We start from the raw sequence: 84257 nt of genomic DNA on the forward strand, positions 1-84257 counted from the left end.
ATGTGCCGCTGTCGGGCCTGGGGCGCTATCGCGACAATTGGGAACTGAGCCAGGCGCGGGCGCTGGCGGTCGTGCGCTATATGACCGACGAGCTGGGCTTTCCCGCCGACCGGCTGGCGCCGGCCGGCTTTGCCGACACCCGCCCGGTGGCGGCGGGCGACACGCCCGAGGCGCGCGCCCAGAACCGCCGCATCGAGTTGAAGCTGACCGAGCGCTAGCGCGCCGGCCAGTCGTCAAGGTACGGCCCGGATCAGGTTTCCTGGGGGGCCGCTTCGCGCGGCGGGCGGCCGATGATATCGCGCAGCGCGTCCAGTTCGATGAAATTGTCGGCCTGCCGGCGCAATTCGTCGGCGATCATCGGCGGCTGGCTGCGCATGGTCGAGACCACCGAGACCCGCACACCCTGGCGTTGCATCGCCTCGACCAGCGGGCGGAAATCGCCGTCGCCGGAAAACAGCACCGCATGGTCAAGCCGCGGCGCCAGTTCCATGGCGTTGATGACCAGTTCGACATCCATGTTGCCCTTGACCTTGCGGCGGCCCAGGGCGTCGGTATATTCTCGCGCCGGTTTCGTCACCATGGAAAAGCCGTTGTAATGCAGCCAGTCGACCAGGGGACGAATCGGTGAATATTCCTCGTTTTCCAGCAATGCCGTATAGTAATAGGCGCGGATCAGCTTGCCGCGCCTTTCGAATTCCTGCCGCAGCAGTTTGTAGTCGATGTCAAATCCCAGCGATTTTGCCGCAGCGTATAGATTCGAACCGTCAATGAACAACGCCAGTCGGTCGTCCTTGTAAAACACGTTTCCCCCAAGATGTCGCGAAACCCAATTCAGAATGCGAACTTAGTCCTCGTGGCGCTGGGTGCAAACCTGCCTAGTTCGGCAGGTCCGCCAGCCGACGCGCTGCGTTTCGCGCTGCACAAGATCCATGGATTACCTGGGGTTGTGCCGCATGCCGTCAGCCGTTTCTGGACCACGCCGGCCTTTCCGCCCGGCTCGGGTCCCGAATATGTGAATGCGGCCGCGGCCTTTTTCAGCGCCACCCCGCCCGAGGCGCTTTTGGCCGACCTGCACGCGATCGAGGCCGAACTGGGCCGCAGCCGCGAAGTCGCGCGCTGGCAGGCCCGCGGGCTGGACCTGGACCTGCTGGCCCATGGCGGGCGGGTGCTGCCCGACGCGGCGGTGCAGGATCATTGGCGCGCCCTGCCGCCGGCGGCGCAGCCGCTAAGCGCACCGGACCGGCTGATCCTGCCCCATCCCCGGATGCAGGACCGCGGCTTCGTGCTGGCCCCGCTGGCCGAGGTGGCGCCGGGCTGGGTGCATCCGCGCCTTGGACGCAGCGTGGCGCAGATGCTGGCCGCCCTTCCGCCCCAGGCCATGGCGGGGATGCGCCCCGCCAGCGCTTGACATTTCCGCGCCGCGCCTCCACATATCCGGCTTCGCCCCCCCGATTCCAGTTGATAAGGTGAACCGATGGCCCGCGTTACAGTCGAAGATTGCGTCGACAAGGTTCCGAACCGTTTTGACCTGGTGATGTTGGCGTCCCATCGCGCGCGCGAAATCGCCGCCGGCAGCCCGCTGAGCGTGGATCGCGACAATGACAAGAACCCCGTCGTCGCGCTGCGCGAGATCGCGGACGAAACCCAGCCCGTGGACGATCTGCGCGAGCGCATGATCGAGGCCGAGCAGACCCAGATCGAGGTTGACGAGCCCGAAGAAGACGCGATGGCGCTGCTTCTGGGTGCCGAGATGGACCGCCCCAAACCCGCCGATGAGGAATCGGAAGAGCGTATGCTTCGCATGATGCTGGAAGCGCAGGGCAGGAACTGAACTTAAAGGTCTTCGGCTGAACATGATCGACGTCGAAGACCTTATCGCGCTTATCCGCAACTACAACCCGCGCACCAATGCCGGGATGATCCGCAATGCCTATGAATACGGGCGCCGGATGCACGAGGGGCAGTTCCGCCATTCTGGCGAGCCCTATTTCACCCACCCGGTCGCCGTCGCCGCCATCCTGACCGAGATGCGGCTGGACGATGCCACCATCGTCACCGCGCTTTTGCACGACACGATCGAGGACACGCGCTCGACCTGGGCCGAGGTGGCGGAAATCTTCGGCCGCGAGATCGCCGATCTGGTCGACGGCGTGACCAAGCTGACCAATCTGCAACTGTCCGGCGCGCATTCCAAGCAGGCCGAGAATTTCCGCAAGCTTTTCATGGCCATGTCGCGCGATCTTCGCGTGATCCTGGTCAAGCTGGCCGACCGGCTGCACAATATGCGCACCATCAAGTCCATGCGCCCGGAAAAGCAGTCGCAAAAGGCGCGCGAAACCATGGATATCTATGCGCCGCTGGCCGGCCGCATGGGCATGCAATGGATGCGCGAGGAGCTGGAAGACCTGGCCTTCAAGGTCATCAACCCCGAGGCGCGCAATTCCATCATCCGCCGCTTTGTCAGCCTGCAACGCGAATCCGGCGACGTGATTCCCAAGATCACCGCCGATATCCGCGCCGAACTGGAACGCGAAGCGATCGAGGCCGATGTCTATGGCCGCGCCAAGCGCCCCTTCAGCATCTGGCGCAAGATGCAGGAAAAGCAGCTTTCCTTTTCGCGCCTGTCGGACATCTACGGCTTTCGCATCATCACCCGCACGGAACCCGACTGCTATCGCACCCTGGGCGTGATCCATCACCGCTGGCGCGCGGTGCCGGGCCGGTTCAAGGATTACATCAGCCAGCCCAAGGCGAACGGCTATCGCTCGATCCACACCACCGTTTCCGGGCGCGACGGCAAGCGGGTCGAGGTGCAGATCCGCACCCGCCAGATGCACGAGGTGGCCGAGGCGGGCGTGGCCGCGCATTGGGCCTATCGCGACGGGGTGCGCACCGCGAACCCCTTTGCCGTCGATCCGGGCGAATGGATCGCCAGCCTGACCGAGCGCTTCGGCGAAGAGGATCACGACGAGTTCCTGGAACACGTGAAGCTGGAAATGTATTCCGACCAGGTGTTCTGCTTTACCCCCAAGGGCGACGTGATCCCGCTGCCCAAGGGGGCGACGCCGCTGGATTTCGCCTATGCCATCCATACCCGCCTGGGCTCGTCCTGCGTCGGCGCCAAGGTGGACGGCATCCGGGTGCCGCTGTGGACGCGGCTGAAAAACGGGCAGTCGGTCGATATCATCGCCGCCTCGGGCCAGCGCCCGCAGGCCACCTGGCTTGACATCGTCGTCACCGGCCGGGCCAAGGCCGCGATCCGCCGCAGTCTGCGGCAAGAGGACCGGACCCGCTTTATCCGGCTGGGTTCGGAACTGGTGCGGGTGGCATTTGAACATATGGGGCGCAAGGTCAGCGACAAGGCGCTGCGCACCGCGGCCAAGACCATGGCGCTGCCCGATACCGACGAATTGCTGGCGCGCATCGGCAGCGCCGAGATTTCGGCCCATGACGTGCTGACGACGCTTTACCCCGAACTGGCCGAAAAGCGCAGCGAGATCGACGCCAAGCGCGCCGTGGCCGGGCTGGAGGCCGACCAGGAATTCACCCGCGCCCCCTGTTGCAACCCGCTGCCGGGCGAGCGCATCGTCGGCATCACCTATCGCGGCAAGGGCGTGGTGATCCATGCCATCGACTGCCCGGTCCTGGCCGAGTTCGAGGACAGCCCCGACCGCTGGGTCGACCTGCATTGGCGCGAAGGCCAGCACCCGGCGGCCTATTCGACCATGCTGTCGCTGACCATCCGCCACGATGCCGGCGTCCTGGGCCGCATCTGCACGCTGATCGGCGCGCAGGGGGCCAATATCTCGGACCTGGAATTCCTGGATCGCAAGCCGGACTTCTATCGCCTGCGCATCGAGGTCGAGCTGCGCGACCGCGAACATCTGCACACGCTGCTGACCGCGCTGGAAACCGAAAGCGACGTGGCGCAGGTGTCGCGCATCCGCGACCCCTCGGCCCATATCAGCTAGGGCGGGCCCGGCATGTTCAAAAGACGCAAGCCGCTGAGCTATGCTCGAATGTGGACCGAGATGTTCTATCCGCGCTCTGGCTGGAGGCGGGCGTCGAAATACGTGCTGCACCGGCTGCGCCGCCTGCCGGACCGGCCGCATCGGGTGGCGCGCGGCTGGGCCTGCGGCATCTTCATTTCCTTCACGCCGTTCTTCGGCTTTCACTTCATGGGGGCTGCGGCGCTGGCCTGGCTGATCCGCGGCAATATCCTGGCGGCGCTGCTGGGCACTTTCGTCGGCAATCCGCTGACCACCCCTTTCGTGGCGCTGACCTCGGTCAGCCTGGGCCGCTGGATGCTGGGGGTCGAGGGGCGCTTTACCCCGCATCTGATCTTTGACGAGTTCACCCGCGCCGGCAGCGAGTTGTGGAACAACCTGCTGGCGCCGCTCAGCGCCGAGCGGACGGCGCATTGGGACCAGCTTCTGCAATTCAACGAACAGATCTTCCTGCCCTATGCGGTAGGGGGCCTGCTGCCGGGAATCGCCGTCTCGGTCGCGGCGCATTACATGACCGTGCCGGTCATCCGCGCCTATCACCGCCACCGCGCAAGGCAGATGGCCGAACGCATCGCCCGCGCCAAGGCGCGGCGCAATCGCGAACTGGCCGAAAAGCCCTAGAACCCCAGCCGGTCGCGCAGCGAATACCAGCCCATCCCGGCGACCAGCATCGGCCAGCGCAGCGCCGCGCCGCCGGGAAAGGCGGGCGAGGGCAGGGCGGCCATGCTGTCGAACCCATCACCCTGCCCCTCAATCGCCTGCGCCATCAGCTTGCCGGCAAGATTGGCCAGCGCCAGCCCGTGGCCGGAATAGCCGCTGGCCGACAGGCAATTCGGCGCCGGCCGGGCAAAGCAGGGCATGCGGTTCATGGTGATCGCCAGCGTGCCGCCCCAGGCATAGGTCAGCTTCACATCGGCAAGACCGGGATAGATCTGCAAAAGCGGCTTGCGCACCTTGGCGGCGATATCGGCGGGAAAGCGATAGCTGACATTCTCGCCGCCGCCAAAGATCAGCCGCCCCTCGGGGTCAAGCCGCCAGTAATTCACCACGAACTTGGTATCATGCACGCCGATGGGCTGGGTCAGAACCTGGGCCGCCCGCGCGCCCAAGGGCTCGGTCGCGACGATGAAATTGTTGATCGGCATCACGCGGGCGGCGACATGGGTGTCCAGATTGCCCAGGTAGCCATTGCCCGCGAGGATGACATGGTCGCAGATCACCCGGCCCTTGCCGGTCTGGACCACGGTCTTTTCGCCGGCCCGGCGGCCGTGGCGGATATGGTGGACATGGCTCAACTCGCGGATATTCGCGCCGGCGGCATCGGCCAGCCGCGCCATGCCGATCACCAGGTTCAGCGGGTTCAGATGGCCGGCGCCATGGTCCAACTCGCCCGCAACATAGGCATCCGAAGGCACCAGCGCGCGAAAGGCGTCGCGCTCCAGCGCCTCGATCCGATCATAGCCGTAATCGCGGGCCAGCCGCTCGATCAAGCCGCGCGCATGGTCCAGTTCCGCAGGCTTGCGAAAGGCATGGGCGATGCCGTCCAGCACCGGCACATTGGCGCGCGCGGCCAGATCGCGGGTCAGGCGCTTGGCCTCTTCGGCCATGTCCCACAGCCGAAGGGCCGCCTCGACCCCGGCCATCCGTTCCAGTTCGTCCACCTCCAGCCGCTGCCCCGAGCCAAGCTGGCCGCCATTGCGCCCCGACGCGCCAAAGCCCACGCGATGCGCCTCCAGCACCATGACATCGCGGCCCGCCTCGGCCAGGTGCAGCGCCGCGGATAAGCCCGTATAGCCCGCGCCCACCACCACGACATCGGCCCGCGCCTCGCCGCGCTGCTCGGGAAAGGCAGGCAGTGGATCGCGGGTCGCGGCATAAAGGCTGGGCGGATATTCCCCTAGCCGGTCGTTGGAAAACAGCAGGTTCATGCTTCGGCTTTCACCGTTTCTCAAATACTCATTGCGACGGTGCGCCCATCCCCCGCCCGCGCCAAGCTCTAGACATTCAGCAGCAGATGCTCGCGCTCCCAAGGGCTGATGACTTGCAGGAACTCCTTGTATTCGTTGCGCTTGACCGCCTGGTAGACGTCGATGAACTCGGCCCCCAGCACCTCGCGCATCGGGGCGCTCTCGTCCATCAGGTCCAGCGCGTCGCCCAGGTTATAGGGCAGTTCGTCCTGCGACATATAGGCGTCGCCCAGGCATTCGGCGCGCGGCGCCTCGGCCTCGATCAGCCCCAGATAGCCGCAGGCCAGGCTTGCAGCCAGGCCCAGATAGGGGTTGCAATCCATCCCCGCCAGCCGGTTTTCCACCCGCCGCGCCTCGGCGCCCGAGATCGGCACCCGCAGCCCGGTGGTGCGGTTGTCGCGGCCCCATTCCAGGTTGATCGGCGCCGCGAAATCAGGGACATAGCGGCGATAGCTGTTGACATAGGGCGCCAGCAGCGCCACCGCCGCCGGCAGGTGCTTCTGCATCCCGGCGATGAAATGCAGGAAGGCCGGCGTCTCGCGCCCCTGCTCGTCGGAAAAGATGTTGCGCCCGTCCTCGATCCCGACCACCGAGTGGTGGATATGCATGGCGCTGCCCGGCTCGCCCTCGATCGGCTTGGCCATGAAGGTGGCGAAACAGTCGTGGCGCAGCGCCGCCTCGCGGATCAGCCGCTTGAAATAGAAGATCTGGTCGGCCAGCGCGACCGGGTCGCCGTGGTTCAGGTTGATCTCGACCTGGCCGGCGCCGCCTTCTTGCAGGATGCCGTCGATCTCGAAGCCCTGCGCCTCGGCGAAATCATAGATGTCGTCGATGACCTTGCCGTATTCGTCCACCGCCGACATGGAATAGGCCTGCTTGGCGGCGGCGCGCCGGCCGCTGCGGCCCATCGGCGGCATGATCGGCTGGTTGGGGTCGATATTGCGCGCGACCAGGAAGAACTCCATCTCGGGTGCGACGATGGGCCGCCAGCCGCGTTCCCGGTAAAGGTCCAGCACCCGTTTCAGCACGTTGCGCGGCGCGATCGGAACCGGCTTGCCGGTCTGGTCCGCGACGTCATGGATGACCTGCAAGGTCACGTCCGCGGTCCAGGGCGCCGCCGTCGCGGTCGAGAAATCCGGCGTCAGGATCATGTCCGGCTCGGTAAAGGCACCCGAGGGGTTGTCGGCCCAGTCGCCGGTAATGGTTTGCAGGAAGATCGAATTCGGCAGGTAGAAGCGTTCCTGATGCGCGAATTTCGACGCGGGCATCGCCTTGCCCCGCGCGACGCCGGCAATATCGGCGACGATGCATTCCACCTCGTCCAGGCGGCGGCCGGCGACGTAGTCCTGGGCGGCCTGGGGGGTTTCCTCGATCCAACGCGGTTTCATGCGACCCCCAGGCTGGCTTGGGTGCAAAAGCTGCCGGGCGCCTTGAAGAGCGCCTCGATCCGGTCGGCGATGCCGGTGGCCTGCCGCGGGCCGCCCATCCGGTCGCGGGCCTGGTCCAGCAGCGGCTGCGGCACCACACCCGTGGCGCGATGCTCGATCAGGCCCTGGACAAAGGCGTCGCTGAATTCGGGATGGGCCTGCACGGTAAAGGCGCGGCCGGGATAGACCAGCGCGGCGTTTTCGCAAAACTCGTTGCGGGCCACGACCTTGGCGCCTTCGGGCCGGCGGGCGACCTGGTCCTGGTGCCAGGCGTTCAGCGTGATCCTTTCGCCGCCGAAATCATAGTCCTGCGCGCCGACCGACCAGCCGCCGGGATGCTTGACCACCCTGCCGCCAAGCGCCTGGGCGATGATCTGATGGCCAAAGCAGATGCCGACCAGCGGCACCTGGTCGCCAAAGGCCGCGCGGATGAAATCCTCTAGCGGCGCGATGAAGGCATGGTCCTCGTAGCTGCCATGGCGCGAGCCGGTCAAAAGCCAGCCCTGCGCGTCATGGACCGATTGCGGGAACTGCATCGCCTCGACGTGATAGCTTGCGAAGTCGAAGCCGCGCCCCGCCAGCAGCCGTTCGAACATGGTGTCGTAATCGCCCAGCTCGCCGCGAAGTGCCTCGGGCGATTGGCCGCATTTGAGAATGCCGATACGCATAGGGTTGGCCTGTGGTTGTTCCCGCCAAAGCTAGTCGGGCGCGGCCCGCCCGACAAGGGGGCGCTGCCCGTTTGGTAGGGCTGGCCGGGACCGCCGCGCCGCGCTAGGCTGCCGGCAAAACCATCAGAAAGGATCGGCCATGCCCGGACTTCGCCCCGATGTGGACCCCGAGGGATTGCAGGAATTTTCGGTCGTCTTCACCGACCGTTCGCTCAACCACATGTCGCAGAAATTCCAGGGCGCGATGCGCGACATCTCGGCCATGCTGCACGAGGTCTATGGCGCGGACGCCGTGGCGCTGGTCCCCGGCGGCGGCACCTGCGCCATGGAGGCGGTGGCGCGCCAGTTCGGCCGTGACGGCCATGCGCTGATCGTCAGGAACGGCCTTTTCAGCTATCGCTGGAGCCAGATCTTCGAAACCGGCGGATTTGCGCGCCAGACCACGGTGATGATGGCGCGCCCGCAGGGCAACGAGCCCCACGCCCCCTTTGCCCCCGCCCCGATCGACGAGGTGGTGGCCAAGATCCGCGAAGCCCGCCCCGATGCCGTCTTCGCCCCGCATGTCGAGACGGCGGCGGGCATGATCCTGCCCGATGATTACATCGCCGCGCTGGCCCAGGCCGCGCATGAGGTGGGCGCGCTGATGGTGCTGGACTGCATCGCCTCGGGGGCGGTCTGGGTGGATATGCGCGAAACCGGCGTGGACGTGCTGATCTCGGCCCCGCAAAAGGGCTGGTCGGCCTCGCCCTCGGCCGGGATGGTCATGCTGTCCCAGCGCGCGGCCGAGCGGCTGGAGGCAACCAGCAGCGACAGTTTCGCCCTGGACCTGAAGAAATGGCGCGCGATCATGAAGGCGTACGAGGATGGCGGGCATGCCTATCACGCCACCCTGCCGACCGACGCGTTGCTGGGCCTGCGCGACGCAATGCGAGAGACGCGGGATTTCGGCTTTGAAGCGGCGCGCGAGGCGCAATGGCGGCTGGGCGACGCGGTGCGCGCGGAACTGGCGCGGCGGGGCTTTGCCTCGGTCGCGGCGCCGGGTTTTGCCGCGCCCGGCGTGGTGGTCTGCCGCACCGATGACCCCGAACTGCAAAGCGGCCGCCCCTTTCTGGCCGCCGGCTATCAGATCGCGGCGGGCGTGCCCTTGCAGGTCGGCGAGGACCAGGGCTTTCGCAGCTTCCGCATCGGGCTGTTCGGGCTGGACAAGCTGGCGGATGTCGACGCGACGCTGGCGCGGCTGTCCGGGGCGTTTGACGCGGCGTTGTGACGCGTCCGGCCGGAAATCGGTGCCGGGCCGGGAACGAACTGCGGCGTTCGCGGGTTTGCCTTTCCGAAACGGATACAGCCTTTGCGAAAGGACCATGTCATGGCGAATAACGAAGCCACCGGCGACGAGATGAAGGCCAAGGCGCGCGACGCCGCGGATGATGTTGGCCGCCACGCGCGCCGCGCCGCAGACGAGGCCGGGGAAGCCTATGATACCGCCCGCGAGCGCGGCAGCGAGCTTTACGAGGCCGCGCGCGAGAAAGGGTCGGAATTCGTCGAGACCGCCAAGAAGCGCGGCGCAGAATATGCCGAATCCATGCGCGAACGCGGGCATGACTATGCCGAGCGCGCCCGCGACGAGGCGCGCCGGCTTTACAATCAGGGCGAGCGCCACGCGCATGACGTTGCCGCCCATGCCGAGGAATATTACGACGAAGTCTCGGAGATGGTGCGGCGCAACCCGGCGCAGGCGCTGGGGATCGCGGCCGGCGTCGGCTTCCTTCTGGGTCTGATCATCGCGCGCCGCTGAGGCCGGCCATGTTCGACTATACCAGAAAGCTGAAGCTTGCCGCATCGGATAAGCTGCGCCGCGCCGGACTGGGTGCCGGCGGCGGGGTCGCCTTGCTGGTCGCAGCGGGCTTCCTGACGGCGGCGCTGTGGACCTGGCTTGCCTATCACCTGGGCTGGGGGGCGCTTGGCGCATCGCTGGCGCTGGGGCTCGGCTTTCTGCTGGTCGGCGTGATCGCGATGGTCATGGCGGGGCGGGAACGCCATCCCGTTCCCACCACCGACGACCTGAAGACCGAGGTGCAAGAGCGGCTGACACTGGCTGCCGACATGGCCATGGACAAGGCCACCGGCGCCGCAGACGCGGCGCTGGAGCGCGCATCGCAAAAGGCCAGCCAGCTTATGAGCCAGGCCGAACAGCGGGTGCATTCGATGGCCGACAGCCTGACTTACAAGGCCGATCGCCTGGCGGACAGGACCGAGGCGCGGGTCTATGGCGCGGTGCGCCGCGCGGGCGAAAGCGCGGCCAGCAGTCTGGGCCTGCCGCCCGACGCCCTGAAACGCGCGACCGGCAAGGTGCGCAGCGCCTCGCATTCGCGCGTGGCGGTGATCGCCCCGCTGATCGGCGCCTTTGCGGTGGGGATGACGCTTGCCTCGCGGCTTCAGGCCCGCGGGGATGACGATCTGGCCGATCCCGGCGGCGCCGGCGACTGGGGCGACGATCCTTATTGAACGGTTCCCCGGATCGAATGCAAAGACCCCGCCGCTGGCGGGGTCTTTTCGCTTGCGGGTCAGGCCCCGGCTTCAGGCATTGGCTTCGCGGATCTTTTCCGCGGCGTCCTTGTCATAGGTGACGCCGGCTTTGTCGAAAAGCTGGTCCAGTTCGCCCGACAGGGTCATCTCGGTGATGATGTCGCAGCCGCCCACGAACTCTCCCTTGACATAAAGCTGCGGGATCGTTGGCCAGTCCGAGAAATCCTTTATCCCCTGGCGGACTGCTTCGTCCGCCAGCACGTTCACGTCGCGGTATTGCACGTTCATGTAGTTCAACACCCCGGCCACACGGCTTGAAAAGCCGCATTGGGGCATCTCTTTGGTGCCTTTCATGAACAGGACGACATCGTTGCCGTCGATCGTTTCTTGGATGTTTTGGCGCGCATCGGTCATGCTTATAGGTCCTTGCTGAAGCGTCGCCGGGATGCGACGCTTGCGGTTGATCTTCAATCGGGGGCCTTGGTGGTCAGCGCAAGCGCGTGCAGCGCCCCGTTCGAGCCGTCCATCTGGCCCTGAAGCGCGGCATAGACGGCGCGTTGCTGCTGCACGCGGTTCTGGCCGCGAAAGCTTTCGTCGATCACTTCGGCAGCGTAGTGGTTGCCGTCCCCGGCCAGGTCGGTGATCGTAATCTTTGCCTGCGGAAATGCAGCGCGGATCAGGGCTTCGATATCCTGGGCTTCCATCGCCATGGCGGTTCCTTTCATCGTTCAGCAAGATGTAGGGGAAGCCCGCGCAGGTCGCAAGATCGACCGGGCCGAGCCGTGCTTCGGCAGCAGAGGACGGCATGACCGAAACGCTTGGCCAGAGACCGGAACTCGGGTTTATCGTCAGTCATTTGGATGGATCTGGCTGGGGCGGTAGGATTCGAACCTACGGTACACGGTACCAAAAACCGTTGCCTTACCACTTGGCCACGCCCCAACTTGTGGGGGCGTATCTAGCCAAGGCGGTGGGGGCGCGCAAGAGGCAAAAAGGAAAAATCTTGTGGCCGCCGCGCAGGCATTCTATGCGCCCCGGATGGAACAGGTGGACACGGTTATTCTTGGCGCCGGGGCGGCCGGGCTTTTCTGCGCGGGCTCGATCCTGCAACAGGCGGGTCAGGGGGCGAGCCGCGTTCTTGTCCTGGATCACGCCCGCGCGCCGGGCGAAAAGATTCGCATCTCGGGCGGCGGGCGGTGCAATTTCACCAACCTGGCTACTGGCCTCGATCGCTTCGTCTCGGGCAATCCGCGTTTCGCGGCTTCGGCCTTGGCCGGGTTTTCGCCGGCGGATTTCGTCGCCCTGGTCGATGATGCCGGCATCGCCTGGCATGAAAAGACGCTGGGCCAATTGTTCTGCGACGGCAGCGCGCGGCAGGTCATCGACATGCTGCTGCACCGGATGCGCGGCGCCGAATTGCGGCTTGGGACCGCCGTCGCCGAGGTAGAGCCGGTCGATGGCGGCTTTGTCGTCGCCACGTCGCGCGGCCAGATCGCGGCGCGGCGCGTGGTCGTGGCGACGGGCGGCAAGTCGATCCCCAAGATGGGCGCGACGGGAATCGGCTATGACATCGCCGCCCGTTTCGGCCTGGCGCTGGCCGAGCCCAGGGCCGGGCTGGTGCCGCTGACCTTTGCCCAGCAGGACCTGGATCTTTGCAGCCCCTTGGCCGGGCTTTCGGTCATGGCCGAGGTCAGCCATGGCGCCGGGCGTGGCCGCACCCGCTTTCGCGACGGGCTGCTGTTCACGCATCGCGGGCTGTCGGGGCCGGCGATCCTGCAAATCTCCAGCTTCTGGCGGCCGGGCGAGGAAATCGCCATCGACCTGGCGCCGGATGCGGATGTCGCGGCGGGCCTGCGCACATTGCGCGGGCAGGGCGGGCGCCAGGGCCTGGCGGCGGCGCTGGGGCGCTGGCTGCCGGCGCGCCTGGCCGAGGCGATCGCGTCCGAGACCGGGCTTGCCGGCGCGCGGCTGGCGGATCAGGGCAATGCGGCGCTGGACCGGGTGGCGGCGCGGGTCAATCGCTGGACCCTGCGCCCGGTCGGTTCCGAGGGCTGGCGCACGGCCGAGGTGACGGTGGGCGGCGTCGACACGCGCGGGCTGGAATCCCGGACCATGCAGGCGAAATCCGTCCCCGGCCTTTATTTCGTCGGCGAGGTGGTGGATGTCACCGGCTGGCTGGGCGGCTACAACTTCCAATGGGCCTGGGCCTCGGCCCATGCCGCGGCCAGGGCCATCGCGGCGGGTTGATCAACCCATCACCGGATCGGATTTTGCCAGCGCGTCAAAGCGCATCAGCGAGGCGACCAGGACGGGCATCCGTTCCAGATGGACCATGTTCGGCCCGTCCGAGGGGGCATTGTCGGGATCCTGATGCGTCTCGATAAAGACGCCGGCCACGCCCAGCGCCACCGCCGCCCGCGCCATCACCGGGGCGAATTCGCGCTGCCCGCCCGACGAGCCGCCCTGGCCGCCCGGCTGCTGCACGGAATGGGTCGCGTCCATGATCACCGGCCAGCCGGTGCGCGCCATGATCGGCAGGCTGCGCATGTCGGCGACCAGGGTGTTGTAGCCGAAGCTGACGCCGCGCTCGGTCAGCATGATGCGCCGGTTGCCGGTCGAGGCGACCTTGTCGGCCACGTTGGGCATGTCCCAGGGCGCCAGAAACTGGCCCTTTTTTATGTTCACGGCCGCCCCCGTTTCTCCGGCCGCAAGCAGCAGGTCGGTCTGGCGTGACAGGAAGGCGGGGATCTGGATGACGTCCACCACCGCGCCGGCCAGCCGGGCCTGTTCGATGTCATGCACATCGGTCAGCACCGGGCAGCCGATGCGGCGACGCACCTCGTCCAGCATGCGCAGCCCCTCGTCGATGCCGATGCCGCGCCGGCCCTTCAGCGAGGTGCGGTTGGCCTTGTCGTAGCTGGCCTTGAAGACGAAGCCCGCCCCCGCGTCAGCGCAGGCCTGCGCCATCTTTTCGGCGATCATCAGCGCATGGTCCAGCGTCTCAAGCTGGCATGGGCCGGCGATCAGCGCCAAGGGGCGGTCGTTGCCGAAAGTGACGTTGCCGATCTGGACATGGTTCATGAGGACACCTGTTCGCGCAGGATCGAGGCGGTCAGCGACAGCATCAGGTAGATGCCCGAAAACACCAGGAAGGCCACGATCGTGTTCTGGAAAGCCTTGGGATAGGTCGCCTCGTCCGGCGGGACCGGGGCGACGGAAAGCGAAAGATAGCGGACCTGCTTGTTGGCCTCGATCCGCGCGGTTTCCATCTGCGCGGCGGCGGCGGCCAGCAGTTCCTGGCGGGTCAGCAGGTCGGATTCGGCGATGCGGATCTCGCCCGAGATGGTGGCGAGCGAGCCGCGGGTATTGTTGCCTTCGGTCAACTGGCTGCGGGTCTGGGCCAGCATCGCCTCGAGCCGGGCGATATCGCCCTGGACGGCGGCGACGCGGCCGGCATTGGGGCGCTGGTTGGATTGCAACTGACCCAGTTCCAGCCGCTTTTCCGCCAGTTGCCGCTCCAGCTCGGCGATATGGCCCATGATGACGCTGCCTTCGGCCACCGGGTCCAGCACCCCCAGCTTTTGCTGCAATTCCTGCACGCGGCGCTGGGCCTGCTGCACCTTTTCCTCGGCGTCCTGATAGCTTTCGACCGAACCCTTCATCTGGTCCTCGCGCAGGCGAGAGGTCATCTGGTCCACTTGGCCCTCGGCATATTTGATCAGCGCGATCGAGAATTCCTGGCTTAGCTTGGGGTCGGGGGCGATCACCTCCATGTTGATGACCCCCTCGGTCGGATCGTAGCCGATATTTACCGAATTGCGATAGAGCTTGTAGGCCTGTTCGTTCGTCGCGTCGGGTGCCAGGCGCAGGATCGGGTCGATGGCGGGATCCTGGAAGGCGCTTTTGAAGCCCAGGTCCTTGTCCAGCCGCAGCAGCGCGTCGCGCGAGGTCAGATAGCTTTGCACCGAAACGGAATCGGTGTTGGTGGCCAGTTGCGTGCCGCCGAACAGCCCGCCCAACCCGCCAGAGCCGGATTGGTCGGCCTGCTGGATCTGGAATTGCGAGACGGTGGCGTAAAGCGGGGTCGCCACGACGAAGTAATACCAGCCCGCGATCAGCGTCGGCAGCCCGACAAAGGCCGCAAGCCGCGCCAGCAGCATCAGCAGCCGGCGGCGCCGCCGCCGGGCCATGTCCTGCTGGATGCGGATGATCTCGGCCGCGCGGCGGTCCTCGGTCAGCGCCTCGCGCGAGGGCAGGTTGGTCGGGCCGGGCGGCACGGGCATGATCGCCGTCCCGGCGCCGCGGCGGTCCGTGCGCGCGGGCAGGGCCGTCGCGCCGCTGTCCTGGGCCTGGACCCGCGCCCCTTCCTCCGAAAGGATCCTGCTGACCGAGGCGCGGTGGAACGGATCAATGCCGCGGTCGCGCAGCAGGACCACCGCCTCGTGATCGGATGCGGCTTGGATCTCGTGCATGGCGGCGATGCGGCGTGCCATGCGCAACTGGCGGTCGGTCAGGTTCTCGGCCTTGACGGCGGCGATGCGCTCGGCCATCGGCGCGGCGTCGGCCGGACCCTGACCCTGGCCTGAGGGCCGGGCAGGTTTCGCCGCACCCGGAAAGCGCATGTCGCCGAAACCGTCTTCATGGGACTCGAAAAGCTGTTCGCCGGGCCTGGCGCCCTTTTGCACCCCGACCTGGACCTTGCGGGATTCATCGGCCGCCTGCGGGCCTTGACCGACGGCAAGCACCGACTCTTCGCGGTTGATGCGATAGGCGCGCGCCTTAGGCGGTGTAGTCATAATATTGCTTTGCCTCTTCGAGGGTTTCAAACTGATACAGCTTGCCGTCGCGCAGAACGGCCGCGGAATTGCAGAATTTTTCAATGGTCCGCGCCTGGTGCGACACCACGACCACCGTGGCGGATTTCAGGCGCTCGTAAAGCACCGAGCCCGCCTTGCGATTGAATTCGGCATCGGTGGTGGCCGGCATGCCCTCGTCGATCAGGTAGATGTCGAATTCCAGCGCCAGCATCAGCGAAAAGTTGAAGCGCGCCCGCATGCCGGCGCTGAAGGTGCCGATCGGCATGTCGAAATATTCGTCGATATCGGTCAGCCAGCGGCAGAAGGCTTCGACATAATCGGGGTCGAGCCCGTAGATGCGGGCGATGAAGCGCGCATTCTCATTGGCGGTCAGCGTGCCGCTGACGCCGCCCATGAAGCCCAGGGGAAAGGAAACCCGGCATTCGGTGCGGATCCGCCCCTCGTCGGGTTTTTCCAGTCCGCACATCATGTTGATGATGGTGGTCTTGCCGGTGCCGTTCGGCGCCATGATGCCCATCGACCGCCCCAGTTCGATGCGGAACGAGGCGCGGTCCAGGATCACCTTGCGCTGGGTTCCGGTCCAGAAGGATTTGGAGACATCGTCGAATTCGATCATCTGGCCGTCCTGATCCGCGCGCTTGGCCCGGCTGGTAATGGTTACGACATGCTTACGTTCCACGCCACGTCGAAACGCCGCGGCGCGGCAGGCCGGACAATATGCCCGGCGACCCGCGCTGTCCACCATGGCGATGGAAGCTTGAGGAATGATGAACGCGGCATCTTTTCCGCGGCGGCCTGCATGCCTATTTGCGGGACATGCCCACCACGCCCAGCCTTTCGCGCGAAATCTCGGCCTGCCAGCTTTGCGCGCCGCGCTTTGCGCAGACCGCGACGCGGCACCGGCCGCGCCCCGTCACCTGGTTCCAGCCCGGTGCCCGCATCCTGATCGTCGGCCAGGCGCCGGGCATGCGCGTCCACGAGGCGGGCCGGCCCTTTGCCGATCGCTCGGGCCAGCGGCTGCGCGAGTGGATGGGCGTGACCGAGGCCCAGTTCTATGACCGCGCGCGGGTGGCGATCGTGCCGATGGCGTTTTGCTTTCCGGGCTATGACGCCAAGGGCTCGGACCTGCCGCCGCCGCCGATCTGCGCGCAGACCTGGCGCGCCCGCGTCATGGCCGAGTTGCGGCCGCGTCTGACGCTGCTGGTCGGCGGCCATGCGCAGCGCTGGCACCTGGGTCCGCCGGCGCGGGCCGGGGTGACAGCCACCGTCGCCGGCTGGCGCGATCATGCGCCGCATATCTTTCCCTTGCCTCATCCGTCCTGGCGCAATACCGCGTGGCTGCGGCGCAACCCCTGGTTCCAGACCGACCTGCTGCCGGAATTGCGCGCCGCTATTGCCGCCCAGTTGAGAGAAGCCGATGACACCGCTGGATGAAATCTGCCAGGTTCCCTTTCATCAGGCCGATGCGCCGGCGCGGGCCCGCATCCTGTCGCGCCTGGCCGATACCGAACTGTTCGCCGCGCTGCTGGCCGAACCGGCCGGGGATCGCGCCGAATTGCGGCTGTTCGACCTGGCCGAGGGCCGATTTGCCCTGGCCTGCGACCGCGAGGAGCGGCTGGCCGGCTTTGTGGGCGGCCCCGTGGCCTATGTCGCCCTGCCGGGCCGGGTGCTGGCCCGCGCCCTGGCCCAGGAAGGGCGCGGGCTTCTGGTCAATCCCGGCGATGTTTCGCAGCTGATGCTGGACGCGCAGACGCTGGGCTGGCTGGTGCAGGCGCTTGAGGCGCGCCCCGCCTTGGCCCGCGCCGAGATGGCGCGGCGGCTGGGCGCCCCTGCGCCAGATGCGGTTGCGCTGCTGGCCGAGCCGCTGGCGCAGCGGCTGGCCGACATGGCGGGGCTGGTCGGGCGGCTGGCGCTGGTCGCGGCCGAATGGCAGGACGGGCGCCAGGGACATGCGCTGATCCTTGCCGGGGTCGATCCGGCGCATGAGGATGCCGTGGCCAAGGCCCTTGCCGAATTGCTGGCCTTTCTGCCCGAGCTGCCCGGCGGCGTCGATATCGGTTTTTCCGGGGGCGACCTGCCGCGCGACGCCCTGGTCATCGAGCCGCCGCCCCCACCGCCCGCGCCCGAGCCGGTGCGCCGCGACCCCCAGGCCCCGCCCCGGCTGCGCTAGGGCGCGCAAGGCGGGCGTTGCGCAAACGAAAACCCGCCCCAAGGGGCGGGTCTTTGCGTGATCAGCAAAACTTGATCGGTCGCGAGTCAGGCGCCCCAATGCCGGATCGGGCCGCAGTCCATATGGACGAAGTTCGAGCGGGAATACTTGCCGACCCCGCCGCCTTGGCAAGCCGCGGCTGCCTTGTACATCTGCGAGACCGAGCGCGACTTGAGCCGCAGGTCCGCAGCCTTGCCCACCATGTGCAGCGAGTTCTTGGCCACGCCCGAGGACCGCGACCGCAGCATGGCATTGGTCTTGGGCGAGCGATAGCCCGACAGCATCATATAGGGTTCGTTGGTTTGCAGCAGCCGGTGCGAGGCTGCGGCGATGTCGATCGTGCGCGGATCGAAGCCAATGGCCTGGCCGGTTCGCCAGTCGCGCATGAAGATGTTGATTTCATTCAATGCGTCCCGGATATACTTGCCTTCGACCCAGTAGACCGTGTCGATGCTTTCGCCGGTGCGCCCTGAATACATGCGAATGCGGCGGATGCCGCCGGCACCTCGCAGCAGACCGAAGGCATTGGCCATAACCGGCGCAGCCGCCACCGAGGTCGCCGCAAAGACGCCAAGGACGCCCCGACGCGAGAGAGTTTCGAACGTCATGTCAGATCGCCTGTCCTGCTTTCTTTGTTTTGCCACCCGTTCAGCGGCCCGCTCCGGTTTAGCCGGAACCGGTTAAGACTATGTCACCGGCCCGAGAGTCGAGGGAAGCTTTTCGTTCCCGTTGCAGCAGGATTCCGCCCTGTTCGGCAAAAATCCGCCCATCCCCGCATGATTCGGAACCAACGCAAAGGATTTTTTGCGGCCGTGTTTGCGTTGCATCAGTGATGCAAGAAAAAACGCCCGCCGCTGGACCGGAATCGGGGCGGGTGCGAAAACTTGCCGCAGATGCAAAGGGAAGAAAACTGTGCGTGCTGCTGGTCTGATTCGTGTGCTGGTTGTCGCGGCCATGGCGGTTTGGTTCCCGGCGCTGGTCCAGGCGGGGAATGGCGTGCCCACGGCGGCGCCCCGGCTCAGCTTTACCGCGGATGAGATGCGGCTGGCCGAACAGGTCGCGGCCGATCCCGGCCTGGCGGATTTCTATGGCACGAACGGGCTGAAGCCGATCTTCACCGGCGCCCAGGGCGCGCCGCGCCGCGCGGCGCTGATCGCGGCGGTGGGGCAGGCGGCCGCGCATGGCCTGCCGCCGGGGCGCTATCGCCCGGCCGTGCTGCGCCGCCTGCACCGCGAAGGCGTCGACACCATGGCCAAGGAAGCCCGCTTTGCCCGCGCATTCGCGGATTGGAGCCGCGACGTCTCGGGCGGCATCCTTGAGCCGCAGCGGGTCGAGCCGGGGATCAAGCGCAAGGTGCAGCGGCCCCGCACCGGCGATCTGCTGCGGGCCTTTGCGGCAGCCGCCGATCCCGCCGCGATGCTGGACGGCCTGCCGCCGCAGGACCGCCGCTATGCGGCGCTGCGCGCGGCGCTGGCGCGCCAGTCGCGGCTGGACGCGCCCCCGGATGCGCCGCCGGTTCCCCAGGGCGTGTGGCGTGAAGGGATCGACGACCCGGCGGTCGCGGCGCTGCGGCGGCGGCTGGAGGCGATCGGCTTTGCCGCGCCGCCGCTGGACCATGCGCAAAGCTTCGACGCCCCGCTGGCGCGGGCGGTCGCCGCCTATCAGCAGGCGGCGGGGCTGCCCGCCGACGGTATCGCCGGGGCCCGCACGGTGGCGCGGCTCAACCGCGGCGCCGGTCCCGAAGCCGCGGCGATCCTGGTCGCGCTGGAGCGGATGCGCTGGATGCGCGGCCATGACCTGAACGCCCGCCATGTCTGGGTGAACCTGCCCGAATTCAACGTCCGCATCCATGAGAACGGCCAGGAGGTCTTCCAGACCCGCGTGGTCATCGGCAAGGCCGCCGCCGATTTCGAGACGCCCGAGTTCAGCGAGGCGATGCAATACATGGTGGTCAATCCGCGCTGGAACGTGCCCCGCTCGATCACCGTGCGGGAATACCTGCCGCGGCTGCAAGCCAATCGCCACGCGGTCGGCCATCTGGACGTGGTGGACGGGGCCGGCAATGTCATCCCCCGCGACCGCATCGACTTTCGCCAATACAGCGCCAAGACCTTTCCCTACCGGATGCGGCAAAAGCCCAGCGACGACAACGCGCTGGGGCAGGTCAAGTTCATGTTCCCGAACCCCTGGAACATCTATCTGCACGACACGCCCACCAAGCATCTCTTCAACCAGTCGAGCCGGGCCTATTCGCATGGCTGCATCCGCGTCGGGCGGCCCTTCGACCTGGCGCATGAATTGCTGAAGGGCCAGGTCGAAAGCCCCCAGGCGGTCTTTGCCAAGGCCCTTGAATCCGGGCGCGAGACCTATCTGAACCTGCGCCCGCCCGTGCCGGTGCATCTGGTCTATTTCACCGCCTTCCCCGACGAGACCGGGCAGATCCGCCGCTTTCCCGACATCTATGGCCGCGACGCAAGGATCCATGCGGCGCTGGTCCGCACCGCACTGGAATCCGGCGCCGCGGATGAATAGATGAACCCCAAGCAAAGGGGACAAGCATGACATTGACCATCGCCGAACTGGCCCGCGCGCTCGATGCCCGCCTTTGGGGCGACGGCAGCCTGACCGTCACCGGCGCGGCCGAGGCCGGGCAGGCCCGCCCCGACCAGATCGCGCTGGCGACCACCCCCGCCTATGCCGAGAAGCTGGCGCCGGGCGGCATGGCGCTTTTGGCCGAAGGGGCGGACCCCCAGGCGCTGGGGCTTGTCGCCGCGATCCTGGTCGGCCGGCCGCGGCTGGCCATGGCCGGGCTGACCCGCGCCTTTGATCCCGGCCCCGGCATCGCGCCCGGCATCCATCCCAGCGCGGTGATCGACCCGACGGCCGAACTGCCGCCGGATGCCGCCATCGGTCCCTTCGTCGTGATCGGGGCGCGGGTGCGGATCGGGGCGGGGGCGCGCATCGCCTCGCATGTCTCGATCGGCGCGGATACGGTGATCGGGTGCGACGCGCTGATCCATGCCGGCGTCCGCATCGCCCATGGCGTGACCATCGGCGACCGGGTCATCCTGAACCCCGGCGTTTCGCTGGGCGCGGACGGGTTTTCCTTTGTCACCCCCGAAAAGTCCGGGGTCGAGGAAATCCGGCATTCGCTGGGCGAGCGGGCAGAGATCCGCCAGCAGCACTGGACCCGCATCCATTCGCTGGGCGGGGTCGAGATCGGCGACGATGTCGAGATCGGCGCCAATTCCACCGTGGACCGCGGCACCATCCGCGCCACCCGCATCGGCCGCGGCACCAAGCTCGACAACCTGGTGCAGGTCGGCCACAACTGCCTGGTGGGCGAGGATTGCCTGCTTTGCGGCCTGGTCGGCATCGCCGGCTCGGCGCGGATCGGCAACCGTGTGGTGCTGGGCGGGCAGGTCGGCGTTTCGGACAACATCTTTGTCGGCGACGACGTGATCGCGGGCGGCGCGACCAAGATCTTCACCAACGCCCCCGCCGGCCGGGTGCTGCTGGGCAGCCCCGCGGTCAAGATGGAGGCGCATGTCGAGGCGCAAAAGAACATCCGTCGCCTGCCACGGCTTTACGCGCAGGTGGCCGAGCTTCGCGAAACTGTTAAGAAATTGCTCGACAAGGGCGGCGAGGAATAGCATTCCCGCGGGCATCGCCCCTGACGGGACAGAACGGAGGCCGAGATGACAGAAATCCGCGATCGCATCATTCAGATCATCGCCGAACAGGCGATGCTGGACCCGTCCGAGCTGAAGCCCGAGGTGTCGCCCCAGGAAATCGGCATCGACAGCCTGGGCCTGGTCGAGTCGATCTTTGCCATCGAGGAAGCCTTCGACATCTCGGTTCCCTTCAACGCCAACGAGCCCGAGAAATCCGATTTCGACATATCGAGCCTCGGCGCGATCATCGGCGCCGTGGAAAAGCTGGTCGCCGAAAAGGCATGAACGCCAAGAAGAACAAGGGCGAGAAGCCGCCTAAATCCGGACGCAAGCCCGGCAAGGTCAAGACCGCGACCAAGATCGCCCGCACCATGCTGGGCCGGGTCATCATGGGCCGGCACGCCAACGGCATGCGCCGCGTCGCCATCACCGGCATGGGCACGGTCAACGCGCTTGGCCGCGACGTGCCCACGACGCTGGAGGCGATGCGCGAGGGGCGCTGCGGCATCGGCTCGCTGGAGTTTCGCGATGTCGAGCGGCTGGCGATCCGCATCGGCGGCCAGGTCCGCGACTGGGAGGCCGAGACCTATTTCAACCGCCAGCAGATCGTCCTTTACGACAAGTTCACCCAGTTCACCCTGCTCGCCGCGCGCGAGGCGGTGACGCAGTCGGGCCTGGTCTTCGAGGGAGAGCTGGGCCTGCGCTCGGGCGTGGTGCTGGGCACCGCAGCGGGCGGCATGAACACCTGGGACGAGAATTACCGCACCGTCTACGAAGAGGGCAAGAACCGCGTTCACCCCTTCGTCGTGCCCCGGCTGATGAACAACGCGGCCTGTTCGCATCTTAGCCTGGAATACGGGCTGCTGGGGCCCAGCTTCACCGTGGCCACCGCCTGCGCCAGTTCCAACCACGCGATGGGCATGGCCTTCAACATGGTGCGCTCGGGCGCCGCGACGGTCATGCTGACCGGCGGGTCCGAGGCGATGCTGTGCTTTGGCGGCGTCAAGGCATGGGAGGGGCTGCGCGTCATGTCCAAGGATGCCTGCCGCCCGTTCTCGGCCACCCGCAACGGCATGGTCCAGGGCGAGGGGGCGGGCGTCTTCGTCTTCGAGGATTGGGAACACGCCACGGCGCGCGGCGCCGACATCCTGGCCGAGGTGGTGGGGTTCGCCATGTCGGCCGATGCGCAGGACATCGTCATGCCTTCGGCCATCGGCGCGGAACGCACCATCACCGGCGCCATGCTGGACGCGCATATGCGCCCCGACGAGGTCGGCTATATCAACGCCCATGGCACCGGCACGGCGGCGAACGACAAGACCGAATGCGCCGCCGTCGCCCATGCCTTCGGCCATCACGCCGACCGGCTGATGATCTCGTCCACCAAGTCCATGCATGGCCATCTGATCGGCGGCACCGGCGCGGTCGAGCTGCTGGCCTGTATCATGGCGCTGCGCGACGGCGTCATTGCCCCCACCATCGGCTATGAAGAGTTCGACCCCGAATGCGCGCTGGACGTGGTGCCGAACGAAGCGCGCGACGCCAGGGTCGATGCGGTATTGTCCAACGCCTTCGCCTTTGGCGGGCTGAATGCGGTGATCGCGCTGCGCAAGGTCTAGGGCCGGGGACCGGGCTGCCGGTCGCCTTATCCCGGCTTGATACGGGCGGCGGTCTTGCGCAGGATCGGGGCGGGACCGCGCGCGCCCCGGCCTTTGCGTCCGACCCGGCCCGGCTTCAGCGCGCCAGGTCCTTGGGCCGCAGCATCAGCCACAAAAGCGCGCCGCCCGCCAGCACCAGGAACGGCAGCATGGCCAGGTTCACCGCGCTCCACCCCGCCTGGGCCGAGCCGCCCAGGCAGTTCATCAGCCCGCCCGAGGACAGCGAGGCCAGGAAGACGCCGCCAAAGACGATGGCGTCGTTCAGGCCCTGCACCCGCTCGCGCTCTTCGGGGCGATAGGCGCGGGTCAGCATGGCGGTGGCGCCGATATAGCCGAAGTTCCAGCCCAGCCCGAGCAGGATCATGGCGATGTAGAAATGCGCAAGATCCACGCCCGACAGCGCCACCGCCCCGGCGCCGGCCAGGATGACCAGGCCCACCATGACGATGCGCGCCGCGCCGAAGCGGGCGATCAGGTGGCCGGTAAAGAACGAGGGCGCGAACATCGCCAGCACATGGCCCGAGACGATATTGGCCGCATCCCCGGTGCCGAAGCCGCAGCCCACCACGGCGAGCGGCGCCGAGGTCATCACCAGGTTCATCAGCGCATAGGAAACCATGCCGCAGATGATCGCGACGGCGATCTGCGGCACGCGCAAAAGCTCGGCCAGCGGCCGGCCCTCGGAATGGCCGGCGGCGCGGGCGGGCGGGCGCGGAATGTCGAGAAAGGCGAAAAGCACCGGCCCCAGCAGGTTCAGCCCGATGATCGCCGCATAGGTGGCAAGAAAGGGGATGGCGGTCACATCGGCCGTCAGCCGCACCAGCAGCGGGCCGGTAAAGGCGGCGGCCAGCCCGCCCGCCAGCACCCAGGAAATGGCGCGCGACTGGAACTGGGGCGGGGCGCAATCGGTGGCGGCAAAGCGATAGAAGCCCTGCGCCGCCATATAAACCCCGGTCAGCAGCGCGCCCGCGGTGAACAGCCAGAAGCTGCCCGCGGCCAGCGCATAGGCCGAAACCGCCGCCCCCAGCGCGGCCGAGCCGCAGGAAAGCAGGAATCCCGCCTGCCGCCCGTGCCGGCGCATGAAGCCCGAAAGCGGCCGCGCCGACAGCGCCGAGCCCAGGATCAGCACCGATAGCGGCAGGGTGGCGATGCAGGGATTGGGGCTGAGCATCTGGCCGGCCAGCCCGCCGACGATGAAGATCATCGACATCTGCGCCCCCAGCACCGCCTGCGCCAGCAAAAGCACGATGACATTGCGCCAGGCGCGGCGCATCGCGTCGGGTTCGGTCGCGGCCGTCATCATCGGCAGCCCTCAGCGCAAGGCGGCTGCGGCGTGGGCGCGGCCCCTGATCGCAGCCCAGTCGCCGGCTGCGACATCGGCATCGGGGGCGATCCAACTGCCGCCGACACAGACCACGTTCGGCAAGGCCAGATAGTCCGGGGCGTTCTGCAAGGTCACGCCGCCGGTCGGGCAGAAGCTGGCCTGCGGCAGCGGCCCGGCCAGGGATCTGAGCGATTTTGCCCCGCCCGCCGCCTCGGCCGGGAAGAATTTCAGCATGGAATAGCCCAGCTCCATCGCCCGCATCACCTCGGACGCGGTGGCGGCGCCGGGCAGAAGCGGCAGGCCGATGTCTTCGCAGGCCCGCGCCAGCCGCTCGGTCAGGCCGGGCGAGACGGCGAAGCTGGCGCCGGCATCGCGTGCGCGCTTGGCGTCATCCGGGGTCAGCACCGTGCCGGCGCCGACATGGCCGCCCGGCACCTGGGCCATCGCGCGGATCACGTCGAGGGCCGCGGGGGTGCGCAACGTCACTTCGAGCACCGGCAGCCCGCCCGAAACCAGCGCCGTCGCCAGTCCCTGGGCACAGCCGGCGTCGCCCACCACCAGGACCGGGATCACCGGGGCCAGTTCGCAAAGCGCGCGGGTCTTGTGGGACTGTTGTTCGGGGGTCATGGCGGGACTCGTGGTTGCGGACAGGTCGCGGCAAGTTGCGCTTTTCCACGCGGCTGCGCAAGGGTGCCGGTTAGCGTTAACTTGCCGCGGCAAACCTGCTTTGGCGACAGGGGGCTGTCTGCCCCCTCTTGCGGCTGCGCCGCAATTCACCCCCGAGGATATTTCAGCACGAAAGAAGCCGTCAGCCGCCGAAACTGCTGCGCCCGCCCGAGCGCGCGGTGGCCGATGCGCCGAAGCCGCCGCGCTGGCTGACCTGGGCGGCCGACATCGGCGGCTTGCCGATGGTCGAGGGCGCCCGCTGGAAGGACGCGGCCGGCACCTTGCCCGCGCCGCGATTGCTGGCGAAGCTTTGGTCGCCCTTGGGCGTCGAATAGCGCCCGTCGGCGGTGTTGACCATCGGCTGCGAGAAGATGCCGCCGCCCCGCGACAGCATCGAGCCCATCATGTAGCCCACCAGCAGCGGCATGAAGGAAAAGCCGCCGCCCGAGCCCTGGGCCTGCTGTTCCTGGGCCGGGTCGCCGCCGCAATTGCCGACGCCATGTTCCTGTTCGCACAGTTCCTTGGATTCGTAGCGCGGCGCGGTTTCCAGGAATTCCTGCTGGGCGGCGGCGAAGTTCTGGCGGCAGTCGTCCTCGGTGAACCACAGGCTTTCCTGCTTGCTGGCGGCGATGCAGCTTTCCAGGTCGGGAAAGCTTTGCGCGTCCACGCGGTCGTCCTCGCAGGCGGCCAGCGCCAGGGTCGCGGTTCCGGCCAGCACCAGCGCGACATGGCGCGAGCGTTTGCGGGCGGGGCGTTGGCGTTCGGGGGGTTGGCGTTCGGTCATGGATCAGCCCTCGATGAAATGCGGCTTGAAGCGCGACAGGTTGTGGGTGATGGGCGAGCGGTCTTCGCGCAGGCCGAGGCCGCAGCAGGTTTCGCCCACGATCCAGGCGCCCAGCACCGGATGGAAGCCGCCGAAATCCGGCAGCCGGGCCAGGCCCTGCACGATCATCGGGTGGTGCGAATAGCTGTCGTCGCCGGTGCGCGCCACCTCGCGGCCGCCTTCATGGATCACCACCCCCGCACCTTCGCGCGAGAAGATCGGCTTGGTCACATGGCCTTGCGCCAGCGCGTCGCGCGCGGCCTCGAAGCCCTGGGCCACCCCGGCGGCGGGGGTGCCGCCCGCCAGCGCCTCTTGCACATCGGCCAGGAAGAAGGCGGGCAGCAGGTTCGGATGGCCGGGAAACATCTGCCACAGAAGCGGCAGGATCGCCTTGTTCGACAGGACGGCTTTCCAGGGCGGCTCGATGAAACGGGTGCCCGAGCCTTGCAGGTGCCGGGCGAAGTCGTCGCGCAGCATGTCTTCCCAGGGGTAGAGCTTGAAGAGCGTGCCGATGACGCGGGACTGGTCGTCGGCGAATTGCCCATCCTGGGTCAGGCCGATCTGGGACAGCGCGGTGAAATGCGCGCCCAGGCCCGCTTCGCGCGCGGCCCAGGCCAGGGTCTCGACGGTGGCGTAATCCTCGGGGTTCTGGGGGTCGGCGGTGAAATGCACCTCTTCGCCGTCGCCGCAGGTCTGGGTCCAGCGCGCCACGATGGCTTCGTGGATGCCGTTGAACTGGTCGGTTTCGCCATCCAGCACGCCTGCGGCGCGCTGCTCCTCGAACCACAGCCATTGGAAGCTGGCGGATTCGTAAAGCGAGGTCGGCGTGTCGGCATTGTATTCCAGCAGCTTGGCCGGACCCTGTCCGTCATAGGCCAGGTCCATGCGGCCATAGAGTTCCGGCTCGCCCCGCGCCCAGCTTGCCGCCACCAGATCCCAATGCTCTGGCGGGATTTCAAGTCGGGCGAGCCAGGCTTCGTCGCGCACCGCGCGGTCCACCGCCTCGCGGCACATGGCATGCAGTTCGGTCGCGGGGGCTTCGATATCCTGCTCGATCTGGCGCAGGGTGAAGCAATAGGCGCTGGTTTCGTCCCAATAGGGCTCTCCGCCCATGTCGGCGAAGGTGAAGCCCAGTTCCTGCGCCTTGTCGCGCCAGCCGGGCCGCTCGGGCAGAGTGCGTTTTTCCATGGTTTCTCCTTGCTGTCCGAGATAGGACGGCCCTGCGGCCCGGCGCAAGGCTTGGGCGGCGATTTTCCGGGGCCTGCCGCCGGATGGTGCGCCGCAGGCCACGCGGGGCTTGCGACGCGGCCGGCTTCGCGCCAATCTGCTGCCATACCAGGCCCCGCAAGCGACGGGGCGGGACAACAGGGATGATCAATCATGCAGAACCGCTTTCCGCTTCGCGCGCTGTTTCTGGCCTCGGCCATCGGGGTGGCCGCGCCGCTTTCCATGTCCGCGGCCTGGGCCGAGACCCCGGCCGGCACCTTGGTGATCGCCCATCAGATCGACGACATCATCAGCCTGGACCCCGGCCAGAGCTTCGAGTTTTCCGGCCAGGACGTGGTGCGCAACCTTTACGACCGGCTGGTCGATTTCGACCCGCTGGACCTGAAGGCCGGCATCAAGCCCAGCCTGGCCCAAGGCTGGGAGGTCAGCGAGGACGGCAAGACCATCACCCTGACCATGCGCGACGGCGTGACGTTCCATTCCGGCAACCCGGTGCGGGCCGAGGATGCGGCCTGGTCGTTGCAGCGGGCCGTCAAGCTGAACAAGTCGCCGGCCTTCATCCTTAACCAGTTCGGCTTTACCGCTGAAAACGTGGACGAGCGCGTGAGTTTCGACGGCAACCGGGTGATCCTGCAACTGGACCAGCCCTATGCGCAAAGCTTCGTGCTGAACTGCCTGGCCTCGGAAGTCGGCTCGGTCATCGACAAGGAAACCGTCCTGGGCCATGCCGAGGGCGAGGATTTCGGCAATGCCTGGCTTTCGACCAACGACGCGGGATCGGGACCCTTCACGCTGGCCGCATGGCGGCCGAACGAGGCGGTGCAACTGGCCGCCTATGCCGATTACTGGCAGGGTGCCCCGGCGATGGCGCGGGTGATCGTGCGCCATGTCCAGGAAAGCAGCGCCCAGCGGCTGCTGCTGGAACAGGGCGATATCGACGTGGCGCGCAACCTGACGCCCACCGATGTCGAAGGCATCACCGGCAACGAGGCGGTGAAGGTCACGGACGAGCTGCGCGGCCGCATCCTTTATATGGGGCTGAGCCAAAAGGACCCGCTGCTGTCGCAGCCGGCCATGATCGAGGCGATGAAATACCTGATTGACTACAAGGGGATGGAGGCAAGCTTCCTGAAGGGTCAATGGAAGGTGCATCAGAATTTCCTGCCCGAAGGCTATCTGGGCGGATCGGACGAAAACCCCTGGACCTATGACATCGAGAAAGCCCGCCAGATCCTGGGCGATGCCGGTATCACCTCGGGCACGGTCACGACCGTCGTGCGCGACATCCGCGAATATCTGGACGTGGCCCAGACGCTACAGGCCGCCATGGCGCAGGTCGGGCTGACGCTGGAGATCCAGCAGATGACCGGGGCGCAGGTGCTTGACGCCTATCGCGCGCGGCAGGTGCCGGTCTTTATCGGCGAATGGGGGCCGGACTATGCCGACCCGCACACCAATGCCTCGACCTTTGCCCATAATCCGAACAATGCCGACGATGCGGGCCTGTCGCAACTGGCCTGGCGCAATAGCTGGGCCGTGCCGGAAGAGATGAACCAGGCGGTCGAGGCGGCGACGCTGGAAGGCGATACCGACAAGCGGGTGCAGATGTATCTGGACATCCAGAAAGACTATCGCGAGATCGCCCCCATCATCCCCATGTTCCAGAAGATCGAACAGGCGGCCATGCAGCAGAATGTCCAGAACTGGACTTCGGGCGGTTCGGTCAGTTCGGTCATGTATCGCCAGGTGACAAAGGAATAGGGCGTGGCCCAGCCCGATATCCTGGGCCAGCCGGGGCAGGGCGGGCCGGTGCCGGCCGGCCATCGGCCGGGGGCCGGCGGCGCGCGGCTGCGCCGCCGCCTGCGCAGCCTTGGCGGCATCCTGCTGTCGCTGGCGCTGACGCTGCTGGGCCTGCTGCTGGTCACTTTCGTCATCGGCCGCATCATGCCGATCGACCCGGTGCTGAAGGTGGTGGGCGAGCGCGCGACCCAGGCGCAATATGACGCGGCCTATCAGGTCATGGGGCTGGACAAGCCGATCTGGCAGCAATTCCTGCGCTACATGGCCGAGGTGCTGCGCGGCGATTTCGGCCGCTCGATCTCGACCGGGCATGCGGTGGCGCAGGATCTGCTGCGGGTGTTCCCGGCGACGCTGGAACTGGCGATGCTGGGCACGCTGATCGGCGTCTGCGTGGGCGTGCCGCTGGGCGTGATCGCCGCCGCGCGGCGGGGCGGCTGGCTTGACCAGATCGCCCGCGTGGTGGCGCTGGTGGGCTATTCCATGCCGATCTTCTGGCTGGGGCTGATGGGGCTTTTGCTGTTCTACGGCATCCTCGGCTGGGTCGGCGGGCCGGGGCGACAGGGCATCATCCATGACGGCATGGTGCCGACCGTGACCGGGCTGATCCTGGTCGACAGCCTGATGGCCGGCGACTGGGCCGCGTTTCGCGACGCCTTCAGCCATATCGTGCTGCCGGCCAGCCTGCTTGGCTATTTCAGCCTGGCCTATATCAGCCGCATGACCCGCAGCTTCATGCTGGAACAGCTTTCGGCGGAATATGTGGTGACTGCCCGCGTCAAGGGCCTGTCCGAGCGCCGGGTGATCTGGACCCATGCCTTTCGCAACATCCTGGTGCCGCTGATCACGGTGATCGCGCTCAGCTTCGGCTCGCTGCTGGAAGGCTCGGTGCTGACCGAAATCGTGTTCTCCTGGCCCGGCATCGGCCAATACATCACCAAGGCGCTGCTGGCCGGCGACATGAACGCGGTGCTGGGCGGCACGGTGGTGATCGGCACCTGTTTCGTGGCGCTGAACCTGCTGTCCGACATCCTTTACCGGCTGCTGGACCCGAGGGCGAGATGACCGAGATGACCACGCGCGCATGGCTTTTGTCCGACGCGCCGCAGACAAGGCGGCAGGCGCGGCTGGGGGCGCTTTACCAGGGCTGGCTGACCTTTCGCGCCAACCGGCTGGCGATGGTGGGGCTGGCGATCCTGGTCCTGTTGGTGCTGGTCGCCGCCTTCGCGCCCTGGATCGCGCCGCAAAACCCCTTTGCCCAGGATCTGGCCCAGCGGCTGCAACCGCCTTCGGCCAGCCATTGGCTGGGCACCGACGCGCTGGGACGCGACATCCTGTCGCGGCTGATCCACGGCTCGCGGGTGACGCTGTTCATCGTCGGCACCGTGGCGCTGATCGCGCCGGTGATCGGGCTTTTCGTCGGCACGGTGGCGGGCTTTGCCGGCGGCTGGGTGGACCAGGTGCTGATGCGCATCACCGACATCTTCCTGGCCTTTCCCAAGCTGATCCTGGCGCTGGCCTTCGTCGCGGCGCTTGGCCCCGGCATCGGCAATGCGGTGCTGGCGCTGGCCGTCACCTCGTGGCCGCCCTATGCGCGGCTGGCGCGGGCCGAGACGCTGACCATCCGCCGCGCCGACTATATCGCCGCGGCCCGGTTGCAGGGCGCGGGGCCCTTGCGGCTGCTGATCGGCCATGTCTGGCCGCTTTGCGTCAGTTCGCTGATCGTGCGCGCGGCGCTGGACATGGCGGGGATCATCCTTTCCGCCGCGGGGCTGGGCTTCCTGGGCCTGGGCGCGCAACCGCCGATGCCGGAATGGGGGGCGATGATCTCGGACGGGCGCAGCTATATCCTGGATTTCTGGTGGGTCGCGGCCATGCCGGGCCTGGCGATCTTTGTCGTGTCTCTGGCCTTCAACCTGCTGGGCGACGGGCTGCGCGACGTGCTGGACCCAAAGGAAGGGCCGCGATGACCCCGCTGCTTTCGGTCCAGAACCTGCGCGTCGGCTTTCCGACCCGCTCGGGCCTGTTCCAGGCGGTCCGCGGCGTCAGCTTCGACCTTGGCCGCGAACGGCTGGGCGTGGTCGGGGAAAGCGGCTCGGGCAAGTCGATGACCGGCCGCGCCATCCTGGGCCTGGTGCGCCCGCCGGGGCGGGTAACGGCCGATCGCCTGGACCTCGACGGCGAGCCGATCCTGAACCTGCCGGAATCGCGCATGCGCCGGCTGCGCGGCGCGCGCATCAGCATGGTGATGCAGGATCCCAAGTTCAGCCTGAACCCGGTGATGACCGTCGGCCGCCAGATCGCCGAGGGCTACCGGCTGCATACCGGCACCAGCCGCGCCCAGGCCCGCGCCAAGGCGCTGGAGATGCTGGCGGCGGTGCAGATCCACGACCCCGAGCGGGTATTTGACGCCTATCCGCACGAAGTTTCGGGCGGCATGGGCCAGCGGGTCATGATCGCGATGATGCTGGCCCCGGACCCGCAGGTGCTGATCGCGGACGAGCCCACCTCGGCCCTTGACGTCTCGGTCAGGAACGAGGTGCTGCGCATCCTGGACCGGCTGGTCTCGGCCCGCGGCATGGGGCTGATCTTCATCAGCCACGACCTGAACCTGGTGGCGCAGTTCTGCGACCGCGTGCTGATCATGTATGCCGGCCGCGTGGTCGAGGAATTGCCCGCCCGCGACCTGCACGCCGCGAAACACCCCTATACCCAGGGCCTCCTGGACAGCCTGCCACGCCTGGACCGCCCGGTCGAACGGCTCGCCACCCTGCAAAGGCAGGCAGGCTGGCGCGACGCCCCGGAGGAGGGAACCCCATGATGGCCCTTCACCGTTTTCCAAATACTCATCCGCCCCGGTGCCGCCCATGCTGACGGTCGAGGATCTGGATGTCTGGTTCGGCCATGCGCCCGAACGCGTCGATGCGGTGAAATCGGCAAGCTTCGCCGTCCGGCAGGGCGAAAGCTTCGGCCTTGTCGGCGAAAGCGGCTCGGGCAAGTCCACGATCCTGCGCGCCGTCGCCGGGCTTGTCGACACATGGTCGGGCCGCATCAAGGTCGGGGGCGAAACCGTTGCCGGCCGCCATCGCTCGCGCGGGTTCCACAAGACCGTGCAGATGGTGTTCCAGGACCCCTATGCCAGCCTGCATCCCCGCCATTCCGTGGATCGGGTGCTGTCGGAAACCCTGCATCTGCAAGGAATGGTCGGGATCGACGCCCGCATCACCCGGCTTCTGGACCAGGTCGGGCTGGGGCGGGGCTTTCGCTTTCGCTACCCGCACCAGCTTTCGGGCGGCCAGCGCCAGCGCGTCGCCATCGCCCGCGCGCTTGCGGCCGAGCCGAAACTCCTGCTGCTTGACGAACCCACCTCGGCGCTGGATGTCAGCGTGCAGGCCGAGATCCTGAACCTGCTTTGCGACATCCGGGCCGAACGCGGGCTGACCTATGTGATGGTCAGCCACGACCTGGCGGTGGTGGCGCATATGTGCGACCGGCTGGCAGTCATGCGCCAGGGCCGGATCGTCGAGGACATGGACGCGGCCGGGCTGCGCGCCGGCCGGGCACAGGGGGATTACGCCCGCAAGCTGATCGCGGCCAGCACCCGCTATGTCCGCGAAGCCTAGACCGCGACGCCGAAGATCTTGCCGATCCCCGCCGTGACCGCCAGGGCAAAGATGCCGCCCGTCACCACCCGCAGGATGGCCCGGCCGGGCGGGGCGCCGCCGGCCCAGGCCCCCAGCGCCCCCAGCACCGCCAGGGCCACCACGACCGCAACCAGCACGCTGGCCACGACCTGGCCCCCCGGCGCAAGCACCGCCGCCAGCAGCGGCACCGCCGCCGCGATGCTGAAGGTCGCGGCCGAGGCCAGCGCCGCTTGCAGCGGATTGGCGTTCGACGCCTCGCTCAGCCCCAGCTCGTCGCGCACATGCGCGGCCAGCGCGTCGTGGCGGCTGACCTCGCGCGCGGCCTGCAAGGCGGTCGCGGGGGTCATGCCGCGGGTTTCGTAGATCGCCGCCAGCTCGCGCAACTCCGCCTCGGGCATGTCGCGCAGGGCGGCGGTCTCGCGGGCGATATCGGCGCGCTCGGTATCGGATTGCGAACTGACCGAGACATATTCGCCCATGGCCATGGACATCGCCCCGGCCGCCAGCCCGGCCAGGCCCGCGACCATGATCGCGTCCCGCCCCGGTCCGGCGGCGGCGACGCCCACGATCAGCGCCCCGGTCGAGACGATGCCGTCATTGGCCCCCAGCACCGAGGCGCGCAGCCACCCCATGCGGCTGACATAATGCGGATCGTCGGGATGGGCGCTGGGTTGCTGGGTCATCCGGGCCTTCGGCTGCTGCTTGGCCGACAGCTTAGCCGCGCGCGTGGCTTTTGCCAGCCTTGCCGCCAGCCTGCGACATTGTCACGCTGCGCCGCGCGCGCGCGCCCCAGGCCCCGGCCTAACCCGTCGCGCCCTGCGCCCGGCGGGTGGCGATGCTGCGCCACAAAAAGGCCAGCACGAAAAGCGCGGTCAGGACCAGGACGATGGTGGGCGCGGGCGCGCTGTCCAGCCAGAAGCTGGCCCAGACCCCGCCGATGGCGCCGAATGCCGCGACGCCGACCGCCGTGGCCAGCATCGCCGGCAGACGCCGCGTGACCAGAAAGGCCACCGCCCCCGGCGCGATCAGCAGCGCCACGGCCAGGATGATGCCCACGGAACTGAGCATGGCGACCACCGTGGCCGAGATCATGGCCAAAAGCCCGTGGTTCAGCACCGCCAGCGCCAGCCCCGACACCCGCGCCTGCACCGGGTCAAAGGCCAGCAGCGCGAAATCGCGCCATTTCAGCACCAGCACCAGCCCGACCAGCGCCGAGATGCCGCCGGCCAGGCGCAGGTCGTCGGCGCCGATGCCCAGCATGTTGCCAAACAGGATATGGTCCAGATGCAGTTCGGTCGGCACGGCGGTGTAAAGCACCACCCCCAGGGCGAACATGCCCGACATGACCACCCCCAGCACGGTATCGGCCTTGACGCGGCTGTTGCCTTGGATCCAGCCGGTCAGTGCGGCGCAGCCAAGCCCGGCGACAAATGCCCCCAGGATCAGCGGCAGCCCCGCGACATAGGCCAGCACCACGCCGGGCAGCACCGCGTGACTGATCGCATCGCCCATCAGCGACCAGCCCCTGAGCACCAGGAAGCAGGACAGAAGCCCTGCCGGCAGGGCGATCATCAGCCCGATCAACGCCGCATCGCGCATGAAGGGAAAGGAAAACGGCAGCAGCAGCCAATCCATCACCCGGCCTCCTGCAAGGCAGCGCGGGCGCGGCGGCGGGCGGCCAGCAGCCCGTGCTTGGGCGCCAGCAGGAATGCCGCCAGGAAGATCAGCGTTTGCAGGCAGACGATCACGCCTCCGGTCGCGCCGTCCAGGAAGAACGAGACATAGGCGCCGATGGCCGAGGTGATCGAGCCGATCGCCACCGACAGCAGGATCAGCCGCGGAAAGCGGTCGGTCAGCAGATAGGCGGTGGCGCCGGGCGTCACCACCAGCGCCACGACCAGGAAGGCGCCGACGGTCTGCATCGCCGCCACCGTGCAGGCCGACAGCAGGGTAAAGAACAGCACCTTCAGCCCCTGCGGGTTCAGCCCGATGGTGCGGGCATGGCTTTCGTCGAAAAAGACCACCATCAGGTCGCGCCATTTCGCCGTCAGCACCAGCGCCGAGATGCCGCCGATCAGCGCCAGTTGCAGCGTATCGCCCGGCGTGATCGCGAGGATATTGCCCATGGTGATGGTCTGCACCGAAACCGCCATCGGGTTCAGCGACACCATGAACAGCCCCAGCCCGAAAAACCCGGTAAAGATCAGGCCGATGATCGCATCCTCGCGCAGCCCGGTGCGCTTGTTCAGAAACAGCATGGTCAGCGCCGCGAGCCCCCCCGACAGGAACGCCCCCAGCGCAAAGGGCAGGCCCAGCATATAGGCGCCGGCGACGCCCGGCACGATGGAATGCGACAGCGCGTCGCCGATCAGCGACCAGCCCTTGAGCATCAGATAGGCCGACAGGAAGGCGCAGACCCCGCCGACCAGCGCCGACACCCAGATCGCATCCGTCATGTAGCCGTATTCAAAGGGGACAAGCAGGGTCTGGATCATTCCCGCCCCGCCTCTTCGCGGGCGCTGCGCTGCTTGTCGTCGTAAAAGACCAGCGGGCGCTCGTCATCCGACAGCACGGTCAGGCCGCGCGGATCGTCGTCGTCGTGCAGGTGCCGCGGACCCAGCACGAAATGCCGCAGCACGCCGCCAAAGGCCAGGCGCAGGTTGTCGGGGGTGAACACCTCGGCCGTAGGGCCATGGGCCAGGACGGTGTTCTTCATCAGCACAACCTGGTCGCAATATTCCGGCACCGAGCCCAGGTCGTGGGTCGAAACCAGCATCACCCGCCCTTCGTCGCGCATCTGCTGCAACAGCGCGATGATGGCGGATTCGGTCTGGACGTCGACGCCGGTGAACGGCTCGTCCAGCAGGATGACCGAGGCGCCTTGCGCCAGCGCGCGGGCCAGGAAGACGCGCTTCTTCTGGCCGCCCGAAAGCTCGCCGATCTGGCGGCGGCGGAAGTCCTGCATGTTCACCCGCGCCAGCGCCTCGTCCACCGCGCGGCGATCCTGGGCGCGCGCCCGGCGCAGGAAGCCCATATGGCCATAGCGGCCCATCATCACCGCGTCCTCGACCAGCACCGGAAAGGTCCAGTCCACCTCTTCGGCCTGGGGGACATAGGCGACCAGGTTGCGGCGCAGCGCCTGCGGCACGGTCAGGCCCAGCACCCGCACCTTGCCGGCGGCGGCCGGGACAAATCCCATCAACGCCTTGAACAGCGTCGATTTTCCCGATCCGTTCACCCCCACCAGCGCCGTGACCGAGCCTTGCGGCACCGTGAAGCTGGCGTCGCGCAGCGCGGTGAAGCCGTTGCGATAGGCCACGGTCAGGCCCGAGACCTCGATGCCCAGGGCGTCAGCCATCGGACAGCCCCCTGACGATGGTTTCGCAGGTCACGCGAAGCAGGTCCAGATAGGTCGGCACCGGCCCGTCCGGGCCCGACAGGCTGTCCACGTAAAGCACGCCGCCATAGCGCGCCCCGGTCTCGGCCGCGATCTGTTTCGCCGGGCGGTCGGACACGGTGCTTTCCGAAAACACCACCGGGATCTTGTGCTGCCTGATCGCATCGACCACGCGGCGCACCTGCTGGGGCGTGCCTTGCGCATCGGCATTGATCGGCCACAGGAACAGTTCGTTCAGGCGGAAATCCCGCGCCAGATAGGAAAACGCCCCCTCTGACGTGACCAGCCAGCGCCGCCCCTCGGGCAGGGCGCGGGCGGCGTCGCGCAAGGGGCCGATGGTGCGGGCGACCTGCCCCTTGTAGCGGCCGGCATTGGCGCGATAGGCACCTTCGCCCTGGGGGTCGGCCTGGGACAGGGCGGCAGCGATATTGTCCACATAGACCAGCGCCGTATCCAGCGCCATCCAGGCATGCGGGTTGGGCTTGCCGTCGTAATGCCCGCCCGCGATCGGCATGGGCGCGATCCCATCGGTCAGCGTCGCCGAAGGCATGTCATCCAGGTTGCGCAGGAACTGTTCGAACCACAGTTCCAGGTTCAGCCCGTTGCGCAGGACCAGGCTGGCGTCGCGGGCGCCGATCAGGTCGCTGGGGGTGGGTTCGTAATTGTGGATCTCGGCCCCCGGCTTGGTGATCGAGACCACCTCGGCCCGCTCGCCCGCCACGTTGCGCGCCATGTCGGCCAGGATGGTAAAGGTGGTGGCTACCTTCAGCCGGCCGCCCTGGGCCAGGGCCGGGCGGGAGGCCAGGGCGGGCGCGGCCAGCCCGGCGCATGCCGCCATCAGGAATGTTCTGCGCTTCATCATCCGATCCTTTTCGCTGTTCCGTTTATCTGCGAACGATTCTCAACTGTCAAGTCAGTTGCAATTTATTCGCATCTGGGCGAGAAAACCGGCATGGAGATCGAGAGCCGCGCCCAAGCCTTTGAAGACGCGCTGCGCCGGGCCGGCGTGCGCATCACCCGCCAGCGGGCGGCTTTGCTGCGGGTGCTGGCGGCGGCCGGGGATCATCCCGATGCGACGCAATTGCACCAGCGCGCCACGGCGGAAGGGGCGGGGGTGTCGCTGGCGACGGTCTATCGCACCCTCGCCGCGCTCAACGCGCAGGGCGTGATCCAGAAGCTGGAATTCGAGGGCGAGCCGGCGCGGTTCGAACCCGCCGACGGCAGCCATCACGATCACATGATCGACGTCGAGACTGGCGAGGTGATGGAGTTCGTCAACGAGCGCATCGAGCGCCTGCAAGCCGAGATCGCGGCCGAGATGGGCTATGAGATCGTCCGCCACCGGCTGGAACTTTACGTTCGGCGCCGGCGATGAGCCTGGCGGTCTTTGACAAGATCATCTCGGATCGCGGATCGCGCTATGCGGTTTCCGGCGGGCCGGCGCGCACCCGCGCCGAGGCCCAGGCGCTACTGGTCGAGTTGAAGCGCAACAAGCGCTTCGCCAAGGCCACGCATCATAGTTGGGCCGCGGTCCTGTCCGGCGAGGCCATGCGCGACGACGACGGCGAAAGCGGCGCCGGCCAGATCATCTTGCAGATGCTGGAACGCGCCGGGCTAAGCGATCACATGGTGATTGTCACGCGCTGGTATGGCGGCAAGCATCTGGGCGGCGACCGCTTTCGCCATGTCGCGGGCGCGGTGCGGCATTACCTGGCGCAGACCGGCTTGGCGCAGGGTGGCCTGGGGCAGGACGGGCGCTAGGTCGCGGGCCCGGCCGCATGGGTGCGCAGCAGTTCCAGCGGCACGATGTCCAGCGTGCGGGCATGGGTGGCCTTTAGCACGACCTGGGGCGCGGCGAATTCCTGCGCCGCTTGCAGGAAGCGCGCGGCGCAAAGGCACCAGCGGTCGCCAGGTTTCAGCCCCGGAAAACGGAACTCGGGCCGCGGCGTGCTAAGGTCGTTGCCCAGGTATTTCGACAGCGCCAGGAACTCGGCGGTGACGATGACGCAGACGGTATGCCGGCCGCGATCCTCGGGGCCGGTATTGCAGTAACCATCGCGGAAAAAGCCGGTCAGCGGCGCGGTCGAACAGGTTTCCAGCTTGCCGCCAAGGACGTTGAGCGCGGGGTCCATCTGGGATCTCCTTGGGATGCCATGGTCTATGACGGCCGGGCGGCCGGGCGGTCAGCGGAAGCGGTCGCCCAGGGCTTTCAGCCGGTCGGCAAGGCTGGCCGGTGCCGCCTCGGGCGCCTGGGCCTGTGCGGGCCGGGGCGCCGGGATGTCGCCGGGCTTTTGCGGCCGGGTGCCGCTGTTGCGGGCAGGCGCCAGCCGCGCCGCCACCGCATTCATGAAGCGCGCATCGTCGCCCGCCGCCAGCGCCTCGGCCCCGTCCGAGATGGCGCGCAGCACGTCGTCTAGACCCTCTTGCTCGGCCTTGGCAAAGTCCGACAGCACATAGCCGGCAACGCGGTCCTTGTCGCCGGGATGGCCGATGCCGATGCGCAGGCGGCGATAGCCCTCGCCGACATGCTGGTGGATCGAGCGCAGCCCGTTATGGCCCGCATGCCCGCCCCCGGTCTTCAGCCGCAGCCTGCCGGGGGCAAGGTCCAGTTCGTCATGCAGCACGATCACGTCCTGGGCGGCAAGCTTCAGATAGCGCATCGCCTCGCCCACGGACTGGCCCGACAGGTTCATGAAGGTCGCGGGCCGCAGCAGGGTGACGCGCACGCCCCCCAGCCGCCCTTCGGCGATTTCGCCCTGGAAGCGGGCGCGCCAGGGCGAAAAGCCGTGGTCGGCGGCGATGCGCCCGACCGCCATGAAGCCCACATTATGCCGGTTCGCGGCGTATTTCGCGCCCGGATTGCCCAGGCCGACGATCAGTTTCATGCGTTTCTCCGTCGCTCGCCGGCCAGATTACCGGGCGGGGCGGATGGGGGCAAATTTTATCGCTCTCTTGTCCTTCGGGGCTGGCGTTACTAAGACTCTGTCAACCTTTCGCAGCTAAGCGATCCCGCAGGGCAGACCCCTTGGGACGAATCGCGAAACGGGCAGGCCAGGCAGGGACAAAGGACAGACATGCACGATCCGGCAGAATTCTACATGAACACACTCGTCCCCATGGTCGTCGAACAGACCAGCCGCGGCGAACGTGCCTATGACATCTTCTCGCGCCTGCTCAAGGAACGGATCATCTTCCTGTCCGGTCCGGTGCATGACGGCATGGCGACGCTGATCTCGGCCCAGTTGCTGTTCCTTGAGGCGGAAAACCCGACCAAGGACATCAGCATGTATATCAACAGCCCCGGCGGCGTCGTGACCGCGGGCCTGTCGATCTATGACACGATGCAATACATCAAGCCGCGCGTCTCGACCCTGGTGGTGGGGCAGGCTGCCTCGATGGGATCGCTGCTTTTGTGCGCGGGCCAGCCGGGGCACCGCTTCTCGCTGCCCAACAGCCGGGTGATGGTCCACCAGCCCTCGGGCGGGTTCCAGGGCCAGGCCACCGACATCCTGATCCATGCGCGCGAAACCGAAAAGCTCAAGCGGCGCTTGAACGAGATCTATGTCCAGCATACCGGCCGCACCCTGGAAGAGGTCGAGGAAGCGTTGGAGCGCGACCGCTTCATGTCGCCGCTCGAAGCCAAGGAATGGGGCCTCATCGACGAGATCCTGGTGGCGCGCGGCAAGGCCGAGCCAGAGAAGTGATCACGGCTGCGGGAAGCCGCCGGGGCTGACGTTTTGGGGATTGTGACGGGCCGGGGCGGCCCGTAACATGGCAGCCAACCCCGATGGCGCGGCCCGCCGCGCCCGAACAGGCGGTCGTCCGGCACTCCTGCCGGGCCTCCGGTGCAATACGAGGATCAACTGATGGCCAATCCGACCGGCGGCGACAGCAAGAACACGCTCTATTGCAGCTTCTGCGGCAAGAGCCAGCATGAGGTACGCAAGCTGATTGCCGGTCCGACCGTGTTCATCTGCGACGAATGCGTCGAACTGTGCATGGACATCATCCGCGAGGAAACCAAGTCCTCGGCGCTGAAATCCGGCGACGGGGTGCCGACCCCGCGCGAGATCTGCGATGTGCTGGACGATTACGTCATCGGCCAGGAACATGCCAAGCGCGTGTTGTCGGTGGCCGTCCACAACCATTACAAGCGGCTGAACCACAGTTCCAAGACCGATATCGAACTGGCCAAGTCGAACATCCTGCTGATCGGCCCGACCGGCTGCGGCAAGACGCTGCTGGCGCAGACGCTGGCGCGCATCCTGGACGTGCCCTTTACCATGGCCGATGCCACCACGCTGACCGAGGCCGGCTATGTCGGCGAGGATGTGGAGAACATCATCCTCAAGCTGTTGCAGGCCAGCGAATACAACGTCGAACGCGCGCAGCGCGGCATCGTCTATATCGACGAGGTCGACAAGATCACCCGCAAGTCCGACAACCCCTCGATCACCCGCGACGTGTCGGGCGAGGGCGTGCAGCAGGCGCTGCTGAAGATCATGGAGGGCACGGTCGCCAGCGTGCCGCCGCAGGGCGGGCGCAAGCATCCGCAGCAGGAATTCCTGCAAGTCGACACCACCAATATCCTGTTCATCTGCGGCGGCGCATTTGCCGGACTGGACCGGATCATCGCGCAGCGCAACAAGGGCACGGCGATGGGTTTTGGCGCCGCGGTCAAGGAAGACGAAGATAAGGGCGTGGGCGAACTCTTCAAGCAGCTCGAACCCGAAGATCTGCTGAAATTCGGCCTGATCCCGGAATTCGTCGGCCGGCTGCCCGTCATCGCCACCCTGGGCGACCTGGACGAGGCGGCGCTGATCATCATCCTGACCCAGCCCAAGAACGCGCTGGTCAAGCAGTATCAGCGGCTTTTCGACCTGGAAAACGTCAAGCTGACCTTCACCGATGACGCGCTGACCGCCATCGCCAAGCGCGCCATCAAGCGCAAGACCGGCGCGCGCGGGCTTCGCTCGATCATGGAGGATATCCTGCTTGACACCATGTTCGACCTGCCCGGCATGGACAGCGTCGAAGAGGTGGTGGTCAACGAAGAGGCGGTGGAAAATCCTGCGGCCAAGCCGCTGCTGATCCACACCGATTCGAAAAAGGAAGCCGCGACCGCCGGCTGACGCGCTGAAAGCGTGCAACGGCGCCGCGGCTGCGGCGCCGGGGGCGAAGGCGCGCTGCGCGGTTGCGGCGCGGCCGCAAGGCCCCGCTCCGGCTTGCGTCGATTTGCCCCATCCGGGGGGATGGGCCAAGCCTCTCTGGACCTTTGCCGCGAGTTGCGCCATATCTCCAACATATCCGATTGACGAGGTTCGCACCCATGTCGTTTCTGCTGCGCTTTCTGACCTGGTGGAACAGCCAGACCCTGAACACCCAGGTCTGGACCAAGCTTTACGGCGAAAGGGTGGGCGAGGACGACCAGGGCAACGTCTATTACCAGTCGGCGGGCGGCAAGCGGCGCTGGGTCATCTATAACGGCGAAGCCGAGGCAAGCCGGATTTCGCCGGATTGGCACGGCTGGCTGCACCATACCTATCGGGAACCGCCGACCCAGGCGCCGCTGGCCCGCAAGCCCTGGGAAAAGCCGCATGAGCCGAACCAGACCGGCACGCCGGGCGCCTATCACCCGGCCGGCTCGCTTTATCGCGCCAAGCCGGTCGAGCGTCGCGATTATGACGCCTGGCAGCCGGAATAGGCGATGAACACCGCCGCCGAACGGGCCGAGCTTTGGGCTGGCGCGGCGGTGCTGGCCGTGGTGGCGGGCTTTCTGGCCTGGTCCACCGCAGGGGGCAAGCTGGGCGCGTCCCTGGCGGGCGGCTATGACTTGCGCGCGGCTTTCCCCAATGTCGACGGCATCGAGGTGGGGACGGATGTCCGGCTGGCCGGCGTCCGCATCGGCCGCGTTTCCGCGGTCGACCTGAACCCCCAGACTTATTTCGCCGAAGCGCGGCTGCGCCTGCCCCAGGCGATCCGCCTGCCCAGCGACAGCGCGGCGCTGATCCAGTCGGACGGGCTGCTGGGGGGCGCCTATATCGAATTGCAGCCGGGCGGCGCGCCCGACGATCTGGCCCCCGGCGACGAGATCGAGGATGTGCAGGGCGCGGTCAGCCTGATTTCGCTGATGATGAAATTCGTGGATGCGCAAAGCGGGGGCCAAGGGCAATGATCCATCCTCTGGTCCGTGCCGGCCTGTGCCTGCTGCTGGCTGCCAGCCCCGCCCTGGCCCAGGACGAACCGGCCCAGGATCAGCAGTTGATGATCGACCCCGCCTTCAGCGACGACCCCGATGCGGTGGTTCCCGCCGAACCTTCGGCAGCCGAGCGTCAGCGCGCCGCCGAAGCCGCCCGCGGCCCTGAAACCGCACGCGGCAACGGCGCGGAACTGCGCGGGCTGGACAAGGTCACCGGCCGGACACAGGATTTCTCGCTGGCGGTGGGCGAATCGGTCCAGTTCGGGCGGCTTCGGCTTGACCTGGCGGAATGCCGCTATCCGGCGGCGGATCCCAGTTCGGATGCCTATGCCGAATTGACGATCACCGACAGCCAGGCCAATGCGCGCCTGTTCGCGGGCTGGATGATCGCCTCTTCGCCGGCGCTTTCGGCGCTGGATGACCCGCGCTATGACGTCTGGGTGATTTCCTGCAACAGGGCCTGACGGTCGGGCAGGGGGCTGGCGTTGAAATCGGCGCGGTGCCGCAGCGCCGCGGACAGCCGGCGGCGATATTCCAGCCGCGGGATCGCCTGGCCCCCCATCGAGGCCAGATGCGGGCTGGGATATTGCGTATCCCATAGCGTGAAGCCGCAGCGCGCCAGATGCGAGGACATCCAGATCAGCGCCGCCTTGGACGCGTTCTCGCGCCGCGAGAACATGCTTTCGGCAAAGAAGGCGCTGCCCAGCGACAAGCCGAACACCCCGCCGACCAGGTCCCCGCCGTCGCGGATTTCCAGCGAATGCGCATGGCCCCGCCGGAACAGGTCCAGGTAAAACCCGAAAAGCGTGGCGTTGATCCAGGTTTCGTCGCGTTCGGCGCAGTGCTCGACGGTGGCGGCAAAGTCGCGGTCCAGCGTCGCCTGCCACCCGCAATGGCGCAGAAAGCGCCGCATCGAGCGCGACACATGCACCCCGCCCACCGGCAGGATGCCTCGGACACGCGGTTCGAACCAGTAAAGCCGCGGGTCCGAGGCGGATTGCGCCATCGGAAACACCCCTTGGGCATAGGCGGCCAGCATCCCTTCGGAGGTCAGCCCGCCGCCGCTCATGCGCAGGCCGCCTGTCTTGCCGGGTGCCGCATCGCCTAGCCGCCGGCGGTCATCTCGGCCAGCCAGCGTTCCAGCCAATGGATCGAATAGTCGCCGCGCTGGATGTCGGGATTTTCGATCAGCGCCCGGAACAGCGGCACGGTGGTGTCGACCCCGTCCACGATCAACTCGCCCAGGGCGCGGTTCAGCCGCGCCAGCGCCTCGGGGCGGTCGCGGCCATGCACGATCAGCTTGCCGATCAGGCTGTCGTAATAGGGCGGGATGCGATAGCCGTCATAGATCGCCGAATCCATCCGCACGCCCAGCCCGCCCGGCGCATGATATTGCGAGATCCGGCCGGGCGAGGGGGTGAAGTTCGGCAGCTTTTCCGCATTGATCCGCACCTCGATGGCATGGCCGCTGATCTTCAGGTCCTGCTGGTGGAACTCCATTCCCTGGCCGGCGGCGACCAGGATCTGCTGGCGCACCAGGTCGACGCCAAAGATCGCCTCGGTCACCGGATGCTCGACCTGAAGGCGGGTGTTCATCTCGATGAAATAGAACTCGCCATCCTCGAACAGGAACTCGATGGTGCCGGCGCCGCGATAGCCCAGCTTTGCCATGGCATCGGCGCAGATGCCGCCGATGCGGGCGCGCTGCTCGTCGGTAATGACGGGTCCGGGCGCTTCTTCCAGCACCTTCTGGTGGCGCCGTTGCAGCGAACAGTCGCGCTCGCCCAGGTGCACGGCGCGGCCGCGGCCGTCGCCAAAGACCTGGATTTCGATATGGCGCGGGCGTTGCAGGTATTTCTCGATATAGACTTCGTCATTGCCGAAGGCCGCCTTGGCCTCGGCGCGGGCGGTGCGAAAGGCGGTTTCCAGCGCGGCTTCGTCATGCGCGACCTTCATGCCGCGCCCGCCGCCGCCGGCGGTGGCCTTGATGATGACCGGATAGCCGATTTGGGCCGCCACCCGCTTGGCCGCCGCCACGTCCGCCACGCCGCCGTCAGAGCCGGGCACCACCGGAATGCCCAGCGACTTTGCCGTCTCCTTGGCGGTGATCTTGTCGCCCATGATGCGGATATGTTCGGCCGAGGGGCCGATGAAGGTGATGCCGTGATCTTCCAGCATCTGCACGAAACCGCCGTTTTCCGACAGAAAGCCATAGCCGGGATGCACGGCCTGCGCGCCGGTGATCTCGCAGGCCGAGATGATGGCGGGCTGGGACAGGTAGCTGTCTGTCGAAGAGGGCGGGCCAATGCAGACGGATTCGTCGGCCATGCGCACATGCATGGCATCGGTATCGGCGGTGGAATGCACCGCGACCGAGGCGATGCCCATCTCGCGGCAGGCGCGGATCACGCGCAGCGCGATCTCGCCGCGGTTGGCGATCAGGATCTTGTCGAACATCCGCGCCTCACTCGACGACCATCAGGGGGGCGCCGAACTCGACCGGGCTGCCGTCGTCGACCAGGATGCGCTTGACCGTGCCCGAACGGGGCGAGGGGATGTGGTTCATGGTCTTCATCGCCTCGACGATCAGCAAGGTGTCGCCTTCCTTGACCTGCTGGCCGATGCTGACGAAATTGGCCGCGCCGGGTTCGGGCGCCAGATAGGCGGTGCCGACCATGGGCGAGGTCACGACGCCGGGCAGGCTGGCGGGATCTTCGCTGGCCGGGGCCGCGGCCGCGGCAGGGGCGGGCGCGGCAGCCGCCGGGGCTGCGGCGAATGCGGCCGGCATGGCTTGCGGGGCGGCGGCCTGTTTCTGCTGCTTGGACAGGCTGACGGTCAGCCGGTCGTTTTCGTCATATTCGCGCTTGACGGTCAGTTCGGTCAGTTGGTTGCGATCGAGCAGTTCCGCAAGCGCCTGGATGAAGGCGACATCGCCCTCGTGATGGCGCTTTTCGTGACCAGCGTTGTTGGAATCGTCGCTCATGCCGTCCTCTGGATGTCGTTGTCGGGGCCCGCGTTCTGTCTGCGCGGCGGATTTGCGCGCCCTTATAGCCCGTCGGGCGACCCGAGGGAAAGGGTTTCGCCGCCTAAGCCCGGCGTTTCCAGCGCCGATGCACCCAGAACCATTGCTCCATATGGGCGCGCACCAGACGTTCCAGATCGTCGTTCAGCGCCTGCATCATGGTCGCGGCGTCGCTATGCGGGATGGGGGCGCCGATCTGGACGCGAAAGCCCAGCCCGTCGGGCTGGCGGATGCCCGCCGCCGGCAGGATCAGCGCGTCATAGCGCAGCGCCAGTTCCGCCGGGGTCAGCACGGTCCGGGTCGGCCGCCCGAAAAAGCGCAGCTCGGCACCGTGGTCGTCGAACTGGTCGAAGCCAAGCGCCAGCCAGCCGCCGCCCTTGAGAAAGCGCAGCATGGCCGCCAGCCCGGAGCGGCCGCGCGGGAACATCGGCTCGGCGATGGCGCGCATGGCGGGGATGTAGTGGCGGTTGAAGGCCTCGTTGTTCATGGGGCGGTAAAGCGCGCCGATCGGCCAGCCGCGCCCGGAAAGCGCCGCGCGCAGGGCGTCGTAATTGCCGAAATGCGCCACGGCCAGGATGACCGGGCGCCCCGCCTGCGCGGCCTGTTCCAGCGCCGGCAGGCCGGCGCCGGCCAGCGGATCGGCTGCATGGATGCGGTCGGTGAACTCGGTCCCGGAATAGATCTCGGCCAGCGAGCGGCCGGCATTCTCGGGCACTGCGCGGGTCAGGCGGCGGATCTCGGGCGCGGCAAGATCGGGGCGGGCCAGGGCCAGGTTGGCGCGGATGCGTCCCCGCCAGCCGGCCAACGGACCCAGGACATGGGCAAAGAACCAGCCCATGGCCGCCACGCGCCGGCGATAGGGCAAAAGCCGCGCCAGGACCATCACGGCCAGAAAGGCGCCATTGGCCAGGCGGTCGCGCAGCGGCGCGGGGTCCTGGATGTCGGTTTCGGTCATTGCGCCCCCGTTCCGGTGGCCCGGTTCATCGCGCGGGCCTCGCGCATCCAGACATATAGCCCGGCGGCCACGATGATCAACGCGCCGATAACGGTCCAGCGGTCGGGCAGGGTGCCCCAGAACAGCCAGCCCCAAAGCCCGGCCCAGATCAGCCCGGTATAGCCGAAGGGGGCGATGGCCGCCGCCTCGGCCAGGGAAAAGGCGCGGATCAGCAGCGCCTGCGCCGCGGTGCCGAACCCGCCAAGCAGCAGGAAGGCCCAGATGTCGCCGATGGCGATGGGCTGCCAGACCAGGGGCACGGCAAGCGACGACAGGGCGGTGCCCACCAGCGCCGACCACAGGATCGAGGTGGCGGTGGAATCGCTTCGCGCCACGCGGGTCAGGATGGCCCCGGCCGCATAGGTGAAGGCGGCGGCAAGCGCCAGCAGCGCGGCGGGATGAAAGACGCCGGCACCGGGGCGGATGATGAGCAGCGCCCCGCAAAGCGCGGCCAGGATGCCCAGGATACGCCGGATGCCGATCGATTCGCCCAGGAAAAGCGCCGCGCCCAGCGTGATAAGGACCGGGTTGATGTCCATGATCGCCGTCGCCTCGGCCAGGCCGACAAATTGCAGCGCGCTGAAGAACAGCAGGATCGAGCAGAGCTGGGTGAGCCCGCGGAAGGCCTGCACCACCGGCCTGCGCGTGGCCAGGGTGGCGCGCAGCCGCGGCGCGAAGATCGCCGCGACGATGGCCAGGTTGGTGAGGAAGCGTATCCAGACCACCTGCACCGGGTGGTAAAGCGTCGAGAGGTGCTTGCCGGTCGCGTCCATCAGCGTGAACAGGAAGATCGCCAGCAGCAAAAGCACGATGCCGCGCAATTGCGTCGGGCGCGCCGGATCGCCCGTCGGCGCAAGGATGGGCGGCAGGGCGCCGGGGCTGGGTTCGGACGGTGCCATCGCTGGTCCCTTTCGCCCTTGGTCATGCGCGCCAGCGGTGGCGGGGACCATGGGTGGCGCGCGCGCCTGTGCTGCGCGGCCGCAGGAGTATTTGGGAAACGGTGAAAGCCGGGCGCGGGAATTGCCTGGGGGCGCGCGCGCGCCGGTGCATGGGTATTTGGGCAACGAAGAAGTCGCGGGTCTGGCCGGTGGGCCGCGCCGGGTGGGCGCGGCCCCGATGGGTCAGCCGAGCAGGCGGCGGGCCTCGGCCACCGTGGCCTCGGGCGTGATGCCGAACTGCTCGTAGAGCGTCGGCGCCGGGGCCGAGGCGCCAAAGCCGGTCATGCCGATGAAGCCCGAGGTTTCCTCGCGCCCGCGCTCGCCCAGAAGCAGCCAGTCCCAGGGCTGGCGGATGGCGGCCTCGATGGCGATGCGCACGGTGCCGGCGGGCAGCACCTGCCGGCGGTATTCGGCATCCTGGTCGCGGAAAAGCTCCATCGTCGGGACCGAGACCACGCGGGTGGGCACGCCCTGGGCTTCGAGTGTTTCGCGCGCGGCGACGGCGATTTCAACCTCGGAGCCCGAGGCCATCAGGATCACCCTTGGCGCGGCGCTGGCTTCGCGCAGGATATAGGCGCCGCGGGCGGTCAGGTTTTCGCCCGCATCCTGGCGCAGCAGGGGCAGGTTCTGACGCGACAGCGCCATGACCGTGGGGGTCGATTCGCTTGTCAGCGCGATTTCCCAGGCCTCGGCGGTCTCGATCAGGTCGCAGGGGCGCAGGGTCAGCGTGTTGGGCGTGGCGCGGCAGATCGCCAGATGCTCGACCGGCTGGTGGGTCGGCCCGTCCTCGCCCAGGCCGATGCTGTCATGGGTCATGACATAGGTCACTGGCAGGCCCATCAGCGCCGAAAGCCGCATCGCGCCGCGGGCGTAGTCGGTGAAGCACATGAAGGTGCCGCCATAGGGGCGAAAGCCGCCATGCAGCCAGATGCCGTTCATCGCCGCCGCCATGCCATGTTCGCGGATGCCGTAATGGATATAGCGGCCCGTGCGGTTTTCCGGCGTGAACATGCCCAGGTCCTTGGTCCGGGTGTTGTTCGAGCCGGTCAGGTCGGCCGAGCCGCCCAGCGTTTCGGGCAGTTCGGGGTTCACCACTTCCAGCACCATCTCGCTGGCCCTGCGGGTCGCGACCTTGGGCTGGCTGGCCAGCGCCTGCTGCTTGAGCGCGGCGATGGTGGGCGCCAGCCGGTCGCTGGTGCCGCCCGAGATGCGGCGGGCGAATTCGTCGCGGTTTTCCGCCGCATCGACGCGGGCGGCCCAGGCTTCGCGTTCCGCCCGGCCGCGGGCGCCGATGGCGCGCCAGTCGGCCAGGATGTCGTCGGGCACGCTGAAGGCGGCCGCGTCCCAGCCCAGCACCTCGCGCGCGGCGGCGATCTCGGCCGCGCCAAGCGCCGAGCCGTGCACGCCGGAACTGTCCTGCTTGTTGGGTGCGCCGAAGCCGATGATGGTCTTGCAGGCGACCAGGACCGGGCGGCCGTCCTGGCCGCTGGCGGCATCGGCCAGGGCGCGTTCGATGTCGGCCGGGTCGTGGCCGTCGCAGGCAAGCGTGCGCCAGCCCGAAGCCTCGAAGCGCTGCAACTGGTCGGTCGAATCCGACAGCGACACCCGGCCGTCGATGGTGATGTCGTTATTGTCCCAAAGCACGATCAGGTTGCCGAGCTTCTGGTGGCCGGCCAGGCCGATGGCCTCTTGGCTGATGCCCTCCATCAGGCAGCCGTCGCCGGCGATGACCCAGGTCTTGTGGCTGCACAGCGCATCGCCGAACTGGGCGCGCATCGCCTCTTCGGCGATGGCGAAGCCGACGGCGGTGGCGATGCCCTGGCCCAGGGGGCCGGTCGTCGTCTCGACCCCCTCGGCATGGCCGTATTCGGGATGGCCGGCGGTGATCGAACCCCATTGCCGGAAGTTGCGGATCTGGTCGATCGACATCTGCTCGTATCCGGTCAGATGCAGCAGCGAATAGATCAGCATCGAGCCATGGCCCGCAGACAGCACGAAGCGGTCGCGGTCGAACCAGTTCGGCGCGGCGGCGTCGAATTTCAGGTGGTTGCGGAACAGGACCGTGGCCACGTCGGCCATGCCCATCGGCATGCCGGGATGGCCGGAATTCGCCGCCTCGACGGCATCCATGGAAAGGGCGCGGATCGCGGTGGCGAGGCGCCAGTGGGCGGGATCGGCCTTGCGGCGGGCTGCGATGTCCATATCGGGATTTCCGTGCTGTTGTATGGCGGCAGGTCCTGATAGGCACGGGGGCGCGCGGTTGCAAGCCGCAAGGGGGGTGGACGGGCGGTTTCGCATGACAAAGCACCATGCCATCATCGGTTTCCGGCAGGATCGGATCGGCGCGCGGCTGATCTGCCTGCTCAATGTCATGCGGATGGCGCGCAAGTTCGGGGTCTCGGGGCGCTATCTGTGGCTGTCCCAGCCGGGCGGTCCCTATCCCGAACTGACCGATCCGCGCGACTTTCTGACGCCGGCATTCGTCGCCGCCCATATCGACATCGTGACGCGCCCGCCCGATCGCGCAGGGCGGCGCAACCTGCCTGCGGCGGCGCCGGGCATGAACACCGCCGGCTTTGCGCGGACGCTGGCCGAAGGGCGGCGCTACGAATGCGATGCGATGTCCGAGGTGATCCGCTTCATGGACGAGCCCGAGGCCGAGGCCGCGGCCGGGCTGCGCGCAATGGCGGCCGAGCTTGCGCTGTCGCCGCGCCTGTCGGACGCGCTTGCCCAGGCGCGGCGCGTCCTGGGGCGGGCCGGGGGCGGGCAGCCGGTGGCGATCCATGTCCGGCGCGGCGACATCCTGGACGGCGATCCCTGGTCCTATTCCTCCTGGGCGTCGAAATATGTGCCCGACGAGTTCTTTCGCGCCTTCGTCGCCGGGGTCGAGGGGCCGGTCATCGCCTTTTCGGACACGCCGACGGCGGTCGAGCATCTGCGCCAGGGCTGCGCGCGGGTGGTCCTGGCCCACGAGCTTCTGGATCACGGCGCGCTGACCCCGGCCGAGCGCGACCTGCTGGAGCTGCTGTTGATGGCCGGCTGCGCCCAGGTGGGCGCGCCCAGCCACAGCGCCTTTTCGCGCGCCGCCGCGATGATCGGGCAATGCCGGATCGTGGCGTTGCCTTCGGCCTTGCCGGCGGATCGGCGCCTGGCTGCCTATGACGCGCTGCTTGATCGGGTGATCGCGGCGCCGGGCAGCTTCTTTGCCCCCGGCGACCTGGCGCAAAGCGTCAGCTACGCCGCGGGTCACGCGGCGGGGGCGGGACGCGGGGCGGAACTGGTCGATGCGCTGGCCGGCCAGCGCGCGCTGCTGGAGCGGTTCCCCTTTCTTTATCGCGAGCTTGCGGTGCTGGCCTGGACCGTCGGCCGCCGGAAAAAGGCGCATGGGCTGGCGCAGCAGGGGCTGGAGGCGCCGCTGATGCGCAACCGCGACAAGCCGCAATGCCGGCAGGTGGTCCTGGTGACCCAGAACGAAGCCAGGGATGGCAAGGCCGGGCGGGACGGGCTGGACGCGGCCTTTCTGGATATGGTCTTTACCGGCCGCGCCGCCGAGGGGCCGATCATGCCGGCGCTGGCCTACCGCCTGCTGCGCAAGGGCGGGCGCGCGGCGTCGGCCTTGGCCTTGCCGCCCGAATTGCTGCCCGCCCTCGCGCAACCCAACCCGGATCGCGACAAGGGCAATATCCTGCCGCTTTGGGTGCTGCGCGTCGACTGGTCCGAATTCGTGCGCGAGGCGGGGCCGCAGCGGGAACTGCTGCTTTGGCCCGAGTTCTGGCGCAAGCTGTCCCCCTGGGCCGACGACCTGGCGCGGGTCGAGGCGGCGCTGGCCAAGGGGGAACAGCCGCCGCTTTCGGACAGGGATGCGCATTGGCTGGGCTTTTGCGCCTCGGTCCTGCGGCTGCATGGCCGGCTGAACCGGGCGCTGGCGATCCTGCACTGGCTGGACGCGGCCCGGCCGGGGCAGATGCTGACCCGCAAGCGGCTGGCCGATGTCTGTTTCGCCGCGGGCAATGACAAGGCCGGCCGGCGCTGGCTAAAGGCGGCGCTGGAACTGGCACCGGACCATCCGCTGCTGCTGTTGTCGGCGGCGCTGCGCGCGGCGGGGGCGCAGGACGCGGCGCGCGCCGGATCGCATCTGCAAGCGGCCGCGGCCGCCTGGCCGGAACTGGGCCTGAGCGCAACCCTGGGCCGGGCCATCGGCCGCGAGATGCAGGCCGACCCCGCGGCCGGTGCGGGCCTGCGGATCACGCAATCGTCATAAAGCGTTTGCCAATCCCCGCCGGCCGGCGCAAGCTTTCAGCAAAAAGCCACGATATCCGGCAGGACGAACGGGAGCGTTACGATGACCAGGACCGCGACACCCGCGATGGATCCGGTGGACGAGATCCTGCCGCCGCTGCGCATGGCGACCCTGGGCTTGCAGCATGTGCTGGTCATGTATGCCGGCGCGGTCGCCGTGCCGCTGATCGTCGGCCGGGCGCTGAAGCTTGCGCCCGAGGACGTGGCCTTCCTGATCTCGGCCGACCTGTTTTGCTGCGGTATCGCCACCATCATCCAGTCGCTGGGCGTGACGCGCTGGTTCGGCATCCAGCTGCCGGTGATGATGGGCGTGACCTTCGCCTCGGTCGGGCCGATGGTCGCCATGGCCAACGCCTATCCGGGGCCCGACGGCGCGCGGATGATCTTTGGCGCCATCATCGGCGCGGGGATCGTGGCCATGCTGATCGCGCCCTTCGTCGGGCGGATGCTGAAGTTCTTTCCGCCGCTGGTGACCGGCACCATCATCCTTGTGATCGGCGTCACGCTGATGCGGGTGGGGATCAACTGGATCTTCGGCAACCCGGTCGGGCCGACCGCGCCCAAGGTGGTGGACCCGGTCGCGGCGGGCTGGCTGAACCAGTTGCGCGACCTGGCCGGGACCGGCGTGGTCCCGGCGCTGCCCCAGGGCTTTGCCCCCGCGCCCAGCGTGCAGAACCCGCTTTACGCCCAGCCGGTGAACATCGCCATTTCCGGGGTGGTGCTGGTGGCGATCCTGCTGATCGCCCGCTTCGGCCGCGGCTTCGTTGCCAATATCGCGGTGCTTCTGGGCATGCTGATCGGCGCGGGGCTGACCATCGTGCTGGGGCAGATGACCTTTCACAAGGTGGCCGAGGCGCATTGGTTCGGCATCGTCGCGCCCTTTCATTTCGGCATGCCGATCTTTGACCCGGTGCTGATCGTGACCATGGTGCTGGTGATGATCGTGGTGATGATCGAATCGACCGGCATGTTCCTGGCGCTGGGCGATATGACCGGGCGCGAGATCACCCCGCGCCGCCTGACCGCCGGGCTGCGCACCGATGGCTTGGGTACGCTGATCGGCGGCATCTTCAACACCTTTCCCTATACCTCGTTCAGCCAGAATGTCGGCCTGGTCGGCGTCACGGGGATCAAGAGCCGCTTCATCTGCGTCACGGGCGGGATGATCCTGATCCTGTTCGGGCTGGTGCCCAAGATGGGCGCGGCGGTCGAATCGCTGCCGACCCCGGTGCTGGGCGGAGCGGGGCTGGTGATGTTCGGCATGGTTGCCGCGACGGGGATCCGCATCCTTTCGACGGTGGATTTCGCCGGCAACCGCAACAACCTGTTCGTGGTGGCGGTGGCGCTTGGCTTCGGGATGATCCCCCTGGTCGCGCCGGATTTCAAGCAATGGACGCCGCATGCCATCCACCCGCTGGTCGAATCGGGCATCCTGCTGGCGACCATCGCGGCGGTGGCGCTGAACGCCTTTTTCAACGGCAGCGGCGGCAGCGCCGATGCAGCCCGGCGCGCCGCCGCCATGGCCGACCATTGACGGCGATCAGCCGGCCGCCGCCGGCTCAAGCGGGCGGATGCGCAGGCGGGTGATGCGGTTTTCCCGCCGCGACAGCACCTCGAAACGGTAGCCGTGAAAGGAAAACACCTGCCCCGCCGCAGGGATGGACTGCGCCATGTGGATCACCAGCCCGGCGACGGTATTGGCCTCGTCGTCGGGCAGCGACCAGTCCAGCGCCCGGTTCAGGTCGCGGATGGTCATCGCCCCCTCGACCACGTAATCGCCCTGCGGTCCCGGCAGCAGCGATTGCGCGGCGTCCATGTCGTGTTCGTCGGTGATTTCGCCGACGATTTCCTCCAGGATGTCCTCTAGCGTGATCAGCCCGCGCAGGCTGCCATATTCATCCACCACCAGCGCGAAATGCGTATGCCGTTTCAGAAACTCGCGCATCTGCTCGTCCAGCGGCGTGGTCTCGGGCACGAAATAGGGCGGCATGGCGGTGTCCATGACGTCAAAGCTGCGCAAGGCCTCGGGTCCCTGGTCCTGAAGCGCCCGACGCACGCCGCGCAGCAGGTCCTTGGCATGGATCACGCCGACGACATTCTCGCGCTCGCCCCGATAGACGGGCAGGCGGGTGTGCGGGCTTTTCAGCACCAGGTCCAGCACCTGATCGGTGGGAAGGCCGGCGTCGATCATCTCGATGCGCGAGCGGTGCAGCATCACCTCTTCGACCGCGCGCTCGCCCAGGTCCAGCGCGCCCAGCAGGCGGTCCCGGTCCTCTTTTTCGACCGAGCCGCTGGATTGCGCGATGGCCAGGGCGCCGGCGATTTCCTCCTGGACGGAAAAGACGTGGCTTGCCCGGTCGGGACGAAAGCCCAGCAGCGCCAGGATGCCGCGCACGATCAGCCGCACCACCGCCACGATCGGGGCCATGATGCGGGTGAAGATGCCGATGGGACGGGCGACGCGGCTTGACAGTTCCTCGGGGGCAAGGATGGCATAGGTCTTGGGCAGCACCTCTGAAAAGATCAGCACCAGTGCGGTCATCACCAGCGTCGCGACCGCCACGCCGCCGGCGCCAAGGATGCGGGTGAACAGCGCCGTGGCCAGGCTGGCCGACAGGATGTTGACCACGTTGTTGCCCAGAAGAAGCGAGCCGAGCAGCCTTTCGCTGTCGCGGGTTACGTCAAGCGCCCGCGTGGCGCCCGCATCCCCCTTGTCGGCCCTAGCCCGCAGCTTGGCCTGGCTGGAGGCGGTCAGCGCCGTTTCCGAGCCCGAGAAGAACGCCGAAAGCGCCAAAAGCAGCAGGATGGCGGCGCAGGTCAGCCAGATCACCGGATCGGCAAGGATCGAATCGCGGGCCGGCGCGGCGGCCGATGCGGCCGCATCCGCGGCCAGGGCTGGGACGGTCATGGCTTCTTTCCGCTGGTGTCGGCATGGGCCAGCGGATGATGGTTCAGCACCAGATCGCGCATCCGCGTGTCCATGACATGGGTATAGATTTCGGTCGTGCCCAGGTCGGCATGGCCCAGCAGCGTCTGGATCGCGCGCAGGTCGGCCCCGCCCTCCAGCAGATGCGTGGCAAAGGCGTGGCGGATGACATGCGGCGAGACGCGGGCCGGGTCGATCCCGGCCGCCAGGGCCAGTTGCCCCAGCAGTGCGTTCATCGCCTGGCGGGTCATGTGCCCCTCGCGCGAGGGGGCGGGAAACAGCCAGCGCGCGCCCTTGCCCGCGACCAGCCGGCCCAGCGGGCTTTCGGCGGGCGCATTGTCGCGCCGCTTCAGCCAGGCGGCCAGCGCCCGGCGCGCCGGATCGCTAAGCGGCACCATCCGTTCCTTGCCGCCCTTGCCGCGAATAAGCAGCAGCGCCGGATCGCCGCGGCAGGCGCCCACGGGCAGCGAGACCAGTTCGCTTACGCGCATGCCGGTGGCATAGATCAGTTCGACCAGCGCCAGGTTGCGCGCCCGCTCGGTTTCGTTGCGGCCAAGGCGGGGCAGGGCGTCCAGCATCGCCTGCACCTCGGCCCGGTCCAGCACCTTGGGCAGGCGCTGCGTCCGGCCCGGCCCGCTGATGCGGCATGCCGGGTCGTCATCGCGCCAGCCTTCGTCCAGAGCAAAGCGGGTCCATTGCCGGATGGCGGACAGCCGCCGCGCCCGCGTCGCCCGCGACAGTCCCTGGGCGTCGCAATGGGACAGGTAGTCCTCGACCCCCTCGCGCGGGACGGTCATCAGGCTGTCGCCCCGCGCCGCCAGCCAATCCGCGAAATCGCGCAGGTCGCGGCCATAGGCCAGCAGCGTGTTGCGCGCCGCCCCCGCCTCGGCCGCCTGCGCGTCCAGAAAGGCCGAGATCCGGCCTGGATCGCCCTGCTGGCCGCGGCTCATGGTGCGCCGGCGCCCGCCGGGGGCGTCATCACCGGGGCCAGGACCAGTTCGACCGCGGCCTGGCGGGCGATTTCCTGCTGGCCCAGCACCCGCAGCACCCGCAGCCCCTGCGCCGCGCGCGGCAGGTCGCCGTCAAGCCCGGCATCGACATCGGCGATGGCGGCCAGCAGCGCCTCGCCGCGGCGGTCGGCCAGGATCAGTTGCGCCGCGCCCTGGGGGACGTCCCGTTCGGACGGCCCCAAGAAGGCGGGGAAAAGCGCGGCTGCCAGCGGCTCGCCCTGCCCCGGCGGCGGGGCCGAGGCCGGCTCGCCCGCGGCAAAGCGCAACAGCCACAGGTCGAAGGGCTGCACGTCGGCGGGCGGGCTTTGCACCACCTGCGGCTGGGATGCCTGCAAGGCCAGCCACAGCGCCAATTGGCCGGCGCGACCGTCAAGCCCCAGGGCGCCGGCTTCGGCCCCGACCATATCGGCCAGGGCCGGCCCCAGCCCCGCCGCCGCCATGGCGTCGAAGGCGGGCGGCAGGCTGCGCGCCACCGCGGCGCGATCGCGCGCCAGAAGCGCATCGGCCAGCGCCTGCACGGCCGCGGCCCGGTCCCAGACCCCGCCCGAGGCGGCGGGCTTCTGTTCCAGATAGATCATCCGCAATTGCGAGGCCGGGATGGCGCCGGCCCGCGCCAGCCGCTCGGCCGCGTCCAGCCGCGCCTTCCAGCCTTCGTTCTGATCCAGGTCGGCCAGGGCAAAGGCCAATGGCAGGCTGGACGACGGCAGCGGCTGGCCGATCGCCTCGTGCAGCCGCAGTTCCAGCGGCGAAACCACCGCAGGCGACACCAGTTGCTCGGCGCTGTCGGAATAGCCGTCGTCCAGGTAATGCGCCAGCAGCGCGGCCATTCCAGGGTCGATCTGCGCCAGGGCGTCTGCGCCGTGAAAGACCAGCGCCGCCGCCGCCCAGTCGCCGCCATAGGCCAGGCAGAAGATGCGCGCCGAAAAGCTGGGCGCGACGCCGGGGGTGCGGTCCATGATCTCGCAGGCCTGCGCCTCGTCCCCCGACAACAGCGCGATGTCGAACAGCCGCCGGAACCGCTCGGGGTCGCCGGGACCCGCCGCCTTCAGCAATTCCTTGGCCGCGCCGGTGGCGCCCATGTCCAGAAGCTTGTCGACGCGGGCCAGGAACAGCGCGCCTTCCTGTCCGGCCTCGGCCCGCGGCGGGCTTAGCTGCGCGGCCAGGATGCGCCGCTCCAGCCGCCGCAACGCCGGCAGCCGCGGGTTCGAGGCGCGGATCAGCCGCGCCAGTTCGGGCGCCGGGCTGGCGCCCCAAAGCCCAGGCGGCAGCCCCGCCGCGCGCGGCGAAACCGTCCCCTTGCCGTCGGGATTGCCCTCGCCCAGCCGGGTCACGCCGACGGGACCCACCGCGCCGCTGGGGGCGATGTCGCGGCGGCGAAGTTCGGGCGGGCGCGGATCGCCCGGCCGCCACGACGACATGTTGTCGGGTTCCTGCACGCTGCCCGACAGCCAGTCGCTGGCCGAAAGCGGCGGCTTGGCCGCGGCCGGCTGGCCAAGCGCCAGGCCTGCCGCCAGCACGCAGGCCAGCCCGTATCCGTCAGTCGAGGTCATTCTGCCCCGCTTCCCCGCTGCCCGCCGCCGGGGCGGTCGCGGCCGTTTCGCTGTCTTCGCCTTCCGGGGCGGGGGCGGGTGCCTGTGGCGGGGCGGGGCTTTCGGCATCCAGGTGCAGTTCGACGGGCATGCGCATCTCGCGCGGGTCGGAACTCATGTCCCCCAGATAGGCATAGCCGGCCAGGCCCGCCAGAATCAGGATGACCAGAACCACCACCACCTTCAAAAGCCGCATGAATTGCCCCTTCCGCCTCGAACTCTGTTGCCGGTCTGCCGCCGGCTCGTGCGAAATATATATGGCATTTCCCGAAAGATCACGCCATCAGTCTGTCCGGTTGCAAAAGGCGGGAACCGGGTGGTGATGCGGCAAAACATCGTGCTGATCGGGATGATGGGGGCGGGCAAGACCGCGATCGGCGGCGAAATCGCGCGCCGGTTGCGCCGGCCGTTCTGGGACACCGATGCCGAGATCGAGCGCGCCGCGGCCATGACCATCCCGGAAATCTTTGCCCGCGATGGCGAGGATTTCTTTCGCGCCCGCGAATCCGAGGTGCTGGGCCGGGTGCTGGATTCGGGGGCCAGCATCGTCTCGACCGGCGGCGGCGCCTGGCTGCGCCCGGAAAACCGGGCCCGCATCGCGGCCGGCGGCGTCGCGGTCTGGCTGGACTGCGACCTGGAGACGCTGTGGCACCGGGTGCGGCATCGCCCGACGCGGCCGCTGCTTCAGACCCAGGACCCGCGCGGCACGCTGGAGCGGCTGCTGGCCGAGCGCAGCCCGGTCTATGCGCTGGCCGACATCCGCGTTCCCGCGCAGCGCGGCGACAGCATCGAACAAACGGCGGACCGCGTGCTGGACGCGATCCGCGCGCATGATCCGGCGATCCTGGAGGGCAAATGAGCATCGACACCGTTCACGTGGATCTTGGCGCGCGATCCTATGACGTGCGCATCGGCCAGGGCCTGCTGGCGCGGGCCGGGGACGAGATCGTGGCCCTGGCGGGCAAGCGCCGCGTCGCCATCCTGACCGACGAAACCGTGGCCGGGCTGCATCTGCCCGCCCTGCGCGAGGCGCTGGCCCGGCACGGCATCGAGGCGCCGGCGCTGGCCCTGCCGGCGGGCGAGGCCACGAAATGCTGGGCCGAGCTGGGCCGGGCCGTGGAATGGCTGCTGGCCCAGCGGATCGAGCGCAAGGACCTGGTCATTGCGCTGGGGGGCGGGGTGATCGGCGACCTGGCGGGCTTTGCCGCCGCGATCCTGCGCCGTGGCGTGCGCTTCGTGCAGATCCCGACCACGCTTCTGGCCCAGGTCGACAGTTCCGTCGGCGGCAAGACCGGGATCAACAGTCCCCAGGGCAAGAACCTGATCGGCGCCTTTCACCAGCCGGCGCTGGTGCTGGCCGATATCGACGTGCTGACCACCCTGGCGCCGCGCGATTTCCGCGCCGGCTATGGCGAGGTGGCCAAATACGGGCTTCTGGGCGACGAGGGCTTCTTTGAATGGCTAGAGGCCAACGCCACGGGGCTTGCCACCGACCCGGCGCTACGCCAGCGCGCCGTGCGGCATTCGGTGACGATGAAGGCGGGGATCGTCCAGCGCGACGAGACCGAGCAGGGCGAGCGCGCGCTGCTGAACCTGGGCCATACCTTTGGCCATGCGCTGGAATCGGCCACCGGCTATTGCGACCGGCTGCTGCATGGCGAGGGGGTGGCGATCGGCTGCGCGCTGGCCTTTGAGCTTTCCGCCAAGCTGGGCCTGTGCAGCCAGGAGGCGCCGTCGCGGGTGGCGGCGCATCTGGCCGCCATGGGCCTGCCGGCGCGGATCGCCGACATTCCGGGCGACCTGCCCGATGACGAGGCGCTGATCGGGCTGATGGCGCAGGACAAGAAGGTCCAGGACGGCAAGCTGCGCTTCGTGCTGGCGCGCGGCATCGGGCGGGCCTTTGTCACCGATGCCGTCGATCCGGGGCTTTTGCGGCAGGTGCTGGCGCAGTCGCGCTAGGCATCGCCCTGGGGGTCGTCGTCGGGCGGGACGGCATGGTGGCGGGGCGGCACGTCCTCGTCATGGCCCAGCTTGCGGTCGCGGTCGCGGCGCAGGGCGGCGCGGCCCAGCATCAGCATGGTGATCGGCGTGGTGATCATGATGAAGACGCCGATCATCAGCTCATGCACCACCGCCCGCCCCTCGGTCAGCGAGAACATCAGCATCGAGGCCAGGACGATCAGAAGCGTGCCGTAGCTATAGCCCAGGGTCGGCGCGTGCAGCCGCTGGTAAAAGCTTTTCAGCCGCACCAGCCCGACCCCGCCCAGCAGCGTCAGCGTGGCGCCGACGACCACGAAGAGCGCGACGATGATCGCGGCCCAGGGCGGAAGCTGTTCCAGATGCCTCATTCGATCACCTCGCCGCGCATCAGGAACTTGGCGGCGATCACCGTGGTGACAAAGCCCAGCACCGCGATGACCAGCGCGCCTTCGAAGAAGAAAACATTGCCATTGCCCATCCCGATCACCAAAAACAGCAGCATGGCGATGCTGTACATCGTATCAAGGCCCAGCACCCGGTCCTGGGCGCGCGGTCCCAGCAGCATGCGCCAGCAGGCCAGCGCCAGGGCCAGGATCAGGGCGATCTGGGCATAGCCCAGGGCGAAACGCAGGATCTCGGCTGTCATTCGAATATCTCCAAAAGCAGCGCCTCGTAGCGGTCGTGGATCAGGCTTTGCCAGTCGTCGTCGCTGCGCAGGTCCAGCACATGCAGCAGCAGCCGCCCCTCTTCCTGGTCGAACTCGATCCAGGCGGTGCCGGGGGTGCCGGTCAGGATGATCGCCAGCACCGCAATCGCGTTGGGATCGCGCATGCGCAGCGTCAACTGGACGAAGCCGGAATGGTATTTCGGATGGTCGGGGCCCAGGACCAGCACCCGCGCCACCGAGATGTTCGAGCGCAGGATGTCCAGCGCGACGATCGCCATCAGCTTGGGGATCGCCTGCCAGCGCCGGAAGACGGGCCTGGGCGGGTGCAGATGCTCGACCGTCCAGCCCGCCCCAAGCGCGATCAGCGTGCCCAGAACCAGGTGGCCCGGCGTGAAGGCGGTCAGAAACAGCCACATCAGCACCAGAACCGCCGAAAGCACGGGATGGGGGACAAGCCGGCTCATTGCGCCTCCTCGGCCGCGGCGTTCGGGCCGTTCGCGTCCTGGTCGTCCGCGACCGGGTCGGGCGCCAGGTTCTGCACCGGGGCGGCGCGCACGTCCTGGGCATCGGCCAGCACCGCGTTGCGATAGACCCCAGGTTCAAGCAGCGCGCCGGCGGTGGCGTTGGTATAGCCCAGAAGCGCATCCGAACGCAGGGTTTGCAGCCCGATCATGCCCAGCAGCATGACCACCGGCACCACCTCCAGCGCCAGGATGCGGGGGGTCGGGCCTTCCTCGGCCCAGAAGCGGCGGATGCCAAAGCGCATCAGCGCGATCAGCGCCCCCAGCCCCGACAGGATCAGCATCGCGGCATAGGCCCACAGGATCACCGGCAGGTGGCCCCCGGCGGGCAGGTTGTCCTGAACCGCGCCGCGCAGAATGGCGAGCTTGCCGATGAAGCCGGGCATCGGCGGCAGGCCGGCCAGCATGGCGGCGACCAGCCCGAAACAGATCGCCATGGTCAGCCAGCTCACGGTGCGCTGGCTGGCGGGCGCGGTGGTATCCTCGACCGTGCCCAGCCCCATGGGGGCCCAGCGTTCCGACAGCGGGTCGAAACCGTCGGCCTCGGCCGGGGTGTCGTCATCGTCGCCCCGGTCGTCACGGCTGACCGGCTCGGCAATCAGGAAAAAGGCCGCGATGGCCGCGGTCGAGCCGATCATGTAGTAAAGCGCCCCGCCCAGCATCGAACTGCCGCCGCCGGCCTGGGCGAAACCCACTGCCGCCAGCACCGTCCCCGACGAGATGATGGCCAGATAGCCGCCTTTGCGCACCAGTTCCGGGGTGCCCAGCACGCCGATCATGCCAAAGCCCATGGTCAGCACGCCGCCGATCATCAGCACCGAGGCGCCGAAACCCGCCGAAAGCCCGGCATCCGGCCCTAGCACCAGCAGCGACAGGCGCAGGATGACATAGACGCCGACCTTGGTCATGATGGCCATGATCGCGGCGGCGGGCGGGGCGGCCGCGCCATAGGTGGGCGGCAACCAGAAGCCCAGCGGCCAGGCCGCCGCCTTGATCAGGAAGGCCAGGCCCAGGAAGGTCGCGGCGGCATGGAACAGCAGCCGTTCCGCATCGTCGAGCCAGTAAAGCGCCCGGCCGATATCGGCCATGTTCAGCGTGCCGGTGGTGCCATAGACCAGCGCCACCCCGATCAGGAACAGCAGCGACGCCGCCAGGTTCACCGCCAGGTAATGCAGCCCGGCCTTGATCCGCTCGGGCCCCGAGCCGTGCAGCATCAGCCCGTAGGAGGCCGCCAGCATCACCTCGAAGAACACGAACAGGTTGAACAGGTCCCCGGTCAGGAAAGAGCCGTTGACCCCCGCCAGCAGGAACTGGAACATGCTGTGGTAATGCTGGCCCTTGCCCTGCCAGCCGGCGGCGGCATAGATCAGCGAGGGCGCAGCCAGCAGCGCCGTCAGCATCACCATCATCGCCGACAGCCGGTCCAGCACCAGCACGATGCCGATCGGCACCGGCCAGTCGCCCAGCCGATAAAGGCCGACGACGGTGCCGCCCTGTTCGGTCGCGGATTTCACATCCGCCATCAGCTCGATCGAGGCCAGGAAGGTCAGCCCCACCGCCACCAGCCCCATGATCAGCTTGGTCTGCCGGTTGCGGTCGCTGTAAAACAGCATCAAGGCGCCCGCGACCAGCGGAATCAGGATCGGCGCGATCATCAGGTGGTCGGGCATGGCGCCGTCGTTCATCACGATTGACGCTCCTTGCCGTCGACATGATCGGTGCCCGTCGCCCCGCGCGAGGCGATCATCAGCACCAGAAACAGCGCCGTGGTGGCAAAGCTGATCACGATGGCGGTCAGCACCAGCGCCTGCGGCAGCGGATCGGCATAGGCGGTCGGATCGACGAAGCCGCCCTTGGGCATGATCGGTGCTGCGCCGACATAAAGCCGCCCCATGGCAAAGATGAACAGGTTGACCCCATAGGCCAGCAGGCAAAGCCCGACGATCACCTGATACGAGCGAGGGCGCATAAGCAGCCAGACGCCAGAGCCGACCAGGACGCCGATGGCAAGGGCCAGGATCAGTTCCATCAGGCTGTCTCCTCTTTGGGTTCGGCGGGGCGGGCGCGCGGGGCCACGCGCAGCGATTGGTGGGCGATGGCGATCAGCATCAGCACGATGGCCCCCAGCACCAGCGCGAAGACGCCGAAATCGAACAGCATCGCGGTGGAAAAAGGCACCTGGCCGATCAGCGGCAGGTCGAGATAGCGCGCATGCGCGCTGAGGAAGGGATAGCCAAAGATCCACGACCCGGCCCCCACCGCGGCCGCGATGGTCAGCCCCGCCGCCATCCAGCGCACCGGCAGCACGACGATCCGCGCCTCGACCCAGCGCACATTGGCGGCGACATATTGAAGCAGCAGCCCGATGGCCAGGGTGACGCCGGCGGCAAAGCCCCCGCCCGGCAGGTCATGGCCGCGCAAGAACAGATAGGCGGCCAGCGCGATGATCGGCGCGAACAGCCATTGCATCAGCACCGAGGGCACGAAGAGATAGGCTTCCAGCGCCTGTTCTTCGGCATCAAGCTGCGGGCGCGGGCGCTCGACGCTTTCCGGCGCGGGGCGGAAGCGGCGCAGCAGCGCATAGACGGTCAGCCCGACCGTGGCCAGCACGGTGATTTCGCCGAAGGTGTCGAAGGCGCGGAAATCGACCAGGATGACATTGACGACATTGGTGCCGCCGCCCTCGACATAGGCGTTGCGCAGGAACCAGTCCCCGACCGAGGCGCCGGGCGCGGTCAGCAGCACCGCCAGCGCCAGCGCGGTCATGCCGGTGCCGCAGGCCACGGCGATCAGCAGGTCGCGGGCGCGGCGCGACCGCGAGACAAAGCTTTGGTCGCCGGGGATTTCCTGGTCGCGCTTGGGCAGCCAACGCAGGCCCAGAAGCAAAAGCGCGGTGGTCGCGATCTCGACCAGAAGCTGGGTCACGGCCAGGTCGGGCGCCGACAGCCAGACAAAGGTGGCGCAGGTCACAAGCCCCGCCCCGCCCATCAGCACCAGCGCCGCGAAACGGTGATACTTGGCCTGCCAGGCGGCGCCCACGGCGCAGGTGCCGCCGACCAGCCACAGCAGGGCAAAGACCAGCTCGCTGGCGCCGATCTGCGGCATCGGCACGTTCCAGTCCAGCCGGCGCAGGACGAACCATGCCCCCGCCAGCGCCAGCAGCACCTGCACGCGCAGTTGCGCCTGAAGCCCGGCGGTGGACAGCACGCGCAGCGCCAGCCGCGGCAGGCGGATGGTCAGGGATTGCAACAGCCAGTCGAAACCGCGGGCGAAATCCAGCCGGCGCAACAGCCGGGTGCCGTCCTCGCCCGAATCGATCAGCCGCCGCGGCAGCAGATAGATCAGCGCCCCCAGCCCCATCGCGATCATGCTCATGACCAGGGGCGCGTTGATGCCGTGCCAGATCTTCAGGCTGAAGCGCGGCAGGTCCGGCCCGACCACCGCCAGGCTGGCGGTTTGCAGCCAGGTGCCCAGCACCTGCTGGGGAAACATCCCGACCGCAAGGCAGATCGCGACCAGGATCGCCACCGGCAGGCGCATCAGCAGCGGCGGCTCGTGCGGTTCCTGCGGCAGGTCGGTGGCCGGCGGGCCGAAGAACACCGTGACGATGAAACGCAGCGAATAGGCGGCGCTGAACGCCCCGGCCACGACCGCGACAATGGGTGCGAAACTGTCAAGCGAGCCACCATTGTTCCAGACATAGGTCGCCTCGAAGAACATCTCCTTGGACAGGAAGCCGTTCAGCAGCGGCACCCCCGCCATGGCGCCCGAGGCGATGATGGCCAGCGCCGCCGTGACCGGCATGGCGCGCGCCAGGCCAGACAGGCGGCGCATGTCGCGCGTGCCGGTTTCGTGGTCGATGATGCCGGCGGCCATGAACAGCGATGCCTTGAACACCGCGTGGTTGACGATGTGAAACACCGCCGCGACCAGGGCAAAGGGCGTGCCGATCCCCGCCAGCGCGGTGATCAGCCCCAGATGGCTGATGGTGGAATAGGCCAGCAGCCCCTTGAGGTCATGGCGGAACAGCGCCACCACCGCCCCCAGCAGCAGCGTGGTCAGGCCGATGCCGGTGACGATCTGGAACCACAGATCCGTGCCCCCCAGCGCCGGGTGAAAGCGCAACAGCACGAAGACCCCGGCCTTTACCATGGTCGCCGAATGCAGATAGGCCGAGACCGGCGTCGGCGCCGCCATGGCGTTGGGCAGCCAGAAATGGAACGGGAATTGCGCCGATTTGGTGAATGCCCCCAGCACGAACAGGATCAGCACCACCGGATAAAGCCGGTGGCCGGTGATCTTCGCCCCGGCGGCCAGCACCGCGTCCAGGTCATAGCTGCCGGCGATCTGGCCCAGCAGGATCATGGCCACCATCAGGCACAGCCCGCCCGAGGCGGTCACGATCAGCGACATCCGCGCCCCGTCGCGCGCGTCCTGGCGCTGGAACCAATAGCCGATCAGCAGGAACGAGACGATGCTGGTCAGTTCCCAAAACACCACCAGCATGATGATGTTGCCCGACAAAAGCAGCCCCGACATGGCCCCGCAAAAGGCCAGAAGGCTGGAATAAAGCCGCGGCGCGGGGTCGTCGGGCGACATGTAATAGCGCGCATACAGGATGACCAGAAAGCCGATCCCCGCCACCAGCACCATGAACAGCCAGGAAAACCCGTCGATGCGGAACGTCAGGTCAAGGCCGATGGAACTGACCCAATAGACCGTCCCGGTGATGTTTTCCCCCCCGGCCACGGCGGGATAAAGAACGCCCAGGATCACCAGCGAGACGATCATCGTCAGCCCCGCCAGCCAGGCTTCGGCATTGCGCGCCCGAATGGGCAGCGTTGCCGCAAGGGCGGCCGACACGAAAGGCGTCAGAACAAGCATGAGCAACAGGTTCTGTTCGACCATCGTGTTCCTTGTCAGGCTGGGAATGTGCGCCGATAATAGACGGGCGCCCGCCGAAAACACAACCGATCCGGTCGAGAAAAGCCCCGAAAAAAACTCGGATCAGCAATATTTTATCGACGCTGCGGCGAACTGCCCCGGCCCGGCGCTTAGCCGTCGCGGATTCGCGTCACCTCGCGCATCTGCCCCCCGGTCACCAGCACCTCGGCCGGCATGGGATGGCTGATGAAATGCAGCGGGCTGGCCGTCGGCCCATAGGCGCCGCAGCCATGGATGGCGAGCAGGTCGCCCTCGTCCAGCCGCGGCAGCAGGACGCCGCCCCCCAGCTTGTCGATCGAGGTGCAGAGCGGCCCGGATATGTCTTGCTTTTCCTGGGGCCGGGTGCCGCTTTCATCGCCACCGACGCGGTGCATGACGTAGTTGCGCCGCAGCACCATGCCGAAATTGCCCGAGGCGGCCAGGTTGGCATTCAGCCCGCCGTCGCAGATGGCGATGCGGGTGCCGCGCGATTGCTTGACCGAGACGACGCGGGTCACGAACCAGCCCGCCGGCCCGACCAGGTAGCGGCCCAGTTCCAGCACCAGCCGGGTCGCGGGAAAGCGCGCGGCAAAGGCGCCCAGTTCCGGCCCGATCCCGGCGGCGATCTCGGCCAGGTCCAGCGCGTTGTCGCCGGGATGATAGGGGATGCCCAGTCCGGCGCCGAAGATCAGCTTTTCCGGGCGCAGGTCCAGCGCGGCGCAGGTGTCGGAAAACACCTGCATGAAGATGCGCCAGTTTTCGCAGATCGCCTGGGATTTCAGGCATTGCGTGCCGGAATAGATGTGCAGCCCGATGATGCGCAGGTTCGGCAGGGCGGCGATCTGCGGCAGGATCTCGTCCGCGTCCTCGACATCGACGCCGAAGGGGCTGGGCCGGCCGGCCATCTGGTCACCGAAGCCCTTGGGCACGCGCGCGGGCGCCAGGCGGATCAGCACCGGCTGGACGCGGCCCAGTTCGGCGGCGACGGCATCGGCCAGCCGCGCCTCGCGCAGGCTTTCCACGACCAACTCGCCCAGGCCCGCCCGGATGGCGGCGCGCAGTTCCGTTTCGCGCTTGGCCGGGCCGGTAAAGCTGATCTTCGCCGCATCCCAGCCCGCCTCGCGCGCCAGCGCCAACTCGCCCCCCGAAGAAATGTCGAGGCAGTCCAGCCGGTCCCGCATCCAGCCCAGCAGCGCGGGATTCGGATTGCTTTTCACCGCGAAGCTGACCGCGAACCAGCGCCCCAGATGCGCGCGCAGATGCGCCAGCCGGGCCTCGATTTCGTCGGTGGCATAGACATAGGCCGGCGTGCCGAAGCGCGCCGCCGCCCCGGCCAGGTGGCGGTCAAGGTCGGCGGCCAGGTCAGTCAAGGGACTGCACATAGGCCAGGATGGCGTCCACCGTGTCGAAATTCTCCAGCGTCACGTCGCCCGGCTGCACCCGCACCCCGGCCTTGTCCTCGACAAAGGCGATCAGCCCCACCATCGCCACCGAATCCAGCATCCCGGTCGAGAAAAGCTCGGTATCGCCGTCCAGCGGCGTGTCGATGTTCAACTCGCTGCGGATATGGCGGATCAGGTCGTCCTTGCTGAGGCTCATGGATTCAATGCCTTTCTGGTCAGTTCTGCAATGCCGCCTTGGCGGCGGAAATGATGGCGGGGCGGTCCAGCTTGCCGCTGGCGGTGCGCGGCATGGCGGCCGGCCAGGAATGATAGCGCTGCGGGCGCATGTAATGGGGCATGGCGCGGGCGCAATGCGCGGCAAGCGCGGCCTCGTCGCCCTGCGGCAGATAGGTCACGACGGCATGGACGGCCTGGCCCAGTTGGGCATCCTCGACCCCGAAGGCCACCACGTCGGTGACATGACCGCTTTGCGAGATCGCGTCCTCGACCTCGGTCGGCGACAGGCGAAAGCCCAGGGTCTTGATCATCTCGTCCATGCGGCTGACGAACCACAGGTCGCCATCTTCGTCCACGCGAACCAGGTCGCCCGACCAGACCACCGGCTGATCGCCCAGCAGATGCGCCAGTTCCGGGCAGGGGCGGATCTTCTGCGCCGTCACCTCGGGCTTTTCCCAATAGCCCATGCTGACCAGCGGCCCGGCATGGACCAGCTCGCCCTGTTCGCCGGGGCCGGCCACGCCCTGGCCGTGCTTGACGGCAAAGACCTGCGCGTTCGGGATCTGCCGGCCGATCGAGCCCATCTTGGCGGCGAATTTCGCCGGCGGCAGATAGGTCGAGCGGAACGCCTCGGTCAGCCCATACATCAGGTAGATGTCGACGCCCGGAAACACCTGCGGCAGCAATTCCAGGATGTTCGGGGGGATCTTGCCGCCGGTATTGGTGATGCGCCGCAGCGCCGGCAATTCGGTCGGCCGGTCCACCAGCAGCCGCACGATCTGGTTCCACAAGGGCGGCACCCCGGCGATTCCCGTCACCGATTCGGCCTTGGCCATGCGGATGATCTCGGCCGGCATGGTCAGCGGCTGGTGCACAACCGTCCCGCCGGTCAGCAACATGGTGGTCAGCTGGTTCAGCCCGGCGTCGAAACTGTAGGGCAGCACCGAAAGCAGCCGGTCGCTTTCGTCCAGCCCCAGGTAGTCCGCGACCGAGATGGCGCCCACGCGGATATTGCGATGGCTGAGCATCACCCCCTTGGGCGCGCCGGTCGAGCCCGAGGTGTAGATGATCATCGCCAACCCGCGCGGGTCGGATTCGTCGGGCGCGGACGCAAGGTCGGCGGCAAGCGGCCCCCAAGGGTCCGCGCCCTGGACAAGGCCCTCGGCCTTGCCCTGAACAAGATAGGCCGTGCCCTGGGGCAGGGCATGGTCGCCCGCCAGCGCCTCTAGCACCTTGGCGGGCAGGATCGCGGCGCGCGCCCGGCTGTCGCGGGCGACATAGGCCAGTTGCGCGGGGGTCCAGCGGATGTTCACGTTGACGACGACCGCGCCGATCTTCCAGGCGCCGAACATGGCCGCGACCTCGTCGATGCCCTTGCGCAGATGCACGATCACCCGGTCGCCGGGGCGGATGCCGCGCCGGACCAGCCAGTCGGCCACGCGCCCCGCCTCGGCCGCGAGTTCGGCGAAGCTGACCGAGCGGCCCTGGTCCACCGCGGCGATCTTATCCGCGCGGGCGGGCAGGTTGTCGGCCAGCAGGCGCCACATGCTGCGGTCGAAATCGTCACTCATTCGCGGGGGCCTTCTTCTTGGCGGCAAAGATCGGCAGGCTGGGATAGATCCTGGCCGGAGAGCCGATCACCACCGAATCGGGCGGCACATTGGTCGTCACCGCGGTATTGGCGCCGATCCGCACCCGGTCGCCGATGGTGATCGGCCCCAGCACGCAGGAATTGACGCCGATGAACACGTCGTCGCCGATCACCGGCGCGCCGGGACCCATATTGGTGCCGATGGTGACGTTGTGCATCACCCCGCAGCGGTCGCCGATCACCACGTCGGGATGGATCGACAGCGAGCCCTCGGCATGGATGATGTGGAAATCGCGGCCCAGTTGCACCTGCGGCGGGATCCAGACCTTGGTCACGTTCAGCACCAGGATCTTCATCAGCGCATAAAGCTTGCCCGCCAGCCAGCGCGCCTGCGGGTTCCGCCGCTCCAGGGCCCAGCGGCCATAGCGGTGGACGGCCAGCGACACGAAGGCAGGCTCGGTCAGCGAGCGGCCGTGTCTTTCATAGTCGTCGCGCAGAGTTTCGAACATCACCATGCACTTGTTAATCACTTCGCGGAAAATCGGGTTGCCGGCCCCATATTCCGTTGTCGCGGCGCAAACTCAACCTGACTGTTAGGATACTTCCGGGGCCGGGTTGCGGGCCGTGGCGGCCGCGATCAGGTCCAGGGTGCGCCGCAACTGGTCCCATTCCACCCGGTAGCCGCGGGCGGTGCCCGACCCCACCACCATGGCGTAATTCTGTCGCCAGCAATCCGTCAGCAGCTTGAGCGAGGTCGTCACCCGGTCCGCCGGCTGCAAGGTCAGCACCGTGCCGCCGGGGGCCATGGCGATGACGCCATGGGCAAGCTGGCTGCCCTCGACCCCGACGACCAGACGGGTCGCGCCGGCCGCCTGCGCCAGTTCGTCGGCATCCATGCGGTCGATGTAAAGCGTGGAAAATCCGTATTCGGCCTCCAGCCGCTCGGCGATCTCGGCCTCGTTCTCCAGGATGCGGGCATCGCCGCTGGCGCCGCGAAAGATGAAGACGCCGGGCCGCGGCGACGGATCGTGGCCGGCAAGGACGCGGGCGCGGTTTTCCTGCGCGCGGGCGCGGCGGTGGCTGTTGTTGTGCAGGTCGTCGAACAGGACCAGCTCGTCGAAATGCACGTCGCCGATGCGGCGGGGCGCCATGCCCAGCAGTTCCTCGTAGCGGGCGACATGGCCGCCCCGCGGGGGCGCCGAGGTGACGGGCGCGCCGGCGCCTTCGGCCAGCCGATAGGCCAGGCAGTCGTTCAAAAGCCAGTTGCCGAACCAGCGGTTGCCGATCCAGCTTTCGTAAAGCGCGCCCGACAGGCTTTCGCGGGGCCGCGAATAGGTCAGGCCGGAATGGCGGCGCTGGCGCAGGTGGCGGTCGGCCCCCCGCGCATGCAGCACCCCATCGACGAAATCCACGTCGCGAAACCGATAGCCCATCGTGGCGGGCGTGGGTTCGGCCGGGTTGCCGCGCATCTGCGCCAGGATGTCGGGCAGGGCGCCGAATTCGGTGCGGGCGATATGTTCGACCTGGTCGGGCAGCCAGATGCCCGGCGCGATCGCGGCCAGTTCCGGCGGGCAGATCTGCCAGCGCTCGACCGCGCCGGCAAGGAAATCCGCATGGCCGATGCCCAACAGGCGTCGCAGGCGGTTATGGATCGGTCTTAGCGAGGGCATGTCGGCTCGGCTGGCTGGGTCGGGTGGAGTTTGCGATCGCAGCGCCGCTGGTGCAAGCGCAGATCGACGCATCAGCCCGGTTGCGGTTGCCCAAGCGCCGCCACCAGCCTTTCCGCAATGGCGGCGTGGTCGCGGGCCGACAGGTGCCACAGGCAGGCGTCGCGGCGCGGATCGTCCAGGACCAGCAAAAGATTGGCCATGCCGCGCGCCGACAGCAGGTCCGAGGCGCGGCGATGCGCCTGGACCAGTTCGGGCCCATATTCGCCAAAGGCCAGCAGCACCATCGTCGCGCCGGGATTGTCGCCCAGGCGCGCGGCGGCGAAATCAGCCAGAGCCGGGCCGAAATCGCCGCCCAGTTCGGCCTTGTCGCCCCAGCCTTCCCCTGGATCCAGGTCCGAGCCGAAGACATTGGAACCCAGGGCGATGACGACGATATCCGCCCGGCGCTGGGGCAGGGCGGGCGCATCCGGGTCCCCCGGCAGGGCCAGGGAGTAAAGCCGCTCCATCGTATGGGCGGGGTCGGCGCCGCCGTAATTGCGCAAAAGCCCGATGCCCGAGCGCGCGATCAGTCGATAATCCGAACCCAGCGCCGCAGCAGCCTGGGGTCCGAAACCGCGGCTGGTATCGGTGGCGGCAAAGATTTCCTCGGCATCGCAATCGCGGCGCTGCGCGGTGTTGCCAAAGCCGACCGTGTCGGAATCGCCGATGAACTCGATCAGCCGGGGCGGCGGCGGGGGCGGGGGCAGCGCCGCCGCCCCCTTGTCCAGGAAGAAGCCGCCGAAAGTCGCCGGCGCCGGGGATTCGCTGATCTTTTCCGCCCGGATGTCATGGACGCCGGGCGAAAGCCCGTCGATGCGCAGGTCCTTTCGGCCGGGGCGCGCAAGTTCGACTGCCTGGCCGTCCAGCGTGATGCGCCAGCGGTTGACCGCATCGTCGAAGCGCAGGGTGATCGCCGTCCCGGTGAACCGCGCCGAGGCGTGAAAGCCCGGCCATTCATGGCGCAGGCCCGGCCCCGCCGGGACCGATGCCGCGCGCCCCGTGATCGTGGCGGCAAGCGCCGTCAATCCGGGTTGGGGTTCAACCAGCCGCACCCGGATATCCGCGCCGTCGTCCAGGCGAAGCGCGGGAACCGGCGTGACCGGGCGCGGCGGGGCGGGCCAGGCATACCACGCCCCGGCGATGGCCAGCATGATCGCCAGGGCCGCGATGCCGATCCGCTCCGTCCATCCCCAGCCCATGACCACCCCAAGACATGCCGCCGCCGATCCTGGCCAGAACCAGGCCCGCAAGTCCAGCGCGCCCTGGGGCTTAGCCGCGAAATCCGGCCAGAATCTCGATCGCCTCGCGGATGTCATAATGATGATTGCCGATGAAGAAACCGTTAAGGTCGATTTCTTCGGCATTGGTCATCGGCCCGTGCAGGCTGTGATCCATCAGTTGCAGCACCGGATTTTTCGTGAAATTGCCGCTGACGATGGGCCGGGTTTCGAACCCCAGCGCCCCAAGCCGCGCCAGCACCTCGCGCCGCGAAAGCCCGCTTTCGGGGCGCAGCACCAGCGAAAAGCCGAACCAGCTGCTTTCGCCGGTCTCGCGCTGGATGCGCAGCAGCGGGTGGTTGGCCATCGCCTCGACCCAGCGCGCGCCGTTCGACCGCCGGCCCCGGACCAGCCCCGGCAGCTTGGCCAGTTGCGCCCGCCCCAGCGCGCCCGACATCTCCAGCGGGCGCAGGTTGTATCCGGGCAGGACGAAGCGAAAGCTTTCCTCGAAGGGATCGTCGCTTTTCTCGCCGGTCACGCGGTTGAATTTCGGCAGGTTGCGCGTCCAGCCATGCGCCCGCAGCGCCAGCAGGATGTGGTAAAGCTCTTCGTCGTCGGTGACGACCAGCCCGCCCTCCATGGTCGAGATGTGATGCGAGAAGAAGGTCGAGAACGTCCCCATCACCCCGAACGTGCCGCATTGCCGGCCGCCGAAAGTCGCGCCCATGGATTCGCAATTATCCTCGATCAGCAGGATGCGGCGGCTGCCGATCAGCGAACGGATCGCGTCGAAATCATTGGGATTGCCCAGCAGGTTCACCGCCATGATGGCGCGGGTGCGCTCGTCTATGGCGCCGGCCAGCGCCGCCAGGTCGTAATTCAGCGTCTCGCGGTCGATATCGACGAATTTCAGGTGCAGCCCGTATTGATGCAGCGGAAAGAAGCTGGTCGACCAGGACACGGCCGGCACGATCACCTGGTCCCCCGGCATCAGCCGCAGCGCCGGATCCTGCGTATGGCGCAGCGCCGCCACCATGGCCAGATTGGCCGATGAGCCCGAATTGACCATCACCGCGTAGCGGCTGCCGGTGAAGCGGGCGAAATCCGCCTCGAAAGCCGCGACCTCGGGGCCCATCGAGAACCGGCCCGAGCCGATGACCCGCTGCAAGGCGTCCTGCTCTGCCTCGTCCCAGCTTGAGCTTGCAAGGGGAAAGCGGCTCATGGCTGATGCTCCAGATACCAGGCATAGGTGGCGGCGATGCCCTCGTGCAGGCCGGTCCGCGGCGCCCAGCCCCAGGCGGTCTGCCGCGCCACGGACAAAAGCTTGCGGCGCATGCCGACCGGCTTGCCCAGGTCATGCGCAAAGCGGCCCTGCCAGCCGACCACCGCGGCCACGACGTCATAGTATTCGTTGATGGTGTGATCGACACCCGGCCCGACATTCATGACCGCGGGCAGCGCCGAAGGATCGGCCAAGGCGCGCAGGATCGCGTCGGCCAGATCGCCGGCATACATGAACTCGCGCCGCGCCGTGCCGTCGCCCCAGATCTCGACCGTCTCATGGCCCTCGACCCTGGCGCGGTGGATCTTGTGGATGACCGCCGGCAGCAGATGCGCGCGGCGGGGGTCGAACTTGTCATGGGGGCCGTAAAGATTGCAAGGGATCAGCGTGCGCCATTGCAGCGCGCGATCTTCGCGGCAGGCATATTCCACCAGCCGCATGGCCATGATCTTGGCCAGCGCATAGCCTTCGTTGCTTGGCTCCAGCGCGCCGGACAGGATCTGCTCTTCGGCCAGGTCGCGGCCCAGATCGCGCGGATAGACGCAACTGGAGCTTAGATTGATCAGCACGGGCACGCCCGCGTCGCGGCAGGCGGTGACAAGGTTCAGGCCGATGCGGGCATTCTCGGCCAGATACCGCAGCGGCTCGGCCATATTGGCCTGGATGCCGCCGACGACGCCGGCCGCATGGACCACCGCATCGGGGCGATGCCGGGCCAGCCAGTCGCGCAGGGCGCGGGCGTCGCGCAGGTCCAACTCGGCCCGCGGCGGCGCAAGGACCTGCCAGGCCGCGATGCCGGGATGGGCGCGCAGGTTCCGTCCGACCATGCCCTGGCCGCCGGTGACGAACAGCCGCGCCATCTAGCGCGACCCGGCCGGGACCGGCTGGGCAAGCCCGTGACGGTGCAGCAGCGCATGCTGCCGGGCGCTGCGCAGGTCGGCGGCGACCATCTCGGCGATCATCTGGCGCAAGCTGGTTTCGGGCCGCCAGCCCAGCCGCTGATGGGCCTTGGCGGCGTCGCCCAGCAGGCTTGCCACTTCGGCGGGGCGAAAATACTTCGGATCGACCCGCATCACCACGTCGCCGGGCGCCAGGGCCGGCGCCCGGTCCCCGGTGATCGAGGCGACCACCGCCACCTCCTCGACGCCGGTGCCGCGGAATTCCAGCGCGATGCCCAGCTCCTCGGCCGTCCAGATCAGGAACTGGCGCACGGAATGCTGCTCGCCAGTGGCGATGACATAATCGTCAGGCGCATCGCATTGCAGCATCAGCCATTGCATGCGCACATAGTCGCGGGCATGGCCCCAGTCGCGCAGCGCATCCAGGTTGCCCAGGTAAAGGCAGCTTTCGACGCCTTGGGCGATATTGGCCAGCCCGCGGGTGATCTTGCGGGTCACGAAGGTTTCCCCCCGGCGCGGGCTTTCATGGTTGAACAGGATGCCGTTGCAGGCAAAAAGCCCGTAGGCCTCGCGGTAGTTCACCGTGATCCAATAGGCGTAAAGCTTGGCCACGGCATAGGGGCTGCGCGGGTGAAACGGCGTGCGCTCGGTCTGCGGGCTCTCACGCACCAACCCGTAAAGCTCGGAACTCGACGCCTGGTAAAAGCGCGTCGCCCCCTCAAGCCCCAGGAAGCGGATCGCCTCCAACAGCCGCAGCGCGCCCAGCCCGTCGACATCGGCGGTATATTCCGGCGCCTCGAAACTGACCGCGACATGGGATTGCGCGCCCAGGTTATAAACCTCGTCGGGGCGCACCTCGGCCAGGATCCGGGTCAGGTTCGACGTGTCGGCCAGATCGCCGTAATGCAGGAAAAACCGCGGTTCGACCGCATGCGGGTCCTGGAAGATGTGATCGACGCGCTGGGTGTTGAAGGACGAGGCGCGGCGCTTGATGCCATGCACCTCATAGCCCTTTTCCAGCAGGAACTCGGCCAGGTAGGAACCGTCCTGCCCCGTGACCCCGGTGATCAGCGCCTTTTTCACCATCGCCCAACCTCGAACCACGAAACCGCGCTGCGCCCGATTTCACCGTTTTCCAAATACTCCGGCAACCGCGCCGCCGGGCGCCGCCGGGCCTATTTCGCCGCGTCGAAGACCGGCCGGTAGATCTCCTTCAGCCGCGCCACCGCCTCCTGCGGCGACAGCTCGACCGATTCGCCGCTGCGGCGCGAGGTCAGCTCGACCTTGTTCGCCGCCAGGCCGCGCGGGCCGACGGTGATGCGCCAGGGCAGGCCGATCAGGTCCATGGTGGCGAATTTCGCCCCCGCCCGCTCGTCGCGGTCGTCGTAAAGCGGCTCCAGCCCCTGGGCCTTCAACTCGGCATAAAGCGCCTCGCAGGCGCCATCGGTCGAGGCATCGCCCTGTTTCAAGTTGACGATACCGGCATGGAAGGGGGTCACGCCCTCGGGCCAGATGATGCCCTTGTCGTCGTGGCTGGCCTCGATGATCGCGCCCAGAAGGCGGCTGACGCCGATACCGTGGCTGCCCATATGCACCGGCACGCGGCCACCGTCGGGGCCGACGACCGTCGCGCCCATCGGCTCGGAATATTTGGTGCCGAAATAGAAGATCTGCCCGACCTCGATGCCGCGGGCCTGGCGGCGGCGTTCCTCGGGGACCTGTTCGAACAGCGCCTGGTCGTGGGTCTCGTCGGTGCGGGCATAGCGGCTGGTGAATTCCTCCAGCACCGCCTGGCACTGCTCCACGCTGTCATAGTCGATGGCGCGGTCGCCGAATTTCAGGTCGGTGATCTGGCTGTCATAGAACACCTCGGATTCGCCGGTCTCGGCCAGCACCAGGAATTCATGGGTATAGTCGCCGCCGATCGGCCCGCCATCGGCGCGCATCGGGATCGCCTGCAAGCCCATGCGCTCATAGCTGCGCAGATAGCTGACCAGGTGGCGGTTATAGGCGTGCAGCGCGTCTTCCTTGGTCAGGTCGAAATTGTAGCCGTCCTTCATCAGGAATTCGCGCCCGCGCATCACGCCGAAGCGCGGGCGGATCTCGTCGCGGAACTTCCACTGGATGTGATACAGCGTCAGCGGCAGGTCCTTGTAGCTGTTCACATGCGACCGGAAGATGTCGGTGATCATCTCCTCGTTCGTGGGCCCATAGAGCAGGTCGCGCTTGTGGCGGTCCTTGATGCGCAGCATTTCCTCGCCGTAATCGTCGTAGCGGCCGCTTTCGCGCCACAGGTCGGCCGATTGCAGCGTCGGCATCAGCATGGCGATATGGCCGGCGCGGGCCTGTTCCTCGTGGACGATCTGCTCGATGCGGCGCAGCACCTTGAAGCCCAGCGGCAGCCAGGAATAGATGCCGGCCGCCTGCTGCTTGATCATGCCGGCGCGCAGCATCAGCCGGTGGCTGACGATCTGGGCCTCTTTGGGGTCTTCCTTCAGGACGGGCATGAAATAGCGCGACAGACGCATGGCGAAATCCTCATGGTGGCGGGGACGGGTTAGCGGATCGCGCCTGACGGGGCAACGGCTTCCTTGCAAGCGGCCGCGGGACCGTCCAAATAGGAACGCATATGCGCGACAGGAGCACGCAACACCCATGCAATTGCCGGTTCAGAAACAGATCCTGTATTGGAGCGGCGCGCTTGTCCTGGTGCTGCTGGCGCTTTGGGGGGTGGGCAATGCCGTCACCCCCTTCGTGATGGGGGCCGCGGTCGCCTATCTCTTCGATCCGCTTGCCGACCGGCTGGAGCGGCTGGGACTGTCGCGGACGGGTTCGGTCGTGGTCATCACGCTGTGCGGCCTTCTGGTGGTGGTGGCGCTGTTTTTGCTGCTGGTGCCGGTTCTGGTGCGCCAGACCACCGCGCTGATCGAAACCGCGCCCGAGATGTTCCAGCGCCTCCAGCAGTTCCTGATGGGCCGCTTTCCCGAGATCTTTACCGAGGGCAGCCCGGTCAACGGCGCGCTGACCAGCATCGGCCAGCAGATCAGCGAGCGGGGCGGGCAGCTTGTCAGCACCGTCCTGGGCTCGGTCATGGGGGTGGTCAGCATGGTGATGCTGGTCGTGATCGTGCCGGTCGTGGCCTTTTACCTGCTGCTTGACTGGGACGACATGGTCGACCGGCTGGACGACCTGTTGCCGCGCCAGCATGCCGCGACGATCCGCCGCCTGGGGCAAGAGATCGACACGGCGCTGTCGGGCTTCGTGCGCGGGCAGGGCATGGTGATCCTGATCCTGGGCACATTCTATTCCGTCAGCCTTGGCATCATCGGCCTGCCCTTCGGGGTGGCGATCGGGGTGATTGCGGCCTCGCTGTCCTTCATCCCCTATGTCGGCGTTCTGGTGGGCGGCGCGCTTGCCATCGGCGTCGCGCTGTTCTCGTTCTGGGGCGCGCCCTTGTGGATCGCCGCGGTGATCGCGGTCTTCGTCATCGGCCAGATGGTCGAGGGCAATTACCTGCAACCCAAGATCGTCGGCGGCAGCGTCGGGCTGCACCCGGTCTGGCTGATGCTGGCGCTGACCGTGTTCGGCACGCTGTTCGGCTTTGTCGGCCTGCTGATCGCGGTGCCGGCGGCTGCGGCCCTGGGCGTGCTGGTGCGCTTTGCCGTCGGCCGCTACAAGGAAAGCGCCCTTTATACCGGCCGCGAGGTGCCGTCGCCGCCCGCGCCGCCGACCATGGTCGAGCTGGTGCCGCGCGGCACGACCGAGCGGGCGCGCCACCTGGCGCAGATGTCGCGCGACGTGGCGGTGGCGCAGATCCACCGCGAAGAGCATCTGGCGCATCTGATGGAAGAGCATCAGCAGCGGCTGGAACAAGGCCAGGTTCCCGATGCCGAGGGCCCGCCCTCGCCCTCGCAGCTTTGGGCCGAGGCGCAGGACAGCCGGCGCAGCAAGGACGGCTGAACGGTGGCGCGGCAACTGACGCTGGACCTGACGATGCCGCCGGCCTCGTCGCGCGACGATTTCCTGGTCACGGCGGCCAATCGCGATGCGCTGGCGATGCTGGATGCGCCGGGGCGCTGGCCGCAGGGGCGGCTTTTGTTGATCGGCGGCCCCGGCGCCGGCAAGTCGCATCTGGCGGGCGTCTGGGCCGCCGAACATGACGCCCAGCTTTGCCAGGGATGGGCGCTGACCCCGCAGGGCGTGGACGACCTGGTGCGCCCCGGCGCGGCGCTGGTGGTCGAGGACGGCCACGAGATCGGCGGCAATCCCGGCGCCGAACAGGGCCTGTTCCACCTGTGGAACCTGGCCGGCGCGCGCGGGGCGCTTTTGCTGATCACGGCGCGCATGGTGCCGCGCGACTGGGGCGTCGAACTGCCCGACCTGCGGTCGCGGCTTGAAACCGCAGCCCAGGCGGTGCTGGGACCGCCCGATGACGCGCTTTTGCCGGCGGTGCTGGTCAAGCTGTTCGCCGACCGCCAGATCCAGGTCTCGCCCGAGGTGGTGGACTGGCTTTCGCTGCGCATGGAGCGCGACCTGGACCTGGCGCGGCGTCTGGTCGCAGCCATCGACCGCGAATCCCTGGCCGATCGCCGCGCCATCAGCCGCCGGCTGGCCGCCGAGCTTCTGGACAAGCTGACCCCCGCCGACGCATGATCCCCCGCATTTCCAAGCTCGCAGCGACATGACCCAGGCCGATTTCCTGAAATCCCCCTTTCCCACCCCGCGCGACCTGCCCGACGGCCCGCCCGAGGGCGCCGCGCGCTTCTTCAACCGCGAGATCAGTTGGCTTGCCTTCAACTGGCGGGTGCTGGACGAGGCGCGCAATCCGCGGGTGCCGCTGCTTGAACGGCTGCGCTTCCTGTCGATTTCCGCCACCAATCTGGACGAGTTCTATACCGTCCGGGTCGCGGGGCTGCGCGAATTGGTGCGCGAGGGCAATACCACCCAATCCGACGACGGTCTGATCCCGGCCGAACAGCTTGCGCTGGTCAATGCCGATGCCCGGCGGCTGATGGGCGCGCAGCAGGCGGTCTGGAACGGGTTGCGGCGCGAGATGGAACAGGCCGATATCGCCATCCTGTCGCGCGGCCGCGTGACCCGCGCCGAGGACGCGTTCCTGCGCCGGCATTTCATGGATCAGGTCTTTCCGGTGCTGTCGCCCCTGGCCATAGACCCGGCGCATCCGTTCCCCTTCATTCCCAATGCCGGCTTTTCGCTGGCGCTGGAACTGGCGCGGGAAAGCGACGGGCGGCAGATGCAGGCGCTGCTGCCGATTCCCCAGCAGATCGCGCGTTTCGTGCCGCTGCCCGGCGGCAAGCGCTTCCTGCGGCTGGAGGACCTGTTGCTGATGCATCTGCCCAGCCTGTTTCCCGGCTATCGCGCCATCGGCCATTGCGCCTTTCGCGTGCTGCGCGACAGCGACCTGGAGGTCGAGGAAGAGGCCGAAGACCTGGTGCGAGAGTTCGAGACGGCGCTGAAGCGGCGCCGCCGCGGCTCGGTCATCCGGCTGAAGATTACAGCGGGCGCGCCGGACCGGTTGCGCCGGGTCATCATGCAGGAACTGGACGTCGACCCCGAAGAGGTGGTCGAGGTCGAAGGACTGCTGGGCATGGCGGACCTGCGCGAACTGGTGCTGGACGGACGTCGCGACCTGCAATGGCCCGGCTTTATTCCCCGCGTCCCGGAACGGGTGCAGGACCATGAAGGCGACATGTTCGCGGCCATCCGGCAAAAGGACATGCTGCTGCACCACCCCTACGAGACCTTCGACATGGTGGTGCGTTTCCTGGCGCAGGCGGCGCGCGACCCGGACGTGCTGGCGATCAAGCAGACGCTTTACCGCACCTCGCGCGACAGCCCCATCGTCGATGCGCTGTGCGAGGCCGCCGAATCGGGCAAGTCGGTGACGGCGCTGGTCGAGCTGAAGGCCCGTTTCGACGAGGCTGCGAATATTCGCCAGTCGCGGCGGCTGGAACGGTCGGGCGCGCATGTCGTTTATGGCTTCATGCAATACAAGACCCATGCCAAGATCAGCGCCGTGGTGCGCCGCGAGGGCGACCAGTTGGTGACTTACACCCATTTCGGCACCGGCAACTATCACCCGATCACCGCGCGGATCTATACCGACCTGTCGCTGTTCACCTGTGATCCGGCGCTGGGGCGCGACGCCTCCAAGGTGTTCAACTTCCTGTCGGGCTACGTTCAGCCCGACGGGCTGGAAAACATCGCCATATCGCCCATCGACCTGAAAGAGCGGTTGCTGGAACTGATCGCGCGCGAGGCCGAGTTCGCCCGCCGCGGCCGGCCGGCCGAGATCTGGGCCAAGATGAACAGCCTGATCGACAAGGACGTGATCGAGGCGCTTTATGCCGCAAGCCAGGCCGGCGTCAGGATCAACCTGGTCATCCGCGGCATCTGCGGGCTGCGCCCCGGCATCACGGGCCTGTCGGAAAACATCCGGGTCAAGTCCATCGTCGGGCGATTCCTGGAACATTCCCGCATCGTCTGCTTCGGCAACGGCTTCGGCCTGCCGTCCAAGAAGGCGCGGGTGTTCCTGAGTTCGGCCGACTGGATGGGGCGCAACCTGAACCGCCGGGTCGAGGCGCTGGTCGAATGCCTCAATGAAACGGTCAAGGCCCAGATCACCAGCCAGGTCATGGCCGCAAACATGGCCGACGAGGCGCAAAGCTGGCTGTTGCAGCCCGACGGGCGCTATCTGCGCTATCTTCCGGCGGGCCGCGACGACCTGTTTTCCTGTCACAAGTTCTTCATGGAGAATCCCTCATTGTCGGGACGCGGCAGCGCGGGGGCCCGCGACGTTCCGGCGCTGATGCACTCGACGGATTGACGCGAGGGGGTAAATTGCCCCATCCAAAGCGCGCGCGCCCGGCGTGATAACGGAATCGAGAGGAACCCGATGAACGGCATCTTGACCGCAAGCGGAGAAACCATCGAACCCTTCGGACGCTCGCTGTTCGATCGCGCCTCGGAGCGGGCGCTAAGCCGGGTTGGCGTGGTCGATGTCGGCTCGAACTCGATTCGCATGGTGGTGTTCGACGGGGCGGCACGCTCGCCGGCCTATTTCTACAACGAAAAGGTCATGGCCGGGCTGGGCTCGGGCCTGGCCACCACCGGGCGGCTGAACCCCGAAGGGGTGCGCCGCGGCATGTCGGCGCTGCGCCGCTTTGCGGTCCTGGCCGAAAGCATGGGCATCAAGCAACTGACCTGCGTGGCCACCGCCGCCGTGCGCGAGGCCGAGGACGGCCCGGCCTTTCGCAAGGCGGTCGAGAAGGAAACCGGCCTTAGGCTGCATGTCATCGAAGGCGAGGAAGAGGCGCGGCTATCCGCGCAGGGCGTCCTGCTGGGCTGGCCCGACGCCAGGGGCCTGGTTTGCGACATCGGCGGCAACTCGATGGAACTGGCCGAGGTCGCCGATGGCAAGGTCGGCCGCCGCATCTCGACGCCGCTGGGTCCGTTCCGGCTGCAACAGGTCAAGGGCGGCGCCTCGGGGCTGCGCGACCATATCCGCAATGCGATCGAGGACGCGGCCGAGCGGCTGGGCCGGGGCCACGAACAGATCTATCTGGTCGGCGGCTCGTGGCGGGCCATCGCGCGGCTGGACATGGAGCGGGCGAAATACCCGATGACGGTGTTGCATGAATACCGCCTGTCGCCCACCGCCGTGGCCGATACGGTGAAATGGATCGCCGGCAAGTCCATGTCCGAGATGCGGGCGATGACCGGCATCTCGCAAAGCCGGATGGAACTGGTGCCGCTGGCCAGCCAGGTGCTGCGCCAACTGGTGCAGGCCATGCAGCCCAAGTCGCTGGCCGTGTCCTCTTACGGCATCCGCGAGGGGCTGCTTTACGAACAGATGCCTTCGGGGCTGCGCTCGCGCGATCCGCTGATCGAGGCGGCGCGCTTTTCCGAGCGGCAGATGGCGCGCATGCCAGGATTCGGCAAGAAGCTTTACCAGTTTCTTGAGCCGTTGTTCGGCGGGCTGCCCCCGGAACGCGACCGGCTGGTCAGGGCGGCCTGCCTTTTGCACGACACGACCTGGCGCGCCCACCCGGAATATCGTGCCGATGCCTGTTTCGACAATGTCACCAGGGCCAATATGGCGGCGCTGTCGCATCCCGAACGGGTGTTCCTGGGCCTGTCGCTTTTGCACCGCTACAAGAACAGCCGGGCCAATTCGCCGATGGCGCCGCTATTCGCGCTGCTGTCCGACAAGGAAATCCGCGAGGCCGAGGTGCTGGGCAAGGCCATGCGCTTTGGCGCCATGTTCTCGGTCAAGGACCCGGCCGAGGCGGGGGCGCTGAAGCTTCAGCCCAAGAAAAAGGTGCTGGAACTGAAGCTGACGCGGATCGGCCGCGCGCTGATGGGCGAGGTGGCCGAGGCGCGCTTCCGCTCGCTTGCCGATGCGCTGGGCGTGGCGCCGATGGTCATCCAGGACTAGGCCGGGCGAATCGGGGCCTCGGCGCCAGCAGGAAAAGGGGCTTAGCCGCCCCAGGTCCGCCCCAGCAGGTTCAGCCAGTTCTTGCAGGCGATCTTCTCGACCAGGTCGCGGCCATAGCCGTGGTCCAGCATGGCGGCGATCAGGTTCTGCAAGGCGCCGGCATCGGCCAGATCCGCGGGCATGTCGGCGCCGTCGAAGTCCGATCCCAGCGCCACGCCGTCCTCGCCCAGGAACTCCAGCAGGTGATCCAGGTGCCGCAGCATGACCGCGAACCCGTGCATCGGGTCGCGCCGCCCCTGGGGATGCAGAAAGCCCACGGCAAAGTTCAACCCCACCAGGCCGCGCGATTCGCCGATCACCGCAAGCTGCCGGTCGGTCAGGTTGCGCGAACTGGGGGCTATGGCATGGGCGCAGCTATGGCTGGCGACCAGCGGCGCATCCGACAGCCGCGCCACATCGTCGAAGCCCTTTTCGTTCAGATGCGACAGGTCCAGCATGATGCGCAGCCGGTTGCATTCGCGCACCAGGTCCTTGCCCGCCTGGGTCAGCCCCGGCCCGGTATCGGGCGAGGACGGAAAGGCGAAGGGCACGCCATGGGCATAGCGCGTCGACCGCGACCAGACCGGCCCGAGCGAGCGAAGCCCCATCGCGTGCCAGACATGCAGCGCGTCCAGGTCGGGGATCGGCTCGGCCCCCTCGACATGCAGGATGGCGGCGATGCGGCCCTGGGCCATGGCGGCGCGGATCTCGGCCGCGGATTTGCAGATTGCCAACGTGCCCGACCGCTCCATCGCCATCAATTGGCCCACCTGCGCCAGGGCATGCGGCAGGGCGTCGTCCGATGCGACCTGGGGCGGCAGGGGCAATGAGAAGGGCGGGTTTTTCTTGAGCATTGCCGCCAGCGCATCGTCGGGACCGGGCGGCGAGGGCGTCCAGACCGCGAAGAATCCGCCGGCAAGTCCCCCCGCCTTCATTCGCGGCAGGTCCAGATGGCCGGTTCCGTCCCCTTGCTGCCAAAGCGAGTCGCGGCCGGGCCCGGCAGCCACCATGCGTTGCAGAAAGTCGTTATGGCCGTCAAAGACCGGAATCATGCTCATGTCCTTTCGCTCGGGTAGCCGCCACCATGGCGCGGACGGAAAAGCGCTGCAAGTTGGCGCGCTTCGCCGTAAGCTGGACCGGACAGCCAGGCAAGGAGGAGCCCAGCCCATGACCCGCATCGACAAGGAATTCGACGGCCAGACCGTAATCTGCACATTCGAGGTGACGCCGGGCACGGCGCAGGACGTGCTGGACGCGCTCAATGACGCCTATGACCAGGTGATCCGCAGCCAGCCCGGCTATCTTTGGGGCGCGATCCATCTCAACGACGCGCAGACCCGCATCTGCACCTATTCGCAATGGCGCGACCGGCGCGACTATCAAGCCATGCTGCGCACCCCCGAGATGCGGGTTCGCAACCGCGCCATCCACGGCATGTGCCGCCATTTCGAGCCGGTGATGTACGAGGTCGCCGCGACCTGGGACAGTTGACGCCGGAACAGTTTCTGCACCTGCGAAAAAGCCGTGCATCGCGCGCGCTTCCCGCCTAGGCTGGCGCGGAACGGCGGGACAGAGGGGCTTATGGCAGGACGCATCATCACCATCGCCCAGCAGAAGGGCGGATCGGGCAAGACCACCATCGCGGTGAACCTGGCGGTCGCGCTGCGCGGATGCGGCCATTCCGTCGCACTTCTGGACACCGATCCGCAGGGCAGCATGGGCCGCTGGTTCCTGGAACGGCTGGAGCGGCGGGGCGAGGACGAGGCGCTGGAATTCTCCACCTCGTCCGCCTGGGGGGCCAGCTACGAATCCGACAAGCTGAAGAAGCGCTTCGATTTCGTCATCATCGACACGCCGCCCAAGATCGACAGCGACCTGCGCCCGGCCCTGCGCGTGGCCGACCTGGTGCTGGTGCCGGTGGCCAGCAGCCATGTCGACCTGTGGGCGACCGAAGGCGTGCTGGACCTGGCGCGGCGCGAGAAATGCGCCACGCTGATCGTGCTGAACCGCACCCGCGCGCGGGCCCGGCTGACCGGCGAGGTGGCCCAAGGCGCCGCCGCGCTGGGGGCCGAGGTCGCGGCGGCCCAGCTTGCCAACCGCGTGGCCTATGCCGAGGCGTTGGGGCAGGGGCTGGGCGCGGGCGAGAGCGCGCGCAATGCCGCCGCCCGCGCCGAAGTCGAGGCCCTGGCCCAAGAGGTGCTGGCGGCGCTGACCTAGGCTGCGGACTCATAATTCCTCATCCACAGCCTTGAGCATGCCATGAGGACGGCGGCGAGGTAGTTTTCCGCCGTCTTCTCGTATCGGGTGGCGATCTTTCGGAACTGCTTGAGCTTGGAGAAGAACCTCTCCACGAGGTTGCGCTGGCGGTAGAGGACCGGATCGACCTGCCGCTGCACCTTGCGGTCGCGTTGGGTCGGGATATGGCCGCGTCCGCCGCGCGCCGCGATCAGGTCGAGCACGGCGCGGGCATCGTAGCCGCGATCGGCCACCACATCGCCGGGTCGAGGATGCGTCGCCAGAAGCTCCTCGACCGCCGCCTTGTCG

86 protein-coding genes and 1 tRNA gene (1 of these 87 only partly in view) are annotated in these 84257 nt (G+C 67.8%); 37 read left to right on the forward strand and 50 right to left on the reverse strand.

Annotation, left to right across the window (positions count from 1 at the left end; all coding sequences use genetic code 11):
* Positions 1–218, forward strand: the final stretch of a protein-coding gene (locus F3H32_RS07990; RefSeq protein ID WP_149765378.1) for a peptidoglycan -binding protein. 1174 nt of this gene lie to the left of the window's left edge; the window shows 218 of its 1392 coding nt (coding positions 1175–1392); the start codon falls outside the window, past its left edge; its stop codon occupies positions 216–218.
* A 32-nt stretch (positions 219–250) separates the two neighbouring features.
* Here F3H32_RS07990 and F3H32_RS07995 read toward each other — a convergent pair whose 3' ends face one another.
* Entirely contained in the window at positions 251–802 is a 552-nt protein-coding gene (locus F3H32_RS07995) for a LabA-like NYN domain-containing protein (protein ID WP_115755817.1), read from the reverse strand.
* A gap of 51 nt (positions 803–853) precedes the next feature.
* Here F3H32_RS07995 and folK point away from each other — a divergent pair, with 51 nt between their 5' ends.
* The 4 genes from folK to F3H32_RS08015 all read left to right on the forward strand — a co-directional run bounded on the left by folK (position 854) and on the right by F3H32_RS08015 (position 4628).
* On the forward strand, positions 854–1408 hold the full coding sequence (folK, locus tag F3H32_RS08000) for a 2-amino-4-hydroxy-6-hydroxymethyldihydropteridine diphosphokinase (RefSeq protein WP_262494985.1): 555 nt from the start codon (positions 854–856) through the stop codon (positions 1406–1408).
* A 66-nt stretch (positions 1409–1474) separates the two neighbouring features.
* Positions 1475–1831, forward strand: a complete 357-nt coding sequence (gene rpoZ, locus F3H32_RS08005) for a DNA-directed RNA polymerase subunit omega (RefSeq protein ID WP_149765380.1) — start codon at positions 1475–1477, stop codon at positions 1829–1831.
* Between the two features lie 22 nt (positions 1832–1853).
* Positions 1854–3971, forward strand: coding sequence for a RelA/SpoT family protein (locus F3H32_RS08010; protein WP_149765381.1), 2118 nt, complete (start codon positions 1854–1856; stop codon positions 3969–3971).
* A 12-nt stretch (positions 3972–3983) separates the two neighbouring features.
* Entirely contained in the window at positions 3984–4628 is a 645-nt protein-coding gene (locus F3H32_RS08015) for a DUF2062 domain-containing protein (protein WP_149765382.1), read from the forward strand.
* On the opposite strand, the gene F3H32_RS08020 is transcribed toward F3H32_RS08015, so the two are convergent.
* The 3 genes from F3H32_RS08020 to F3H32_RS08030 form a co-directional block, all read right to left on the reverse strand.
* Positions 4625–5935, reverse strand: a complete 1311-nt coding sequence (locus F3H32_RS08020; protein ID WP_149765383.1) for an NAD(P)/FAD-dependent oxidoreductase — start codon at positions 5933–5935, stop codon at positions 4625–4627. The genes F3H32_RS08015 and F3H32_RS08020 overlap by 4 nt on opposite strands.
* A gap of 68 nt (positions 5936–6003) precedes the next feature.
* Positions 6004–7362 (reverse strand): glutamine synthetase family protein, encoded by a 1359-nt coding sequence (locus F3H32_RS08025; protein WP_149765384.1) that lies wholly within the window; start codon positions 7360–7362, stop codon positions 6004–6006.
* Complete coding sequence (locus F3H32_RS08030; protein WP_149765385.1) at positions 7359–8069, reverse strand: type 1 glutamine amidotransferase; 711 nt, start codon at positions 8067–8069, stop codon at positions 7359–7361. Before F3H32_RS08030 ends, F3H32_RS08025 begins: the two co-directional genes overlap by 4 nt.
* A 139-nt stretch (positions 8070–8208) precedes the next feature.
* Between F3H32_RS08030 and F3H32_RS08035 the strand changes: the two genes are divergently transcribed.
* The 3 genes from F3H32_RS08035 to F3H32_RS08045 all read left to right on the forward strand — a co-directional run bounded on the left by F3H32_RS08035 (position 8209) and on the right by F3H32_RS08045 (position 10574).
* Positions 8209–9336: an aminotransferase class V-fold PLP-dependent enzyme gene (locus F3H32_RS08035; protein ID WP_149765386.1), complete on the forward strand. Its 1128-nt coding sequence runs from the start codon at positions 8209–8211 to the stop codon at positions 9334–9336.
* 99 nt (positions 9337–9435) lie between these two features.
* Positions 9436–9864 (forward strand): DUF883 family protein, encoded by a 429-nt coding sequence (locus F3H32_RS08040; protein WP_115757162.1) that lies wholly within the window; start codon positions 9436–9438, stop codon positions 9862–9864.
* An 8-nt stretch (positions 9865–9872) separates the two neighbouring features.
* Entirely contained in the window at positions 9873–10574 is a 702-nt protein-coding gene (locus F3H32_RS08045; RefSeq protein ID WP_149765387.1) for a phage holin family protein, read from the forward strand.
* A 72-nt stretch (positions 10575–10646) separates the two neighbouring features.
* Here F3H32_RS08045 and grxD read toward each other — a convergent pair whose 3' ends face one another.
* From grxD to F3H32_RS08060, 3 genes are all read right to left on the reverse strand, one after another.
* Positions 10647–11009 carry a Grx4 family monothiol glutaredoxin gene (grxD, locus tag F3H32_RS08050; RefSeq protein WP_115757158.1) on the reverse strand — a complete coding sequence of 121 codons (363 nt, stop codon included), beginning with the start codon at positions 11007–11009 and terminating at the stop codon, positions 10647–10649.
* A 53-nt stretch (positions 11010–11062) separates the two neighbouring features.
* Positions 11063–11305, reverse strand: coding sequence for a BolA/IbaG family iron-sulfur metabolism protein (locus F3H32_RS08055; RefSeq protein ID WP_115757156.1), 243 nt, complete (start codon positions 11303–11305; stop codon positions 11063–11065).
* 157 nt (positions 11306–11462) lie between these two features.
* Positions 11463–11537: transfer RNA gene (locus F3H32_RS08060), tRNA-Gln, on the reverse strand.
* Between the two features lie 96 nt (positions 11538–11633).
* Here F3H32_RS08060 and F3H32_RS08065 point away from each other — a divergent pair.
* Entirely contained in the window at positions 11634–12842 is a 1209-nt protein-coding gene (locus F3H32_RS08065; RefSeq protein ID WP_149765453.1) for a BaiN/RdsA family NAD(P)/FAD-dependent oxidoreductase, read from the forward strand.
* On the opposite strand, the gene kdsA is transcribed toward F3H32_RS08065, so the two are convergent.
* Genes kdsA through F3H32_RS08080 form a run of 3 tightly spaced genes read right to left on the reverse strand, consistent with a single transcriptional unit; the run spans position 12843 to position 16028 of the window.
* Positions 12843–13676, reverse strand: a complete 834-nt coding sequence (gene kdsA / locus F3H32_RS08070; RefSeq protein ID WP_149765388.1) for a 3-deoxy-8-phosphooctulonate synthase — start codon at positions 13674–13676, stop codon at positions 12843–12845.
* Positions 13673–15391 (reverse strand): capsule biosynthesis protein, encoded by a 1719-nt coding sequence (locus tag F3H32_RS08075; RefSeq protein WP_149765389.1) that lies wholly within the window; start codon positions 15389–15391, stop codon positions 13673–13675. The genes kdsA and F3H32_RS08075 overlap by 4 nt, the downstream gene beginning before the upstream one ends.
* Complete coding sequence (locus F3H32_RS08080; RefSeq protein ID WP_149765390.1) at positions 15375–16028, reverse strand: ABC transporter ATP-binding protein; 654 nt, start codon at positions 16026–16028, stop codon at positions 15375–15377. The genes F3H32_RS08075 and F3H32_RS08080 overlap by 17 nt, the downstream gene beginning before the upstream one ends.
* A 200-nt stretch (positions 16029–16228) precedes the next feature.
* Between F3H32_RS08080 and F3H32_RS08085 the strand changes: the two genes are divergently transcribed.
* Both F3H32_RS08085 and F3H32_RS08090 read left to right on the forward strand, forming a co-directional pair.
* Positions 16229–16846, forward strand: coding sequence for a uracil-DNA glycosylase family protein (locus F3H32_RS08085; protein ID WP_149765391.1), 618 nt, complete (start codon positions 16229–16231; stop codon positions 16844–16846).
* Positions 16830–17582, forward strand: a complete 753-nt coding sequence (locus tag F3H32_RS08090; protein ID WP_149765392.1) for an SseB family protein — start codon at positions 16830–16832, stop codon at positions 17580–17582. Before F3H32_RS08085 ends, F3H32_RS08090 begins: the two co-directional genes overlap by 17 nt.
* 86 nt (positions 17583–17668) lie before the next feature.
* Here F3H32_RS08090 and F3H32_RS08095 read toward each other — a convergent pair whose 3' ends face one another.
* On the reverse strand, positions 17669–18229 hold the full coding sequence (locus F3H32_RS08095; protein WP_149765393.1) for a YcbK family protein: 561 nt from the start codon (positions 18227–18229) through the stop codon (positions 17669–17671).
* Positions 18230–18575: 346 nt separating this feature from the next.
* Here F3H32_RS08095 and F3H32_RS08100 point away from each other — a divergent pair, with 346 nt between their 5' ends.
* The 4 genes from F3H32_RS08100 to F3H32_RS08115 all read left to right on the forward strand — a co-directional run bounded on the left by F3H32_RS08100 (position 18576) and on the right by F3H32_RS08115 (position 22914).
* Complete coding sequence (locus F3H32_RS08100) at positions 18576–20153, forward strand: L,D-transpeptidase family protein (protein ID WP_149765394.1); 1578 nt, start codon at positions 18576–18578, stop codon at positions 20151–20153.
* 26 nt (positions 20154–20179) lie between these two features.
* Positions 20180–21274 (forward strand): UDP-3-O-(3-hydroxymyristoyl)glucosamine N-acyltransferase, encoded by a 1095-nt coding sequence (locus tag F3H32_RS08105; protein ID WP_149765395.1) that lies wholly within the window; start codon positions 20180–20182, stop codon positions 21272–21274.
* A 45-nt stretch (positions 21275–21319) separates the two neighbouring features.
* A complete protein-coding gene (locus F3H32_RS08110) occupies positions 21320–21580 on the forward strand; it encodes an acyl carrier protein (RefSeq protein ID WP_149765396.1) in 261 nt (86 codons plus the stop codon).
* A gap of 125 nt (positions 21581–21705) precedes the next feature.
* A complete protein-coding gene (locus F3H32_RS08115) occupies positions 21706–22914 on the forward strand; it encodes a beta-ketoacyl-[acyl-carrier-protein] synthase family protein (RefSeq protein WP_149765454.1) in 1209 nt (402 codons plus the stop codon).
* Positions 22915–23029: 115 nt separating this feature from the next.
* Here F3H32_RS08115 and F3H32_RS08120 read toward each other — a convergent pair whose 3' ends face one another.
* The 4 genes from F3H32_RS08120 to F3H32_RS08135 all read right to left on the reverse strand — a co-directional run bounded on the left by F3H32_RS08120 (position 23030) and on the right by F3H32_RS08135 (position 26954).
* Positions 23030–24256 (reverse strand): MFS transporter, encoded by a 1227-nt coding sequence (locus F3H32_RS08120; protein ID WP_188128621.1) that lies wholly within the window; start codon positions 24254–24256, stop codon positions 23030–23032.
* A gap of 9 nt (positions 24257–24265) precedes the next feature.
* Positions 24266–24904, reverse strand: coding sequence for a bifunctional 4-hydroxy-2-oxoglutarate aldolase/2-dehydro-3-deoxy-phosphogluconate aldolase (gene eda / locus F3H32_RS08125; RefSeq protein ID WP_149765398.1), 639 nt, complete (start codon positions 24902–24904; stop codon positions 24266–24268).
* A 181-nt stretch (positions 24905–25085) separates the two neighbouring features.
* Positions 25086–25727: a DUF1190 domain-containing protein gene (locus F3H32_RS08130; RefSeq protein ID WP_149765399.1), complete on the reverse strand. Its 642-nt coding sequence runs from the start codon at positions 25725–25727 to the stop codon at positions 25086–25088.
* Positions 25728–25730: 3 nt separating this feature from the next.
* Positions 25731–26954, reverse strand: a complete 1224-nt coding sequence (locus F3H32_RS08135) for a glutathionylspermidine synthase family protein (protein ID WP_149765400.1) — start codon at positions 26952–26954, stop codon at positions 25731–25733.
* Between the two features lie 192 nt (positions 26955–27146).
* Between F3H32_RS08135 and F3H32_RS08140 the strand changes: the two genes are divergently transcribed.
* The 5 genes from F3H32_RS08140 to F3H32_RS08160 all read left to right on the forward strand — a co-directional run bounded on the left by F3H32_RS08140 (position 27147) and on the right by F3H32_RS08160 (position 32413).
* On the forward strand, positions 27147–28754 hold the full coding sequence (locus F3H32_RS08140; protein ID WP_149765401.1) for an ABC transporter substrate-binding protein: 1608 nt from the start codon (positions 27147–27149) through the stop codon (positions 28752–28754).
* A gap of 87 nt (positions 28755–28841) precedes the next feature.
* Entirely contained in the window at positions 28842–29855 is a 1014-nt protein-coding gene (locus F3H32_RS08145; protein WP_149765455.1) for an ABC transporter permease, read from the forward strand.
* Positions 29852–30760 carry a nickel transporter permease gene (gene nikC / locus F3H32_RS08150; RefSeq protein WP_149765402.1) on the forward strand — a complete coding sequence of 303 codons (909 nt, stop codon included), beginning with the start codon at positions 29852–29854 and terminating at the stop codon, positions 30758–30760. Before F3H32_RS08145 ends, nikC begins: the two co-directional genes overlap by 4 nt.
* Positions 30757–31611: an ABC transporter ATP-binding protein gene (locus F3H32_RS08155; RefSeq protein ID WP_149765403.1), complete on the forward strand. Its 855-nt coding sequence runs from the start codon at positions 30757–30759 to the stop codon at positions 31609–31611. The genes nikC and F3H32_RS08155 overlap by 4 nt, the downstream gene beginning before the upstream one ends.
* Positions 31612–31657: 46 nt before the next feature.
* The gene (locus F3H32_RS08160) at positions 31658–32413 is read left to right on the forward strand and encodes an ABC transporter ATP-binding protein (protein WP_149765404.1); all 756 of its coding nucleotides are present in this window, start codon (positions 31658–31660) and stop codon (positions 32411–32413) included.
* Here the strand turns inward: F3H32_RS08160 and F3H32_RS08165 are convergent.
* From F3H32_RS08165 to F3H32_RS08185, 5 genes are all read right to left on the reverse strand, one after another.
* A complete protein-coding gene (locus tag F3H32_RS08165) occupies positions 32410–33117 on the reverse strand; it encodes a VIT1/CCC1 transporter family protein (RefSeq protein ID WP_149765405.1) in 708 nt (235 codons plus the stop codon). The genes F3H32_RS08160 and F3H32_RS08165 overlap by 4 nt on opposite strands.
* Before the next feature lie 118 nt (positions 33118–33235).
* On the reverse strand, positions 33236–34069 hold the full coding sequence (locus tag F3H32_RS08170) for a metal ABC transporter permease (protein WP_149765406.1): 834 nt from the start codon (positions 34067–34069) through the stop codon (positions 33236–33238).
* Positions 34069–34929, reverse strand: coding sequence for a metal ABC transporter permease (locus F3H32_RS08175; RefSeq protein ID WP_223191384.1), 861 nt, complete (start codon positions 34927–34929; stop codon positions 34069–34071). Before F3H32_RS08175 ends, F3H32_RS08170 begins: the two co-directional genes overlap by 1 nt.
* Positions 34926–35792 (reverse strand): manganese/iron ABC transporter ATP-binding protein, encoded by an 867-nt coding sequence (locus tag F3H32_RS08180; protein WP_149765407.1) that lies wholly within the window; start codon positions 35790–35792, stop codon positions 34926–34928. The genes F3H32_RS08175 and F3H32_RS08180 overlap by 4 nt, the downstream gene beginning before the upstream one ends.
* The gene (locus tag F3H32_RS08185) at positions 35785–36669 is read right to left on the reverse strand and encodes a metal ABC transporter substrate-binding protein (protein WP_394349616.1); all 885 of its coding nucleotides are present in this window, start codon (positions 36667–36669) and stop codon (positions 35785–35787) included. The genes F3H32_RS08180 and F3H32_RS08185 overlap by 8 nt, the downstream gene beginning before the upstream one ends.
* Before the next feature lie 114 nt (positions 36670–36783).
* Between F3H32_RS08185 and F3H32_RS08190 the strand changes: the two genes are divergently transcribed.
* Both F3H32_RS08190 and F3H32_RS08195 read left to right on the forward strand, forming a co-directional pair.
* On the forward strand, positions 36784–37206 hold the full coding sequence (locus F3H32_RS08190; protein WP_149765409.1) for a Fur family transcriptional regulator: 423 nt from the start codon (positions 36784–36786) through the stop codon (positions 37204–37206).
* Positions 37203–37592, forward strand: coding sequence for a YigZ family protein (locus tag F3H32_RS08195; protein ID WP_188128623.1), 390 nt, complete (start codon positions 37203–37205; stop codon positions 37590–37592). Before F3H32_RS08190 ends, F3H32_RS08195 begins: the two co-directional genes overlap by 4 nt.
* On the opposite strand, the gene F3H32_RS08200 is transcribed toward F3H32_RS08195, so the two are convergent.
* Entirely contained in the window at positions 37589–37963 is a 375-nt protein-coding gene (locus F3H32_RS08200; protein WP_149765410.1) for a DUF2237 family protein, read from the reverse strand. The genes F3H32_RS08195 and F3H32_RS08200 overlap by 4 nt on opposite strands.
* A gap of 51 nt (positions 37964–38014) precedes the next feature.
* Positions 38015–38716 (reverse strand): aminoacyl-tRNA hydrolase, encoded by a 702-nt coding sequence (pth, locus tag F3H32_RS08205; protein WP_149765411.1) that lies wholly within the window; start codon positions 38714–38716, stop codon positions 38015–38017.
* Between the two features lie 189 nt (positions 38717–38905).
* Between pth and F3H32_RS08210 the strand changes: the two genes are divergently transcribed.
* From F3H32_RS08210 to F3H32_RS08230, 5 genes are all read left to right on the forward strand, one after another.
* On the forward strand, positions 38906–39535 hold the full coding sequence (locus tag F3H32_RS08210) for an ATP-dependent Clp protease proteolytic subunit (protein ID WP_115755670.1): 630 nt from the start codon (positions 38906–38908) through the stop codon (positions 39533–39535).
* 162 nt (positions 39536–39697) lie between these two features.
* Positions 39698–40963: an ATP-dependent Clp protease ATP-binding subunit ClpX gene (gene clpX / locus F3H32_RS08215; RefSeq protein WP_115755681.1), complete on the forward strand. Its 1266-nt coding sequence runs from the start codon at positions 39698–39700 to the stop codon at positions 40961–40963.
* Between the two features lie 197 nt (positions 40964–41160).
* Positions 41161–41535: an NADH:ubiquinone oxidoreductase subunit NDUFA12 gene (locus F3H32_RS08220; protein WP_149765412.1), complete on the forward strand. Its 375-nt coding sequence runs from the start codon at positions 41161–41163 to the stop codon at positions 41533–41535.
* A gap of 3 nt (positions 41536–41538) precedes the next feature.
* Positions 41539–42006, forward strand: a complete 468-nt coding sequence (gene mlaD, locus F3H32_RS08225; protein ID WP_149765413.1) for an outer membrane lipid asymmetry maintenance protein MlaD — start codon at positions 41539–41541, stop codon at positions 42004–42006.
* Positions 42003–42494: a DUF2155 domain-containing protein gene (locus F3H32_RS08230; protein ID WP_149765414.1), complete on the forward strand. Its 492-nt coding sequence runs from the start codon at positions 42003–42005 to the stop codon at positions 42492–42494. The genes mlaD and F3H32_RS08230 overlap by 4 nt, the downstream gene beginning before the upstream one ends.
* Here the strand turns inward: F3H32_RS08230 and aat are convergent.
* From aat to tkt, 6 genes are all read right to left on the reverse strand, one after another.
* Positions 42458–43099, reverse strand: a complete 642-nt coding sequence (gene aat, locus F3H32_RS08235; protein WP_149765415.1) for a leucyl/phenylalanyl-tRNA--protein transferase — start codon at positions 43097–43099, stop codon at positions 42458–42460. The two genes, F3H32_RS08230 and aat, sit on opposite strands and share 37 nt — an antisense overlap.
* A gap of 35 nt (positions 43100–43134) precedes the next feature.
* Entirely contained in the window at positions 43135–44487 is a 1353-nt protein-coding gene (gene accC, locus F3H32_RS08240; protein ID WP_149765416.1) for an acetyl-CoA carboxylase biotin carboxylase subunit, read from the reverse strand.
* A 7-nt stretch (positions 44488–44494) separates the two neighbouring features.
* Positions 44495–45013: an acetyl-CoA carboxylase biotin carboxyl carrier protein gene (gene accB / locus F3H32_RS08245; protein ID WP_149765417.1), complete on the reverse strand. Its 519-nt coding sequence runs from the start codon at positions 45011–45013 to the stop codon at positions 44495–44497.
* A gap of 103 nt (positions 45014–45116) precedes the next feature.
* A complete protein-coding gene (locus tag F3H32_RS08250) occupies positions 45117–46007 on the reverse strand; it encodes a lysophospholipid acyltransferase family protein (RefSeq protein ID WP_149765418.1) in 891 nt (296 codons plus the stop codon).
* Entirely contained in the window at positions 46004–46945 is a 942-nt protein-coding gene (locus F3H32_RS08255) for a DMT family transporter (RefSeq protein WP_149765419.1), read from the reverse strand. The genes F3H32_RS08250 and F3H32_RS08255 overlap by 4 nt, the downstream gene beginning before the upstream one ends.
* A 222-nt stretch (positions 46946–47167) precedes the next feature.
* Complete coding sequence (gene tkt / locus F3H32_RS08260) at positions 47168–49186, reverse strand: transketolase (RefSeq protein ID WP_149765420.1); 2019 nt, start codon at positions 49184–49186, stop codon at positions 47168–47170.
* Positions 49187–49280: 94 nt separating this feature from the next.
* Between tkt and F3H32_RS08265 the strand changes: the two genes are divergently transcribed.
* Positions 49281–51245, forward strand: a complete 1965-nt coding sequence (locus tag F3H32_RS08265) for an O-fucosyltransferase family protein (RefSeq protein WP_149765421.1) — start codon at positions 49281–49283, stop codon at positions 51243–51245.
* A gap of 81 nt (positions 51246–51326) precedes the next feature.
* Positions 51327–52817, forward strand: coding sequence for a nucleobase:cation symporter-2 family protein (locus F3H32_RS08270; RefSeq protein ID WP_149765422.1), 1491 nt, complete (start codon positions 51327–51329; stop codon positions 52815–52817).
* Positions 52818–52823: 6 nt separating this feature from the next.
* Here the strand turns inward: F3H32_RS08270 and F3H32_RS08275 are convergent, their stop codons facing one another.
* The 4 genes from F3H32_RS08275 to F3H32_RS08290 are packed head-to-tail and all read right to left on the reverse strand — an operon-like array spanning position 52824 to position 57004.
* Positions 52824–54191, reverse strand: a complete 1368-nt coding sequence (locus F3H32_RS08275) for an HlyC/CorC family transporter (protein ID WP_149765423.1) — start codon at positions 54189–54191, stop codon at positions 52824–52826.
* Complete coding sequence (locus tag F3H32_RS08280) at positions 54188–55159, reverse strand: tyrosine recombinase (RefSeq protein WP_149765424.1); 972 nt, start codon at positions 55157–55159, stop codon at positions 54188–54190. Before F3H32_RS08280 ends, F3H32_RS08275 begins: the two co-directional genes overlap by 4 nt.
* Positions 55156–56769, reverse strand: coding sequence for a hypothetical protein (locus tag F3H32_RS08285; protein WP_149765425.1), 1614 nt, complete (start codon positions 56767–56769; stop codon positions 55156–55158). Before F3H32_RS08285 ends, F3H32_RS08280 begins: the two co-directional genes overlap by 4 nt.
* Positions 56756–57004, reverse strand: coding sequence for a hypothetical protein (locus F3H32_RS08290; protein ID WP_149765426.1), 249 nt, complete (start codon positions 57002–57004; stop codon positions 56756–56758). Before F3H32_RS08290 ends, F3H32_RS08285 begins: the two co-directional genes overlap by 14 nt.
* Positions 57005–57130: 126 nt before the next feature.
* Between F3H32_RS08290 and F3H32_RS08295 the strand changes: the two genes are divergently transcribed.
* Entirely contained in the window at positions 57131–57667 is a 537-nt protein-coding gene (locus F3H32_RS08295; RefSeq protein ID WP_115755617.1) for a shikimate kinase, read from the forward strand.
* A complete protein-coding gene (gene aroB, locus F3H32_RS08300) occupies positions 57664–58767 on the forward strand; it encodes a 3-dehydroquinate synthase (protein WP_149765427.1) in 1104 nt (367 codons plus the stop codon). Before F3H32_RS08295 ends, aroB begins: the two co-directional genes overlap by 4 nt.
* Here the strand turns inward: aroB and mnhG are convergent.
* The 16 genes from mnhG to proS all read right to left on the reverse strand — a co-directional run bounded on the left by mnhG (position 58764) and on the right by proS (position 75744).
* Entirely contained in the window at positions 58764–59156 is a 393-nt protein-coding gene (gene mnhG / locus F3H32_RS08305; RefSeq protein WP_149765428.1) for a monovalent cation/H(+) antiporter subunit G, read from the reverse strand. The genes aroB and mnhG overlap by 4 nt on opposite strands.
* Positions 59153–59434, reverse strand: coding sequence for a K+/H+ antiporter subunit F (locus F3H32_RS08310; protein ID WP_115755612.1), 282 nt, complete (start codon positions 59432–59434; stop codon positions 59153–59155). Before F3H32_RS08310 ends, mnhG begins: the two co-directional genes overlap by 4 nt.
* Entirely contained in the window at positions 59431–59919 is a 489-nt protein-coding gene (locus tag F3H32_RS08315) for a Na+/H+ antiporter subunit E (protein ID WP_149765429.1), read from the reverse strand. The genes F3H32_RS08310 and F3H32_RS08315 overlap by 4 nt, the downstream gene beginning before the upstream one ends.
* Positions 59916–61661, reverse strand: a complete 1746-nt coding sequence (locus F3H32_RS08320; protein WP_149765458.1) for a monovalent cation/H+ antiporter subunit D — start codon at positions 61659–61661, stop codon at positions 59916–59918. Before F3H32_RS08320 ends, F3H32_RS08315 begins: the two co-directional genes overlap by 4 nt.
* Positions 61661–62005, reverse strand: coding sequence for a Na+/H+ antiporter subunit C (locus F3H32_RS08325; RefSeq protein ID WP_115755609.1), 345 nt, complete (start codon positions 62003–62005; stop codon positions 61661–61663). The genes F3H32_RS08320 and F3H32_RS08325 overlap by 1 nt, the downstream gene beginning before the upstream one ends.
* Complete coding sequence (locus F3H32_RS08330) at positions 62005–64884, reverse strand: monovalent cation/H+ antiporter subunit A (RefSeq protein ID WP_149765430.1); 2880 nt, start codon at positions 64882–64884, stop codon at positions 62005–62007. Before F3H32_RS08330 ends, F3H32_RS08325 begins: the two co-directional genes overlap by 1 nt.
* A 146-nt stretch (positions 64885–65030) precedes the next feature.
* A complete protein-coding gene (locus F3H32_RS08335) occupies positions 65031–66269 on the reverse strand; it encodes a type III PLP-dependent enzyme (RefSeq protein ID WP_223191385.1) in 1239 nt (412 codons plus the stop codon).
* A complete protein-coding gene (locus F3H32_RS08340; RefSeq protein ID WP_149765432.1) occupies positions 66262–66498 on the reverse strand; it encodes an acyl carrier protein in 237 nt (78 codons plus the stop codon). The genes F3H32_RS08335 and F3H32_RS08340 overlap by 8 nt, the downstream gene beginning before the upstream one ends.
* 19 nt (positions 66499–66517) lie before the next feature.
* Positions 66518–68089 carry an AMP-binding protein gene (locus F3H32_RS08345; RefSeq protein WP_149765433.1) on the reverse strand — a complete coding sequence of 524 codons (1572 nt, stop codon included), beginning with the start codon at positions 68087–68089 and terminating at the stop codon, positions 66518–66520.
* The gene (locus tag F3H32_RS08350; RefSeq protein WP_223191386.1) at positions 68082–68618 is read right to left on the reverse strand and encodes a serine O-acetyltransferase; all 537 of its coding nucleotides are present in this window, start codon (positions 68616–68618) and stop codon (positions 68082–68084) included. Before F3H32_RS08350 ends, F3H32_RS08345 begins: the two co-directional genes overlap by 8 nt.
* An 84-nt stretch (positions 68619–68702) precedes the next feature.
* The gene (locus F3H32_RS08355) at positions 68703–69779 is read right to left on the reverse strand and encodes a glycosyltransferase family 61 protein (protein ID WP_149765435.1); all 1077 of its coding nucleotides are present in this window, start codon (positions 69777–69779) and stop codon (positions 68703–68705) included.
* Positions 69780–69850: 71 nt separating this feature from the next.
* Positions 69851–71017, reverse strand: a complete 1167-nt coding sequence (locus F3H32_RS08360) for an SGNH/GDSL hydrolase family protein (RefSeq protein WP_149765436.1) — start codon at positions 71015–71017, stop codon at positions 69851–69853.
* Positions 71018–71087: 70 nt separating this feature from the next.
* Positions 71088–72257, reverse strand: coding sequence for a DegT/DnrJ/EryC1/StrS family aminotransferase (locus F3H32_RS08365; protein WP_149765437.1), 1170 nt, complete (start codon positions 72255–72257; stop codon positions 71088–71090).
* A complete protein-coding gene (locus F3H32_RS08370; protein ID WP_149765438.1) occupies positions 72254–73177 on the reverse strand; it encodes a GDP-L-fucose synthase family protein in 924 nt (307 codons plus the stop codon). The genes F3H32_RS08365 and F3H32_RS08370 overlap by 4 nt, the downstream gene beginning before the upstream one ends.
* On the reverse strand, positions 73178–74302 hold the full coding sequence (gmd, locus tag F3H32_RS08375; protein WP_188128624.1) for a GDP-mannose 4,6-dehydratase: 1125 nt from the start codon (positions 74300–74302) through the stop codon (positions 73178–73180).
* A gap of 89 nt (positions 74303–74391) precedes the next feature.
* Positions 74392–75744, reverse strand: coding sequence for a proline--tRNA ligase (gene proS / locus F3H32_RS08380; protein ID WP_149765439.1), 1353 nt, complete (start codon positions 75742–75744; stop codon positions 74392–74394).
* Positions 75745–75871: 127 nt separating this feature from the next.
* On the opposite strand from proS, the gene F3H32_RS08385 reads away from it, so the two are divergent.
* From F3H32_RS08385 to ppx, 4 genes are all read left to right on the forward strand, one after another.
* A complete protein-coding gene (locus F3H32_RS08385) occupies positions 75872–77176 on the forward strand; it encodes an AI-2E family transporter (RefSeq protein WP_149765440.1) in 1305 nt (434 codons plus the stop codon).
* A 3-nt stretch (positions 77177–77179) separates the two neighbouring features.
* Complete coding sequence (locus F3H32_RS08390) at positions 77180–77869, forward strand: P-loop NTPase family protein (RefSeq protein WP_149765441.1); 690 nt, start codon at positions 77180–77182, stop codon at positions 77867–77869.
* A gap of 28 nt (positions 77870–77897) precedes the next feature.
* Positions 77898–80063: an RNA degradosome polyphosphate kinase gene (locus tag F3H32_RS08395; RefSeq protein WP_149765442.1), complete on the forward strand. Its 2166-nt coding sequence runs from the start codon at positions 77898–77900 to the stop codon at positions 80061–80063.
* Between the two features lie 69 nt (positions 80064–80132).
* Positions 80133–81674 carry an exopolyphosphatase gene (gene ppx, locus F3H32_RS08400; protein WP_149765443.1) on the forward strand — a complete coding sequence of 514 codons (1542 nt, stop codon included), beginning with the start codon at positions 80133–80135 and terminating at the stop codon, positions 81672–81674.
* 41 nt (positions 81675–81715) lie between these two features.
* Here the strand turns inward: ppx and F3H32_RS08405 are convergent, their stop codons facing one another.
* Positions 81716–82765, reverse strand: a complete 1050-nt coding sequence (locus F3H32_RS08405) for a dipeptidase (protein ID WP_149765460.1) — start codon at positions 82763–82765, stop codon at positions 81716–81718.
* Positions 82766–82880: 115 nt separating this feature from the next.
* Here F3H32_RS08405 and F3H32_RS08410 point away from each other — a divergent pair, with 115 nt between their 5' ends.
* A complete protein-coding gene (locus F3H32_RS08410) occupies positions 82881–83204 on the forward strand; it encodes an antibiotic biosynthesis monooxygenase family protein (RefSeq protein ID WP_149765444.1) in 324 nt (107 codons plus the stop codon).
* 90 nt (positions 83205–83294) lie between these two features.
* Positions 83295–83930: a ParA family partition ATPase gene (parA, locus tag F3H32_RS08415; RefSeq protein WP_149765445.1), complete on the forward strand. Its 636-nt coding sequence runs from the start codon at positions 83295–83297 to the stop codon at positions 83928–83930.
* Here the strand turns inward: parA and F3H32_RS17865 are convergent.
* Positions 83927–84257 (reverse strand): transposase (locus F3H32_RS17865; protein ID WP_223191387.1); only part of this gene is annotated, 331 nt, incomplete at its 5' end. The two genes, parA and F3H32_RS17865, sit on opposite strands and share 4 nt — an antisense overlap.

This window comes from Paracoccus thiocyanatus (assembly GCF_900156255.1).
Lineage (GTDB): Bacteria > Pseudomonadota > Alphaproteobacteria > Rhodobacterales > Rhodobacteraceae > Paracoccus > Paracoccus thiocyanatus.

Excerpts from the sequence above, each read along its gene's own strand:
- F3H32_RS08010 (WP_149765381.1), top strand. The coding sequence starts at position 1,854 with ATGATCGACGTCGAAGACCTTATCGCGCTTATCCGCAACTACAACCCG.
- F3H32_RS08275 (WP_149765423.1), bottom strand. The coding sequence starts at position 54,191 with ATGACCGTCCCAGCCCTGGCCGCGGATGCGGCCGCATCGGCCGCCGCG.
- F3H32_RS08155 (WP_149765403.1), top strand. The coding sequence starts at position 30,757 with ATGACCCCGCTGCTTTCGGTCCAGAACCTGCGCGTCGGCTTTCCGACC.
- F3H32_RS08140 (WP_149765401.1), top strand. The coding sequence starts at position 27,147 with ATGCAGAACCGCTTTCCGCTTCGCGCGCTGTTTCTGGCCTCGGCCATC.
- F3H32_RS08065 (WP_149765453.1), top strand. The coding sequence starts at position 11,634 with ATGGAACAGGTGGACACGGTTATTCTTGGCGCCGGGGCGGCCGGGCTT.
- F3H32_RS08035 (WP_149765386.1), top strand. The coding sequence starts at position 8,209 with ATGCCCGGACTTCGCCCCGATGTGGACCCCGAGGGATTGCAGGAATTT.
- F3H32_RS08210 (WP_115755670.1), top strand. The coding sequence starts at position 38,906 with ATGCACGATCCGGCAGAATTCTACATGAACACACTCGTCCCCATGGTC.
- F3H32_RS08170 (WP_149765406.1), bottom strand. The coding sequence starts at position 34,069 with ATGGATTGGCTGCTGCTGCCGTTTTCCTTTCCCTTCATGCGCGATGCG.
- tkt (WP_149765420.1), bottom strand. The coding sequence starts at position 49,186 with ATGGACATCGCAGCCCGCCGCAAGGCCGATCCCGCCCACTGGCGCCTC.
- F3H32_RS08165 (WP_149765405.1), bottom strand. The coding sequence starts at position 33,117 with ATGACCCAGCAACCCAGCGCCCATCCCGACGATCCGCATTATGTCAGC.
- F3H32_RS08075 (WP_149765389.1), bottom strand. The coding sequence starts at position 15,391 with ATGACTACACCGCCTAAGGCGCGCGCCTATCGCATCAACCGCGAAGAG.
- F3H32_RS08405 (WP_149765460.1), bottom strand. The coding sequence starts at position 82,765 with ATGATTCCGGTCTTTGACGGCCATAACGACTTTCTGCAACGCATGGTG.
- F3H32_RS08100 (WP_149765394.1), top strand. The coding sequence starts at position 18,576 with ATGGCGGTTTGGTTCCCGGCGCTGGTCCAGGCGGGGAATGGCGTGCCC.
- parA (WP_149765445.1), top strand. The coding sequence starts at position 83,295 with ATGGCAGGACGCATCATCACCATCGCCCAGCAGAAGGGCGGATCGGGC.
- F3H32_RS08395 (WP_149765442.1), top strand. The coding sequence starts at position 77,898 with ATGACCCAGGCCGATTTCCTGAAATCCCCCTTTCCCACCCCGCGCGAC.
- F3H32_RS08120 (WP_188128621.1), bottom strand. The coding sequence starts at position 24,256 with ATGATGACGGCCGCGACCGAACCCGACGCGATGCGCCGCGCCTGGCGC.
- F3H32_RS08230 (WP_149765414.1), top strand. The coding sequence starts at position 42,003 with ATGATCCATCCTCTGGTCCGTGCCGGCCTGTGCCTGCTGCTGGCTGCC.
- F3H32_RS08320 (WP_149765458.1), bottom strand. The coding sequence starts at position 61,661 with ATGAACGACGGCGCCATGCCCGACCACCTGATGATCGCGCCGATCCTG.
- accC (WP_149765416.1), bottom strand. The coding sequence starts at position 44,487 with ATGTTCGACAAGATCCTGATCGCCAACCGCGGCGAGATCGCGCTGCGC.
- F3H32_RS08295 (WP_115755617.1), top strand. The coding sequence starts at position 57,131 with ATGCGGCAAAACATCGTGCTGATCGGGATGATGGGGGCGGGCAAGACC.
- F3H32_RS08410 (WP_149765444.1), top strand. The coding sequence starts at position 82,881 with ATGACCCGCATCGACAAGGAATTCGACGGCCAGACCGTAATCTGCACA.
- F3H32_RS08190 (WP_149765409.1), top strand. The coding sequence starts at position 36,784 with ATGGAGATCGAGAGCCGCGCCCAAGCCTTTGAAGACGCGCTGCGCCGG.
- F3H32_RS08340 (WP_149765432.1), bottom strand. The coding sequence starts at position 66,498 with ATGAGCCTCAGCAAGGACGACCTGATCCGCCATATCCGCAGCGAGTTG.
- F3H32_RS08175 (WP_223191384.1), bottom strand. The coding sequence starts at position 34,929 with ATGATCCAGACCCTGCTTGTCCCCTTTGAATACGGCTACATGACGGAT.
- F3H32_RS08130 (WP_149765399.1), bottom strand. The coding sequence starts at position 25,727 with ATGACCGAACGCCAACCCCCCGAACGCCAACGCCCCGCCCGCAAACGC.
- F3H32_RS08255 (WP_149765419.1), bottom strand. The coding sequence starts at position 46,945 with ATGGCACCGTCCGAACCCAGCCCCGGCGCCCTGCCGCCCATCCTTGCG.
- aat (WP_149765415.1), bottom strand. The coding sequence starts at position 43,099 with ATGAGCGGCGGCGGGCTGACCTCCGAAGGGATGCTGGCCGCCTATGCC.
- F3H32_RS08200 (WP_149765410.1), bottom strand. The coding sequence starts at position 37,963 with ATGGACCCCGCGCTCAACGTCCTTGGCGGCAAGCTGGAAACCTGTTCG.
- F3H32_RS08195 (WP_188128623.1), top strand. The coding sequence starts at position 37,203 with ATGAGCCTGGCGGTCTTTGACAAGATCATCTCGGATCGCGGATCGCGC.
- F3H32_RS08365 (WP_149765437.1), bottom strand. The coding sequence starts at position 72,257 with ATGAGCCGCTTTCCCCTTGCAAGCTCAAGCTGGGACGAGGCAGAGCAG.
- F3H32_RS08020 (WP_149765383.1), bottom strand. The coding sequence starts at position 5,935 with ATGAACCTGCTGTTTTCCAACGACCGGCTAGGGGAATATCCGCCCAGC.
- F3H32_RS08345 (WP_149765433.1), bottom strand. The coding sequence starts at position 68,089 with ATGAGTGACGATTTCGACCGCAGCATGTGGCGCCTGCTGGCCGACAAC.
- F3H32_RS08045 (WP_149765387.1), top strand. The coding sequence starts at position 9,873 with ATGTTCGACTATACCAGAAAGCTGAAGCTTGCCGCATCGGATAAGCTG.
- aroB (WP_149765427.1), top strand. The coding sequence starts at position 57,664 with ATGAGCATCGACACCGTTCACGTGGATCTTGGCGCGCGATCCTATGAC.
- F3H32_RS08030 (WP_149765385.1), bottom strand. The coding sequence starts at position 8,069 with ATGCGTATCGGCATTCTCAAATGCGGCCAATCGCCCGAGGCACTTCGC.
- F3H32_RS08055 (WP_115757156.1), bottom strand. The coding sequence starts at position 11,305 with ATGGCGATGGAAGCCCAGGATATCGAAGCCCTGATCCGCGCTGCATTT.
- F3H32_RS08105 (WP_149765395.1), top strand. The coding sequence starts at position 20,180 with ATGACATTGACCATCGCCGAACTGGCCCGCGCGCTCGATGCCCGCCTT.
- F3H32_RS08025 (WP_149765384.1), bottom strand. The coding sequence starts at position 7,362 with ATGAAACCGCGTTGGATCGAGGAAACCCCCCAGGCCGCCCAGGACTAC.
- F3H32_RS08040 (WP_115757162.1), top strand. The coding sequence starts at position 9,436 with ATGGCGAATAACGAAGCCACCGGCGACGAGATGAAGGCCAAGGCGCGC.
- ppx (WP_149765443.1), top strand. The coding sequence starts at position 80,133 with ATGAACGGCATCTTGACCGCAAGCGGAGAAACCATCGAACCCTTCGGA.
- accB (WP_149765417.1), bottom strand. The coding sequence starts at position 45,013 with ATGAGCGACGATTCCAACAACGCTGGTCACGAAAAGCGCCATCACGAG.
- eda (WP_149765398.1), bottom strand. The coding sequence starts at position 24,904 with ATGACCCCCGAACAACAGTCCCACAAGACCCGCGCGCTTTGCGAACTG.
- F3H32_RS08280 (WP_149765424.1), bottom strand. The coding sequence starts at position 55,159 with ATGAGCCGCGGCCAGCAGGGCGATCCAGGCCGGATCTCGGCCTTTCTG.
- F3H32_RS08220 (WP_149765412.1), top strand. The coding sequence starts at position 41,161 with ATGTCGTTTCTGCTGCGCTTTCTGACCTGGTGGAACAGCCAGACCCTG.
- F3H32_RS08350 (WP_223191386.1), bottom strand. The coding sequence starts at position 68,618 with ATGTTCGAAACTCTGCGCGACGACTATGAAAGACACGGCCGCTCGCTG.
- F3H32_RS08110 (WP_149765396.1), top strand. The coding sequence starts at position 21,320 with ATGACAGAAATCCGCGATCGCATCATTCAGATCATCGCCGAACAGGCG.
- F3H32_RS08160 (WP_149765404.1), top strand. The coding sequence starts at position 31,658 with ATGCTGACGGTCGAGGATCTGGATGTCTGGTTCGGCCATGCGCCCGAA.
- rpoZ (WP_149765380.1), top strand. The coding sequence starts at position 1,475 with ATGGCCCGCGTTACAGTCGAAGATTGCGTCGACAAGGTTCCGAACCGT.
- mnhG (WP_149765428.1), bottom strand. The coding sequence starts at position 59,156 with ATGAGGCATCTGGAACAGCTTCCGCCCTGGGCCGCGATCATCGTCGCG.
- F3H32_RS08285 (WP_149765425.1), bottom strand. The coding sequence starts at position 56,769 with ATGACCTCGACTGACGGATACGGGCTGGCCTGCGTGCTGGCGGCAGGC.
- F3H32_RS08325 (WP_115755609.1), bottom strand. The coding sequence starts at position 62,005 with ATGGAACTGATCCTGGCCCTTGCCATCGGCGTCCTGGTCGGCTCTGGC.
- F3H32_RS08115 (WP_149765454.1), top strand. The coding sequence starts at position 21,706 with ATGCGCCGCGTCGCCATCACCGGCATGGGCACGGTCAACGCGCTTGGC.
- F3H32_RS08015 (WP_149765382.1), top strand. The coding sequence starts at position 3,984 with ATGTTCAAAAGACGCAAGCCGCTGAGCTATGCTCGAATGTGGACCGAG.
- F3H32_RS08085 (WP_149765391.1), top strand. The coding sequence starts at position 16,229 with ATGCCCACCACGCCCAGCCTTTCGCGCGAAATCTCGGCCTGCCAGCTT.
- proS (WP_149765439.1), bottom strand. The coding sequence starts at position 75,744 with ATGCGTCTGTCGCGCTATTTCATGCCCGTCCTGAAGGAAGACCCCAAA.
- F3H32_RS08270 (WP_149765422.1), top strand. The coding sequence starts at position 51,327 with ATGACCAGGACCGCGACACCCGCGATGGATCCGGTGGACGAGATCCTG.
- mlaD (WP_149765413.1), top strand. The coding sequence starts at position 41,539 with ATGAACACCGCCGCCGAACGGGCCGAGCTTTGGGCTGGCGCGGCGGTG.
- F3H32_RS08360 (WP_149765436.1), bottom strand. The coding sequence starts at position 71,017 with ATGGGCTGGGGATGGACGGAGCGGATCGGCATCGCGGCCCTGGCGATC.
- pth (WP_149765411.1), bottom strand. The coding sequence starts at position 38,716 with ATGAAACTGATCGTCGGCCTGGGCAATCCGGGCGCGAAATACGCCGCG.
- F3H32_RS08330 (WP_149765430.1), bottom strand. The coding sequence starts at position 64,884 with ATGGTCGAACAGAACCTGTTGCTCATGCTTGTTCTGACGCCTTTCGTG.
- F3H32_RS08180 (WP_149765407.1), bottom strand. The coding sequence starts at position 35,792 with ATGGCTGACGCCCTGGGCATCGAGGTCTCGGGCCTGACCGTGGCCTAT.
- F3H32_RS08370 (WP_149765438.1), bottom strand. The coding sequence starts at position 73,177 with ATGGCGCGGCTGTTCGTCACCGGCGGCCAGGGCATGGTCGGACGGAAC.
- F3H32_RS08090 (WP_149765392.1), top strand. The coding sequence starts at position 16,830 with ATGACACCGCTGGATGAAATCTGCCAGGTTCCCTTTCATCAGGCCGAT.
- grxD (WP_115757158.1), bottom strand. The coding sequence starts at position 11,009 with ATGACCGATGCGCGCCAAAACATCCAAGAAACGATCGACGGCAACGAT.
- F3H32_RS08080 (WP_149765390.1), bottom strand. The coding sequence starts at position 16,028 with ATGATCGAATTCGACGATGTCTCCAAATCCTTCTGGACCGGAACCCAG.
- F3H32_RS08385 (WP_149765440.1), top strand. The coding sequence starts at position 75,872 with ATGCAATTGCCGGTTCAGAAACAGATCCTGTATTGGAGCGGCGCGCTT.
- clpX (WP_115755681.1), top strand. The coding sequence starts at position 39,698 with ATGGCCAATCCGACCGGCGGCGACAGCAAGAACACGCTCTATTGCAGC.
- gmd (WP_188128624.1), bottom strand. The coding sequence starts at position 74,302 with ATGGTGAAAAAGGCGCTGATCACCGGGGTCACGGGGCAGGACGGTTCC.
- F3H32_RS08135 (WP_149765400.1), bottom strand. The coding sequence starts at position 26,954 with ATGGAAAAACGCACTCTGCCCGAGCGGCCCGGCTGGCGCGACAAGGCG.
- nikC (WP_149765402.1), top strand. The coding sequence starts at position 29,852 with ATGACCGAGATGACCACGCGCGCATGGCTTTTGTCCGACGCGCCGCAG.
- F3H32_RS08290 (WP_149765426.1), bottom strand. The coding sequence starts at position 57,004 with ATGCGGCTTTTGAAGGTGGTGGTGGTTCTGGTCATCCTGATTCTGGCG.
- F3H32_RS08250 (WP_149765418.1), bottom strand. The coding sequence starts at position 46,007 with ATGACCGAAACCGACATCCAGGACCCCGCGCCGCTGCGCGACCGCCTG.
- F3H32_RS08310 (WP_115755612.1), bottom strand. The coding sequence starts at position 59,434 with ATGACAGCCGAGATCCTGCGTTTCGCCCTGGGCTATGCCCAGATCGCC.
- F3H32_RS08265 (WP_149765421.1), top strand. The coding sequence starts at position 49,281 with ATGACAAAGCACCATGCCATCATCGGTTTCCGGCAGGATCGGATCGGC.
- F3H32_RS08185 (WP_394349616.1), bottom strand. The coding sequence starts at position 36,669 with ATGGCGGCATGCGCCGGGCTGGCCGCGCCCGCCCTGGCCTCCCGCCCG.
- F3H32_RS08355 (WP_149765435.1), bottom strand. The coding sequence starts at position 69,779 with ATGCCCTCGCTAAGACCGATCCATAACCGCCTGCGACGCCTGTTGGGC.
- F3H32_RS08315 (WP_149765429.1), bottom strand. The coding sequence starts at position 59,919 with ATGAGCCGGCTTGTCCCCCATCCCGTGCTTTCGGCGGTTCTGGTGCTG.
- kdsA (WP_149765388.1), bottom strand. The coding sequence starts at position 13,676 with ATGAACCATGTCCAGATCGGCAACGTCACTTTCGGCAACGACCGCCCC.
- F3H32_RS08095 (WP_149765393.1), bottom strand. The coding sequence starts at position 18,229 with ATGACGTTCGAAACTCTCTCGCGTCGGGGCGTCCTTGGCGTCTTTGCG.